99 protein-coding genes and 2 tRNA genes (1 of these 101 running past the window's edge) are annotated in these 115,343 nt (G+C 45.0%); 47 read left to right on the top strand and 54 right to left on the bottom strand.

Features of this window, described 5'->3' with window-relative positions; all coding sequences use genetic code 11:
• Positions 1-1,379: the 3' portion of a sodium:solute symporter family protein gene (locus ABUE20_RS05810; protein WP_408618914.1), read on the top strand. The gene continues 424 nt to the left of window position 1, outside the view; 1,379 of the gene's 1,803 nt are visible here — the last part of the coding sequence; its start codon lies off the left edge, out of view; its stop codon occupies positions 1,377-1,379.
• A gap of 68 nt (positions 1,380-1,447) precedes the next feature.
• Entirely contained in the window at positions 1,448-2,611 is a 1,164-nt protein-coding gene (locus tag ABUE20_RS05805; RefSeq protein WP_408618913.1) for an oligogalacturonate lyase family protein, read from the top strand.
• 165 nt (positions 2,612-2,776) lie between these two features.
• On the opposite strand, the gene ABUE20_RS05800 is transcribed toward ABUE20_RS05805, so the two are convergent.
• Complete coding sequence (locus ABUE20_RS05800; protein WP_408618912.1) at positions 2,777-3,523, bottom strand: 3'-5' exonuclease; 747 nt, start codon at positions 3,521-3,523, stop codon at positions 2,777-2,779.
• Complete coding sequence (locus tag ABUE20_RS05795; protein ID WP_408618911.1) at positions 3,523-5,385, bottom strand: putative nucleotidyltransferase substrate binding domain-containing protein; 1,863 nt, start codon at positions 5,383-5,385, stop codon at positions 3,523-3,525. Before ABUE20_RS05795 ends, ABUE20_RS05800 begins: the two co-directional genes overlap by 1 nt.
• 302 nt (positions 5,386-5,687) lie before the next feature.
• On the opposite strand from ABUE20_RS05795, the gene ABUE20_RS05790 reads away from it, so the two are divergent.
• From ABUE20_RS05790 to ABUE20_RS05780, 3 genes are all read left to right on the top strand, one after another.
• Positions 5,688-6,404, top strand: coding sequence for an oligogalacturonate-specific porin KdgM family protein (locus tag ABUE20_RS05790; RefSeq protein WP_408618910.1), 717 nt, complete (start codon positions 5,688-5,690; stop codon positions 6,402-6,404).
• 77 nt (positions 6,405-6,481) lie between these two features.
• Positions 6,482-8,707 carry a right-handed parallel beta-helix repeat-containing protein gene (locus tag ABUE20_RS05785; RefSeq protein ID WP_408618909.1) on the top strand — a complete coding sequence of 742 codons (2,226 nt, stop codon included), beginning with the start codon at positions 6,482-6,484 and terminating at the stop codon, positions 8,705-8,707.
• Positions 8,708-8,813: 106 nt separating this feature from the next.
• Positions 8,814-10,505, top strand: coding sequence for a GDSL-type esterase/lipase family protein (locus ABUE20_RS05780; protein WP_408618908.1), 1,692 nt, complete (start codon positions 8,814-8,816; stop codon positions 10,503-10,505).
• A gap of 47 nt (positions 10,506-10,552) precedes the next feature.
• Here the strand turns inward: ABUE20_RS05780 and ABUE20_RS05775 are convergent, their stop codons facing one another.
• Positions 10,553-12,115 (bottom strand): glucan biosynthesis protein G, encoded by a 1,563-nt coding sequence (locus tag ABUE20_RS05775; RefSeq protein ID WP_408618907.1) that lies wholly within the window; start codon positions 12,113-12,115, stop codon positions 10,553-10,555.
• A 276-nt stretch (positions 12,116-12,391) separates the two neighbouring features.
• Positions 12,392-13,675, bottom strand: a complete 1,284-nt coding sequence (locus tag ABUE20_RS05770; protein ID WP_408618906.1) for an MFS transporter — start codon at positions 13,673-13,675, stop codon at positions 12,392-12,394.
• A 507-nt stretch (positions 13,676-14,182) separates the two neighbouring features.
• On the opposite strand from ABUE20_RS05770, the gene ABUE20_RS05765 reads away from it, so the two are divergent.
• The 5 genes from ABUE20_RS05765 to edd are packed head-to-tail and all read left to right on the top strand — an operon-like array spanning position 14,183 to position 20,061.
• Positions 14,183-14,929: a sugar phosphate isomerase/epimerase family protein gene (locus ABUE20_RS05765; RefSeq protein ID WP_408618905.1), complete on the top strand. Its 747-nt coding sequence runs from the start codon at positions 14,183-14,185 to the stop codon at positions 14,927-14,929.
• Positions 14,930-14,933: 4 nt separating this feature from the next.
• The gene (locus ABUE20_RS05760; RefSeq protein WP_408618903.1) at positions 14,934-15,920 is read left to right on the top strand and encodes a sugar kinase; all 987 of its coding nucleotides are present in this window, start codon (positions 14,934-14,936) and stop codon (positions 15,918-15,920) included.
• A 52-nt stretch (positions 15,921-15,972) separates the two neighbouring features.
• Entirely contained in the window at positions 15,973-17,265 is a 1,293-nt protein-coding gene (locus tag ABUE20_RS05755) for an MFS transporter (protein WP_408618902.1), read from the top strand.
• A gap of 3 nt (positions 17,266-17,268) precedes the next feature.
• On the top strand, positions 17,269-18,258 hold the full coding sequence (locus ABUE20_RS05750; protein ID WP_408618901.1) for an NAD(P)-dependent oxidoreductase: 990 nt from the start codon (positions 17,269-17,271) through the stop codon (positions 18,256-18,258).
• Positions 18,259-20,061: a phosphogluconate dehydratase gene (edd, locus tag ABUE20_RS05745; protein ID WP_408618900.1), complete on the top strand. Its 1,803-nt coding sequence runs from the start codon at positions 18,259-18,261 to the stop codon at positions 20,059-20,061.
• A gap of 95 nt (positions 20,062-20,156) precedes the next feature.
• Here the strand turns inward: edd and ABUE20_RS05740 are convergent, their stop codons facing one another.
• Both ABUE20_RS05740 and ABUE20_RS05735 read right to left on the bottom strand, forming a co-directional pair.
• Positions 20,157-21,185, bottom strand: coding sequence for a LacI family DNA-binding transcriptional regulator (locus tag ABUE20_RS05740; protein WP_408618899.1), 1,029 nt, complete (start codon positions 21,183-21,185; stop codon positions 20,157-20,159).
• A gap of 245 nt (positions 21,186-21,430) precedes the next feature.
• The gene (locus ABUE20_RS05735) at positions 21,431-21,799 is read right to left on the bottom strand and encodes a DUF805 domain-containing protein (protein WP_408618898.1); all 369 of its coding nucleotides are present in this window, start codon (positions 21,797-21,799) and stop codon (positions 21,431-21,433) included.
• An 895-nt stretch (positions 21,800-22,694) separates the two neighbouring features.
• On the opposite strand from ABUE20_RS05735, the gene ABUE20_RS05730 reads away from it, so the two are divergent.
• Positions 22,695-23,618 (top strand): SPFH domain-containing protein, encoded by a 924-nt coding sequence (locus ABUE20_RS05730; protein WP_408618897.1) that lies wholly within the window; start codon positions 22,695-22,697, stop codon positions 23,616-23,618.
• An 11-nt stretch (positions 23,619-23,629) separates the two neighbouring features.
• Entirely contained in the window at positions 23,630-24,076 is a 447-nt protein-coding gene (locus ABUE20_RS05725; RefSeq protein ID WP_408618895.1) for an NfeD family protein, read from the top strand.
• 106 nt (positions 24,077-24,182) lie between these two features.
• On the opposite strand, the gene ABUE20_RS05720 is transcribed toward ABUE20_RS05725, so the two are convergent.
• Positions 24,183-26,117, bottom strand: coding sequence for an EAL domain-containing protein (locus ABUE20_RS05720; RefSeq protein ID WP_408618893.1), 1,935 nt, complete (start codon positions 26,115-26,117; stop codon positions 24,183-24,185).
• Positions 26,118-26,715: 598 nt separating this feature from the next.
• Positions 26,716-28,416 (bottom strand): D-lactate dehydrogenase, encoded by a 1,701-nt coding sequence (gene dld, locus ABUE20_RS05715; RefSeq protein WP_408618891.1) that lies wholly within the window; start codon positions 28,414-28,416, stop codon positions 26,716-26,718.
• A gap of 264 nt (positions 28,417-28,680) precedes the next feature.
• Between dld and rbsK the strand changes: the two genes are divergently transcribed.
• Positions 28,681-29,619 carry a ribokinase gene (gene rbsK, locus ABUE20_RS05710; protein ID WP_408618890.1) on the top strand — a complete coding sequence of 313 codons (939 nt, stop codon included), beginning with the start codon at positions 28,681-28,683 and terminating at the stop codon, positions 29,617-29,619.
• 365 nt (positions 29,620-29,984) lie between these two features.
• On the top strand, positions 29,985-31,460 hold the full coding sequence (locus tag ABUE20_RS05705) for a potassium transporter TrkG (RefSeq protein WP_408618888.1): 1,476 nt from the start codon (positions 29,985-29,987) through the stop codon (positions 31,458-31,460).
• 299 nt (positions 31,461-31,759) lie between these two features.
• Here the strand turns inward: ABUE20_RS05705 and galK are convergent, their stop codons facing one another.
• From galK to ABUE20_RS05660, 9 genes are all read right to left on the bottom strand, one after another.
• A complete protein-coding gene (gene galK / locus ABUE20_RS05700) occupies positions 31,760-32,926 on the bottom strand; it encodes a galactokinase (protein WP_408618887.1) in 1,167 nt (388 codons plus the stop codon).
• A 14-nt stretch (positions 32,927-32,940) separates the two neighbouring features.
• Positions 32,941-33,984, bottom strand: a complete 1,044-nt coding sequence (locus tag ABUE20_RS05695; RefSeq protein WP_408618886.1) for a UDP-glucose--hexose-1-phosphate uridylyltransferase — start codon at positions 33,982-33,984, stop codon at positions 32,941-32,943.
• Between the two features lie 33 nt (positions 33,985-34,017).
• Positions 34,018-35,037 (bottom strand): UDP-glucose 4-epimerase GalE, encoded by a 1,020-nt coding sequence (galE, locus tag ABUE20_RS05690; RefSeq protein WP_408618885.1) that lies wholly within the window; start codon positions 35,035-35,037, stop codon positions 34,018-34,020.
• 439 nt (positions 35,038-35,476) lie between these two features.
• Positions 35,477-35,809, bottom strand: a complete 333-nt coding sequence (locus ABUE20_RS05685) for a PTS sugar transporter subunit IIB (protein ID WP_408618884.1) — start codon at positions 35,807-35,809, stop codon at positions 35,477-35,479.
• On the bottom strand, positions 35,806-37,878 hold the full coding sequence (locus ABUE20_RS05680; protein WP_408618883.1) for a beta-galactosidase: 2,073 nt from the start codon (positions 37,876-37,878) through the stop codon (positions 35,806-35,808). The genes ABUE20_RS05685 and ABUE20_RS05680 overlap by 4 nt, the downstream gene beginning before the upstream one ends.
• A 15-nt stretch (positions 37,879-37,893) precedes the next feature.
• Entirely contained in the window at positions 37,894-39,108 is a 1,215-nt protein-coding gene (locus ABUE20_RS05675; protein ID WP_408618882.1) for a glycoside hydrolase family 53 protein, read from the bottom strand.
• Positions 39,108-39,953 carry a sugar ABC transporter permease gene (locus ABUE20_RS05670; protein WP_408618881.1) on the bottom strand — a complete coding sequence of 282 codons (846 nt, stop codon included), beginning with the start codon at positions 39,951-39,953 and terminating at the stop codon, positions 39,108-39,110. Before ABUE20_RS05670 ends, ABUE20_RS05675 begins: the two co-directional genes overlap by 1 nt.
• A gap of 11 nt (positions 39,954-39,964) precedes the next feature.
• Positions 39,965-41,260, bottom strand: coding sequence for an ABC transporter permease subunit (locus tag ABUE20_RS05665; RefSeq protein ID WP_408618880.1), 1,296 nt, complete (start codon positions 41,258-41,260; stop codon positions 39,965-39,967).
• Positions 41,261-41,320: 60 nt separating this feature from the next.
• A complete protein-coding gene (locus ABUE20_RS05660; RefSeq protein ID WP_408618879.1) occupies positions 41,321-42,559 on the bottom strand; it encodes an extracellular solute-binding protein in 1,239 nt (412 codons plus the stop codon).
• Between the two features lie 423 nt (positions 42,560-42,982).
• Between ABUE20_RS05660 and ABUE20_RS05655 the strand changes: the two genes are divergently transcribed.
• The 3 genes from ABUE20_RS05655 (at position 42,983) to ABUE20_RS05645 (ending at position 46,717) form a co-directional block, all read left to right on the top strand.
• Positions 42,983-44,065: an ABC transporter ATP-binding protein gene (locus ABUE20_RS05655; protein WP_408618878.1), complete on the top strand. Its 1,083-nt coding sequence runs from the start codon at positions 42,983-42,985 to the stop codon at positions 44,063-44,065.
• 122 nt (positions 44,066-44,187) lie between these two features.
• Positions 44,188-45,534, top strand: a complete 1,347-nt coding sequence (gene lamB / locus ABUE20_RS05650) for a maltoporin LamB (RefSeq protein WP_408618877.1) — start codon at positions 44,188-44,190, stop codon at positions 45,532-45,534.
• 73 nt (positions 45,535-45,607) lie between these two features.
• Positions 45,608-46,717, top strand: a complete 1,110-nt coding sequence (locus tag ABUE20_RS05645) for a MalM family protein (RefSeq protein WP_408618876.1) — start codon at positions 45,608-45,610, stop codon at positions 46,715-46,717.
• Positions 46,718-47,565: 848 nt separating this feature from the next.
• Here the strand turns inward: ABUE20_RS05645 and galE (ABUE20_RS05640) are convergent.
• Positions 47,566-48,591: a UDP-glucose 4-epimerase GalE gene (gene galE / locus ABUE20_RS05640; RefSeq protein ID WP_408618875.1), complete on the bottom strand. Its 1,026-nt coding sequence runs from the start codon at positions 48,589-48,591 to the stop codon at positions 47,566-47,568.
• A gap of 173 nt (positions 48,592-48,764) precedes the next feature.
• Here galE (ABUE20_RS05640) and ABUE20_RS05635 point away from each other — a divergent pair, with 173 nt between their 5' ends.
• Positions 48,765-49,784 carry a substrate-binding domain-containing protein gene (locus ABUE20_RS05635; protein WP_408618874.1) on the top strand — a complete coding sequence of 340 codons (1,020 nt, stop codon included), beginning with the start codon at positions 48,765-48,767 and terminating at the stop codon, positions 49,782-49,784.
• A gap of 449 nt (positions 49,785-50,233) precedes the next feature.
• Here ABUE20_RS05635 and ABUE20_RS05630 read toward each other — a convergent pair whose 3' ends face one another.
• The 3 genes from ABUE20_RS05630 to purH form a co-directional block, all read right to left on the bottom strand.
• A complete protein-coding gene (locus ABUE20_RS05630; protein WP_408618873.1) occupies positions 50,234-50,419 on the bottom strand; it encodes a PA3496 family putative envelope integrity protein in 186 nt (61 codons plus the stop codon).
• Between the two features lie 305 nt (positions 50,420-50,724).
• Positions 50,725-52,026 carry a phosphoribosylamine--glycine ligase gene (gene purD / locus ABUE20_RS05625; RefSeq protein WP_408618872.1) on the bottom strand — a complete coding sequence of 434 codons (1,302 nt, stop codon included), beginning with the start codon at positions 52,024-52,026 and terminating at the stop codon, positions 50,725-50,727.
• 48 nt (positions 52,027-52,074) lie between these two features.
• Positions 52,075-53,664 carry a bifunctional phosphoribosylaminoimidazolecarboxamide formyltransferase/IMP cyclohydrolase gene (gene purH / locus ABUE20_RS05620; protein WP_408618871.1) on the bottom strand — a complete coding sequence of 530 codons (1,590 nt, stop codon included), beginning with the start codon at positions 53,662-53,664 and terminating at the stop codon, positions 52,075-52,077.
• Positions 53,665-53,870: 206 nt separating this feature from the next.
• Here purH and zntR point away from each other — a divergent pair, with 206 nt between their 5' ends.
• Together zntR and ABUE20_RS05610 are read left to right on the top strand one after the other, a co-directional pair.
• The gene (zntR, locus tag ABUE20_RS05615; protein ID WP_408618870.1) at positions 53,871-54,278 is read left to right on the top strand and encodes a Zn(2+)-responsive transcriptional regulator; all 408 of its coding nucleotides are present in this window, start codon (positions 53,871-53,873) and stop codon (positions 54,276-54,278) included.
• Positions 54,262-55,437 (top strand): SO_0444 family Cu/Zn efflux transporter, encoded by a 1,176-nt coding sequence (locus ABUE20_RS05610; protein WP_408618869.1) that lies wholly within the window; start codon positions 54,262-54,264, stop codon positions 55,435-55,437. Before zntR ends, ABUE20_RS05610 begins: the two co-directional genes overlap by 17 nt.
• Here the strand turns inward: ABUE20_RS05610 and ABUE20_RS05605 are convergent.
• From ABUE20_RS05605 to ABUE20_RS05580, 6 genes are all read right to left on the bottom strand, one after another.
• Positions 55,434-55,859: a hypothetical protein gene (locus ABUE20_RS05605; protein ID WP_408618868.1), complete on the bottom strand. Its 426-nt coding sequence runs from the start codon at positions 55,857-55,859 to the stop codon at positions 55,434-55,436. The two genes, ABUE20_RS05610 and ABUE20_RS05605, sit on opposite strands and share 4 nt — an antisense overlap.
• Positions 55,860-56,226: 367 nt before the next feature.
• Positions 56,227-56,706 (bottom strand): DUF986 family protein, encoded by a 480-nt coding sequence (locus tag ABUE20_RS05600; protein ID WP_408618867.1) that lies wholly within the window; start codon positions 56,704-56,706, stop codon positions 56,227-56,229.
• A gap of 60 nt (positions 56,707-56,766) precedes the next feature.
• Positions 56,767-57,609: a PTS mannose transporter subunit IID gene (locus ABUE20_RS05595; RefSeq protein ID WP_408618866.1), complete on the bottom strand. Its 843-nt coding sequence runs from the start codon at positions 57,607-57,609 to the stop codon at positions 56,767-56,769.
• A 13-nt stretch (positions 57,610-57,622) separates the two neighbouring features.
• On the bottom strand, positions 57,623-58,420 hold the full coding sequence (locus tag ABUE20_RS05590; protein WP_408618865.1) for a PTS mannose/fructose/sorbose transporter subunit IIC: 798 nt from the start codon (positions 58,418-58,420) through the stop codon (positions 57,623-57,625).
• Positions 58,421-58,471: 51 nt separating this feature from the next.
• Positions 58,472-59,425, bottom strand: a complete 954-nt coding sequence (gene manX / locus ABUE20_RS05585) for a PTS mannose transporter subunit IIAB (protein ID WP_408618864.1) — start codon at positions 59,423-59,425, stop codon at positions 58,472-58,474.
• Between the two features lie 984 nt (positions 59,426-60,409).
• Positions 60,410-62,485 (bottom strand): TonB-dependent receptor, encoded by a 2,076-nt coding sequence (locus tag ABUE20_RS05580; protein ID WP_408619061.1) that lies wholly within the window; start codon positions 62,483-62,485, stop codon positions 60,410-60,412.
• 641 nt (positions 62,486-63,126) lie between these two features.
• Here ABUE20_RS05580 and ABUE20_RS05575 point away from each other — a divergent pair.
• Both ABUE20_RS05575 and ABUE20_RS05570 read left to right on the top strand, forming a co-directional pair.
• Positions 63,127-64,770, top strand: coding sequence for a tannase/feruloyl esterase family alpha/beta hydrolase (locus ABUE20_RS05575; protein WP_408618863.1), 1,644 nt, complete (start codon positions 63,127-63,129; stop codon positions 64,768-64,770).
• 181 nt (positions 64,771-64,951) lie between these two features.
• A complete protein-coding gene (locus ABUE20_RS05570) occupies positions 64,952-65,365 on the top strand; it encodes a GNAT family N-acetyltransferase (RefSeq protein WP_408618862.1) in 414 nt (137 codons plus the stop codon).
• 1,366 nt (positions 65,366-66,731) lie between these two features.
• Here the strand turns inward: ABUE20_RS05570 and ABUE20_RS05565 are convergent.
• Positions 66,732-67,484, bottom strand: a complete 753-nt coding sequence (locus ABUE20_RS05565; RefSeq protein ID WP_408618861.1) for an IclR family transcriptional regulator — start codon at positions 67,482-67,484, stop codon at positions 66,732-66,734.
• A gap of 220 nt (positions 67,485-67,704) precedes the next feature.
• Here ABUE20_RS05565 and ABUE20_RS05560 point away from each other — a divergent pair, with 220 nt between their 5' ends.
• Together ABUE20_RS05560 and ABUE20_RS05555 are read left to right on the top strand one after the other, a co-directional pair.
• A complete protein-coding gene (locus ABUE20_RS05560) occupies positions 67,705-68,826 on the top strand; it encodes an efflux RND transporter periplasmic adaptor subunit (protein ID WP_408618860.1) in 1,122 nt (373 codons plus the stop codon).
• A gap of 55 nt (positions 68,827-68,881) precedes the next feature.
• Positions 68,882-71,989, top strand: a complete 3,108-nt coding sequence (locus tag ABUE20_RS05555; protein ID WP_408618859.1) for an efflux RND transporter permease subunit — start codon at positions 68,882-68,884, stop codon at positions 71,987-71,989.
• Positions 71,990-72,175: 186 nt separating this feature from the next.
• Here the strand turns inward: ABUE20_RS05555 and ABUE20_RS05550 are convergent, their stop codons facing one another.
• Positions 72,176-72,508 carry a hypothetical protein gene (locus tag ABUE20_RS05550; RefSeq protein ID WP_408618858.1) on the bottom strand — a complete coding sequence of 111 codons (333 nt, stop codon included), beginning with the start codon at positions 72,506-72,508 and terminating at the stop codon, positions 72,176-72,178.
• Positions 72,509-72,782: 274 nt separating this feature from the next.
• Here ABUE20_RS05550 and ABUE20_RS05545 point away from each other — a divergent pair, with 274 nt between their 5' ends.
• Positions 72,783-73,604 carry a transporter substrate-binding domain-containing protein gene (locus ABUE20_RS05545; protein ID WP_408618857.1) on the top strand — a complete coding sequence of 274 codons (822 nt, stop codon included), beginning with the start codon at positions 72,783-72,785 and terminating at the stop codon, positions 73,602-73,604.
• 74 nt (positions 73,605-73,678) lie between these two features.
• Here the strand turns inward: ABUE20_RS05545 and ABUE20_RS05540 are convergent, their stop codons facing one another.
• The 3 genes from ABUE20_RS05540 to ABUE20_RS05530 are packed head-to-tail and all read right to left on the bottom strand — an operon-like array spanning position 73,679 to position 75,952.
• The gene (locus ABUE20_RS05540) at positions 73,679-73,912 is read right to left on the bottom strand and encodes a non-oxidative hydroxyarylic acid decarboxylases subunit D (protein WP_408618856.1); all 234 of its coding nucleotides are present in this window, start codon (positions 73,910-73,912) and stop codon (positions 73,679-73,681) included.
• Positions 73,912-75,351 (bottom strand): non-oxidative hydroxyarylic acid decarboxylases subunit C, encoded by a 1,440-nt coding sequence (locus ABUE20_RS05535; protein ID WP_408619060.1) that lies wholly within the window; start codon positions 75,349-75,351, stop codon positions 73,912-73,914. Before ABUE20_RS05535 ends, ABUE20_RS05540 begins: the two co-directional genes overlap by 1 nt.
• A 31-nt stretch (positions 75,352-75,382) precedes the next feature.
• Entirely contained in the window at positions 75,383-75,952 is a 570-nt protein-coding gene (locus tag ABUE20_RS05530) for a non-oxidative hydroxyarylic acid decarboxylases subunit B (protein WP_408618855.1), read from the bottom strand.
• 186 nt (positions 75,953-76,138) lie between these two features.
• Between ABUE20_RS05530 and ABUE20_RS05525 the strand changes: the two genes are divergently transcribed.
• The 3 genes from ABUE20_RS05525 to ABUE20_RS05515 all read left to right on the top strand — a co-directional run bounded on the left by ABUE20_RS05525 (position 76,139) and on the right by ABUE20_RS05515 (position 79,168).
• On the top strand, positions 76,139-76,567 hold the full coding sequence (locus tag ABUE20_RS05525) for a MarR family winged helix-turn-helix transcriptional regulator (protein WP_408618854.1): 429 nt from the start codon (positions 76,139-76,141) through the stop codon (positions 76,565-76,567).
• Positions 76,568-76,908: 341 nt separating this feature from the next.
• Positions 76,909-77,976: an asparaginase gene (locus ABUE20_RS05520; protein ID WP_408618853.1), complete on the top strand. Its 1,068-nt coding sequence runs from the start codon at positions 76,909-76,911 to the stop codon at positions 77,974-77,976.
• A gap of 718 nt (positions 77,977-78,694) precedes the next feature.
• A complete protein-coding gene (locus ABUE20_RS05515; RefSeq protein WP_408618852.1) occupies positions 78,695-79,168 on the top strand; it encodes an outer membrane lipoprotein in 474 nt (157 codons plus the stop codon).
• 203 nt (positions 79,169-79,371) lie between these two features.
• Here ABUE20_RS05515 and ABUE20_RS05510 read toward each other — a convergent pair whose 3' ends face one another.
• Positions 79,372-79,785 (bottom strand): serine O-acetyltransferase, encoded by a 414-nt coding sequence (locus tag ABUE20_RS05510; RefSeq protein WP_408618851.1) that lies wholly within the window; start codon positions 79,783-79,785, stop codon positions 79,372-79,374.
• A 443-nt stretch (positions 79,786-80,228) separates the two neighbouring features.
• Between ABUE20_RS05510 and ABUE20_RS05505 the strand changes: the two genes are divergently transcribed.
• Complete coding sequence (locus ABUE20_RS05505) at positions 80,229-80,552, top strand: hypothetical protein (RefSeq protein WP_408618850.1); 324 nt, start codon at positions 80,229-80,231, stop codon at positions 80,550-80,552.
• Here the strand turns inward: ABUE20_RS05505 and ABUE20_RS05500 are convergent.
• Positions 80,545-81,722 (bottom strand): IS3 family transposase gene (locus ABUE20_RS05500; RefSeq protein ID WP_408618849.1). Its coding sequence is split into 2 segments (ribosomal slippage): positions 80,545-81,464 and positions 81,464-81,722, totalling 1,179 coding nucleotides; the frame shifts between segments, so codons are not numbered across the junction. The genes ABUE20_RS05505 and ABUE20_RS05500 overlap by 8 nt on opposite strands.
• A gap of 81 nt (positions 81,723-81,803) precedes the next feature.
• Here ABUE20_RS05500 and ABUE20_RS05495 point away from each other — a divergent pair.
• Positions 81,804-82,163: an RES domain-containing protein gene (locus ABUE20_RS05495; RefSeq protein WP_408618848.1), complete on the top strand. Its 360-nt coding sequence runs from the start codon at positions 81,804-81,806 to the stop codon at positions 82,161-82,163.
• Positions 82,164-82,495: 332 nt separating this feature from the next.
• Here ABUE20_RS05495 and fis read toward each other — a convergent pair whose 3' ends face one another.
• The 8 genes from fis to tyrS form a co-directional block, all read right to left on the bottom strand.
• Positions 82,496-82,795 carry a DNA-binding transcriptional regulator Fis gene (gene fis / locus ABUE20_RS05490; protein ID WP_408618847.1) on the bottom strand — a complete coding sequence of 100 codons (300 nt, stop codon included), beginning with the start codon at positions 82,793-82,795 and terminating at the stop codon, positions 82,496-82,498.
• 35 nt (positions 82,796-82,830) lie between these two features.
• Complete coding sequence (gene dusB / locus ABUE20_RS05485) at positions 82,831-83,781, bottom strand: tRNA dihydrouridine synthase DusB (RefSeq protein WP_408618846.1); 951 nt, start codon at positions 83,779-83,781, stop codon at positions 82,831-82,833.
• 129 nt (positions 83,782-83,910) lie between these two features.
• Entirely contained in the window at positions 83,911-84,795 is an 885-nt protein-coding gene (gene prmA / locus ABUE20_RS05480; protein WP_408618845.1) for a 50S ribosomal protein L11 methyltransferase, read from the bottom strand.
• Between the two features lie 77 nt (positions 84,796-84,872).
• The gene (gene accC / locus ABUE20_RS05475) at positions 84,873-86,216 is read right to left on the bottom strand and encodes an acetyl-CoA carboxylase biotin carboxylase subunit (protein WP_408618844.1); all 1,344 of its coding nucleotides are present in this window, start codon (positions 86,214-86,216) and stop codon (positions 84,873-84,875) included.
• 11 nt (positions 86,217-86,227) lie between these two features.
• A complete protein-coding gene (accB, locus tag ABUE20_RS05470) occupies positions 86,228-86,683 on the bottom strand; it encodes an acetyl-CoA carboxylase biotin carboxyl carrier protein (protein ID WP_408618843.1) in 456 nt (151 codons plus the stop codon).
• 11 nt (positions 86,684-86,694) lie between these two features.
• A complete protein-coding gene (gene aroQ / locus ABUE20_RS05465; protein ID WP_408618842.1) occupies positions 86,695-87,153 on the bottom strand; it encodes a type II 3-dehydroquinate dehydratase in 459 nt (152 codons plus the stop codon).
• Positions 87,154-87,645: 492 nt separating this feature from the next.
• Positions 87,646-87,900, bottom strand: coding sequence for a DUF2498 family protein (locus ABUE20_RS05460; protein WP_408618841.1), 255 nt, complete (start codon positions 87,898-87,900; stop codon positions 87,646-87,648).
• Between the two features lie 79 nt (positions 87,901-87,979).
• Complete coding sequence (gene tyrS / locus ABUE20_RS05455) at positions 87,980-89,263, bottom strand: tyrosine--tRNA ligase (protein ID WP_408618840.1); 1,284 nt, start codon at positions 89,261-89,263, stop codon at positions 87,980-87,982.
• Between the two features lie 192 nt (positions 89,264-89,455).
• On the opposite strand from tyrS, the gene ABUE20_RS05450 reads away from it, so the two are divergent.
• The 3 genes from ABUE20_RS05450 (at position 89,456) to groL (ending at position 92,063) form a co-directional block, all read left to right on the top strand.
• A complete protein-coding gene (locus tag ABUE20_RS05450; protein ID WP_408618839.1) occupies positions 89,456-89,905 on the top strand; it encodes an FxsA family protein in 450 nt (149 codons plus the stop codon).
• Between the two features lie 177 nt (positions 89,906-90,082).
• On the top strand, positions 90,083-90,376 hold the full coding sequence (locus ABUE20_RS05445) for a co-chaperone GroES (protein ID WP_131912422.1): 294 nt from the start codon (positions 90,083-90,085) through the stop codon (positions 90,374-90,376).
• 40 nt (positions 90,377-90,416) lie between these two features.
• The gene (groL, locus tag ABUE20_RS05440; RefSeq protein ID WP_408618838.1) at positions 90,417-92,063 is read left to right on the top strand and encodes a chaperonin GroEL; all 1,647 of its coding nucleotides are present in this window, start codon (positions 90,417-90,419) and stop codon (positions 92,061-92,063) included.
• Positions 92,064-92,238: 175 nt separating this feature from the next.
• Here groL and ABUE20_RS05435 read toward each other — a convergent pair whose 3' ends face one another.
• Positions 92,239-93,135, bottom strand: a complete 897-nt coding sequence (locus ABUE20_RS05435; protein ID WP_408618837.1) for a LysR substrate-binding domain-containing protein — start codon at positions 93,133-93,135, stop codon at positions 92,239-92,241.
• A 207-nt stretch (positions 93,136-93,342) separates the two neighbouring features.
• On the opposite strand from ABUE20_RS05435, the gene ABUE20_RS05430 reads away from it, so the two are divergent.
• Complete coding sequence (locus tag ABUE20_RS05430; RefSeq protein ID WP_408618836.1) at positions 93,343-93,570, top strand: hypothetical protein; 228 nt, start codon at positions 93,343-93,345, stop codon at positions 93,568-93,570.
• Positions 93,570-94,181, top strand: a complete 612-nt coding sequence (locus ABUE20_RS05425; protein ID WP_408618835.1) for an EamA family transporter — start codon at positions 93,570-93,572, stop codon at positions 94,179-94,181. Before ABUE20_RS05430 ends, ABUE20_RS05425 begins: the two co-directional genes overlap by 1 nt.
• Positions 94,182-94,297: 116 nt before the next feature.
• Here ABUE20_RS05425 and ABUE20_RS05420 read toward each other — a convergent pair whose 3' ends face one another.
• Positions 94,298-94,519, bottom strand: coding sequence for a DUF1127 domain-containing protein (locus ABUE20_RS05420; protein ID WP_408618834.1), 222 nt, complete (start codon positions 94,517-94,519; stop codon positions 94,298-94,300).
• Positions 94,520-94,661: 142 nt separating this feature from the next.
• On the opposite strand from ABUE20_RS05420, the gene ABUE20_RS05415 reads away from it, so the two are divergent.
• Complete coding sequence (locus tag ABUE20_RS05415; RefSeq protein ID WP_408618833.1) at positions 94,662-95,543, top strand: LysR family transcriptional regulator; 882 nt, start codon at positions 94,662-94,664, stop codon at positions 95,541-95,543.
• 401 nt (positions 95,544-95,944) lie between these two features.
• Positions 95,945-97,294, top strand: coding sequence for an MFS transporter (locus tag ABUE20_RS05410; RefSeq protein ID WP_408618832.1), 1,350 nt, complete (start codon positions 95,945-95,947; stop codon positions 97,292-97,294).
• A gap of 130 nt (positions 97,295-97,424) precedes the next feature.
• On the opposite strand, the gene ABUE20_RS05405 is transcribed toward ABUE20_RS05410, so the two are convergent.
• Positions 97,425-98,027, bottom strand: coding sequence for a TetR/AcrR family transcriptional regulator (locus ABUE20_RS05405; RefSeq protein ID WP_408618831.1), 603 nt, complete (start codon positions 98,025-98,027; stop codon positions 97,425-97,427).
• 180 nt (positions 98,028-98,207) lie between these two features.
• Here ABUE20_RS05405 and ABUE20_RS05400 point away from each other — a divergent pair, with 180 nt between their 5' ends.
• Positions 98,208-99,125, top strand: coding sequence for a DMT family transporter (locus ABUE20_RS05400; RefSeq protein ID WP_408618830.1), 918 nt, complete (start codon positions 98,208-98,210; stop codon positions 99,123-99,125).
• Between the two features lie 164 nt (positions 99,126-99,289).
• A complete protein-coding gene (locus ABUE20_RS05395) occupies positions 99,290-100,480 on the top strand; it encodes a sugar transporter (protein WP_408618829.1) in 1,191 nt (396 codons plus the stop codon).
• A 200-nt stretch (positions 100,481-100,680) separates the two neighbouring features.
• On the opposite strand, the gene ABUE20_RS05390 is transcribed toward ABUE20_RS05395, so the two are convergent.
• The gene (locus ABUE20_RS05390; RefSeq protein WP_408618828.1) at positions 100,681-101,631 is read right to left on the bottom strand and encodes a LysR family transcriptional regulator; all 951 of its coding nucleotides are present in this window, start codon (positions 101,629-101,631) and stop codon (positions 100,681-100,683) included.
• A 180-nt stretch (positions 101,632-101,811) separates the two neighbouring features.
• Here ABUE20_RS05390 and ABUE20_RS05385 point away from each other — a divergent pair, with 180 nt between their 5' ends.
• On the top strand, positions 101,812-102,468 hold the full coding sequence (locus ABUE20_RS05385) for a DsbA family protein (protein ID WP_408619059.1): 657 nt from the start codon (positions 101,812-101,814) through the stop codon (positions 102,466-102,468).
• A gap of 81 nt (positions 102,469-102,549) precedes the next feature.
• Complete coding sequence (locus ABUE20_RS05380) at positions 102,550-103,386, top strand: Vmh family MBL fold metallo-hydrolase (RefSeq protein ID WP_408619058.1); 837 nt, start codon at positions 102,550-102,552, stop codon at positions 103,384-103,386.
• Between the two features lie 185 nt (positions 103,387-103,571).
• On the opposite strand, the gene ABUE20_RS05375 is transcribed toward ABUE20_RS05380, so the two are convergent.
• Both ABUE20_RS05375 and epmB read right to left on the bottom strand, forming a co-directional pair.
• Positions 103,572-103,889: a hypothetical protein gene (locus ABUE20_RS05375; RefSeq protein WP_408618827.1), complete on the bottom strand. Its 318-nt coding sequence runs from the start codon at positions 103,887-103,889 to the stop codon at positions 103,572-103,574.
• Between the two features lie 53 nt (positions 103,890-103,942).
• Positions 103,943-104,965, bottom strand: coding sequence for an EF-P beta-lysylation protein EpmB (gene epmB, locus ABUE20_RS05370; protein ID WP_408618826.1), 1,023 nt, complete (start codon positions 104,963-104,965; stop codon positions 103,943-103,945).
• A 32-nt stretch (positions 104,966-104,997) separates the two neighbouring features.
• Between epmB and efp the strand changes: the two genes are divergently transcribed.
• Complete coding sequence (efp, locus tag ABUE20_RS05365) at positions 104,998-105,567, top strand: elongation factor P (protein ID WP_408618825.1); 570 nt, start codon at positions 104,998-105,000, stop codon at positions 105,565-105,567.
• Positions 105,568-105,686: 119 nt separating this feature from the next.
• Here the strand turns inward: efp and frdD are convergent, their stop codons facing one another.
• From frdD to frdA, 4 genes are read right to left on the bottom strand one after another with little or no spacing between them, the layout of a single operon-like run.
• The gene (gene frdD, locus ABUE20_RS05360) at positions 105,687-106,043 is read right to left on the bottom strand and encodes a fumarate reductase subunit FrdD (RefSeq protein WP_408618824.1); all 357 of its coding nucleotides are present in this window, start codon (positions 106,041-106,043) and stop codon (positions 105,687-105,689) included.
• A gap of 11 nt (positions 106,044-106,054) precedes the next feature.
• Positions 106,055-106,444: a fumarate reductase subunit C gene (locus ABUE20_RS05355; RefSeq protein WP_408618823.1), complete on the bottom strand. Its 390-nt coding sequence runs from the start codon at positions 106,442-106,444 to the stop codon at positions 106,055-106,057.
• 2 nt (positions 106,445-106,446) lie between these two features.
• Positions 106,447-107,187: a succinate dehydrogenase/fumarate reductase iron-sulfur subunit gene (locus ABUE20_RS05350; protein WP_408618822.1), complete on the bottom strand. Its 741-nt coding sequence runs from the start codon at positions 107,185-107,187 to the stop codon at positions 106,447-106,449.
• A gap of 3 nt (positions 107,188-107,190) precedes the next feature.
• Positions 107,191-108,969, bottom strand: a complete 1,779-nt coding sequence (gene frdA, locus ABUE20_RS05345; RefSeq protein WP_408619057.1) for a fumarate reductase (quinol) flavoprotein subunit — start codon at positions 108,967-108,969, stop codon at positions 107,191-107,193.
• Positions 108,970-109,136: 167 nt separating this feature from the next.
• On the opposite strand from frdA, the gene epmA reads away from it, so the two are divergent.
• Together epmA and ABUE20_RS05335 are read left to right on the top strand one after the other, a co-directional pair.
• On the top strand, positions 109,137-110,132 hold the full coding sequence (gene epmA / locus ABUE20_RS05340; RefSeq protein ID WP_408618821.1) for an elongation factor P--(R)-beta-lysine ligase: 996 nt from the start codon (positions 109,137-109,139) through the stop codon (positions 110,130-110,132).
• Positions 110,132-112,492: an ATP-dependent DNA helicase gene (locus tag ABUE20_RS05335; RefSeq protein WP_408618820.1), complete on the top strand. Its 2,361-nt coding sequence runs from the start codon at positions 110,132-110,134 to the stop codon at positions 112,490-112,492. The genes epmA and ABUE20_RS05335 overlap by 1 nt, the downstream gene beginning before the upstream one ends.
• On the opposite strand, the gene asd is transcribed toward ABUE20_RS05335, so the two are convergent.
• Both asd and rsgA read right to left on the bottom strand, forming a co-directional pair.
• Positions 112,422-113,342 carry an archaetidylserine decarboxylase gene (gene asd, locus ABUE20_RS05330; RefSeq protein WP_408618819.1) on the bottom strand — a complete coding sequence of 307 codons (921 nt, stop codon included), beginning with the start codon at positions 113,340-113,342 and terminating at the stop codon, positions 112,422-112,424. The genes ABUE20_RS05335 and asd overlap by 71 nt on opposite strands.
• A 34-nt stretch (positions 113,343-113,376) precedes the next feature.
• Entirely contained in the window at positions 113,377-114,414 is a 1,038-nt protein-coding gene (gene rsgA / locus ABUE20_RS05325) for a small ribosomal subunit biogenesis GTPase RsgA (RefSeq protein WP_408618818.1), read from the bottom strand.
• Positions 114,415-114,501: 87 nt separating this feature from the next.
• On the opposite strand from rsgA, the gene orn reads away from it, so the two are divergent.
• The 3 genes from orn to ABUE20_RS05310 all read left to right on the top strand — a co-directional run bounded on the left by orn (position 114,502) and on the right by ABUE20_RS05310 (position 115,341).
• A complete protein-coding gene (gene orn / locus ABUE20_RS05320) occupies positions 114,502-115,053 on the top strand; it encodes an oligoribonuclease (RefSeq protein ID WP_408618817.1) in 552 nt (183 codons plus the stop codon).
• A gap of 111 nt (positions 115,054-115,164) precedes the next feature.
• Positions 115,165-115,240 (top strand) — tRNA-Gly (locus ABUE20_RS05315).
• Positions 115,241-115,268: 28 nt separating this feature from the next.
• Positions 115,269-115,341: transfer RNA gene (locus ABUE20_RS05310), tRNA-Gly, on the top strand.
• The last annotated feature ends 2 nt before the right edge of the window (positions 115,342-115,343 follow it).

Raw genomic sequence — 115,343 nt, 5'->3', positions numbered from 1 at the left:
CTTCGGCGGTATTTAAAGCCGATATCGTAACCACTATCTGGGTGACCGGGATTGTCGTACTGTTGATCTCTTTAATCGGCGGTGCTTGGGGGGTTGTGGCTTCGGACTTTATTCAGACACTGGTGGTCGCGGTCATTTCAGTCGCATGTGCGATTGTGGCGCTCGTTGCTGTTGGCGGTCCGGGTAAAATCATTACTGATTTCCCATCGGGTTTCATCATGGGCCCTGACATGCACTTCCCAATATTGTTAGTCGGTAGCTTTTTCTTCTTCATTGTGAAACAGTTGCAGAGTATCAATAACATGCAGGAATCTTATCGGTTCCTAAATGCGAAAGATTCTAAAAATGCCAGCAAAGCTGCCATTTTGGCCATGTGTCTGATGATCTGTGGTGCCATTATCTGGTTCATTCCTCCATGGGCGAGTGCCATTTTGTATCCTGATGCAGCACAGGCTTATCCTGAACTGGGGTCGAAAGCTACCGATGCGGTTTATCTGGTCTTTGCCCGAAATACCATGCCGTTAGGAACTGTTGGGCTGTTGATGGCCGGTTTGTTTGCCGCCACAATGTCTTCAATGGATTCTGCTTTGAACCGTAACTCCGGTATCTTTGTCCGTAGTTTCTACTCCAACATATTCCGTAAAGGCAAATCCAGTGATAAAGAAAACTTAGTCGCTGGGCAGGTGGTTTGTATTGTAAACGGGGTGCTGGTTATCGTGATGGCTCAGTTCTTCAATTCATTGAAACATATGAGCCTGTTTGACCTGATGATGACTGTTGCCACATTGCTGCAATCACCAATTTTGGTCCCTCTGTTTGCAGGTATCTTCATCCGCAAAACACCAAAATGGGCACCTTGGGTCACTGTGATCTTCGGTCTGTTCGTCAGCTACATGGTCTTTGAAATCGTGACTCCAAATGTGGTCGCTGGTTGGTTCGGTGTGACTCATCTAACTGGTCGTGAATTCTCAGCCTTGCGTTTGGTCGATACCATTGCCGCACACCTTATCTTTACACTGGGCTTCTTCTGGTTAACCTCCTTCTTGTACAAAGAAGAAAACGACCCTTATATTGAAGAAACTAAAGCGTTCTTTGAAGATGTGGACACTGAATGTGTCGCTGGTGAAGGGCAGAGTGAATTTGACCGTCAGCAACGTAAAAAACTGGGTATGTTGACTTCAGTGATGGGTGTGGGATTGATTCTGATGGTCTTAATTCCAAATCCTTGGTGGGGCCGGCTCTTATTCTTGTTCTGTGCACTCGCGATATTGTTAGTGGGTTATCTGCTGGCTCGTAGTGCGACAGTAGGCGATCAAAAAGTGTTTGAGATGGCCGGTGGTAGCACCTCACCGACTCAGACTTCTCATCGTCATTCGTAAGTTGTTGTAAGTTTAATCTTCACAGCTATGGCACCGGCCATAGCTGTGTGTTGATGGAGTTGTATATTATGGCTAAAGGTTCAGTAGTTACCCTTTCTTTCACAGATTTTACAGATGATGATACCGGGATCGTCTATCAGCGTCTGACGCCGGCAGATGTCATTTGCCACCGAAATTATTTTTATCAGAAATGTTTTACTAACGATGGCCGTTACCTGTTATTTGCCGGTGATTTCGATGGTAATCGGAACTATTATTTGCTCGATCTAGAACAGCAGCAGGCCCGACAGTTGACCGAAGGTTCTGGCGATAATACGTTCGGTGGCTTTTTAAGTCAGGATGAAAAATCACTGTTTTATGTGAAAAATGGTCGGGATCTGCGGCAAGTCGACTTAGCTTCGTTAACAGAACGGACCATTTATACGGTTCCGGATGACTGGGTCGGATACGGAACCTGGGTGGCGAATAGTGAATGTACCCAGTTGGTCGGGATTGAAATTGCCAAATCATGCTGGCGAGAACTCTCGGATTGGAACATCTTCCGGGAATACTATTATACCAATCCAACTTGTCGGTTAATCAATATTGATATTCAAACCGGTGAACAGGACGTCATTCTGCAAGAAGATCGTTGGTTGGGTCATCCTATCTATCGGCCATTTGATAGTAATACCATTGCTTTCTGTCATGAAGGCCCTCACGACGTCGTGGAGCGGATGTGGTTGATCAACCGAGACGGTAGCCATATGCGGCGGGTTAAAAAACAGGATGAAGGTGAATCGTGTACCCATGAATTCTGGATCCCGGATGGTTCCGCACTGGCATATGTATCTTATTTTAAAGGGAAGTCCGAACGGTTAATCTCGAAAGCCGATCCTCAAACCCTTCAAGATGAAGCGATCATGAATATGCCGGCGTGTTCACATTTGATGAGTAACTATGACGGTTCACTTATGGTGGGCGATGGCTGCGATGCTCCGGTGGATGTCAATGATCAGGGACATTATGAGATTATCAATGATCCATTTTTGTATGTTCTGAACACCCATACCCAGCAAGCCCATAAACTAGTGAAACATAATACTTCGTGGGCTGTTTTGGATGGTGATCGGCAAATTACTCATCCTCATCCGTCATTTAGTCCGGATGATAACTGGGTGTTATATACCAGTGATGCGGAAGGCGTTCCGGCGCTGTATCGGGCTCAGGTCCCTGAGCAGCTCAAAAAATAACAGGTTTATGTATAAAGGCGTCCTGTAACAACTTCTTAAGTGGAGCTAACAGGGCGTGATTGATGTTAAGGCGGTTTTAGTAACCCTCAACAGGGGGTAAGCCTTATCAAGAGCGATTTCTATAGTGGGCGTTTTAGACCAGAGGCTGTGAGCCCTGGTCTTTTTTTATAGATTCATCCGGGCTTTTTGCTGATATTTATAAAAATTTTGCAAGGAAGGTTGGTTATTGCCATAGATGGCTCGAGTGAGGACTAAAAACAGCTCTGCCGTGGCGATGGCATCATAGAGGGCATTATGGGCCTGATAATCCGGAAGGTTATAACGATGACGGACACTGTTGAGTTGAACATCCAGATTGGGCGGAACGCAGCCGTTGGCCATTCGTGATTTTTCAATTTTTAAAGTATCAAGCCACTGTAGCGGCAGATAGGGTAATCCTAGAGTTTGTTGGGCCTGATGTTCAATAAACCGATGTTCAATCCAACTGCCGTGAGCGATGGGGATCCGCCCGGCCAAGTTTTTAAAAAAGATTTGCAGGACTTCTTTCGCGGGTAATCCTTCCAGCAGCATTTGCGGCACAATATGGTTGATGACAGCGCTATTGGCATTGATATGTGAGGCATCTCGAATGTAGTAATGCTGGGCTTGAGCCAGATTGATCCGTCCTCGATCAATCGGCACAAAACCAATACTGAGCAGCGCATCAGTATTGGGGTCCAAACCGCTGGTTTCGATATCGACAGCCAGATAGTTTTGCATAGTGAGGATTTTTTGCTCATCGATGCTAAGAGAAGCTTTGAGCCACTCTCGAAGTCCTGGTTCAGAGAGCAGTTGAGGGGAACGTTTGATGAGGGCTGCGGGTTGTTTATCGTTATGAGATTTGGGCTCAAACAGCTGATTGAGATATCCCATTAATGTCTCCCAAAATGTAATTTTGCAAAACTTTGTGTGTCTGAAATAATTTTGAAGGCTTCTTTCAGATGTTTTCTTTCGAAGCTACTAAAGTGCTCCGGAGCAATGTGATTATTGGGTTTTTCCCCTGCTCTAAGGGCTTTGAGCTGGTGATCCAGACGGACCTGCAGTAAAAATTGGTAGGCTCCAATGATGTTCTGATAGGCATCTTTTTTAATGGCTCCGGCTTGATAAGCAGCTTCGAATCGATCTTCGGTCCCGGTTTTTTCACTACCGACCGATAACCCGTAGATCCGGGCTAAATCAACAATCAGGTTGAGTGCGAATTTTTTCACATTCAGCTCATTACTGTTTTCACCACTTTTTTCCAGTACAAAGTTTTTGAAGATCCCAAGGGGGGGACTAAACAAAATCGCCGATTCAGTCAGAGAACTCAAAAATTGGTGATTATGCTGAATTAAGTCGTAGAGATAGGATTGTAACTGTTCGGATAGTGATGGATCGCCATAGAGGGTCCGGACTTCTAAAAATACGGTGGCATGGAGTAGTTTTTCGTACTCGGGCTGTCCGACCCATTTGCGATAGTAATGTTTCCAGGTTTCCAGTGGTTGGCACCAGGCCGGATTAACCGCCATATAATGGCCACTGCAAAGTGGATAGCCACACTGTGCCAGACCATTGCTCACATACATCGCCAGATGGCTGAAATAAGCCTTCTGGGGCTCTGTCATCGTATCTCCAGGAATGATAATGGCACTATCCTGATCCGAAAGTAGATGGACTTCTGAGCGAGCATGCGAGCCCGCTACGATCCAGCTGAATTCACACGGAGGTTCTCCCAGAAATGCGATAGCCATTCGAATGAGGCGCCGAGTGTAGGCATCCATGATCATGGCCATGACATAGCCGATCGCCTTGGCTTCGACATGCCCTTCGACGAGCGCTTCGAATACGGCCTGTTTTTCGGTAGATAATTTAGCTAAGTCATCAATGCTTTGGGCGTATTTGATTTTTTCGATGAGAAACAGAGCCTGTACACGGTGATTCTGAACCAGATGAGATGTGGTAATAAAACCTTTGGGAAGGTTGTCTTCAAGGACCGGTAGGCTTCGAATGTTGTGCTGCATCATCAGTGCTGCGGCGTGCATCACCAGGTCATTGTTATCAACGGTGACCGGATTGCGGGTCATAATTTGGCTCACGGGCTGACTGGTATCAACGTGTGCCGCTACGACACGACGGGTAATATCTCGATCGGTGAGAATGCCGACCAGCTGCTGGTGATCCATGATGATCGCCAGTGGACTGGGGGTGGTGACGCTCATTTGATAAGCCACATCACGAATAGAATCGGTTTGTTTGACAATGGCCACGTGCTCACTGGCCAGCTCCCGAACTTTGCGGATAAACAGCGCTTTTTCCGGGGACCAGCGCACTCGGGTCGCCGAATTCAGGCGGACAATGGCATGGGCATCAAAGTAAGCCTGATATTGGGGATAGTTAGCCAGAATTTTTTGCAGACTGCTGCGCGGGACCAGATACAGTAATGCATCTTCCAATACCTGAGCTCGGTAACGTTCACTCGCATCCTGATGTTGGAAAAATGTAAACCCAAATTGATCCTCTATGCCTAATCGTGCCCTTAAATCACCATTTTCTAATCGCTGTTCGATCACGCCGGTACGAATGATATATAGGAAATGCTCACTATCATCACTTCTGAATTCTAAAGTTTCCCCTCGCTGGAGATATTGGATTTGAACTTCACCGGCGATCAATTCTAATAAATTAGTCGGTAGTCTATCGAAGGGATCAATATGAGTTAAAAACTCTAAAATATTGGGTATTAATGTGTTGTTCACATTTATTCCTCAAAAAATGAAATACAAATTCATTAAAAATAATTAATTATTTTAAGGAATGGCTTAGCTGATGTATTTCATTCATTTCTAATGAAATTAAAGTCACTTATTGGATGCATCTTACTGTGTTTTATACCGCTCTGGGCTAGAGTGATTTTTGAACAGTGAACGTCATCACATAAATTATGAAGTTGATAAATAATTTAGCGTCAATCATCACAATACCTGATTTGTTCAATTGAAACATAATTATATTAAGAATAAAACATGTCGAAATAAAAAAGAAATGGAGTTTTAAAATTATGTCTCGTTATCCTATGGTACTTTCTCTATGCGCGTTGGCCACGGCTTCAGTTTTGTATGCAGGTACAGTCTCGGCAACTAGTTTGAATTTACGGCATGAATACAATAAGGACTCTCATGCCAGTAAAGATCGGTTCCGGATCGATCACCGTTTTCACAATGGTGTGGGGATCTACGTTGAAGCAAAATATGCACATAACGACAATAGTTCACTTGATGATACGCGTTCGAATGGTCATGAAGCGGGTGTCAGCTATGACTGGAAATACAGTAAAAAATTCACGGTTCAACCGGGGTTTATTATGGATTCCAGTAGTAGTGCCGTGACCTATAAAGAACAGGTCAAAGGAACTTACAAATTTACCAAAAACTTTAGTAGTGCATTACGGTATCGTTATGGGTTAAAAGTTTACTCTAGTAATGATCGGGGTGATGAGCCATACCATCAGTTCAACTGGACCGGTAATTACAGTTTTAGCTGGGGTAAATTAGGTTATGATTTTGAGTTCAAAAAATATCAAGATCATGTCGACTCTCACTGGAAAGGAAAATCAACCGATCATTTGATTAACTTGACCGGTGAATACGATAAATTTGAAAGTGGCTGGATCCCATTCTGGGAAGTTGGCATGGTCACTGGTAAATCAAATAGCAGCAAAAAATATAACGATGAGCATCAGTTACGTCTGCGTTTAGGGGTTAAATATAACTTCTAATTGCGGTAGTGATGATCAAACAGTGAATTAAGCCGTTTCACTGTTGTTCTTTCTCTTTTACTATTCTGGATAGTCCTATGTATAACAAGTTGAATGTTACATTAGGAGCGTGTGCCTTTGTTTTATTGAATCTCCCCAGTGTTCAGGCTGCTCCTTCCTCACAAACTTGGCATGCCATTACTTTTGGCCAGTCAACCGATTTAAACTTTGGATCGACCATTTTACCGAATAAGATTGGGACCAATCAGGTTACGCATAATGGGCAGATCGTCAAAGGTTCAGGTCCTTTATTGGATCATTTTACGATTGAGAGTCGGGGCGGAAAATTAGCGAACTCCCATGAAGGGGGGACTTTTTATTACACGGTATTACCGACTTCTGAAAACTTCATTTTATCAGCTGATTTGACACTGGAAGAACTGGGACCAGAAACCGGTTCAACACCCAATCGTCAGGAAGGCGCTGGCTTGATTGTTCGGGATATCATCGGGACTCCACGGCTTGATCCACAGCCATTAGGGCATGAAGAATTTCCATCTGCATCCAATATGGTGATGAACCTGATGCGTTCTCACAGTCGTAAGAATGATGGACTATCCAATATTAATGCCTCCTATCGCCGCGGGATCCATGCGCCGTGGGGGAGCCCTCATAACTTGTTAAAACGGGTCGATTATGTAAAAGGCGTCGCACATGATGCGAAGCACCAATATCACATGACGCTAAGCCGTAGCGATGATGGTTTCAGTGTGTCATTTCAGGAGCCGGGACAACCGGTCCAGAGTTATAAAATTGATGCACCAGCGAACTTGGTGAGTATTCAGGATAAAGCTCATCAGTATGTAGGATTCTTTGCGGCTCGCAACGCGAAAGTGAGTGTCTCTCATGTCAGTTTGACCACCTCAGTGGCACATACTCCAGATACTCCTGCGTATGAACCCCCAGCATTGGAAACTCGAGTCGAAGTTGCTTCTCCTGAGATGACTTCTGTGCATGATTATCATGCCCAGGCGGTGGCGAATTATGATGGCGCTTACCAGTTACAACAAGATGGTAAACCCGTGGGGCAACCGGTGCATTTGCGGGCTGGTGAACAATTGGATATCCCGGTGACTGTCGCGGATAAAAGCGCGTTTGATCTGAGCTTTACGCCAGCCGATAGTGCTCTGAGTGCGGTAAACAAACATTGGGAAGTGAGTTATCAGCAGACTGAAAATCCTTATAATATTTACGTGTCACCTCAGGGCAAAGCCAGTAATAAAGGCACGTTGGATTCTCCTCTTGATTTAGCTACGGCGATTACATCGCTGGCTCCCGGTGGTGAAATCCATCTAACTAACGGTGATTATAGCGGTATCGTTTTGCCTCGCAGTTTATCCGGAACCCCCGATCAACCTAAACGTCTGTTAGGTGATGGTGAACATGTTCGTTTTACCGGGCAGGTGTTGGTAGAAGCGAATTATTGGCAACTCTTTAATTTTGAAGTGGATGGTGAACGGCTGATTATCAATGGCAGCCATAACTGGATTGATCGGGCGACCGTCCATGAAGCACCGGATACCGGGATCCAAGTAGTATCCCCAAGCGGTATTGGCCGGGCACTGTGGGCAAGTTATAACCTCATTACCAATAGTGAAAGTTATAACAACATGGATAAATCGCAGATTAACGCCGATGGTTTTGCTGTGAAAATGCGGGTTGGTGATGGGAATACCTTGGTCAACTGTATCTCGCATCATAATGTCGATGACGGTTACGATCTGTTTAATAAAGTCGAAGATGGTCCGAATGGTGCCGTTAAAATCATTAACTCGATAGCCTTTAATAATGGTCAAACTTTCCATATGAAAAATATGAAAGGCGGGCATCGTGGCAATGGCTTTAAACTAGGCGGCGAAGGGTTACCCGTGGCTCATGTCCTGATTCATAGTCTGTCTTTTAATAACCATATGGATGGTATTACCGACAACTTTAACCCGGGTCCTCTGACTATTATGGATAATATTTCGATGGATAATCAGCGCTTTAACTACATTATCCGTAAAAATCCATATAGTGGCCTGTTACGCCCAGCGCATCTGATCAGTAACCAGTCGTTACATTTGGATAAAGGCAAACATCTTGATGATTCTGTCCACGGAGACGTGGGGCGTTCCAATGAGTTTTATGTCGGAGGTAAAAATAAGACTCAATTTAGTCAGGCTAAACTGCAGAAAATTCAGAAAATCATCAGTCAACCTGTGAAAACTGAAGTGGAAGCGCAGAAACAGATCAAACAGTTAGAACGTCTCTTATTTTATTAATCCATGAGTGGGTCGGGATTTATTCCCGGCCTTTTTTATTCTGTTTGTTTCCAATCGACCTACCGCGTCAGCAATGGCGTGGTGGAGTTCCAGAGTAGGATCGAATATGAATTTAAAGCATCTTTATACACATTCTGTGTCGTGGTCATTATTCTTGTCGGGATGGTTGTTGGTGGCTGCGAATACATCGGCACAAGTGATGAATGATTCAACTTCTTCACAATATACTCAAGCGGCTCCCGGTGCATCGATGCAAACGCTGTTGGGGCATCACGGCCATGTGAATGGCTCTATATGGGTTTCTGGTCGGGTGTCGGCGCACTTGATGAAATTCCCTGCCCATGTTCAAGTAACCGATGCTGCTGGTCATCAGTATCTGACCCTGACAAATCCGCAGGGCTATTATAAATTGCAGATCTCTGATCTCCAGTTTCCTCTGGTAGCTTCTGCGTACGAACTAGATGCCAATTGCTCTCGTAGCGATACGCTACGGGGTATTTGTATGGGAAGTTTCTGGACCTTGGAGCAGCAACCGCATCATATGGGAAACCGGATTCGGCTCAATATTAATCCATTGACCGATAAGATGCTTTCGTATGTGGCAACCGCTTCTGGGTACATTGGCCCGCAGCAAGTGATTGATCAACCTGATGCTGTCTCAAAACTTTCAGCTAATGCGATGGTGAAGAGTCAACAGGTGATTTCTGAAGGCTTCGGCCAGGCTTTTACTCAATTGGGATTGCCCGCAAATTTTAATCCAGTGACTTATACTGCGAAATGGCAACCTTTGTTTAAGCAATTGGTTTCGGTGTTATTGGTCAATCGTAACTATCAGACCAGTAATGGTCAGGTTTCATCAACGACCCTCACGGATACCCTGTATCATCCGTTACCGGCCACGACGGTCGATGGAGCTGTCCAACCTTTTGATATAAACCAGTTTCGGATGCAGCTACAGGCTGTGCAGCGTGCTAAAACTCGGATCTTTATTTTAGGTGATTCAACTGCATCTATTTATCCGGGAGAGGCTTATCCCCGCACCGGATGGGGACAGGTGTTTGCCGAGCAATTTCAGAATGTACCGGAAATTAAGGTTGTGGATGCGGCTGAGTCAGGGCGAAGCTCACGATCCTTTTATAATCAGGGCTGGTTCCGCTTTATGCGTGCGATGATGCGTCCGGGGGATTACCTGCTGATCCAGATGGGGCATAATGACGAAAAATGTAAGGATGATCCTGATGGTCGGGGGCAGTACGATGTCCGTAATACCTGTACGTATCCTAACGATGCTGAGGGGCATCCGCAATTTCCGATGCATCGACCTCAAATGTCATTTCAGTATTCGCTGAGCTGGTTTATTCGTTATGCGAAAGCGCATCATATGACGCCGGTATTATTAACACCGACGACTCGGATTAAAAATGCGGAAGGTAAAACTGGATTTCCAGTCGTCCATACGCATTTAACCCAACAGGATTCAGGGCATAACTATGCTTATGTTGGCGATTATTCTCAGACGGTGCGAGATACTGGGCGGATTAATCAGGTTCCGGTGCTGGAATTGGAACAGGCTACAATTCAACTGGCGAATCAACTGGGTGAAGATCATTGGAAAGAATATTGGTTGGCGGTTGATCCCCAGCAGTATCCTTATTATAAAGATCGGACCGGACGGCTGGATAAACCGGATACCACCCATTTTCAGCATCGTGGTGCCGAAGCGGTAGCGGCGATTGTGGCGCAATTAATTGCGGAACAACCGGAATTGAAGCCGATTGCTCATTATCTGAAACGCTAATAGACCTAAAAATGCCACCGAATAAGGTGGCATTTTTTTAGAATCTATTACTCAGTCGCCGTGAGTAAATAACTCCAGGTTTCGGTAATCGGTTGGCCATCTTTCGCCAGATTGGCTCGCATTTCTACCGGTTGGTGGGGATCTTTGACTTTAATTCGCAGATCTAAACGCCGTCCCCCGGTCACTGGGTTGTATTGGATATTTTGACTCATCAACTGCGCATTTGACCCAACACTGACTTGAGCTTTTACAGCGTCATTTTTCGCCAATTTTTTAAGCGCATCTCCGGCAAAATCGATCAAGAATGAAGTACTGCCATCCGGGCGACGGATCAGATTTTTCTGATAGACATGGCCCGGTGTGCGCATCGTTTGCATGACATACCCCAGTTTGTCTGAACGTAGCCGTTCTTCGTGGGTACTGAAATGAATGATGTAGTCATACTTCATCACCTGACTGGGTGCGGGTTGCTGATCAGGCATCCAGAACGCGACCATATTGTCGTTGGTTTCATCCGGGCTGGCCATTTCAAAAAGAGCCACCCGGCCTTTGCCCCAATGACCTTGAGGTTCTATCCAAGCGCTGGGACGTAGATCATAACGATCTTTGAGATCTTCATACGCATGAAAATCCCGACCTCGTTGCAACAGCCCAAATCCTCGGGGATTCGTCATTCCAAATGAACTGATATTGGAATATCTTGGGTTTTCCAAAGGGCGCCAAATCCATTCTCCTTTGCCGGTGTGCATCGCCAGACCATTGGAATCATGCAAGGCCGGGCGGAAATTAGGCGTTATTGAAGGCTGGTTTGGACCAAACAGAAACATACTGGTTAATGGCGCAATTCCCAATCGTTTGACCGAGTGGCGCATATAAATGCGGCTTTCGACCTTGATTTGTGCATCTTTATTTTGATCGGGATAGAGGGTAAAGCGATAGGCTCCGGTTGCACTGGGGGAATCCATGAGTGCATAAAAGGTGATGTGATCGCTGTCTTTGGCAGGGCGTTCAATCCAATAAGCCTTAAATTTCGGAAATTCTTCCGGGGTTGACTCGCCGGTATTGATGGCCAGCCCGCGAGCGGATAAGCCATAGATCTGCCCGGGACCAATGATTCGAAAATAACTGGCTCCCAGAAAACTAGCCGCTTCATCCAGATGCTCCGGCGTATTGACCGGATACAAAATTTTAAAACCGGCAAAGCCTAAATCTTTAACGGCAGACGCATCATGACGAGTCCCATTGAAATTAAAATAATCGGCCTGATACCGGATCGGTTGAACGTTGCCATCAGGGGTGATTTCATTAATTCGAACCGGGGTATTAAACTGCATCCCCTGATGATAAAACTCGAGTTTAAAAGGGGAATCTGTCTGGCCCCAGTAAGCACGGTCATCACGAAACTGGATCTTTTGATAATCGGCAAATTGCATTTGCGCAAAGGTGGGGGACAGATTGCTGGCTTCGGGTTGATAAGCGTGACTGGCAAGCTTCTGAGCTTGTTGGGTTACGTCGGTCAGATCAAATGCAAAACTAGTGTGAGCAAATCCTGCGAGAAGTAACAACGGCACGAACCTTGTGCCATGCTTGAGATAAGTTGCAGTGGGCATATTTATTTTGTTCACCTTTTATTGCCTGGAACATCATGCGTGACGGGGTGTGTCTACGCCACATATGAACCTTTGTTGAGTTTAAGAGACTGCGGTTCCCTGTCTGTAGGAAAAGGGAACAACAGACCCTAGTGTAATCAAAATTTCCCTAAAATGGAGTAGCTGTACGGGTTTATCGGAATAGAGATAAGGGTAGCTGGAGATAGTTTGTTTTTGATGAGATTTTTGTGAATTTTGCGGCAGCCAGGCGGATGGCACCGGGCTGCCTTAATGATGTTAATCCGTATAAAGCGGTGTTTTCCGGAACATATAAACTGTTAGCAGACCGACGAGCATGACTCCCCAAGAAAACAAGGCCATTCCCCAGCGGTGGTAATGCAACAGGGCTAACAGGGCCAATGGCATTACGCTGGAACAGATGGAATAAGAGATATTATAAATGAGTGAGATGCCTGTTACTTTGACTCGCGCAGGGAATAGCTGAACAACCACGGCGGGAACTGCACTAATAATCCCACTTAATAATCCAGCTATAATATAACTGATGATTAATACTCGGGGCGAGGCATCGAGTGCCAGAGTTAAAATAGTCGTCCCTATCGCCAGCAGCACACTGTATAACGCAATCGTACGCCATGCGCCCAGATAATCGGATATTTTCCCGGCAATCACACAACCGATATTCAGACATAAAATAGCAATACAGCTGATCTCAAAAGTATCGCTAGCATTCATACCATAAAATTTTTGGAGCGCAATCGGTGTGACGACGATTGCCATAATCACAGCTGAGGCGATCATGGCGGTTAGCAAGGCTGTTGGGATCGCAGCGCTGCGGTGGTGGCGTAAAATTTCAGATAACGGGAGTCGGGTTGCAAGTTGTTTATTTTGTTTTAGTCGCAAAAAAATGGGGGTTTCATTGAGCCAGCGCCGCAACCAAACCGAGATAAAACCAAAAATCCCACCGACGATGAACGGGATCCGCCAAGCCCACAACGTGATTTCATCCTGAGTATAACGGCTGGTAATCAAGGTCGTTGTTAAGGCGGCCAGCATATAGCCTAGCGTTAAACCGGCTTGCAATAGACCTAATGCATAGCCGCGATGCTGGCGAGGCGCATGTTCAGCCACAAAGACCCAGGCATTGGGGACTTCCCCGCCTAAAGCAGCCCCTTGGATCAGCCGAGCCAATAATAATAATAGGGGAGCCCATAAGCCGATTTGCGCATAGCCGGGTAAAAAACCGATCAGCAGGCAGGGCATCGCCATAAACAATACGGTGAAGTTAAACATATGTTTGCGGCCAATCTTATCGGAAAAGTGTGCGATGACGATCCCACCCAATGGGCGCGCCAGATAACCGACTGAAAAGATCGCCATACTTTCTAAAAGTCGCAACCATTCCGGAATCGATGCCGGGAAAAAAACATCGGCAATAGTGACCGATAAAAACACGAAAATAATAAAGTCATAAACTTCCAATGCGCCTCCCAGAATCGAGAGGGCAATGATTTTGTAATCCCGAAGCGAGAAACTAACCGATTGTTCTTGTGCCAACATGATGCTTTTAAATCTCTTCTCTGCTCACAATGTGATGCTTGGTTAAATTAAATCGTGATGCCTTTTTCAGGCTTATAGATCCGGAAAATCGTTTTGGGAAACATTTTTGCCGGTGATTTTTAGAATGAGGAGCTGATGATACAGGAATTACAGCAAAATAGGCGGGGTTTCGTTTAATAAAACAGCAGTCTTATAGCCGTGTGTTCCTTTTGTTAAGAAGAAACTTCGGCTCCATCAACGTGTGTCTGGATCTGGACGGCGTTCTCTCTCTTCATTTCTGAAATGTTATTCAAGCACGGTCAAAGTCACTTCGATAATTCCCCCTTTTTTTAAAAGGCTATTTTGCGAGAGGGGTCAAATTTATGTCGAGTTTATAAATCGATGCCGTGATCTGGATCGCATGACTGAAGTTGTGCTCTGGATCTTGTTTGGGACCGTTCCCATAATGTGCGCATTCATGAATACAACGCAGGTTATTTGCAGTTGTAGTAAACGGGAATACAACCTATGAGAACAGTGATTGTAGTGGCTTCTGCCTATGGTGCGCAGTTTATTCAGCGCCTTGGTGGACAGGCCGAGCTGGTAAAAATAGTGCAGGAAAGCGGAGCCGATGGCATTGAAATTCGCCAAGAACTGCTAGTGGATGCATCGGAACTTAAAACGTTAGCGGTTTTAATCCGTAATGCGAAGTTAATCAGTGTGTATTCTTCGCCATCACCTTTATTTGATGAGCGGGGAAGGCTGAATGAAACGGCTCTTCGACAACGGCTGGATGAAGCGGTCATGCTGGGGGCGGTCTTTTTAAAATTGCCATTGGGTGGATATCGTAATGACAGTGATCTAGTGGCTTTGGGCTCTTTGTTGCAGGGGATTCCGCTGCAGTTATTGGTCGAAAATGATCAAACCGTTGAGGGGGGCATATTGGCTCCGTTAGTCCAGTTTTTCACCCGAGTGACCCAGTTCGGTGTGCCTTTGAAGATGACCTTCGATATGGCGAATTGGCACTGGTTGGATGAAGATGCACCAAAGGCCGCCACTCAACTGGGGTGTTTTGTTGATTATATTCATGTGAAAGCTAGTCGTGTAACAGATGGCCTAGTGATGGCCATTGCGCTGGATGATGCTGGACCAGATTGGAAAATGCTATTGGAGCAGCTGCCGACGAGTGCGCCGTTAGGTATTGAGTTTCCCCTGACCGGGACTGATTTGGTCGGGGTTACCCGGCACTATGTACAGTTATTAAAAGAGGCGTAATCCAATGAATATGAATGATTTATCACTTGAAAATGATGGGCTTGATGTCGTGACTTTCGGTGAAGCGATGGCCATGTTCATTGCATGTACTCCCGGAGAATTAGCGACCGTTGAGCAGTTTGTGAAAAAAGCTGCGGGGGCGGAGCTGAATGTGGCCGTTGGGCTGGCTCGGTTGGGTCTTCAAAGTGGCTGGATGAGTCGTTTGGGCGATGATTCTTTAGGCCAGTTTATTCAGCAAACTTTAGCTAAAGCACAGATTAATCATGAGGCCGTGGTTATCGATCGCCATTATCCCACTGGATTTCAGCTTAAATCTAAAACTCAAAATGGGACCGATCCCATTGTGGAGTATTTTCGTAAAGGATCGGCCGCCAGTCGCTTATCCATTGCAGATTTTAATCAAGCCTATTTTACTCGGGCTCGACACCTGCACTTGACCGGTGTTGCCGCTGCGCTTTCTGAGTCATCTTTTGCCCTCTGTGAATATGCTGCGCGTTGGATGCGTCAAGCGGGTAAGTCGATTTCATTTGACCCGAATCTCAGACCGTCTTTGTGGCCATCTGAAGCGGTTATGGTGGAAAAACTCAATCAACTCGCTTGCTTATCTGACATTGTCCTCCCCGGCATTAGCGAAGGGGAACGATTGACCGGATACCAATCTCCTGAGCAAATCGCGAATTTTTATTTAACCCAAGGTGTCCAGATTGTCATCGTCAAAACCGGGGCCAAAGGTGCTTATTACCAAACGATTCAGGGCGATCAGGGCGTGGTCAGTGCGTGTGTTGTGGACCACGTTGTGGATACGGTAGGCGCAGGGGATGGTTTTGCTGTGGGCGTTATCAGTGCGCTGCTTGAAGGATTAAGCGTTCGAGAAGCGGCTGAACGGGGAAATTATATCGGAGCCCGGGCGATTCGTTTTATCGGCGATAGCGAAGGATTACCCACGCGCGAAGAATTGAATCAGGAGATGGCGTCGGCCCTGACTCTATAACTTATAACAATATGAACGCAGTACCCAACCTAAATACAATGACGAGGTCATTATGAAAGTCAATATACCTGCGGTATCACGCTGGTGGCATATTATGCCACTCGTTTTTATCACCTATAGCTTAGCTTATTTAGATCGTGCCAATTACAGTTTTGCCTCAGCCGCAGGCATTAATCACGATCTTCAAATTACTCCCGGAATGTCGTCTTTGCTCGGTTCTCTGTTTTTCCTGGGGTATTTTTTCTTTCAAATTCCCGGGGCCATTTATGCCGAAAAACGCAGTGTGCGGAAATTGATTTTTATCTGCGTTTTACTCTGGGGGATTTGTGCCACGCTGACGGGGTTAGTCAGTAATTTACCGATGTTGATTGTGATTCGATTCTGTTTGGGGGTGGTTGAAGCGGCTGTGATGCCGGCCATGCTCATATACATCAGTAATTGGTTTACTAAAAAAGAACGTTCTCGGGCCAATACGTTCCTGATTCTGGGAAATCCCGTGACAGTGTTGTGGATGTCGGTCGTTTCCGGTTACCTGATCCAATCGTTCGGTTGGCGAGAAATGTTTATTTTTGAAGGGGTTCCGGGGGTGATTTGGGCCTTTATCTGGTGGAAAACCGCTCGAGATAAAGCGAATGATGTCCGCTGGTTAAATCGTGATGAAAAAGCCGTGATCGCAAAAGTTTTGGCTGATGAACAAAAAGAGATCAAACCGGTTAAAAATTATCGGGAAGCGTTTAAATCTAAAAACGTGATCTTACTGTGTATTCAGTATTTTTGCTGGAGTATCGGCGTGTACGGGTTTGTGCTGTGGCTCCCATCGATCATTAAAAATGCATCTCACATGGGAATGGTTGAAACCGGTTGGTTATCGGCTGTGCCTTATTTGGCCGCTACTCTCCTGATGTTGGTGAGCTCTTGGGCTTCGGATCGATTACAGAACCGTAAATTGTTTGTTTGGCCGATGCTGTTGATTGGCGCTATCTGTTTCCTCAGTTCGTACCTTTTGGGAGGAACTCACTTCTGGTTCTCTTATGCACTGCTTGTGATTGCTGGGGCGACCATGTATGCGCCTTACGGACCTTTCTTCGCCATTATTCCAGAAATGCTCCCGAAAAATGTTTCCGGTGGGGCGATGGCATTGATCAATAGCATGGGTGCTTTGGGATCATTTATTGGCTCCTGGGTGGTCGGTTATCTGAATGGTGCAACAGGAGGGCCGGGGGCTTCGTATATGTTCATGGGAGCGGCTTTATTCGTTTCTGTGATTTTCACCTTAATTGTTAAACCATCTGAGCAGGGCGTGCACGATCAACCGCTGGCTCAGAGAGCTCAGACAGGAGTTTAAGTGATGAAACCAGCGATTGTTGTCTATAAGAAAATACCGCAAGATCAGTTAGAAAAACTGCAAGCGCAGTTTCAAGTGACCTTTTTTGACGGAATTCATGAGCATAATCGAGCCGACTTTTTAAAGGCATTAGCGACTGCCGATGGTTTGCTGGGGGCGAGTAGCCCCATTCCCGTCGAGTACTTGAAGCAGGCAACTCGTTTAAAAGTAGCTTCAACGATTTCGGTCGGAGTCGATCAGTTTGATGTCCCAGAGATGACCCGACGGGGTATTTATCTGATGCACACTCCTGGCGTGCTGACTGAAACGACAGCCGATACTATTTTTACCCTGATCCTGAATTCGGCCCGACGGGTGATTGAAATGTCTGATCTGGTTCGATCTGGGCACTGGACTCAGAGTATCGGTGAAGAAAGTTACGGAGTGAATGTAAATGGTAAGACCATTGGTATTTTGGGAATGGGGAGGATAGGTTCCGCTTTGGCTCGTAGAGCCTATGCCGGATTCGGGATGGAAGTCCTCTATTATAATGATGTGGCAAATGTGGAAGCAGAGCAACGTTATCAAGCGCTCCGTTGTGACATTGATACATTGCTGCAGCGTTCTGATTTTGTTTGCATTGTATTACCGCTCTTGCCGGAAACTGAAAAATTCATGGATTGGAATAAGCTTCAGAAAATGAAACCGGGGGCTTTTTTGATCAATGGTTCTCGGGGAAAAATTGTGGATGAAGCGGCACTTATTCAAGCTTTAAAACAAGGTGTAATCCGGGGGGCCGGCTTAGATGTGTTTGAACGGGAACCTCTCTCGGCCGATTCTGAACTGCTGACTTTCCCCAATGTAGTGGCGTTACCTCATATTGGTTCCGCAACTCACGAAACGCGTCGAGCGATGGTTGAAATGGCCGTTGATAATCTGATTGCGGCACTGCAAGGTGACGTTCAGAAAAATTGTGTGAATCCACAGGCTCGTGATCAGGTTCGGGAGGCATAGATGCATCCAGTTGTTAAAGCAGTGACGCAGCGGATTAAGCAGCGTAGTGAAAGAACGCGGGATGCTTATTTGGCATGTATGGCGCGACAACATGCTGCTGGGAAACCTCGAACCCGGTTGTCATGTGGTAATTTAGCTCATGTTGCCGCTGCGGGATCTACGCGGCAACAGGCGGTGTTATTGGAACCCGGTGGCCTAAATATGGCGATTATTACGGCCTATAATGACATGCTAAGTGCTCATGAACCGTATCGAGATTATCCGGATCAAATCAAGCAGCGGTTAGCTCAACTTGGACAGAGTGGGCAAGTCGCCGGAGGCGTTCCGGCCATGTGTGATGGGATCACTCAGGGACAGCCTGGGATGGAACTATCGTTATTTTCTCGGGATGTTATTGCTCAGGCCACTGCGGTGGCCATGAGTCACAATGCATTTGATGGCATGTTACTGCTGGGCGTCTGCGACAAAATTGCCCCGGGTCAGTTGATCGGGGCTTTGGCTTTCGGGCATCTTCCGGCTCTTTTTATCCCTTCTGGGCCGATGTCATCTGGTATTTCCAATCGAGAAAAAGTTAAAGTTCGTCAGCAATATGCAGAACATCGAGTCGATAAAACAGCACTGCAGGCGGTGGAGTGTCGTTCCTATCATAGTTGTGGAACTTGCACTTTTTATGGGACGGCTAATTCTAATCAGTTAGTTTTTGAAGCGATGGGGCTGATGCTTCCGGGGTCGGCCTTTGTACATCCACTCTCACCGTTGCGGCGAGCGCTTACGGATTATGCCAGTGAACTTATTGTCTCGCAGGTGATGGGCGCGACGAATTATTTGCCGTTGCACGCGTTGGTCAGCGAAAAAAATATAGTGAATGGGATCGTCGCGCTGCTGGCTTCCGGAGGTAGTACGAATCACACGATTCATTTGATTGCGATTGCGCGGGCGGCAGGACTGATTGTCACTTGGGATGATTTTTCACAATTGTCCGATGTTGTGCCGTTGCTGAGTCGGATCTATCCCAATGGCCCTGAAGATATTAATGCTTTTCATCAGGCTGGTGGCACACCTTTATTATTGAAGTTATTGGCGGAACGGGAGTTAGTGCATACCGATACTCGCTCATGTGTTGGTGGATTTGAGGCGCAATTAACCTTTCCGCACTGGGCCGACCAGCAGCTGTCTTGGCAACCCGTTACGGATTCCACAAACCCGGAGGTGATTGCCCCTCGCGCACATGCATTTCTAGATTTTGGGGGATTGAAAGTTTTGTCGGGAAATCTAGGCCGAGCTGTGATGAAGGTGAGTGCGGTTGCGCCGGAACATTGGCGTATTGAAGCCCCAGCCATGGTATTTGATTCTCAGCAAGCCGTTGAAGCGGCTTATTTTTCCGGGGCGCTGTTTAAAGATGTGGTGGTGGTCGTGCGCTTTAGTGGTCCCGCCGCGAATGGAATGCCGGAGCTGCATAAGCTGATCCCATTGCTGAGTAGTATTCAGCAACGGGGATTTCAGGTGGCATTGGTTACGGATGGTCGGTTGTCAGGCGCTTCAGGTAAAGTACCTGCGGCGCTACATGTTTGCCCGGAAGCCAAACTGGGGGGAATGTTAGCTTATCTGCAATCGGGTGATCATCTGGTGCTGGATGCCCGTGCTGGGGTGCTCAAGGTTCAGGAGTGTCTCTCGGGACGAACCCCTGCCATCCTTTTAGAGGATGAATCTCAGGCTGATTGGGGGCGCGGATTATTCCTGGGATTCCGGGAGCAGGTCTCTTCGGCGGAAAGTGGTGCATCCGTGTTATTCCCCGAAATTTAGGTGGGCGTTGCATTGTGCGGATGCAGACGTTAAGTGCATTTGGTCGCCATGACTTCATTTTTGTCACCGTCGTCGGGGGATCGACGATGGTGATTCTATAAGGTTGTTGATCCCCGAACGACTAACTCGCCTTGAAACAGATGTTCTTGCTCCTGATGTTTCGGATCGGCGAGTTTGTCCAGCAGAATGCTTACAGCCATCTTTCCCATATCGGCAGTGGGCTGTGAGATGGATGTAATTCCTTTTCCGGCCAGTTCGGCCCATTCTAAATTATCAAAACTGAGAAAACCGATATCCGCCCCCCAAGCCAGACCGAGATGTTTGAGTGCGTAAGCTATTTTCAAGCTGAGCACGCCGTTAGCGGCAATAATGGCCTTGCGCATGCCTCGATGATTGCTGCAGAACGTGGCGATGGTTGAGATCAGAAGTGAATCATTGGGGAGTTCTATTTCGTGAATTTCACCTTTGATGTGGGGCGATAACTGGAGCTCGGATTGAAAAGAGTTAAGTCGCTCCTGACGAGCACTATTATATTGGATCGGTTCTGTAATAAAACATAAGGCTTCAAAGCCCTGATCGACTAGGTGTTTAAAGGCCATCTGGGCGGACTGAATATTATCTAAGCCCACCATGTCACAGGGAATGTTAGGAATTTTTCGATCCAGTAATACAAAGGGTAAGGTTGTGGCCTTCAAGGCTTGTAGAAAGTCATCATTAACTCCGGCTGAGTTGATAATTAAACCATCGACCCGATAACCTTTGAGTAGGTGAATAAATTCACATTCCAGTTTGATACTGTTATTAGCATTACAGACAACGGTCATAAATCCATGTTTCATTGATTCTGATTCAACGCCTTTGAGGACTTCGACCGAAAACGGATTACTAATATCGGCAATAATCAGACCGATAAGTTGTGAGCTGCCGTGTTTTAAGCTTCGAGCCATTTGATTCGGGCGGTAGTTGAGTTCTTGGATCGCTGCTTCAATTCTAGCCTTGAGCTTATCGGAAAGCAGATGGGCTTCGCCATTGAAATAGCGTGAAATACTGGTTCGCCCCGCATTGGCTTTAGCCGCGACGTCCCGAATGGTTGGGGAGCGTTTGGATTTCGACGAATGACTCAAAAATTTATCTCCGTATCCTCATAATGACTCACGGATCATCTTACCGGAAACTGGGGGATCTCTCACGGAAAACCCCAATGATGGACGTTTCTATCTCAATTTTATAGATGTAATGAAACTGGGGGCCGTTTGGCCTATCGAGCGCAGCGGCTAATGGGAATAGGGGATCGGGGAATATCAAAAAGCTAGAATGAAGATCCTAGCTTTTTGATGAGTAGGGGAGTTAGATATTCTAAGAATAAAGATTAAGCAAAATTGATGTTAATTAGGCCTGATTTAGGGTTTTCTCCATATTGATTTGAACCCTGCTCGCTATCGGTACAGAAAAATACTAATAGTACAATGGAACCGACAATCGGAATGAGACAGATGAGCCACCACCAGCCACTGCGTCCAATGTCATGCAGTCGCCGGACCCCGACCGCTAATGAAGGGAGTAATAAAGCCAGTGAATAGATCAGTGTTAATACTCCGACCATGTCTAATATGGCATCTAGAATCATCAAGAGAATATAAAAAATGGCGTAAAATAAAGAATACATCCAATATTCTTTACGGCGTGCTCGGCCAGAAAAAGTGACATAGTTTTTAATGACGCTCAAAAAATATCCCATGATGGCTCCATTGAGACAGTGAATAAACGATTTAATAATCAGACGCGAAACAGATAATAGAATCATGCTACTAAGATGTTGTATTCGTCTAATCGGCGTTTAGATTAAATCCATTTAAATGTATAATGCATTAATCTTGTTATTGGTTTTTGATAACCGAATGCGCTGATTATTACATATTTTATTTTTTATGAAAACTATGAAAGGAATGATTGTTTCATTATTTTCAATGAAGTGTTTGAATCATCATTTCATATATCCCTAGATCAAATTTAGATGCTTAAAATCATATATCGAACATGCATGAAATCATTATTAATTTATATATAATTATCAGCGTGTTAGGAATTTTCATATTTATGGTGTAGGGCTGTCATTCAAGTTGCTCTTGGAAATAGAGACAACGCTTTCATAGCTATATGATAGTTATAAATTTATATAATTCATTGGGTTAGATGTTTTCATGGTTAAGTTGATAAGAGGACACAGGGCCCGATGTCCATGTTTTCTATCATGGAGTTAACGTCCTTATAGCCTTGCCAATACAGTATATTAGTTATTACTCATGAGTATAAGGTTATTTTCTATCCATTTTGTAAATAATCGCTTCGGATATTTAGATTTCATGTGCAAAGGGACCGATCTGGAATGCTGAAGACTACCGATGAATAATAGTAGAATATAGCGATGTTATCGTGATCTGTGGTACGAATAACAAACGATAGATTTAGATACACTGAATTATATTCAGTCGCTATTATTAAGATAAAAGTGGCTATGAATAGAGGCCTATTTAGGGATTCTAGATGGGTGGAAATAATCGTATTGAATTTAGCGTCAATACTCCCTACGATAAGGCAGATTTTCGCTTTATCGGCTCAGGAGAGTTTTATCTATGAACATTAATATATCGACGGCTATTACTGCAGTCATTGCAATTTTAGTCATTATTACTATTTTACGGGCCGTTCGAATTGTTCCACAGGCCCAGCTTTATGTCATCGAGCGGTTAGGCCGCTTCCATCGGGTATTACATGGTGGATTACATTTTATTGTGCCGTTTGTTGATCATGTACGTTCAAGTTTTACAACACAGGAACAGCTGATCAATTTGCGTCCGCAAAGTGTGATTACCAAAGATAATGTGAGTATTACCATTGATGGTTTGGTGTATTTGCGGGTCAATGATGCTAAAAAAGCAACCTATGAGATTACGGATCTGCGAGATGCAACGGCGCAGCTCGCTCAGACGACCTTACGGGCCGAAATCGGTAAGATGGAATTAGATGAAACACTCTCCAGTCGGGAAGAGATGAATCAGGCGTTGCAGATTGCGTTGGATGCGGCTTCAGCCAGTTGGGGGGCGAAGGTGACCCGAGTGGAAATTAGTGATATTTCAGTGCCGCAGGATGTGCAGTCGGCAATGGAATTGCAACTGCGAGCTTCTCGTGAGCGGCGGGCGATTGAAACTCAAGCCGCGGCGAATAAAAACCGAGTGATAGCCGAGGCTGAAGCAGCTCGTCAGCGTGCTTATCTTGAAGCTGAAGCCAAAGAAAGGATGGCTGAAGCCGATAAAAAAGCTCAGGTGCTGATGGCTGAAGGCCAGCGCGCCGGGATAGAATTGATCGCCCAAGCGTTGAAAGAGAATCAGGCCGCAGGTGAATATATTCTGACTCAGGAACGGATTAAGGCTTGGAAAGGGATTGCCGCGAGTGATTCCAGTAATAAAGTGATCGTTCCCTATGAAGTTTCTGAATTGGTGGGTAGTTTATCGGTGGTGAGTGATCTGCTCAAAGGCAATTCGTCTGTGAATAAATAAAAGGAGTGGCCATGACCAGTGTCGCCTGGTGGATATTAATTGTCATTGGTGTGTTGTTGGTGACCTCTGAACTTTTGATGGCTGCATTTGTGATGATGTGGTTCGGATTTGGATTCGTGGTCGCCGGAATAGTTACCTATTGTATTCCCTCGATAAACTGGGGGATCCAAATCCTGATTGCGGCATTGGTCGGCGGGATGACCCTTTATTTGGGACGCCGTTATTGTATTCAGCCGGATAATGAAGAGAATCCGGATATCTACACTTTTGAGGGCGGCTTAGGTGAACTGGTGATCCGCGAAGCGTCATCGCATCCGTTGATTAGTGTGCGCTGCCGGGGAACCTATTGGTCGGTGGCCAATCCGGAAATTTTACAGCAGTATCCACAGCTGAAGCACGGCTCCCAGGTTCAGGTGACTCAGATCATTGATAATAAAGCGGTGATTGCCGTTCTTTAGAACCTATAGGTTCAATTACCGTTAACCTTATCCTCCTCTTGTTGATCGTGACCGGTTGTATCCGGCCATATGTAGCGGATTGATATGGTGTGGATCCTGTTCTGGTTTATTGCATTTGAGGCCAGATCATTTGGGGCCAGATACTCAAAATATGCCGATGAACATCGGCTATTTTTTCAACCGGTACCGGTTTGGAAAATAAAAATCCTTGAGCCATTTGTCCGCCAATAGAACAGATATAGTTAAGCTCATGGACGGTTTCAATGCCTTCAACAATAACATTCAACCCCATTTTTTTCGCCAGTTGAATGACCATCTCAACAATGGCCGATTGACTCTGATCGCGGGTGATCCCGGTAATAATTTGCCGATCTAATTTGATCGTACTAAAGGGAAGATTCCGCAGATAAGCCAAAGATGAGTATCCGGTTCCAAAGTCATCTAATGCAACATCCATGTGATGATCTCGGAATTTCTGTAATAAGATCCTGGCGTTTTGGGTGTCGTGCATCACCCCGGATTCAGTGAGTTCGATCTTTAAGCGTGCGGGGGTAATATGGGCCTTGTGCAGTTGTTGGATCAGCCGCTCTGGAAGATAAGGTTGATTTAACAGAATGGCTGAAATATTGATCCCAATAACGTGGGGTTTCTTCGGCGGATGCAGTGCGAGTAACCGTGGATCTTTTAAGAGCTGGATGACTTTATTGAAAATGAGCTGACTGAGCGGCTCGATCAATCCGGTGTCTTCTGCAATCGGGATAAATTTATCTGGAGCGATCACGCCCATGAGAGGGTGTTCAATGCGGGTGAGTGCTTCATAGCCCGTGATCCTTCGTTGCATGAGATTAACGACAGGTTGCAGATAGACATGTACGCCATCATTGAGTATGGCGTCTCGAATATAGTGTTCAATGGTTTGGCGTAATTTGGCATTTTTTCGATACTGGTCATTATAAAATGCATAACAATCTTGATTATGTCGCCCGAGTTCCCGGAGTACGATTTGAGCCGCATTTAATATCTCCCCGGCGGTTTCAAAATGTTGTTGTGTGGTATCGATCCCGACAACATGACTTTTGAGCCAAAGTTGTTGATTATTAAGCACCATGTTCTGGTTTAAACTTTCGGTGATCTGCTGACAACGCTGATGGAGGATGGAAAAATCATCACGTTGGGTCATAAGTAGATATTGGCCGTTTTCCAGGGCGATGAGTTGTTCTCCTGGATGCTGGTTTAAACGTAAACGGGTGAGTAATTGGCGACGAAATTCGGGATAAAATTCTCTGGGAAAAGTTTCAAGCAACGCGTAGAAATTAGTTACCGCAATCATAAAGCAAACAATCGGCGTCCCGCGCCGCTGTTCATCGGCAAAAGTATCCTGAAAATAACGCAGGTTGGCTAGCCCGGATGTATCGTCGATATAGTGCAAATGCGTTTGATCGATCAGGGTTCCTGCAATTCGCGTGGGAGGAATGCCTGGAGGTGTATTTCCGACTCCGTGAAATTGCATATAATAGTAGCCCGCCGAAGGGGCTTTCTGCCGGTATTCAATATTCATATGTGGAATTCGGCCATTGAGGTATTGAGAGAGAGTTCGGCGGATTTTCTTCTGATCGGATGGATGGATCTGTCGCAGCCACTCTTTGACGGTAAACGTTTGGTTATTTTTCAGTTGCGCCCTTTCAATGACTCGATGATCTCCCGAAATCTGTAGCATGTTTTGTTGCAGATCGATTTCAATAATGGCCACAGCGGCCCCTTTTAAAATCAGATCCAGCCGAGCGGTTCTTTCTTTGATGTGTTTCTCTAAGGTGGACTGGTGTTCTTTAGATTCCTCGACCTGACGGGAAGCCGATTCCAGTAAAAAGTTACATAAATAGGAAAGTTTCTGGAGCACGACATCATTGGATGGGGTGGAAACGCGAAAATTAAAACGTTGACCAACTGCTTGGCAAAGTTGCTCGGCAATACAATCGACGTGCTGGCGGAACTGGTTGTTATCCATGATCCGATCCGTTACTCGTGTTCGGTAATCTGACATATCGATCATCCCATGGAACATGATGAGTCGGAGTTATTCCATCTGCTATGAGAGATGGGGCGTGCGGGTAGGTCCCTGAACATCCATTGCTTAATGTGGGGGATAGGGCCGAAGCCAGATCGTTCGGGGTCGTTGTAACGATGGGGCTAACCAAGTTAGAGAATGGTGATGGTATGCGGTTATTTGTTCGAATGAAGTGGTGAATTTGCAGGTATTCAATGCTGAATTTTTGGTTTAAGTGTCGGGATAAAAATGAGCTGAGAAATGGAACTAAATGATAATTTTTGACCGCGGTATCGACAAACAACAAGAGCCTAACAGCGGCTAACACTGCTCGAAAGTAGCGAATTAAATTATAATGTTTAAGCATCCTGAACGAGGTCAGGCGGAAATACTTGAGCATCCATACTCCTTAACCTTAGAACCTGCTTAGCCCAATGAATTTTAAACCTGAGAACCGTGCATCGTTGGCTAATACAAATAATAATCAATAAATATCAACAACGTTTCGTACTTTTATATCATACAAGTTTAGAGAGTCACAGCTTTAAAAGCTGCGATGGAGAGCAAGCTCTCCATCGATGAAGGCGCGGAATAATTATTCCCAGTTTTCTTTTTTAGAGGTTTGTCCCAACCCCGGGTTAAATTGGTTGCAAGGATCTAATTTTTTGTAAAACTCGACCTGCTCCGGTTTGGCATGATAGAGATGTCCGACATTATGTTCGGCTGGATATTGAGCTTGACGTTGATCTAATAATTGCCACATCTGATGTTCCAGTTGCAAACAATCCACACCTTTTTTGATCACATAGTCCTGATGAAACACATGACAGAAGAAATGACCGTAATACAGTTTGACCAGCATCTGCTGATCAATGGCTTCCGGTAACTGCTCCTGCCAATGTTGTTCATTTCGTTTTAAAGCAACGTCCAAAGCGACAATATCTTCAACGGTATCTGGATGTACTGCGCGGTAACGTACAGCGGCCCCAGCGGCGGCAAAACGGTGTAGAAAGGCTTTGGTGCCTTCCTCAGGGGTACATTCGAAGTATTCACCTTCATGAGTGGCAAAAAAATCGGTCAGGTAGCTGCGAGCTTCGGCAATACCTGGGCCGGCCATTTTGAGCAAAAGATGATGCTCGAATCGATCTCGGTATTGTTGCATACGTTTGGGGAGATGATTAGGAAACAAATGACTCATTCCTTGCAGGAGTCGATCCGAGAGATGACTGGGTAACCAGGAGAATCGTCCGAAAAATCCATCGAAGCGACTTTTAAGACCAAAGAACCAGGGGAGATGATCGGTCCCCAGCCAGTGGATCATTAAAAAGGTATCTTTGCCATAACGTTCGGCAATATTATAGGCATCTCGGTGTAGGTATTCTCCAGAGACTGGTAAGGATTGAAAATTTTTCAGAATGTCCCGGCGTAATTGTTCCAGCGTATCTGGTTGGTTGGTGCCAATATAAAATACTTGGGCGTCTTTTTCGCTGGCGAATGTATCAAGCCGAACCGCAAAAACCATGACTTTGCCGGCACAGCCTGAGGCTTCATAGAGCCTTCGTGGATCACTGTTAAAACGAGCGGCGCTGTCGGCATCTACATCTCTGACATAGGATTTATACTCTGGGTCACTGGCATGTTGATGCTCCGCAGCATCCACTTTACCCCAATGGCCGTTTTGTAATTGTTCTAACATCTGCTCGGGCGTATTGTCTAATTCCACCCCCAAATGATTGACCAGATGGAGTTCCCCGTCAGCATCGAGTTGGGCGAACAGGGATAGCTCAGTATAGGCGGGACCGCGTTGGATCAGGGAGCCTCCTGAATTATTACAGATCCCACCCAGAACCGAAGCGCCCAGACAGGAGGAGCCAATGACGGAGTGGGGTTCCCGATGCAGTGGGCGTAATTTTTTCTCCAGTTGATCCAGCGTGGCTCCCGGCAGGCAAATCACTTGGGTACCGTCTTGGATCAGATAGACCTGACGGATCCGCATCACATTAACGATTACAATCGGTTGTGAGTAATCATCGCCATCAGGAGTGGAGCCGCCGGTGAGTCCGGTGTTAGCGGCTTGAGTGATAATCAGAACATGAGCTTTAATACACGCCTGTAGAATTTGCCATTGCTCAAGGAGAGTTCCGGGGCGAACGACTGCCAGCACCGGGCCTTCACCAAATCGGAATCCAGTGCGGTAACGTCGGGTTGCGTTATCCGAGGTGAGTACATAGGTGTGTCCGACAATTGATTGTAATTGAGTGACAAGAGATTGCTGTGCCGCAGATGATGGTGCCATAAACCCCTCCAGAGAGCGTCTGTGACTTCTAATAGGATGAAGAAGTGGCAGGCGGGGAAAATGTTAATACAATGAAAAATAAATGGATTACTTATGGTTGTATCATGCCATAAATAGGCTGAATCGTCTGCTTTTTATGTATATAAAATAGATTTTTATCGGTGTTATCGAGCTCCGAGTTTAAAGGTCGCTCATGTGCTATATCTGTTCAATCGATTAACGTGGATCGTTAAGCATTCGTGGATCAGGATGAGAGGAAAATGGATGAGTTCTTTAGTGGTCATCGGGAGTATTAATGCCGATCATTTAATTCATATTGAACATTTTCCGGCGCCGGGTGAAACCTGTCATGGAAATGGATATCGTATTACCGGGGGCGGTAAAGGGGCAAATCAGGCGATGGCGGCGGCTCGTTCCGGAGCCAAGGTTAGTTTTATTGGATGTATGGGGGATGACTCGACAGGGCGCTGGATTAGCCAACAGTTAGAACAATGTAAGATCGATACTTCCGGACTGGCTTGTATTGAGGCATGTGCAACCGGCTTTGCGTTGATTCAAATCGATGCCAAAGGTGAAAATACCGTATGCATTGCCAGTGAAGCCAATGGCTATTTGAATGCCAACTATATTATCCGGCATCGACAGATTATTGCTCAGGCAAAGATGTTGCTATTGCAGTTGGAAACGCCTTTGGATGGGGTGACTGAGGCCATTCATCAAGCCGCGCAACAGGGAGTAAAAGTTATTTTGAATCCTGCTCCGGCTCGGGTATTGAGTGATGCGCTGTTGGCGATGGTGGATGTCATTATTCCCAATCAACGTGAAGCTTCCGTGTTGACCGGGATCCAGGTTAGGGATGAGCTCTCCGCTCGTCGGGCTTGTGATGTTCTTCATCAGAAAGGTATCGCGCAGGTAATTATCACTTTGGGAGAGAAAGGGGCCTGGGTGAGTGATATCCAGGGTGAGGCGTATTTAAGTCCGGGATTTTATGTGCATGCGGTCGATTCAACGGCGGCTGGCGATACGTTTATTGGTGCGTTATTAGGCGCTCAGCTTCGCGGGCTGGAGTTACGGCAGGCGCTGCGTTTTGCGCATGCGGCCGCGGCCTTATCCGTGACTCGTGAGGGGGCCCAAAATTCGATTCCACAGTATCAGGATGTGATGTTGTTTTTGACCAGTCAACCGGCGAATGATGAACAGTAGCGTGTATTGATAGAGAAAATAAGATGGGGTCTGTTGGAATGAAATTTAACCATTTCTGTGGCTCAACCATGGGCTAATATAAGAAAAAACTTCGCAAATTCTCACGATAGTGGCATTATCAGCAGCTATTTGTCAGCCTGTCTGTATGTGCTCGCTTGGAACAGTTGATCGTGGCATCAGTGAATATCTGATTGCAACCAAACTATTCGACCAATATGTCAATGTTGGTGATGGATATGGATCTTCCACGGTCAATCGCTCTGAATAACGGAACAACTCACTCGAGTTGGCGTTGGTTGAGATGCTATACGGGCTTAGCATGAAACCGGTTAGTGAACGGGTTTCAGAACTGAGATCATATAGTCATGATAAATTATGCCAAATATCATGAAGAGCGTTTTTCCGCGATCTTCTATATCTGTAGCTTTCTCGTATTTTTATTTAGCTTGTCACTGCTCGTTCCGATAGCGATCTGTTTAATCTATCGGGAAAAAGATATTACGGCGTTTTTGATTACATTTGTCATTACCTTTGCGATAGGCTCATTCGGCAAACTGCGCAAACGTAATTTTGAAATGCGATTGCGGGGACGCGACGGTTTTTTGGTGGTGGTGATTTTCTGGATCCTCTTTTCACTGATGAGTGCAATTCCTTTTCTGCTGGATCACCATCTGCATTTTACCGTTGCTGATGCCATTTTTGAGGGGGTGTCCGGAATTACCACCACCGGTGCGTCAGTGATCCAAAATGTCGATAGTTCTGCCCGTTCTATTCTTTATTACCGTGCTCAGTTGAATTTTCTGGGGGGGTTGGGAATTATCGTATTGGCGACCGCCATCTTTAGTTCGCTAGGGATTGGGGGCTCTAAGGTGTATCTTTCAGAAACACCAGGACCTCTAAAAGAAGATAAACTAACGCCTCGTCTGGCGGATACCGCCAAGCATTTGTGGTTGATCTATTCGGCTCTGGCGGTGCTTTGCATCGCTTCATTTTATGTGGCGGGAATGAGCTTTTTTGATGCGCTCTGCCATGGTTTAGCGACGGTCTCGCTGGGCGGATTTTCAACCCACGGTGCCAGTCTCGGATTCTATCATAGCCATGCAATAGAGCTGGTGGGTGGGATCTTTTCGATATTAGCCGGCGTTAATTTTGCCTTATATTTTACAGTGGTGAATCGGCGTAGCTTACAAGCGCTGTTAGAAGATGCCGAGTGTCGTTTTTTCATCTCGGTGGCAGGTGTGTTGATCTTGTTTACCTGCGTATCGCTGTATCTGACCCATACCTATGGGTTGATTGATTCCTTCGTGCATGGCTTTTTCCTGAGTGCATCAATGATTACCGATAATGGTTTGGCGACCAATGGGATCGATCATTGGCCGACCTATGTGATGATCCTATTGCTGACCAGTAGTTTTTTCGGGGGATGTGTCGGGTCGACTTGTGGTGGGATTAAAGTGATTCGGTTTTTGATTCTGTATAAACGGAGTGAACTGGAACTGAAACAGCTGATTAATCCCCGGGCCGTTTATATGATTAAGCTGGGACAAAACCGGGTGTCAGAGCGAGTGACGAATTCAGTGTATGGTCTATTTTTTATCTATTTGTTATTCGCCGGAGTTTTTACCTGGATCCTGTTGGCTTTGGGATATGATTTAAAAACGGCCTATGGCACGGTAGCCGCCTGTATGAACAATATGGGGATTGGTTATGGGGCCACAGTTTCAACTTTTGGAACCTTGAATTCGACGGCTAAATGGGTGATGTCTGCGGCCATGCTATTTGGACGGTTGGAGATTTTCCCTATTCTAATTGTTTTCTCGCGCAGTTTCTGGCAGCTCTAAATAGCGGTTCCTCATTGTGCTCCCCTGAGGAATAGAAGCTATTTCGACAAGTCGACCTTTTCCGTTAGGGATGACGTGTTGGTGCAGGATGCATGGACTGATGTGTGTCAACGTTGGGAATGCCCTCTGCGCCCTGGTATTAGGAACACTGAGGTAGAGTGTGATTTGAAATGAAGATGAAAACGTACTTGGTACGTTTTCACCACTTTTATGCGTTTAGGTATTAATATAGCCGGGTTTTTGTATCGCCCCGGCTTTGTTTGGATTTCCATCCCCCTCAAATGGGGGGCACAATGAATTTATTCGGGTTTGATCACTCCGGCACCGGCTGAAGGTTGGCAGATATAAATAGTGGGTTCCAGTGCAGTTCGTTTGGGATATTCATTTCGAACTTGTTTACACACTTCCTGAGTGAGTTCCTGTGGTACGAGCGCAACCACGCATCCCCCAAATCCACCCCCGGTCATCCGAACGCCCCCACGAGAGCCAACGACGTCCCCAACGATAGAAACCAGTTCATCAATGGCTGGGACTGTGATTTCAAAGTCATCCCGCATCGAGCGGTGGGAAGCCCCCATCAGCATGGCTAGTCGCGGTAGATCACCTTCTTGTAAGGCCTGACAAGCTTCCAAAGTTCGGGCATTTTCAGTAACAACATGCCGAGCTCGTTTAGCAACGGCTGGATCCAGTTCGTCGATTCGTTCATTGAGCTGGTCAATGGTTAAATCTCGCAGCGCTTTGACGCCAAAATGTTGGGCGGCGGCTTCACATTGTTCCCGGCGCAGGTTGTATTCACTCCCGACCAGTCCTCGTTTGACATTGGAGTTGATGATCACAACGTCCACCCCGACAGGCATCGCAACCGCCTGAGTTGATAAATCTCGGCAATCAATTAACAGAGCATTGCCTTTTTGGCCTAGTGCCGAGATAAACTGATCCATGATGCCGCAGTTACAGCCGACAAATTGGTTTTCAGCTTGCTGTCCATTCAGAGCAATGATTTTGAGATCGATATCTAACTGATTGAGATGATTCATGGTCTGACCGACGGCCACTTCCAACGATGCAGAGGAACTTAAGCCTGCCCCTTGAGGAACATTACCGCTGATGACCAAATCAGCTCCGCCTAAACTGTAGCCACGTTGGCACAAGTATTTCACAACCCCACGAACATAGTTTGCCCATAGATACTCCGGATGCGGGGTTAAATCAGCAGAAGGCAGAAATTCATCCTGCTGATTGTCATAATCTGCAGAAATAACCCGGATGGTGGCGTCTTCCCGTTTCGACGCACTAATCACGGTTTGATAATTAATGGCACAAGGCAGTACGAAACCGTCATTGTAATCGGTATGTTCACCGATTAAATTGACTCGGGCTGGAGCCTGAATGAAATCAGTCGGCTGATAACCAAATGAGGATGCAAAGATTTGTTTGGTTTTATCAATTAATTGTTGGGTACTCATATACTTTGCCTCTGTTAGTGTTGTTCGGTGTAATGGACATCGCTGAGCGCCCGCAGCCGATCGGCGGCCTGCTCTGCTGTGAGATCGCGCTGGGTTTCGGCCAGCATTTCATAACCCACCATGAATTTGCGCACGGTTGCACTGCGCAATAAAGGCGGATAAAAATGAGCATGGAGTTGCCAGTGGTCGGCATTGACTTGATCAAAGGGGGCACCATGCCATCCCATCGAATAAGGGAAAGAGCACTGGAATAAGTTGTCATAACGGCAGGTGAGGGATTTCATTAATTCGCTCAGTGCATCCCGCTGTACGTCGTTGAGTTCTGGCAAGCGTTGTACGGCAAATTTAGGCAATACTAAGGTTTCAAAAGGCCAAGCGGCCCAATACGGAACCACTGCCATCCAGTACTGATTCTCACAAACACAACGTTCTTGAGATTGTTGTTCTTTTTGGACGTAATCCAGCAGCAAAGGCGTCCCGTGTTCAGCCAAATAACGGCGTTGCTGTTGATCTTCGATAGCGGCTTCATTCGGTAAAAAGCTGTTTGCCCAAATTTGACTGTGAGGATGTGGATTTGAACATCCCATCATCGAACCTTTGTTTTCAAAAACCTGAACCCAGGGATAGGTCTGCCCTAATTCTGCGGTTTGTTCGGCCCAAGTATCGATGACCTGTCGAATTGAGGCAACGGGTAATTGGGGCAGGGTTTTGCTGTGATCAGGAGAGAAACAGACGACCCGGCTTAAGCCCCGAGCTGTTGCTGCCTGAAACAGTGGGTCCTGACTATCCGGAACATCTGGTGTATCGGCTTTTAATGCTGCAAAGTCATTTCCGAAAACATAAGTGCCTTTATAATCCGGATTTTTTTCACCATTAATCCGCGAGTTTCCGGCGCATAAATAGCAGTCGGGATCATAACTGGGGCGTTCACTGCGATCGGGCTCATCTTGTTGTCCCTGCCAGGGGCGTTTAGCCCGATGCGGGGAGACTAAGACCCATTGATCGGTTAAGGGATTATAACGACGATGGGGATCGTTGGTTGGCTCAAATTGATTCATATCATCCTCGGTACTTGTTCAGTTTACGCGTTGTTATTCGGGATAACCCATTGGGTTTTGTGATTGCCAGCGCCAGCTATCTTCGGCCATTTCGAGTAGTGAACGCGTAGCCTGCCATTGCAATTCTTGTTTTGCTTTTTCCGGATCGGCCCAGCATTCGGCAATGTCACCGTTGCGGCGTGGGCAAATCTGGTAGGGAAGGTCTTTACCACAGGCCTGACTAAAGGCATTTAAAACCTGAAGTACGCTATATCCTTGCCCTGTTCCTAAGTTGTAAATATGGACGCCGGTCTGAGTTAACTTGTGATTGAGTGCTGCCACATGGCCATCGGCCAAATCCATGACGTGGATGTAATCTCGAACTCCGGTACCATCTACGGTGGGATAGTCATCCCCGAAGACGGATAATTTTTCCCGACGACCGACGGCAACTTGAGCAATGTATGGGGTCAGGTTGTTGGGGATCCCTTGAGGATCTTCGCCCATCATGCCACTGGGATGGGCACCGACTGGGTTGAAATAACGGAGTAGTGTGACCGACCATTGGGGATCAGCAACCACTAGGTCTTTTAAGATCCGTTCGATCATTAATTTGGACTGTCCATATGGATTCGTCGCATTCAGAGTCGGAAAGTCTTCTCGGATCGGCATGTGATCAGGTTCCCCATAAACTGTCGCCGATGAACTGAAGATGAGTTGTTTGACACCGGCATTTTGCATCGACTGCAATAATGTTAGGGTTCCTGAGACATTATTTTCGTAATATTCAACCGGTTTTTCGACCGATTCTCCCACTGCCTTTAATCCGGCAAAATGAATGACGCCGTCGATATGATGCTTGCTAAAAACTTCATCGAGTAAACTGCGACTGCGGATATCACCCTGATAGACTGTAACCGATTGGCCAGAAAGCGACTGAATGCGTTCCAGAACGCTGTGCTTGCTGTTGCAAAAATTATCAAAAATGATTGGGTTATAACCGGCAGCCATTAATTGGAGACAGGTATGGCTTCCAATGTATCCGGCTCCGCCTGTGACTAATATATTTTTCATGAATTCACCCTTCATTTCAAAGTAAGTGTAAACGTTTACCCTAACTTTAATCTCATTTATTGATTTGTGAATTTCCCATGCCCAATTTCGTGAGCTTAATCCCAATTTCTTTGCATTTATGCAAGGAGATGTGACCCCGGGCAGGACTTGTAAAACGTTTACATAAATGTTGGTTTGTTTTCGGGTTCAAGCTCAGGAAATTTGCCTGTGTTTGCTGCTGATGAGATGAGCTGTTAAAGCAACCTAGCGGTGTTCGGCGAGCCGAAATTCGGAACATCATTGTGCATGAGCCGCTCTGCATCGGCAGGAAACGTATTTTGAGGTTTGTTACGCCCCGAGACTTTCATTTGGAAAGGTTATGGGTTACGCCAGGCTCAAAATACGTTTAATTAAACCAAGAGCGACGATATTCAGCCTGCGGCCAAATATCGTCTATGCGTTAAGGATTATTTGAGTTGGAGCTATCTAGCCAAATCTTTAATTCAGATTTGAGCTTATCGGAACTCCGTCCAAAGATAGCCTGAACCTCATGATCTATGATAATCACTCCCAGCGCGCCTAATTGCTGGATTTTATCGGTTTGGATGGCCGAAATATGGTCCACTTTGACTCGAAGTCGGGTTAAACAAGCTTCGATATCCTTAATATTGGCGCGTCCGCCCAGTGCTTCTATCAAGGCCGCACCTTGCGGATCTAATTCTCCCACTGGAGCCGGATGGGCCGAGTGGGCTCGTTCAGCCTTTATCTTGGCTAGTATTTCCGGTAATTTCATGAATGTTCTCCATGCCGTTCTCGCTGCAGGATCACCACCCCAAATGGACGAATAATTTGTGCCCCCTGTTTGGTGGTTTGAGTCAGCAGATCGTTGTGAGGAGCTGATAATTGGAAAGTCTGTTCACTATCGGTAAAGTTTTGAACAAAGATATATTCCGATGTTTCACTGCAACGGATCTGAGCTGTAACCCCTAATGGCAGTGGATCCGGTAGTGCTCGTTTCAGCTGTAACTCTTTAGCCAGTGCCTGAGTGAAATCACGTTGGAAAGCATCATCATTGCGTGATGCAATATAGTAAGCTTTTCCTTGTTGGTATTGATTCACGGTGAGGGCCGGGCGTCCTTTGTAAAAATCAGAACCATAGTGAGCGAGAGCGGTGGCTCCCTCTAAATGGATCAGATCGCACAGATGGATGGCTTTATAGGAGCCATTCATCTGCAGTGGATTTCCCGATTCTGCAATCACTTGGTTGCTTTCGTCGTCGTAAAGACTATCGATTTCTTCAGACCAGATCCCGAGAATATCTTTTAATGGGCCCGGAAATCCGCCCAAATAGCAAAGGTCGGATTGGTTGACTATTCCGCTCCAGTAAGTAGACACAAAGTGACCGCCATTTTTCACAAAATCATGAATATGGGCGGCAAAGGTGTCTTTTACCATATACAACATCGGCGCGATCACTAGTTTGTATTTGGAAAGATCACAGTCCTGATTGATGATATCGACCGGGATCCCCATTTCCCAGAACGGCTGGTAATGGGAATTGACGGTCGTTTCATAGAATAGTCCTTGATTGCGGGGACCTTGTGCATCATCCATCGCCCAGCGGCTATCCCAGTCGAAAACAATTGCGACTTCGGCTGGTGTAGTCGATTGTGTGACATCGCCCAGTTTTTCCAGAATTTCTCCAAGTTGGATCACTTCCTGACCGACGCGAGTTTGCAGGTGCCCAACATGATCGACAACCGCGCCATGAAATTTTTCACAGGAACCACGGCTTTTACGCCATTGGAAATACTGAACCGAGTTGGAACCGTGCGCTATCGCCTGTATTGACGATAAAATATGCATCCCTGGTTTTTTCAGTTTACTAATGGGCTGCCAGTTGGTGGCACTGGGGGTGGACTCCATCAGTAAAAAGGGTTGGCCCCCTTTTAAGGTTCGCATCAGATCATGATACATGGCGATATAAACACCGGTTTTAAGATCGCTTTGATCGCCATGCCAGCGGGGATAATTATCCCAAGAGACGATATCCACGACTTTCGCGAGTTGCCAGTAGTCATAATCGTAGAAATATTCCATGAAGTTGGTCGTCACGGGAATATCTGGATTTACCGCTTTCACCGTGTTGGCTTCAAATTCACAAAAACGTACCACCTGTGCAGTATTAAAACGTTTCCAGTCCAAATTTAAGCCATGAATACTGACTTCACCGATAGGGCTGGGGGATTCAATCTGATCCCAGTCGGTAAACGTGTGGCTCCAAAAGTTGGACCACCAGGATTCGTTTAGTGCTTCCAGTGTTTTATATTTGTCTTTGAGCCATGCCCGGAATGCGTCTTGACAGAGCGGGCAGTGGCATTCACCACCATATTCGTTGGATAAATGCCAGCCAATAACCCCCGGATGTTGCGAATAGCGTTCGGCTAACTGCGTATTAATTTTTTTGACTTGCAACCGATAGGCTGGAGACGTTAGACAGTGGTTGTGACGGCCACCATGTAATGCTCTAACCCGGTTTTTATCCACCCGGAGTACTTCCGGGTATTGATTGGATAACCAAGCTGGGCGAGCCCCACTAGGAGTCGCTAGTAGTGCTTTGATCCCATGCGCGTTGAGTTTATCCAGAATGTTATCCAGCCAGTTGAAGTCAAATTGTCCTTCGCTGGGTTCCAGCATGCTCCAACTGAAGATCCCGATTGAGACCACATTGCAGTGAGCTTCCTGCATCATGGCGATATCCTTATCGATAATTCCCGGATATTTCAGCCATTGTTCAGGATTGTAATCCGCGCCGTGAAGCATGGCCGGAAAGTTACACATGTTTGGGGGTAATGTTGCCATAGTCTCCTCGGATTATTAGTTAAAAACCTGGATAGAAGGTAATACTTTGCCGTGACAATCAAATAAATCTTGGTTTTCACGAGAGTTACCTTGCTGCCAGTGATCGTTGATGTAGTCCATCCCAGCCGGGGTAGCCCAGGTCGAACCTTTAACCGGTAACCATAAAGGTTCCCAGTAGAAAATACCTTTACCTCGGTGTTGAGGCACCTGATTAACGGCGGTGATGAGATCGTGTAAAAAGTCAGCCTGTCCCTGAACGGTGCCTGGGTAACCGGACTCTTTCGCTTCTTTTTCACCGAAGCTATTGGGGGTTTTGTCACAGTCGGTTGTGCTGTAACCGTATTGAGTTTCAGCGACAATGACATCTTTGTTATATTGCGCGGCAATCTGTTTTAAGTTCGCCAGCAAAGCTGGGATTTTACCATCCCAATAGGGGTAGAAAGACACCCCGATGATATCAAAGGGCACATCCCGTTTGGTGATTTCACCAAACCACCATTTATACATATTCTGATCGGCACCTTTGGCTAAGTGCAGCATGATGAGAGCGTTTGGATCGCTGGCTTTGGCACCTTTAATCGCCACTTTCAACATGTTCGCTAGTCGGTCAAATTCATGCCCGTCTTGTCCCCAGCTTTTACCGGTTGGCCACAAGATCCCACTGTTGATCTCATTGCCGATTTGGATCATATCCGGTGAGACCCCCGCTTTGACAAAAGCGGCCACGGTCTGTTGGGTATACTGGCCCAACCGGGCTGTGAGCTGTTGATAATCTAAATCTTTCCAGGCTTTGGGTTTGAATTGTTTGCCGGGATCGGTCCAAAAATCGCTGTAGTGAAAATCTAACAATAGCTTCAGGCCCAAAGCATGGGCCCGTTTAGCTAGAGCTAGATCAGTTTTAAGATCGTTATTACCTCCGCCATAAGGATTGCCTTTGGCATCTTGGGGATCGTTCCAGAGTCGTATCCGGACATAGTTGATCCCATTGTTTTTGAGAATGAGTAATGGATCTTGTTCAACGCCCTGACGGTTATAAAACTTACCGCCATGCTGCTCGACATCCGGCAATATAGAGATATCGGCTCCTTTGATAAAATCAGCAGGGAGATTTGGGATCGGTTTGATCGAGACCTCTGTCGCTGGTGTTGCCGCTATTGATGCACCAGCAACCAATGAGAGTGATGTGCTGAGAATCACCGCTTGAGTTAATTTTTTGAGTATATGTTGCATTATCCTTTACTCCCCCCAGCCGTTAAGCCGGAAACAAAATATTTCTGTAGTGATAAGAAGATAAGTGCGACAGGGACAGAAATCAGAACAGCGCCTGCTGCATAGGTGGTATAACTCGCCCCCATTTTTTGGGCGACCAAATTATACAGACCGATAGGTAGCGTGTATTTTTCCGGTGTACGCAAGATGGTACTGGATAAAATAAAGTCGCCTAAAGGTCCGGTGAATGAGAACAACGCAATCACGGCAATAATCGGTTTGGAAAGTGGCATAATAATTTCGATAAAGATTCGAATATTACTGGCACCATCCATCCGGGCCGATTCGTCTAAATCCCGAGGAATGGCATCTAAGTAACCTTTCATTAGGTAGGTATTCATTGGGATCATGCCGCCAACGTAAACCAATACCAATGCAAAATGGCTATTGACCAATCCCAGCATCTGAGCCAATACGAAAATAGCAATTAAAGCTGAGAACTGCGGGATCATTTGTAATAGCAAAAATAACATTAAGCCATTTTTACGACCTTTAAATCTGAACCGAGAAAATGCATAAGCCGTGAAGCTGACACAGATTAAAGTGAGGATCATGGTCATGATGCTAATTTTCAGTGAATTATAATACCAAGTTAAATACGGAATATTCCCACTGAAAAGTTCCCGATAATGAATTAAAGATACATTCTTTGGAATAAGATCGGTACTTAATAAACTACTCCCTGGATTTAACGATGCACCCACTGTCCATATTAATGGATAGATAATAATGACTGAGATCACTAAAACAGTTAAGTAGGTGAAAAATAGTCGTATAAAATTTCGAGTTCTAATGCTATCAAACATTATTATTTCTCCTACATGATATCGTCATCTTTAAATGAATTTGTTTTCTTAAATTGCCATAGTGCGAGTCCAACTACAAAAATAGAAAGTAGAATTGTAATCGCTGCTGCAATTGCATATTGAGATGAAGACATCGTTAATTTATAAATCCATGATACGAGAATATCTGTACCTCCAGCATTTGAATTAGCAACTGCTGGACCACCATTATTGAACAGATAAATAATGTTAAAGTTATTAAAGTTAAAGGTATATTGTGTAATTAAGATCGGTGCAATTGAATATAAAACCAACGGTAATGTAATTGATTTTAATTTTTGCCAAGCATTGGCTCCGTCGATCGTTGCCGCTTCATATAAGTCGTCAGGAATGGCTTGCAGAACCCCAGTTGTCATTGCGAATACAAATGGGAAACCCAACCAGGTTTGCATCATAATCAATGCTGTTTTGGTCCAGAACGGATCGGTCATCCAAGCTTTGGGTGAGATGCCAATCATTGGGAGTAACATGTTATTGATCACCCCGAATGATTCATTGAACATCCCTGCAAATACCAGAATGGTTACGAATCCGGGAACAGCCCACGGCAGGATCAGAATCGTACGGATGATGGGCCGGAATTTAAGGTCTTTCTGGTTGACCAGAATGGCGACCAAGACCCCAACTGCACATTGCAGTGTGGTCGCTAGTAGCGTCCATACGACAGTCCATTGCAGCACATCAACGAAGGTGTTTCGCCAGAAACTATATTTAAAAATACTGATAAAGTTTTTAAAACCAACCCAGCTGACCAACTTCGCAGGGGGGGTGTGATACAGGTTGTAGTTGGTAAATGCGATGGCAAATCCAAAGACGATCGGGAAGACCACAACAAATATCAGCAAAATAAAACTGGGTGATGTCATGAAATAAGGGAAACCATCTTTCATGAGCAGCTGGTATTGTTCTCTGACACCATTGAGCGGTTGTCCCTGATCTATTTTTTTACCGGTTTTAAAGGCATCATATAAATTCCAATAATAGAGCCCAAATAGCATTATTGAAATGATGATAGCGATAATCCCTTTCGCTAATAGGAAAATTGAATTATCTCGAGGAAGTTCGGTGCCTAAGGTAACAACTCCCCAATATCCTTTGACTAAAAAGTCATAAAAACAACCTCCTAAACTCAGAATAAGAACCATAAAGATAATACCCTTGAGGTATTCTTTATTATATAACTGGCCTAATCCTGGGAATATAGATAACACCGAGGCTGTTATCCTATGTGTACTTTTACTATTTGGGCTTAATTCATATGTGCTCATCAAGATGACTTCTCCATTCAACAATGCCTGGCCTTAATAACAGGCCAGGCTGAATTACACTTACTGCTCTGATTGAGTAACTTGAATTTGCATTTTGATGTTATCAACAGCGGTATTTAAAGCAGGTTTAACTTTTTCTTTTCCGGTTGCAATTAACTGTAATGCACTATTAACTGGGGTCCAGATAGTATTCATTTCTGGAACATTAGGCATTGCGGTTGCATATTTTGCTTGTTCTGCTACAGCCGATGCCTGAGCATTTTTGGTAAAATCAGGATCTGTTAAAATAGATTTGATTGCTGGAATTTCACCGGTTTTTTCAAATCTGATTTTTTCATATTGTCCCTGGTTAATAAATTTGATGAATTTAAGTGCCAGTTCTTTCTGTTTCGAATAACTGGAAACCACATAACCTTTCACCCCCAGTAACGACTGCATATGTTTGCCGTTGGGTAACAAGGGTAATGGTGCGACCCCATAATCGATCCCGGCATTTTTGTAAGGTTCGAAGGCCCAAGGACCATTAAATACGACGGCAGCTTTTTGTTCGGTGAACATAGAGTCAATGGCATTGAGGCCGGTGCTACCGATAATCCCAGATGGGAAGACACCGTTTTTGTAGAATTTCTGGATATAAGAAGCCCCTTCGATACTGCCGGCATTATTTAGCCCGATGTCATCGAAGTTGAATGAGCCATCGCTGTTACGGCCAAAGATGTAACCGCCCATACCCGACATGACCCCAAAGGCATAGTAGACTTCATCAAATTTAGCGAGCAGACCATATTGGCCTTTTTTGCGTTGTTCTTGTGAATAGGTATAAAGCTCATCAAGAGATTTAGGTGCTGTTTTCAACATTTTTTTGTTGTACATCATCACGATGCTTTCAACAGCTTTAGGAATACCGTACTGAGTATTTTTGTAATTGAGAGCATCTACAGCAGGTTTGGTGTATTGATTAATGTAACTTGCATCGAGTTTCAAGGGAGCAATTAACCCTTGGATCACTGCACCACCGACTTGGTCGTTAGGAATAACTAATACATCGGGGCCGATTCCGGCTGGACCATCCAGACGCAGCTTTTCAATCTGCTGACTAAACGGCATTTCTAAAATATCAACTTTGACTGAATATTGTTTTTCAAATGCCTGAACGGCATCTTGGATGCCTGCCGATTTTTTAATGTCTTCCCACACCAGCAATTTGGTCGGTGTGGTTGCTGCCAGGGCTGTTTTGCCTGCAATCCCTGTGATAGCGAGAGATAACACGACGGTTGTTGTTAGTTTATTTAGTTTCATATTGTTCCCCTGTCACTCATCAGTTTGATATACCTGCTGTAACGAACTCGCAGTGATTCATGATTTGTGGTTCAAAACCCAGATGAGCATTGATCCCTAATTATCAATATTTCATCTCGTTGATGTTATTAGATACAAACAACTCATCGCTAATAACACGGCTCCGTTTTAGTAGAATGATTTATTGGATTGAAGACCACTACTTGTCATAACAAATGTGATCCATGGCCCAATTTTAATTTGAAATTGTGAAAGCGATTACACTTTTGAACAAAGCTCATAGATAGGAGCGCTATAACGGTGATAGCGTTTTTTATAGTTAAGCAATATGGTATCGATTTCCTCTTTGTTTCACTGGAAGTGAACAAGGTCGATCCGATACCCTAATGTCAGATTTAATTCGTAGTAATAAGGGAACGATGAATGGCAAGTATTCAATTGAGAAATGTTGTAAAACGATATACTAATTCTGAGGCTATCCATCAAGTGAGTCTCGATATTGATGATGGCGAGTTTACTGTCTTTGTGGGTCCCTCCGGCTGCGGTAAATCGACATTGTTGCGGATGATCGCTGGTCTTGAAGACATTTCAGATGGTGAAATCGAGATTGATGGTCTGGTCGTGAATGATATTGCACCTTCGAAACGCGGGATTGCCATGGTCTTCCAGTCCTATGCGTTATACCCCCATATGACGGTTGCAGAGAATATCAGTTACGGGCTGAAGGTTTCGGGTGTTCCTAAAGCTGAACGTCGTCATCGGGCTGAAATGGTCGCCAGAACACTGCAATTGACAGAACTTTTAGATCGTAAACCAAAACAGTTGTCCGGTGGGCAGCGGCAGAGGGTTGCGATCGGTCGGGCGATTGTCCGAAACCCGAAAGTATTTTTATTTGATGAACCGCTTTCAAACCTGGATGCAGAATTACGGGTTGAAATGCGATTGTATATTGCGAAGTTACATCAGGAATTGGGTAATACCATGATCTATGTGACTCACGATCAGGTTGAAGCGATGACTTTGGCCGATAAAATTGTGGTCGTTCGAAAAGGTTCCGTTGAACAGATCGGTGCGCCGATGGAGCTTTATTATCATCCGAATAATTTATTTGTGGCCGGATTTATTGGTTCACCTAAAATTAATTTTATCCCTGTGACCGTTGTCTCAAATAATAAAACCGAAATAACAGTTAATGTAAACGATCAACTTAATTTCTCGATTCAACATGCCAATCTTCCAGTTGAAGTAGGTGATAAATTAACTATCGGTGTTCGTCCTGAAAAAATGACAGGCTCCGTTGGGGATATTAAATTACCTTTCCATTGTGAAGTTGTTGAACGATTGGGTAATAGCACTTATGTATTTGGCCAATTATGTGGAGTGGATCAAATAAAAATACTCTTACCTGGAGATCAGGCTTTTCAAAGCTATAAAACTATTGATATTTTATTTAAGTCCGAAGATTGCCTAGTTTTTAATGAGAAAGGAGAACGTATATCCCAGTAAAAATTTAAAGTCGGTCACGAAAGTTAGTGATGACGATGTTTGAGACAAAGGACTAAAAAAGGATTGTGATTGATTGCTTATTTATGATGTATAAGCACCCTACATCAATGGAGATAATTAGAATGTTAAAAAAAATATTATTCTATACATCATTGGGCGCGGTAACATTGACCCCACTTTTGGCGCAAGCCGATACAACGCCACTGTTTGATAACGATAATTTATTTCAGCCTAAATTAAATATTTATTTTAGGAGTGGGATTGGGACATCAAGTAAATCAGGTGGGACTAAAGCGTCAGATAACTATGCTAAACAGATGGTTGGTCGCTTAGGGAACGAATATGACACCTATTCTGAAATTGGTCTAGGTGAAGAAGTTTACAATAAAGACGGCCGAGCTTTCTATGTTGACTCCATGTTTTCAATGGACAGCAATGGCTATTCTGAAAGTGAAAACACCAGCGATAACTCAAGTAATTTTGGTCTGAAACAGTTAAATATCCGCGGGAAAGGGTTGATTACATCGAATCCTGATGCGATTGTTTGGGCTGGTAAACGGTTCTATCAACGTCATGATCTGCATATCATCGATACCAAATACTGGAATATTTCAGGGTATGGTGCCGGGATTGAAGATTTCAAAGCGGGTCCAGGTAAACTGGCTGTCGCTTGGATGCGTAATGATTCATCCAGCAATGATACGAAGCTTTATGGTCCGAACGGGAAAAAATACGACGATAACTTGAACGTAAATATCGCCGACGTTCGTTACTCAGGTCTGTCGCCTTGGGAAGGTTCTTGGATGGAACTGGGGATCGATTATGCGATGCCTAACAAAACCGATGGTCAGAAACATGCCGGAGTGGGTACTGTCAGTGGTATTGACTACAAAGATGCTAAAAACGGTGTCATGTTAACCGCTGTTTTGGGTCAGAAAATGTTTAGTCAGTACACTACTTTTGTCGCTCAGTATGCGAACAAAGGTATGGCGCAGAACATGACTTCTCAAGGGGGGGGTTGGTATGATTCATGGAATGATACGAGTGATGCGACCGGTTATCGTTTCATCAATACTTCGAACCTGACCTTTGGCAAACGGGTGAGTGTAAACTATGTATTGATTTATGGACATAGCAGCAATATTGATGCGGGTGGCCAGGATCAACGGTTGATTTCGTTCGTGACTCGTCCTATTTATCAATGGGATAACTATAATAAAACTATGGCTGAAATCGGTTATTTCAATCTGAAACGTTCAGATACATCTAACAGCGATTCTAAAGGTCATAAAATCACCATCGCTCAGGCTTGGTCTGCAGGTCCTGGGTTATACGCTCGTCCGGAAATCCGGTTGTTTGCAACTTATGTGAAATTTGACTCTGGTCCGGATAGTGAAGCTAATCAAGTTGCTGATGGCAACTCTGATCATGATTTCCGTTACGGTGTTCAAGGTGAAGTTTGGTGGTAAGCTGACCATTCTTTCCATCTTAGTTTAAAGCGCTGGCCGGGCATATGCCCGGCCAAATCAAATTGGGGATTCTATGAAACATGCATTGGTCGTACTTGGTTTGGCTGGAATTTTAACAGGGTGTAGTAGTATGTTGGATCCTCAGTCGCAGGATTACAGTGATATTACGCCATCTGATTATACTAATTTGATCAAAAATAGTTCCGTTTGTTGTCAGCAATATGCGACATTGCCTTATCAGACGATTCAGGCTTCAGGGGAGTATTTGCAGTCCGTCACACCGAAATCATCGGTATTTAAGTTTGAAGAAGGGCGTTCATTTTTTAAAGCCTTTAAATTGGAATCGCCTTCCAAATACAGTTACTACAATGTGACCATCGATTTTGATATCTCACAATCTCTTTTCTTACCAAAAATCGTTGTTTTAAATGATAAATTTGAAGTGACTGGTGTTTTAGATAATCAATTTTTTAAACAGAAACCCAATCATTACATGTTGCAAGGTGACATTGAACGACAGCTGACCATGGGTGGGCCAGAACATCGTTATCTGGTCATTTATCAGCCTCAGGATCAGTTAGCGGATGAGTTTAAGGTTGAAACGGAGCTGGCCATTTATAACCGGGCCCATGCCTTTGCGGCACCACCAGATCCGATTCGTTATAAAATGATTCATTTACAGCCTTTTGGACGTTTTTCGCTGAAAGTGCAACAGGTTTCCTTGTTAGAAGCTCAGGTTCAAACCGGAAGCTCTACTGAAGTGGTGAGTGCACAGCAGCCATCATCAGCCCAAGCTCCATCGTCGCCAGCCGCTCAGGCTCCGATCACTCAGCCATCGGCCGTTCAGCCAGTTGTTGTGGCGATGCCTTCGACGGTTGTACAGGATCAGTATTCTCAAAAAGTGGCGGTTCCTGCGACTTCAGGTGATGCATCCGGTCATGTATTGACGCCTGACAAAGCGTTGCCAAAGCATCCGATCGTAGGTACTTTGAAAAAACAGTACTTCTATTCATCTAAACCTTATGAAGTCCAGATGGAGGAGCAGCGCCTGTTTAATGACATCAGTAAGGCTTTAAAAGCCAATGACTATAATCGGGCTGTAGCGCTCTATAAAGAGGCCAGACAGCACGGTATTAACGATGCCAGTCAGATCTTTGCTCAGGCATTATCTCAACAGCAATAAGGCCGTTGATTTGATGCGGTGATGCTATTTTTATTTGAATAAGATGTACTTCATATCTAGAAGTACATCTTAAAATCCCTCCTAATTCCCTCGAATTATTGTCAATTTGCTAACGTGAATAGGTCATAATCAAATCAATTTTTTATTTTTAATATTCCTAATATAGCTAAATAAATGTCGATTCAACATTACGTCAACTTATATTGAGTAGTTTGTTGTTGAGAATTAAGTGTGATATTTATCACATAATGAAATAAATATAGATTAAGTTTAAGTGAGGCAAAGAAAAATAGATTATTTCAAAATTGTTTCAATTGGAAACAATTAGAATTAAATAGATACATATTGAAATAATAAAAGGTTTATATTACGAAAAATAATATATTTATTTTTATCAATTCATGCAAACCATTTATTTAATCAATTAAATTTAGCCTCGGTCATATAGAGATCGAACCATAATTTACTGAATTATTTATATTCCCCTAACTTAATAAATCGATAGGGCAATAAATAGTATTCACGTTCTAATTCGCTTGTTATACGGATAATTTATAAGGATATTAACTTGTAATATACATTTAATATCTGAGTATGTATCGCATGTCATATCATTAAAGCTTGAGGGGATAAACGGTGGACGGGGTATGAAATGTATGGGATTAACATTATAAAGCCGCATTCAATCTGGCTGAGACACTGCTCTGCGAGGTACTGATACGCATAATGAACGCTGCTCCCTGTAACCTAATCTATCGCGTTACAGATCGCATCGCGTTCAAAATGCGTTTTACTGATCCCCATTCAACTCGAAGTGATCAACGGTGCCTCATTGGCGTTAGGTAGGGCTATACGTTGTCGGGATACCCTTGAGGGTTCTCTGTTTGCCAACGCCAACAGTCTTGCGCCATATCATCTAATGAGCGCTGAGCTTGCCAGTGAAGCTCTGTCGCCGCTTTACTGGCATCAGACCAGCATTCTGCGATATCGCCTGCACGGCGGGGACTCAATTGATAGCGAATAGAATGACCACAAGCTTTCTCAAATGCTTTGAGCACTTCAAGTACGCTGTATCCGCGACCTGTTCCAAGATTATAAATATGTACTCCCGCTTCGGAAAACTTATGCTTGAGGGCTGCGACGTGCCCGTCGGCGAGATCCATGACGTGAATGTAATCGCGAACGCCTGTGCCATCAGGTGTGGGGTAATCGTTACCAAACACGGACAACTGTTCGCGTCTTCCGATAGCAACTTGGGTAATGTAAGGCGTCAGGTTATTGGGGATCCCTTGTGGATCTTCGCCCATCAATCCACTGGGATGAGCACCGACGGGGTTAAAATACCGCAATAGGGTAATCGACCAATCGGGGGATACATGGGCTACATCCTGCAGTATTCGTTCAATCATGAGCTTCGACTGCCCATAAGGATTGGTCGCGGATAGGGTCGGAAAGCTTTCTCGGATGGGAACGGATGCGGGATCCCCGTAAACGGTGGCTGATGAGCTAAAAATGATCCGTTTCACTTGGGCCTGTTGCATCGCTTCTAATAGGGTCAGTGTTCCTGCAACATTGTTTTCATAGTACTCAATGGGTTTTTGGACTGATTCCCCAACGGCTTTAAGTCCGGCGAAATGGATGACCCCCTCAATCGGATACTGTTTGAAAATTTTCTCTAAGGTGGGCCGATGGCGAATGTCACCTTCAATCATTATCGGGGTTTGACCCGATAGTTGAGTGATGCGCTGAAGAACCGCAGGTTTACTGTTGATGAAATTATCTAAAATGACTGGGGTGTATCCAGCTTGTATTAATTGAAGGCAGGTATGGCTACCGATGTAACCTGTGCCACCGGTTATCAAAATATATGACATAGCGCAACTCCATAGTAGTGTGGAAACGTTTACTCTAAGTTATAATTAATATATCGAATAACTATAAGGTTATTCGATCATCGAGATTGATTGCTTTTATGCATGATTAACGTTGAAGCAGAGTAAAAGATAGTTACAGCATAAAGGACTCTACGATAATTTAAAGAGGGGTTATGGCTACGATAAAAGATGTTGCCCAGTTGGCAGGTGTTTCTGTTGCAACGGTTTCACGAGTGATCAATGGTTCACCCAAAGCAGGTGCCGTGTCACAGCAGAAAGTTCGCCAGGCAATGCAAGAATTGCATTACCAGCCTAATGCCAGTGCTAGGGCGCTTGCCCATCAGGACTCGGAAATGTTGGGCTTGGTTGTGGCCGATGTTTCGGATCCTTTTTTCGGAGCGGTGGTGAAATCAACGGATGAAGTCGCAATGAGGCATATGAAGTTTTTGCTGGTTGCGAATGGCTATCATGATGCGCAGCGTGAACAGCAAATGATAGAGCAAATGCAGCGTCATCGTTGTAGTGCATTGGTTGTACACGCCAAAATGTTAACGGATCAGCAATTAGTTGAATATTTTAATCAGATCCCCGGAATGGTGGTCATCAACCGCATGGTTCGTGGTTTTGAAGATCGCTGTTTAGCTTTAGATGACCGATATGGTGCGTGGCTAGCAACGACACACTTGCTTTCTCAGGGGCATCGTCGAATTGGCTTTTTATGTTCTAATCATGCGATTTCAGATGCCGAAGATCGTTTGGATGGCTATAAAGATGCATTAAACGATCATGGGATCGATTTTGATCCAGAGTTGATTGTCTATGGCGCACCGGATAACGAAGGTGGGGAGCAAGCGATGATGTCGCTGTTATACCATCGAACCGATATCAGCTCGATTATTTGTTACAACGATTCGATGGCGGCCGGGGCAATGGCCATTCTGAACGATAACCATATGCGTGTTCCGGAACAGGTTTCAGTGGTGGGGTTTGATGATGCCTTAGTCGCTCGTTATTTATATCCTCGTTTAACCACGATTCATTATCCGATGGCTCAAATGGCTCAGAAAGCGGCTGAGATTGCGATTTGTTTAGCCAATCATGCAACACCTCCATCAGGAGCTGGTTTATATAAACCAACATTAGTACGGCGGCTTTCGGTCCGTTTCTGGAGTGATGATTCAGAACGCGATTAATGGGTGAATAAATGTTGCGGCGTTTTGAGATCGATTCATAGCGCTCTAGCCACTTTCAAAGGATCAAAGTGTCGCAGCGATTCATTGACTCATCTGATTGATGTCCTCTCAGGATGCTTGATCGGCTCGATCCGCGAGTAAAATTTTACGTTTGAATCCTTAAATTTTGAATTTAAATAAGGTATCCCAATGCTAGTGAGATGCTGATGTCTTTTTTTTGAATTCGATGTCAATACAGAACCGTTTTTTAGGTTCAGGAGCTGGATTAATCTCGGTAGAAATAGCTTCTAAATTGCTAAAGATGCATTTTGTTAGGGGCCTGATTTTTAACGGATACTAGGGATGGATCTCACCTGATTTCTTGGGGTTGTTATCAGAAGCTGTAAAAAAGCCCGCTAAGCGGGCTTTCTACTGATGGTGGTTTTCCCACAGCACTGGAATATTAATCGTTAATCGTCATAACCCTCACGCAAATTTTCCCGTAGTTGTTTATCTTCACGGTAGTTTTCGATATTGCGACGTACCTGACCTTTATTACGGCCCCGGTGGTTTTGATGACCTTTGCGAGCATGTTTTAGATCATCCTCGTCCATCCATTCGTCATCATCATATTGAGGGTGATTTAATCGTTTCATTCCCTAGCACTCCAATACAACATTGAATCTAAGGTCAGATTGTGGGATGAGTACAACCTGACTCAGTCTGCGCGAGAAAAGCATCGCGTGTAGAGCGATAGTCGCAGTAGTTGATAGGGGAGTAAAGTAGAAAAAAAGCTTTTTTTAGGCCGTTTTTTTCTAATAAATATTTTTTTATAGAAAATTTGTTTGAGTGAAAACAGGTCTATTGATTCTATGATCCAACGAGGATTTATGCGGTGAAAAGCTGTGATTTGCAACACAAAAAAGCCGCCTGAGATGGCGGCTAATTTAGTTTTAAGTGATTATTCGTTCGTTTCTCGGGCAATGGCTCGATAGCCAATATCGTGACGATAGAACGAGTCTTTCCAGCTGATTTGTTGAGCAAGCTGGTAGGCTTTTTGTTGAGCCTCTAAAACCGAATGACCGAGCGCAGTCGCGCAGAGTACTCGCCCACCATTAGTTTCGACTTGATCTTGATTGAGACGCGTTCCTGCATGGAACACTTTGCTGTCTGAATGAGCCGATGCTTCATGAATATCCGGCAGTCCATGAATGACTTCTCCTTTAGCATAGGTTCCCGGATATCCTCCCGCTGCGATGACCACGCCTAACGATGGCCGAGGATCAAAATCAGCGGTTTGTTGATCTAAGGAACCCGCTAACGCAGACTGACATAACATCACCAGATCAGACTGCAAGCGCATCATGATCGGTTGTGTTTCCGGATCACCAAAGCGACAGTTATATTCAATGACTTTTGGGGTTCCATCTTCAGCGATCATTAATCCGGCATATAAAAATCCGGTATAAGGATTCCCTTCATCTGCCATGCCTTTCACGGTTGGCCAGATCACTTCGTCCATTATTCGTTGATGAATTTCGGGCGTGACTACTGGCGCAGGGGAATAGGCTCCCATACCACCGGTGTTCGGGCCGGTATCGTTATCACCGACTCGTTTATGGTCCTGACTAGTGGCCATTGGTAGTACATGTTCACCATCAACCATCACGATGAAACTTGCTTCTTCACCTTCTAAGAATTCTTCAATGACGACTCGGCTTCCGGCATCGCCAAAGCTGTTTCCGGAAAGCATATCCCGAATGGCCGCTTCAGCTTCAGATTCTGTCATGGCAACAATGACACCTTTACCCGCAGCTAAGCCATCGGCTTTGACGACAATCGGTGCCCCTTGTTGTTTTAGATACGCGAGTGCCGGTTCAACTTCACAGAAGGTTTGGTAATGGGCGGTTGGAATATGGTGTCGGGCTAAAAAGTCTTTGGTGAATGATTTAGAACCTTCCAACTGGGCGGCTGCCTGAGTTGGTCCGAAGATGGCCAACCCTTGTTTCTGGAAGGCATCGACGACCCCAATTACCAACGGCGCTTCAGGCCCTACAATGGTCAGTTCAATGGCATGGGTTTGCACAAATTGGATCAAGTCGTCGATGGCATCAACGGCAATATCGACATTTGTGAGCTTGGGTTCCAAGGCCGTACCGGCATTTCCTGGAGCAACATAAACCTGTTGTACCTGAGGTGACTGAGCCGCTTTCCAAGCCAGAGCATGTTCTCGGCCACCGCCGCCAATAATGAGTATATTCATAAGTTGTCCGCTATCAGAGATTGGCAAGGCCGAAGCCTTGCCCGGTGATTAATGGAAAAAGTGGCGCATACCAGTGAAGATCATGGCAATGCCGTGTTCATTTGCAGCTTGAATGACTTCTTCGTCTCGAATGGAGCCCCCAGGTTGGATCACACAGGTCACTCCAGCTTCGGCCGCCGCATCAATACCATCTCGGAATGGGAAAAACGCATCAGAAGCCATGACACTTCCTGCTACTTCCAATCCTTCATCGGCTGCTTTGATCCCCGCGATTTTAGCACTGTAAACCCGGCTCATCTGACCAGCTCCGACACCGATGGTCATATTTTCTTTAGCATAGACAATCGCATTTGATTTAACATATTTTGCGACTTTCCAGCAGAACAAGGCATCGTTGAGTTCCCGTTCTGTCGGGGCACGATTGGTGACCACTTTCAGTTGATCCCGTGGCACCATGCCGTTATCTCGATCCTGAACCAGCAAACCGCCATTCACTCGTTTTAACTGGTAACCTTGAGGTTTGCCTTGCCAAAGTCCACATTCCAGTAAGCGGATATTTTTCTTCGCTGCGATGACTTGACTGGCTTCACTGCTGATGCTTGGAGCGATGATCACTTCAACGAATTGGCGACTGATAATGGCTTCTGCTGTTTCAGCATCCAATTCACGGTTAACGGCGATAATGCCGCCGAATGCGGAGGTCGGATCGGTTTTGAATGCACGTAGATAGGCATCCAGAATATTTTCGCCAATGGCCACACCACAGGGGTTGGCATGTTTGACGATGACACAAGCCGGTTCATCAAACTCTTTTACACATTCCAATGCTGAATCGGTATCCGCAATATTGTTGTATGACAGTGCTTTGCCTTGCAGCTGTTTTGAGCAGGCCACACTTCCTGCAGGAACTTCTTTTTCTATATAGAAAGCCGCTTGTTGGTGACTGTTTTCACCGTAGCGCATATCCTGTTTTTTCTGGAACTGGAAGTTGATGGTCCGAGGAAATTGAGATTCTTGATCGCCTTCGCTGTCGCCGTAACTCGGGACCATGGTTCCGAAATAGTTAGCGATCATGCCATCATAAGCGGCGGTATGTTCAAAGGCGGCAATCGCCAAATCAAACCGAGTCGCTTGGGTGAGCGAGTTATTATGGGCTGCCATTTCATTTAAAACGCGCTGATAGTCGCTGCTATTCACAACGATGGCGACATCTTTATTGTTTTTAGCGGCACTGCGGACCATGGTTGGACCGCCAATATCGATATTTTCAATGGCATCGGCCAGCGTACAATCCGGATTGGCGACGGTTTGGGCGAATGGATATAGGTTAACGACAACCATGTCAATGGGATCGATCTCATGTTCTTGCATGACAGCATCATCGATGCCACGGCGACCTAAAATACCACCATGAATTTTAGGATGAAGTGTCTTCACCCGACCATCCATCATTTCTGGATGACCGGTATAGTCTGAAACTTCAGTGACTTGAATACCATGGTCGGCCAGTAATTTGCAGGTACCACCGGTTGAAAGTAATGCGACGCCACGTTCTTCAAGAGAGCGGGCAAATTCTACAATTCCTGTTTTATCAGAAACACTGATTAAGGCGCGTCGAATCGGTCGAGCGTTTTCCATTGCGGGATTATTCCTCTAACATTGACAAGTTAAGGGCAGGGGGGACTGCCGTTTTCAAGGCTTCATTTTACCCGAAAACCAATCCGTAAAGCGATGTTTCGGCCAATTTAATTAAATTTTGTTCAAATAGTATGCAATCCCCCTTGACCTTGGAGTTAGCTTTAAGGTTTATACTTAACATTGAAACCATGGAACTTGGGGGATTTATGTATCGTATTGGCGAATTGGCCCAATTATGCGGGGTCACGACAGAGACTATTCGTTTTTACGAGCGTCAAGGATTACTCACGGCACCGCCCCGAGCGACCAATGGTTACCGGTTGTATTCACCGCAGGATTTAGGGCAACTGAGATTTATTTTACGGGGTAAAAATGCGGGTTTATCCAATGCGGATATGCGAGAGCTCGTTGAAATTCGTAAGTATAAAGAGACGGTTTCCTGTCGGGAAGTCCGGCAGGTGATCGATAACAAACTCGAAATCGTGCGGGAGCAACTGGCGGAATTGAAGAATTTTGAAGCGTCTTTATCACATTTGAGTACGGTGTGTTGTGGGGGAGATGAAAGTGCGATCCATTGTTCAATCTTGGAGGCTTTAGATGATCTTATGGAATAATTTTGTCAGTTTATTTATCGAAGCCGCGCCGTGGTTGTTATTCGGCTATCTATTGGCTGCCGTGATTAAATATGGGATCCCGGCGCAGTGGATGGCACGTCATTTAGGTGATCAGCATTTTACTACCATACTTAAAGCCGCTCTGATCGGGGCGCCTTTACCTTTGTGCTCCTGTGGCGTGTTACCGGCCGCTTTAGGATTGCGGCGAGGGGGGGCTTCCAAAAGTGCCACGACTGCTTTTTTGATTTCGACCCCAGAAACTGGGGTGGATTCTATTGCGATTTCTTATGCCTTATTAGGGCCGGTATTAGCGATAACTCGACCTATCGCGGCCATTGCTAGTGCCATTGTCGCTGGAACGCTGGTGAGTTTAGATCAGCGTTCACAACCGAAGAAAATGGCTGTGACGCAGATTAAGGCTCCACTGAGCCCTGTCAATGCTTCGGCCTCTCCTTTGATGATGTCATCGTTGGTATTACAACCGCAGCCGGATCAAACTTCGGCATGCCATGGTGGCTGCTGTAGCGCACAAGATCCGCATGACGAACACGGGTGTCATGATGATTGTTGTGGGAAAGAAACATCGGCTCCGCATGAGTCGCCTTTGTGGAAACGTATTTTTAGCTTTGCGTTTGGTTCAATGGTGGCTGAAACATACAAGTGGTTAGTCGTTGGATTGATTTTTGCGGCTATTATTCAAAGTTATCTTCCGGCCAGTTGGCTAGAGCAGTGGGGATCCGGAGGGGTAGCCATGCTGATTATGGCGGTCATTGGTGTCCCAATGTACATCTGTGCGACCGGTTCGACCCCGCTGGCTGCTGGATTTCTCATCGCTGGGATTTCGCCGGGAGCGGTGCTGGTGTTTCTGTTAGCCGGGCCCGCCACTAATATTGCAACGCTGGCTTTGATCCGTAAAGAGATGGGCTTACGCGTATTAAGTTGTTATCTAACCGGCGTCATTGGTACGGCATTTATTTTCGGCGCCGGCTTAGATCAACTGGTTGCTTATTTCCATTGGACGATTCGTGGTGTAATGCACGGCTCGTCGCTGTGGGATTTTAATTCTATCGAAATCATTTTAAGCTGTTTATTGGCATTTTTGATGATACGGGCTTTTGTCAAAGAGCCGTGGTTCCCTTTACGTAAACAGGCTCATTAATTTGGGGTTTTTAAAGGTTGCGATGGTCGGTGAAAAAAGGCAACGCCTCCATCGCTGGTGTAGAGATCGCCACTATCGAAAATAAGTCCTGCTTTGATGGCGCTGATATAAAGTTTGATCATGCGATCCTTTTGGATGGTACAGCTTCCTTCATAGCTATCGTAAAGGGGGGTGGCTAGATAAAGTCGAATGCCTTCAATTCGCATGACCCCGGTAATTTTATGGCATCCCCCCTTCCCATATAAAGCCAACAGGTTGTTCTTTTTATACAATGTAAATTGAAGATAGTTATGGGAGTCAAACGGTGAAGTTGCTCGCCAAGTGGTATTATCAAAACGCTTGGGATCTAGCGGCGGTGGGTAACCGTTACATCCTTGTAGAAAAAGAGTAGAAATGATCGTTATCATAACAAGAGAACGCATAAAAATCCTTCTTTAGTGGTCTGTCCTTTAGACTAGCTCTCTGATTTAGTGTAACCAGTGCAAATGAAAAAAAAAGGATTCTGCTGATAAAAATATTTTATTTTTATCAGCTGTGCGGTTGCGTGATCTTTGATTTGATATTTTCTGTTGGCGGTGTTTGATTTTCCATGGCTAATGAACCTTCCCTGCAACTTCGTCGTGGTTGGTTTGTATCACTCATCAAGTGTTACCGACAGTTGTATTAGAAATGTACTTAAATGATCTGTTCATAATGAAGCTACGTCAGTCTTGTCCAATCTATAGATCAGATATATCGACCAAAGATTGGATAGTTTTTTGCACAATAGAATGAGCGTTATGAATTGGTTCAGGCGATTCGAGGTTGGGGCTTTTTTTGAAAATCGAATAACTCAGTGATTTTATCTAGGTCATCGATGTTATGCAGTTCAATCGGAAGTTGCCCTGAATCTAACCCGAAAACCAGAACACCATCTTCTGACAAGTTCATGGTTTTAATACGTTTATAGTCGATAAAGGCATTTGCGAAAAAAAATCCGTGCGATTTGAAGAGTAGTTTAGGATGGCGAATAAAGGCCAGATAGATGGACATGACGCCAATCATGGTTAATAAATAGGTCGTGAAATGGCTGCCGTGTGATGCGATATTCTGATAGAGCAAGATGGCGATGAGAGCAACGAAGATCAGACTGTCCAAGCGGGTTTTTCGGAGTAACTTAATTCGCAGGAGTGTGGTTCCCTTGCGGCGAGGCATGATCCACTCGTCATAGATCGCATATCCAAACAGCAATACAATAAAGACGATTAATCCAATATTTGTGAATGTCATTCAGGCTCCTTACAGCAAGAGACCGATTTGCACCGGTCTCTTTTGTTTCCTGTGTTTTAATTACAGACCTAACAGGCCAATCCAGTAACCGACAATCCCGATAACAAAGAACCCTAAGATAATCATCAGTGGGTTGACGTTTTTACGCATCAGCCACATACATCCTAAAGTTAAGAGCAATGGAATTAACCCAGGCATCAACTGATCTAAGATAGATTGTACGGTTGTAACATGGGTTGCTCCGGTTTGGTCTGTTACTTTGGAGATGACAACCGGCACGTTCACATGGGTCCATTTGTTAACCAACGCCCCCATGACAAAGAGCCCGAGAATCGATGCCCCCTCGGTCAGTTTTTGCAGGAAGCCACCACTGACATCGTTGACAATTTCCACCCCTTTTTTGTAACCGTAAGCGACCCCGTAATAACGGATCAACAATCGGCAAAGGTTAAACAGGAAGAAGAACAAAATAGGTCCTAACAGGCTACCTGTCATGGCAAGACCTGCACCTAAGGCACCGAATACCGGGCGCATAGTTCCCCAGAATACTGGGTCACCAACCCCGGCGAATGGTCCCATCAACCCAACTTTAATCCCGTTGATGGCCGCATCGTCGATTTCAGCGCCGTTAGCGCGTTGTTCTTCCATCGCAAGTGTTACCCCTAAAACCGGAGCGGCAACATAAGGATGGGTATTGAAGAATTCCAGATGGCGACGGATCGCTTGTTTGCGTTCTTCATTATTTTCCGGATAGAGCCGGCGGATCATAGGGACGACGGAGAAACAGAAGCCAAGGGCCTGCATTCGTTCGAAGTTCCATGAACCTTGGAACAGATTAGAGCGTAAAAAGACGCCGAAAATATCTGATTTGGTGATTTTTTTCTGATTAGTTGAATCGACCATGATTTTACACTCCTTAATCTAATTCGTTGTCTAAGTCGTCATCTGCAGTTTGAGCTTGAACGACTTGAGCTTGGTTATATTTTGGATGTAACTGGATGTAAACAATGGCCATGATGACGCCGATTACACCGAGAGCGACTAAGTTGAAGTTAGTAAATGCAGCGGTCACAAATCCTAAGTAGAAGAAAGGCATTAAGTAGCCGGCACGCATCATGTTGATGACCATCCCATAACCTACAACAACGATCATGCCACCTGCGATAGTCAAACCATTGGTTACTACCTCTGGAATAGCATCCAACATCGCGTGAACACTTTCAGTCCCTACGGTTACGGCAACAATTGTTGCTGGGATTGCAATACGCATGGCCTGCAAAAGCAGCGCAATACAGTGCAACCAACTGATGGCACTTAGGTTCCCTTCATCGGCCGCTTTATCGGCTGCGTGCTGGAAGCCCACAGTGATGGTACGAACAATAATAGTTAAAACCTGACCTGCAGCGGCCAGAGGAATCGCTAAGGCAATACCGGCACCGACGCTTTGTCCACCGGCGATAACCAAAATAGTAGATATAACAGATGCTAAAGCGGCATCAGGTGCAACAGCCGCACCGATGTTCATCCAGCCCAGAGCGATCATCTGCAAGGTCCCGCCGATGATAATCCCGGTTTTCATATCCCCTAAAACCAGCCCTACCAATGTACAAGCCACTAATGGTTGATGGAACTGGAACTCATCAAGGATGGAACTGAATCCAGCCAAGCAAGCAATAATGAAGATTAAAATAAGTTGTATGGTTGTGATTTCCATGAAATCTCTCCTTCATCACAAAGGTAACAGTCCTTTGGTTGAATCATGCGATTAGGCGTTTTTGTTAATCAAATCCATCATCCGTAATTTGGTATCTGTTGCCACTTTACGAACTTCAAGCTCAATGCCTTTCGCATCAAGTTGTTTGAATGATTCGATATCTTTGTCATCAACGGATACGGCATTATTGACTTGGGTTTTTCCCTGATGGAAAGCCATCCCGCCAATATTTACTGATTTGATCTCTACACCGCCTTCGACCAGCGCTAAGACATCAGTTGGATTCGTAAATAAAAACATGACTTTGTCGGTTGCATATTTAGGGTTGTTATAAACCCGAATTGCTTTTGCAACTTCAACAACGTGGGCTGTGACTCCTGGAGGCGCAACCTGTTTTAATAATGTGGAACGAACCGTATCTTTAGCAACTTCATCACTGACGACGATAATCCGGTTGACTCCGGTTTCTTTCGTCCAGCGAGTCGCCACCTGTCCGTGAATCAGACGGTCATCGATTCGGGCCAGACCAATTTTCATATGGCCCCCGGGTCCTGCCACCGCAGCAGGTGCCGCTTTAGGTTTCGGTTTTGCTGCGGGTTTGGCGGCAACCTGTGTTTTGAAGGCTTTTACGCCACCGCTGCCGGCTTCAAGTGCAACTTCAATCAGTTCTTTTAATGATGGGTCATCATCACGAGTCATAAATGTTTCCGTTAGCATTGGAACATTCACTCCCGTAATGACTTCGTAGTTATCTTGCTCATTGGCTATTCGGGTTGCTGCATTAAATGGGCTTCCCCCCCAAGTGTCGACTAAAAACATAACACCTTTAGAAATATCTAACTGGGCTAAGCATTTTTTATATTTTTCGACTAAGGTGTCTGCATTTTCCCCCGGCCGAAATTCGATGAACGAAACATTTTCTTGTTCACCGATTAGCATTTCTGCATTACGCAGAAGAGGTTCTGCTGCGGCGCCATGAGTGCCGATAATAATCGCTATACTCACGCTTCTTCCCCCATATCTATAATGAGATAAATTGAAGTAACCGGATAATTTATGCGTTGATCTCTTAACGTTTTTATATCTGTTTTCCGTATAAAGAATAAACGATGTTCTAAACTATCTTATTACTTATTCCCCTAATACATTACCGATGATAGTGCGAAAAAAATGTGACGATACGCAGCTATTACGTGATGATTTAAGGAAAATTTTTTTTGATAAAATTAATGAAAAGCTTGCCCTTAGTTGTGCTGCAGCGCAGATGGTGTCAAGCATGAAATATAATGTTACATTTAGTTACATTTAAGGGCAAACGTACTCGCTATAGCGTTTTTGTTCATGTTGCGGTTGTTTTTTATTCAACTATGAGCGTATTGAATTGGATACGTCAAGATATAAGTTCATCATGATCTAGAAAAAATGTGATTCCCACCGTATTTTTTATAAAAATATCAATAGGTTGTGCTGTGATTTCTTTTTGATGTATCATGCAGTGAACTCTGGTCATGACATCCGCTGCCATTTTGTATACCTGAGTTCAATTGTCTATGATATTCCCCATAAAAATGCTCGGTGTGGACGTGGATCATCAATAAAGTATGAAATGAATGAAAGCGTCATTTATATATTTCGTCGTCGTAATAAACTTATGGAGTATTGATAACGAAGAGTAGTGCACATTCGAATAAGAAAACAAATAAAAAATTCAAGTACTGTTTTGCAACACAGCGAGTATTTAAATAAAGCAATAATGGGGCTTAAGGCGGGTAGTATCAGGCTTGTGAGAATATATCGGTAACCCATTTAGTCATGCGTATTTTAGATCAGGTTGGCTAAAAATATAAATTAGGTTGTGGTTATATTTTATTCCATGAATCATGTCGTACGGAAGTGTTATTCAATATGAATACGCAGATTATAAATAAATTAATAATCTGCGTGAGGTTTAATTTAACGAACTATCGAAATCAAATTGAGCTATCTATCCTAAAATTGATAGTTCATCGAAATCCAGTAATTTCGGCCTGCCATGACGGTTCCGGTTGTGGCGCGAGTGGTATCAAAATAATCCCCTGCATATTCGGTGTTTCGGCCCGATCCGAAAGTTGACATATGGGTGAAATCCTTATCCAGTAAATTGTTGACAACCCCATTGAGGGTTAGCTCTTCAGTGAGGTGATAGGAGGCTCCAAGGTTGATCACTGTCCAGTCTTTCAGATTGCCTTTTTCATCCATAATCTGTTTTTGTACACTAGTCAGATTCCTATAATTACTGGTGTAACGTGGTGTTTTGCCATGATATTCAGCTTGGAGCCAGCTATTAAATTTCTCATTCACTTGCCAGTTCAACTTCGCATTGGCCATATTTCGTGCAGTACTACGAAGAGGTGCTCCATTATTGTCTCCCCCAATTTGTTGGCTGCGAGTATAGGTATAATTAAGGCTCAGATTGAGTGCAGGTGTAAACAGAGGGAAAGCGGTGGCCAGTTCGATGCCTTCTACTCTGGCTTTGCCGATATTCACGTAGGTATTGGTACTGCTATCAACACTGATACTGGAAATCGCGTTTTTATAGCGGTTGACGAAGAAGGTGATATTGGCGTTGAAGTCAGCATCATTCTGGTAATAGATACCTAGTTCATAGTTGGTGCTTTCTTCAGGATCCAGATCCGGATTCCCTATCGTGGATACGGTTCCGTTTCCGGTAATACCGCTGACTCCATCATGTAAATTACTGAGAGATGGCGTTCTATAACCGGTACTAACCCCACCTTTAACGGTCCAATCATCCAAGGCATGCCATACCAAATAGGCTCTGGGACTAAAATGTCCACCAAAGCTGTCATGGTGTTCATAGCGTAGCCCAACCGTAAGATCTAATGGGTCGATGATTTGCCAGTCATCTTCACCAAATAATGAATAGGATTTTTGCTTGAATGTTTCGCCAGTCGTGGTTAAGACGATGCCATCTTTCATGCGGGCATCCCAATATTGTCCCCCCATGGTTGTGACATGGCCATGGCCGACATTGGAGACTAACTTAGTATTTAAAATAGTATTGATGTTTTTAAGCTCTCGTTTATCACCCACCGCACTAGCATAAGCGGGTCCGATCGATTGAGATGTGAGTAAGCGACCCTTCGTTTGGGTGGTGGTGTAGGAGAGATCGGAATGCCAGTCACCGATGGATAAATCGGTATCATGTCCGACAATCAACTGGTTTTCTTCATAGCGTAGTGTGTCTTCATAGCCCCCGCCACTGGTTCCAACCGGCCCTAACTGATCTTTATCGTTATCATATTTTTGTCTGGCAACGTGTCCATCAATCCAAATGGTGTTCCAACTATGTGTGTTGTAGCTGAGTTTTCCTCCTAGCGTGTAGTTGCCACTCTCGGTTGGATACGGTGAACGAGTGGCACTGCCGGAACTATTTAAACTGGTAATACTTGAGCCTTGTCGGTGTTTGACTTGTCCTCGCAGAACAACATTGAGCTTGTCTTTAATGACGGGGCCTGAAGTATAGAAACTTACATTGGAGGTATCCCCCCAGCGATCATGTTCCTGAATATCGTGTCCGACATTGAAACTGCCATGCCAGCGATCCGTATTTTTCTTGGTGATGATGTTGACGACCCCACCAATAGCATCTGAGCCATAAAGTGTCGACATGGGGCCGCGGATGACTTCAATGTGATCAATGGCCGACATGGGGGGCATCATGGCACTGCTCATAGAGCCAAACCCATTGGGGGTGGTGTCTGTACTGGCAGACTGACGGACCCCGTCAATGAGGATCAACGTATAGTTACTTGGCATTCCTCGAATACTGACGGATAAATTTCCGGTTTTTCCCGTGTCACTACGGACATCAACCCCCTCAATGCCGCTTAAAGCCTCACCTAAATTCATATAGTTTTTAGTTTGTAGATCCTGCTGTGAGATCACGGATATGGATGCCGGAGAATCGGTGATTTTCTTTTGATAACCATTTGCCGTGACAACCATAACGGCGTTGTTTTGTGTCGGTTCTGCCGATACAGCAAAAGAAGGGATGGTGCTCATTATGACGGCAAGAGCCAAGGGGGTTAGCGTACAAGTCTTCACTATTTTAAGTCCTTATGGATATTGACATCCTATTTTTTGAAACTGCAAATGATAGTGATTGTTATTTTCATTTTCAATTTAATTGTGAGTTAAAAATAAAAATGTCAAAAATGATTGACTTATGGGATTTTATTTTGGCCTTAGGAAAACGCACAAAATTGGAGGGCGTGTCTGCAACGGGGGTCTCAGTATTCGAGGTCGCTTGCTGGGCCTTAATCAGGTTTGAATCGCACTTCAATAAGCATATAAGGAAGTCACTGTCTCTGCTCAGCGGTGTTAACGCTATTTTATATTTGAAAATTTTGGGGAAATTCTATAAATAACAGCTATTCTCATACCGTGTTATGTTGGTTTTTTGTAATCTTTTTGCTGTCAAATTAAGTTATATATAGCATATTCATGTTAATTAAATGAATGGTAAATTTATAAAACACCAGGTCAATGACATTTTATTGAATATGAAATATATAAAGTATATTTATATTTTAGATTGAAAAAACTAAATATAATTTTATTTATAAGCCGTTAATCTATAGCACGTCAAAATCTATATTTATTTTATGTTCGATGTTATCAACTTGATATAAAGGAAAAATACGATGAAAAACTCGGTTCAGAATTATTTCATCGGAGCATGTTGCTTAGTCGGAATGGTTCCTATGGTGCATGCTGCTACGGATTGGTCTGAGGCATGTCAGCAACTGCGGCAGGTTAAAGTTCCGGGGATGACGATTACCAAAGCACAGTGGCAGCCCGTTGGACCACTGCCCCGGGATCCTCATTCAGCATTAACAGGGGCTTCCGGAGGGCGTGAACATCTTCCAGAACATTGTCAGGTGCAAGGAGTCTTGAATCCTTATGTAGGTGTGGATCAGCAGCATTATGGGACTCATTTTGAAGTGCGCCTTCCAGTCGACTGGAATCATAGTTTGTTATTCCAAGGTGGAGGGGGGATGGATGGTTTTTTGGCTCCAGCCATCGGGGCAATTCCCAGTCATCGTTCTCGCGCGAAAGCGGCATTGATCCGAGGATATACGGTTGTCAGTATGGATGGTGGGCATCCGGAACGTACGGCGAGTTTTGGGTTTGATCAACAAGCCCGGATTAATTACGCCTATGCCTCTATTGGTGAGGTTACTATCGCGGCCAAAGTGATTAGTAAACAATTTTATGGCCAGTCATTAGAACATTCTATTTTTATGGGATGTTCAAACGGGGGACGGGAAGCCATGGTGGCTGCTCAGCGTTACCCGAATCAATTTGATGGCATTATTGCCGGTGATCCCGGATTTCATTTGAGTGCGGCTTCCATCGGTGAAGCTTGGGATAGCCAGTTGCTCATGTCGATTGCGCCTAAAAATAAAGATGGCGATAAGATTTTAGCTCAGGCGTTAACCGTAGATGATTTAAATTTACTCAGTCAAGCCGTATTAAAACAATGTGATGCATTGGATGGAATTAAAGATGGGTTGATTAATAATTATCAAGCCTGTCATTTTTCTGTGAAGACACTGACCTGTAAAGCCGATCAAAATAAAAACTGTTTAACGCCAGCCAAAGTGCAGGTGATCGATCAGATTTTTAAAGGAGCTCATGATAGTCAAGGAAATGCACTGTACAGCAGCTGGCCATACGATGCAGGGGTGAATACCCGCGGATGGCGAATGTGGAAATTGGGATCGTCTAAAACCCGATATTCTAATGCATGGAACATCACCCTGGGAGGGGATTCTCTTCCGCATTATTTTATGACCCCCCCTCTTAAATCATTCAGTTCTCTAGATTTTGATTTTGATAAAGATCCGCAAAAACTGAGTGAAATGGCGGCAATGAATGATGCGACATCCACTTTTTTGAGTTCATTTATCCATCATGGCGGAAAATTAATTATCTTTCAGGGAGTTTCGGATCCGGTGTTTTCCGCTGACGACATTGCACATTGGTATCAGCAGTTAGTCAAAAATTCTGGTCATGGCAATCTGGAGCAAACACAGCAATTTGCGCGATTGTTTATGATCCCTGGGATGACTCATTGTGGGGGTGGTCCGGCATTAGATAACTTTGATCCATTGACTGCACTTGAAAACTGGCTTGATCACGGTAAAGCTCCTCAAATGTTACCAGCCCATGGTGTGGCTCAATTTAGAGGGAAATCGCAACCGCTGTGTCCGTTCCCTGAGTATGCCCGTTATGTGAAAGGGGATCCGGATCAAATAACTAGTTACCGCTGTACTGCGGATTAGTGTGCCATTTAAATACAGATAGCTTTGATGTGTTCAAGGCTATCTTTTTTATGGCAAAATCCTGCCATTTGTAAACAGATTCTTTGTTTTTCCCATCTATTCGGCTATCGTATGCGTTCATAAAATGGACACAGTGGCCTATCTGGTTTGATAAGGCTATTTCTGAAAGAGAAGAGACGGTATGCAGATCCATAAAGTGATCAAAGAACAGGTCATCCCTATTCGGCATCAGGTGTTATGGCCGGATAAGCCGGTTGAGTTTTGTTGTCTGGAAGAGGATGCTCAGGGAATTCATTGGGGTGTTTTTCTGGAAGATAGGTTGGTCTGTGTCGCTTCTATTTATGTGGAACGTGATGAAGCTCGCTTACGTAAATTTGCAACTTTACCGGAGTTTCAGCGGCAAGGAATTGGTAGTGCATTAATCCGGCATATTATTGAAGTCCTGCATCAGCTGCCCGTTTCTCGACTTTGGTGTGATGCTCGGGAGTCTGCCTGTGCATTTTATCAGGGTTTAGGATTTACTCGTTGTAGCGACTGTTTTTATAAATCGGATGTTGCTTATTATCAAATGGAAATGGTTATCGGATTATCGTGACCTGTAATCGACCCTGGGGTTAAGTGACGTTCTTATGTTACGTTATTGGTCAATAAGATGATCAGCACTACCTTCACCATTTGTGAGTGCCTATATGGGAAGAACACATCGATATGATTCACATCGTGAGATGGCTTGACCATGAGCGATCGGAATGATGGACAATATAGCTCTATTTTTTAGTAAATAGTCTGTCCTTAATAAATAATAAATAATAAAATAATAAAATAATCAATAACAATTACTTAGATGCTATCAGATATTTTTAATTTTGATTTAACATGAATAAAATACCTGATGAGAGCAATGTCATGTGATGACTCATTTAGACTAAATAGTGAGTTAGTTTTAATAGATAGATTTGTAATTGATCATTTCCGGAAGGTGTATGTAATAGCATGATATTGTGATAAATAATCATAATGATATACCTTATTCTCCCAGTATTTACTTGAATATCCCTGAATGAAAGAGCTGATTCTGTAGCAAATATGCGCTATAACGCATATTCCCACACTTTTTAAGATGATAAAGTGAGATTAGATAGCATTTTTTATATCTCTAAAGTGTTAAGCCTTTTCAAGATGGAATTAATTATTGGTTTTTATAAATAGCATTAATAATCAATTAGTTATGTTTATTTTACTTGGCGGTTTTTTGGATGAGGCTCTATATTAATTAATTCTTTTGGATTGCATTAGTATTTTTAAATATGATTGAAAAGTCGTTAAATCATTATATGTATATATAATATAGATAAGAATTTAGGTATTCGTAATATATAAAAATATATAAAGGATTAGTCAATAATATAAAAATTGATATTGTTATTATTAATACTATTGATCATATTAAATGAAATAGATATTATAATAGATGTTCTATCAAGAACAGGGTCCTATTGACTGTGGGGCTCTTTTGCTTCTAAGGTTCGCCCAGCTTAATGCTGGGCTTTTTTTATCTTCGAAATTAGTTATTATGTATATAATAATCATATACATAAAAGAAGCTCAGCTTAGTTTACATTGTAAATAAGCTGAGCAGATAATAGGATGTTTGTGGTTTATTTTCGGTATTACTTAAGAGATTATTTATAGATTGATGCAAATGAAGCATCGGGTATAGCTATTGACTGTGGGATTATGCTCCTAAGATTTACCCAACTGATTGTTGTAACCTTTAAACATCTGCGGCAGATAGAGTATCTCTGCCGTTTCTCAGATTAAGCTAAAATCTCAAAAAATAAAATCATTTTTACTTTAATTTTAAGAAAAGGTGGACTGGGTTGGTTTTTAGTATAAAAACTTGTAATTAACATAAATACAGTTGATTTTTAAGGTTATTTAGAAAAAGCAACTGTGAGCTGCTAACCGATATTTTGTTCAATGGCTATTTTGCAGAGGCTCAGCGCTTCTTTATAGTGCTCCAGATTTTTAAAGTAGCGTTCTTTGGGAGCGACGACTGTAATTGCGAAGTCTCCCATGTAAGTTGGGAGTAAGGTTGAAATTGAACAAATTCCGTAAGAGTGTTCTTCATGATCTTCGGCAAACCCCGTTTCACGAATAGTTGCAATCTGTGTCAATAGTTCATCCAACTGGAGAGTATGTTCGGTGAATTTTTGAGGTTGAGTTCCTACCCATTTGAAAATGAGTGATTGCGAGAGTGTAGAGAGCAGGATTTTTCCATCGGAGGTCGAGTGCCCCGGCATGGAATACCCTAGGGGAAAAATAACGCCTAGTTTGGTTTCGGCTACGACGCGATCAATAACACAAATCTGATTACTGCGAATGCAAGAAAGTGCCACCGTTTCATCAATCGAATTACTGAGTTCTTGAAGTTCACGGCGGATGAGTAAAATGATATCCCCATAGCTTTTCTGACTGAGCAGCGCTAATGCCGGTCCTAATTGGTAGCCGTTCCCCGGTTTTAGCGATTTAACGAGTTTTTCGCTTTCCAATGCGTAGATAATTCGTTGGACTGTTGAGCGAGGCAGCTCGACTATGCCCGCAATGGCTGTAAGACTGAGCCCTTTAGGGTTTGCTCCCAGTGCTCGCATGATAGCCGCTGCACGGGCAATCACCTGAATTCCTGTTTTTTTCCCCGGTTTTTCTTCAGTCATGTTGTCGCATTTTTGGTTTTGCACAGATCCAGACTCAAGCTTACCAGAGTTATAGAACGCCATCACTTAAATAAAAAATGTAAATTTTTGTATCACATCGTGATTATCTGTACCGTTATGCGGTATTATGATGGTGTAATTACCTTAATAACTGTGATGTAGTTGGCATAATTTCTACTATCCATTTCCGTTCTTTATCTAAAAGAAAGATGTTATCAATATGAATATTATGAATTTTTCGAGCTATTTCGGCATTGTGTGTTTAGCGCTTACCTTAAGTGGTTGTCAGCATTCCGAAACAGTTCAGGCCCCCAAACAACCGGAGATCGGTGTTTATCAGTTATCTGCTCAGAATGTGTTGTTACACAGTGAACTTCCCGGCCGCACTGCCGCTTATCAGGTTGCTGAAGTTCGTCCTCAAGTGAGTGGCATTATCCAGAAACGACTATTTACAGAAGGCTCTGTCGTTCAGAAAGGGCAGCAGCTTTATCAGATCGATCCAGCAATTTATGAAGCAGATGTCGCTCGGGCCGAAGCTAACCAGTTAACAAGCCGGAATTTGGCTCGCCGTTATCAAGGATTATTAAAAGCGAAAGCGATTAGTCAGCAACAGTATGATGATGCTCAGGCGCAGTGGAAACAGTCTGAAGCGGATTTAAAAACAGCCCAAATTAATCTGCAATATACCAAAGTTCTGGCGCCCATCAGTGGGCGAATCGGTCGTTCTTCAGTCACGGCTGGGGCTTTAGTCAATGCAAATCAGGCAACCCCATTGGCATCGATTAATCAATTAGATCCTATTTATGTCGATATTAGTGAAGCCTCTACAGATCTGCTGCGATTACGTCAGGAACTCAAATCCGGTCAGTTGACGATGGCGGGTGACAATCAAATTAAAGTGAATTTGTTAGTGGGCGATCATGCGGCCTATAACCATTCTGGAACGTTGAAATTTTCGGAGGTTACAGTCGATCCCGGAACTGGCTCTGTGATCCTGCGAGCTCAGTTTCCTAACCCTGAAAGATTACTGATGCCTGGGATGTTTGTGCGAGCCAAAATAGCGGAGGGTATTCGTAAAAATACCATATTGTTACCAGAGCAAGCTCTCTGCCGTAATTTTAAAGGATTGCCTTATGTTTGGGTGGTCGGTCATGATCATATTGTCTCCCAGCGTCCGATTACCGTCTCTCAGACACTAGGGAATACCTGGATCGTTGAGTCAGGTCTAACTTCCGGAGAATCGGTAGTGACTGAAGGGATCCAGTTTGTCAAAAGCGGAATGAAAGTGAATCCGGTCAAAGCTGAAAACATCCATATCACGACCAGTTTTAGCGGCGAATAGCCGCTTTTCGTACATATAAAACCGCTCTGTTACTCAACAGAGTGAGGGGATCTTCATGTCTTTATTTTTTATTAACAGGCCGATTTTTGCCTGGGTTATTGCGATCGTGATTATGCTGGCCGGGGCATTATCCATTCTTAAATTGCCGATCAACCAATATCCAGATATTGCGCCTCCTGCCATTGCGATTATGGTCACCTATCCGGGAGCTTCAGCGCAAACAGTACAGGATACCGTGGTGCAGGTGATTGAACAGCAATTAAATAATTTGGATGGACTGCGCTACATTACTTCGGAAAGTAACTCCGATGGTAGCCTGACTATTATTGTGACTTTTGATCAAGGGACGGATCCGGATATTGCACAAGTCCAGGTACAAAATAAACTGCAACTGGCTACGCCTTTATTGCCGGAAGAGGTGCAGCAACAGGGGTTGCGGGTGGCTAAGTATCAACTCAATATTATGTTGATTGTGGCGCTTTATGCGACCGATGGCAAAATGAATCAGCAGGATATCGGGGACTATATTGCTTCGAATTTGAAAGACCCAATTACCCGAACCAAAGGTGTAGGGGACTTCTTAATGTTAGGAAGTCAATATGCGATGCGGATTTGGCTCGATCCCGATAAGTTGGAAAGTTATCAGTTGACGACGGATGATGTCATTGCTGCTATTCAGGCTGAAAACGTGCAAGTTTCGTCAGGATCTTTAGGGGGAAGACCTGCCCGTAAAGGCGTGCAGTTAAGTGCGACCGTCTTGGGGATGACGCGAATGACTTCTGCCGATGAGTTTAAGCATATTTTACTGAAAGTAAATGCAGATGGCTCCACTGTGCGTCTGAAAGATGTGGCCTCCGTGGGATTGGGTTCAGAAAATTTCTCGATTACCACCAAGCACAATGGTTATCCCTCTGCTGCGATTGCATTACGTTTAGCAACCGGAGCCAACTTGCTGGATACCGTCAAAGGCGTTCGGAAAACGGTGGCTGAACTTCAACCCTATTTCCCTGAAGGGTTAAAAGTTGTCTTTCCATATGATACCTCGCCAGTGGTTAGTGATTCGATCTTTGAAGTGGTAAAAACCCTATTGGAAGGGATTGTATTGGTATTTCTAATTATGTATCTGTTTTTGCAGAATATTAGAGCTACTTTGATCCCAACGTTAGCCGTGCCGGTTGTTTTACTGGGTACTTTTGGGGTGCTGGCCGCTTTTGGCTTCACAATTAATACGTTAACAATGTTCGGGATGGTATTGGCCATTGGGTTGCTGGTCGATGATGCGATTGTCGTGGTTGAAAACGTGGAAAGGGTGATGAATCAGGAGCATCTTTCCGCCAAAGAGGCCACGCGAAAATCGATGGGCGAAATTCAGGGGGCACTGGTTGGGATCGCGGTTGTACTGTCGGCTGTATTTATTCCAATGGCTTTTTTTAGTGGAGCAACAGGGATTATTTATCGGCAGTTTTCAGTGACGATTGTGTCAGCCATGGCATTGTCTGTATTAGTGGCTTTAATTTTCACGCCAGCACTGTGTTCGACCATTATGAAACCCAGCCATGTGGAGCATAGTACTCAAAAAGGTTTTTTTGGCTGGTTTAACCGTTCATTTGATTCCATGTCGAAAAAATATGAGCATACGGTTGAAGCAGTAGCTCATCGGAATAAACGCTCCTTTATTGTTTATGCAGTGATTATTGGGGGCTTAATTTGGTTATTCCCTAAAATTCCAACGGCATTCCTACCGGATGAAGACCAAGGGGTCATGTCGATTCAGGTCACGATGCCGCCGAATAGTTCCGCTCAGCATACTCAGATGGTCTTGGATGAAATTACGCATCATTTACTCACTCAGGAAAAAGACGTTGTGGACTCTGCTTATGCCGTGAATGGTTTTAACTTCGCGGGGCGAGGCCAGAGTTCCGGGTTGTTGTTTGTAGCGCTAAAACCGTGGGAAGACCGTACCGGTCATCATGATCGCAGTGTATTTGGATTAGCGAACCGACTTCGGAGTTATTTTGCAACGATTAAAGACGGCTTAGTGATCCCTATTGTTCCACCAGCCATTCTTGAATTGGGGAACTCCAGTGGTTTTGATTTATACCTACAGGACCGAGCCGGAGTTGGACATAAACGACTGATGCGAGCTCGGGATCAGTTCCTAACCTTAGCGGCACAAGATCCCATTTTAATGGGAGTTCGCCCCAATGGTATGAATGATGAACCTCAGTATCAGGTAGTGATTGATCGTGAAAAAGCTCGTGCTGAGCATGTCAGTATCAGTGATATTAATTCGACGATGAGTACAGCTTGGGGCTCCAATTATGTCAACGACTTTATTGATAAAGGCCGAGTTAAAAAAGTGTATGTGCAAGGGGACATGGATTCTCGTATTGCCCCGAAAGATTTTGATAAATGGTATGTACGCAATAGTGACGGAGACATGGTGCGGTTTTCAACATTTGCTTCAGGATACTGGACCTTCGGTTCGCCGAAACTAGAACGTTATAACGGGGTTCCTGCTGTGGAAATCCAAGGGGGGCCTGCGCCCGGGTATAGTTCTGGGGATGCGATGCGGGAAATCAGTAAGATTATGTCTCAATTACCATCTGGGATTGGCTTGCAGTATACCGGCTTGTCTTATGAAGAACGACTATCAGGCAGTCAGGCTCCATCGCTGTATGTCATTTCTATTGTCGTGGTCTTTTTGGCATTGGCCGCCCTGTATGAAAGTTGGTCGATTCCTCTTTCGGTGTTAATGGTGATCCCATTAGGGGTTATTGGTGCTGTATTAGCGACGTTAGGGCGCGGTTTGACCAATGATGTCTTTTTCCAGGTCGGATTATTAACCACGATCGGGCTTTCGGCTAAAAATGCGATTTTGATTGTGGAATTCGCAAAAGCGTTGCATGAACAGGGAATGCCGTTACTGAAAGCTGCTAGCCGGGCTGCATATATGCGGTTACGACCTATCTTGATGACTTCTTTGGCATTTGTGTTAGGGGTTTTACCGCTGACGATCTCCACAGGAGCGGGTTCCGGAAGCCAACACTCTATCGGGACTGGCGTCGTTGGTGGGATGTTAAGTGCAACTTTTCTGGCTATTTTCTTTGTACCGATGTTCTTTATCTTTGTCAGTCGGTTATTTAGCCGTAAGGAACAATGATTATATTTCATTCAGTAAGGAGGTATGAATGAGATGATGAATTGATAAGAGAAATAAAATCCAGTGACTTTTCCTAGCTTTTGGCTGGTGTTGATTCTCTTTGAGAATGGCGTTGGCCTTAAGCCGGGAATCCCTCCATTTGATGGGTTAGCGGTTATGCAATTTTCTTTGCTTTTTGCAGGCGCATTATTCGAGGGGCGTGAGTAATCTTGCCCATTCCACACTCTTGGTTAAAGGGGCTATGGTTGTAATGTGCATATAGCCCGCGCGATTTTGAATATGAGAGAGCTGCATTGCGTAGATTTGTGCTAATTCTTCAGCTTTCAGAGGAATAAACCATGCTTCATATTCATTTTCTTTTAGTTGTAGATTATTGAACCAATTTTTTTCTAAATATCGGTACAACCAGTAGCCGTGGCAGTCAGGGCACTGCAACACTTCAAATACGTCGGCATTGGATTCATAAACTCGTTTTATCAGCTGTAATGCTGATGTATCGCAACAATGGTTAAGTTTCATATTCGTAGGGCCTTTATCCTAGTATCTCATCGTAATCATTACTTTTTTAGATGAAAAGGGACATGAGTTGAAGCTGTGATTCAAGGCGAAATAATGCAGTCGGTATGGTTTGTTGATGTAAGGCCTGACGTAATGACGGATATATCTTCAACACATTAATTAGAGCGCCGATAATGCCCTGTGTTACCCAATAGATTGGCTTTCCTTCAGATTAAAATTCCGTTAAGTTAAGCGCACTTTATGAGAGCAAATAATGACAATGGAATTGCAAAAGATGTTATTTCCTAAAATAAAAAAACAAATCTATCAATTAGTGATCGGCACCGTTTTGATCAATGCTACTGTGGGGACCAATGCGGTTTTTGCAGCCGATCATACGGTTGAAGGTATTCTGAAATCAGGGCAGTTACGCTTATGCTTTGAGGCGGGGTACCTCCCGTTTGAGATGACGGCTAAAGATGGCCAGTATATTGGTTTTGATATCGATATTGCGAAGCATTTGGCTCATTCATTGGGGGTTAAATTTGTTCCGGTCAATACCGCGTGGGATGGGATTGTTCCAGCACTTAAAACCGGAAAGTGTGATTTTATTGCCGGGATGACGGTGACTCCCAAACGGAATCTGAGTGTGACGTTTGCCGATTCTTATTTGTTGATGGGGCAATCTATTCTGATTTCACCGAAGCTGAAAGATAAAATCCACAGCTATCGAGATCTGAATAATTCGAAATATACAGTAGCTACTCAGATGGGAACGACGGGAGCTCAAGGGGCCAAAAAATATCTCTATAACGCTAAAATTGATCTTTATGATACGTCAGCCGATGCCGTGTTGCAGGTCGCCAATGGTCAAGCCGATGCGTTCGTGTATGATATGCCGTATAACGCTATGTATGCGACAGAACATCCCCAGAAAGTCATTCATTTGGCACATCCGTTTACTTATGAACCCTTGGCGTGGGCTATTCGCCCCGAAGATTCTCAGTTCCTTAATTTGCTGAATAATTATATGAAGCAGATCAAAGGGGATGGGACTTATCAGCGGATCTACGACAAATGGTTTAAATCAGATAGCTGGAAGAAAAACATTCAGTAATGGTCGATTTTGAGCTAAGAGTCCTTAAAGCCTCTGGAAATATACAGAGGCTTTTTGAGATCTTTGGTCTCTAATCAGGCTTTATCACTGAGTAAAGGCGGTACTGAAGGGACCATCGGGGCGTTATCCATATCTTCTTGGGTCATTTTGAATTGTTCCGGATAATGCTCGCGAGAGGTTCGGCGCAAAGGTTCGGTGGAGCGCCAGGTATACAGGCAATGCTGGCATTGATAAACTTCCCATACATCTGCAATAGGTGATTTAGCTAGAGTTTCAATGGGGTCTTCGCCGCAACGTGGACAAATCATTATTTATTCTCCTGTTTCTGTTTTGCGATGAGTTCACTGAGTTTGTTTATCCAAGCTTTGGTTTCTGGTAGATCTTTCACCGGTTGGCTGTAGTGGCCACGATTGTCAGGAGCAACGGGCGTGGTGGCATCGATAATCAATTTATCAGTGATCCCGGCTGGAGATGATCCAGGATCGAGCTCCAAAACCGACATGTTAGGGAGCTGAACCAAATCGCCGGCCGCATTGACTTTAGAGGACATTGCCCACATCACTTGCTGCAAATCGAACGGGTCCACATCTTCATCGACCATGATCACCATTTTGACATACCCTAAACCATGCGGAGTTGTCATGGCGCGCATACCGACCGCCCGGGCAAATCCGCCAAAGCGTTTTTTGGTAGAGATAATGGCTAGCAGGCCGTGGGTATACATGGCGTTGACGGCTTGAACTTCTGGAAATTCGGCTTTCAGTTGTTTATACAGTGGTACGCAAGTTACAGGGCCTATCAGATAATCGACTTCAGTCCAAGGCATCCCTAAATAGAGGGATTCATAGATAGGATCGGTGCGGTAGGATACTTTATCGACGCGTACGACGGCCATATTCCGTCCCCCTGAGTAGTGGCCGGTAAATTCGCCGAAAGGTCCTTCGATTTCACGTACTCGACTTTCGATGACCCCTTCGATAATGACTTCTGATCCCCATGGAACATCAAAACCAGTCAATGGTGCGGTGGCGATAGGATAGGCTTTTTCCCGGAGCGCCCCGGCCATTTCATATTCGGATTGGTCATAACGAAGTGGGGTAGCGCCCATCAGGGTGATCATCGGGTCATTCCCCAAAGAGATCGCGACTGGCAGATCTTCCCCTCGTTCTTCTGCTGCGTGTAAATGAATGGCAATATCGTGCATCGGGATCGGTTGTAAACCTAATTTTCGTTTACCTTTAACTTCCAGCCGATAGATCCCAACATTTTGTTTGTTGAAGTCATCGGGAGCTAAGGGATCTCGTGAGATCGTACAGGCTTTATCCAGGTAAAAGCCGCCATCACCATCGTTTAAGCGAAAGAGAGGTAATATGTCGAATAAGTTAATGGCATCGCCATCAACGGTATTTTCGGCCCAAGGGGGATTATCTCGATGTTCCGGAGCGACGGGGAACAGATCCCAACGCCGAATCAATTCATCGATCTGGGCTTTAACGGGGGTACTGGCCGGAAGACCCATTGAGAGGGCATGGTTTTGCCATGATCCAATGGTATTCATCGTAATTCGGGCGTTATTAAATCCTTCGACGTTATCAAACCACAGTGCCGGCGCCCCTTCACCAATACGTCCGGTGGCGTTCGCTGCCGCAGCGATATCGGGCTCTGCTTTGACCTGTTCGGTAATTCTGAGCAGTTGACCATTTTCGTCTAATGATTGCAGAAATTCGCGCAAATCATCATATGCCATCATCTGTCTCCTTGGATGGTTAGGTGTAATGTTATTGATGAGGGAGGCCCTGCCAGCGTTTCGTATCTGGGTATTCCAGATCAAACTGGTCCAGTAGCCGAGCGATAATATGGTGTTTAATATCCTCGATCGTTTCTGGATTGGTATACCAGGCGGGCATGGGAGGGATCATACGGACGCCTTGTTGCGATAGCGCGAGCATATTTTCCAAATGAATCGTACTTAGAGGGGTTTCTCGAGGAACGAGTATCAGTTTGCGATGCTCTTTGATGATGACATCTGCCGCTCGACCAATTAAACCGTCGGCATAACCGGCGCGGATCCCCGCGAGTGTTTTCATGCTACAGGGAATGATGATCATTCCATCGGTTTTGAATGATCCAGATGAAATGGCGGCGGCTTGATCGTTAGGTGCATAGCAGACATCCGCTAATTGCCGGACTTCTTCGGCAGTGTAGGGAGTTTCTAATTTGATTGTGGTTTGAGCCCACTTAGACATCACTAGATGAGTTTCAACTTCTGGAATAGCTTTTAGCGCTTGTAACAGGCTAACACCCAGTGGTGCTCCTGTTGCACCAGTCATGCCGACGATTAGTTTCATGTTGCCTCTCTCAAACATAAAGTTCGTATACGAACTTTAATTACATTAACCTGAAATATAAGATAAAGATATAGTGCCAGATCAATAAAGATCGTGTAAGAACTAAAGAGAGTATGAAAAGAGAATTGCATCAGAATCTGTGCTAGTGTTACGAATAGTAAAATTTCTCAACCAGTTGATGCAGGAATGCGTGCCAATTTAGACCACATTGCTTTTCACCTCATGCGTAAGTTGTTTCAGGAACATACCGCGAGTTGGCAAACAGCGCTTTCGACAGTGACCAAACCGCAGTATTCAGTGATGCGGGCTATTGCGGCGGATCCCGGTATTAAACAACACGGACTGATCGAAGCGGCCGTATCGACCAAAGCCACTCTGGCCGAGATGTTAGCGCGGATGGAAAAACGCAATTTGATCTACCGTCAGCAAGATATTGAAGATAAACGTAGCCGCTGTGTGTACCTTACTCAGGCTGGTTATGCCTTATTGGAATCAATCACGCCTCTTGCTAATGGGATAGATGAATCCTATTTAAAGCGGCTTTCGTCTTCTGAGCGAAGTGAATTTGTTCGATTGCTGCATAAGATGATTGCACAAGAAGAGCAGGGCGCTTAAAAAGCTTTGAGTGGCTAAATCATTCGTCAGTTATTGGTTGTTAATTGATCGTCTGTGTATCTCCTTCCCTCCTCCTTCTTTAGTCAAACCGATATCGTTTCGGGTCATGATATGCTCCATAACTATGCAGGAGGACTAATTTAGTGCACAGATTACATTCTATATTCCATGTGGTGACGTCAGCATTCGGATAAATGAATATTTGAAATGGCATAAAGGTTGCTCAATGTAACGGACTGATTTAGTTCAATTTTATTGATATAAAACATAACTATGATCGTGGTAATGGTAATATGAAATAAATCGGAACAAATAATTTTTTATGTATATGGAGTTGTTGCATGACTTTGTTCAGAATTCTAGGCGTAGCGGTAATGATGCTTTTCTCGTCGGTATCGATTGCCAAAACAAACCAACCTAACGTGGTTATTTTAGCAACTGGTGGAACAATCGCTAGCCGTGGTAGTAGCAGTATGTCTCTGACTGATTATGGTAAGAGTACCGGGAATCAACCCATCGGTATTCAGTCTATGATCGATGCCGTACCGGAGATGCTTAATTTTGCTCATGTGACTGGCGAGCAATTATATAACGTGGGAAGTTCCAAACTATCGTTGGATAACTGGCTGACCTTGGCTAAGCGGATTAATCAATTGCTCAAATCCGACAAAGTCGATGGTATTGTGGTGACGCACGGAACTGACACGATGGAAGAAACAGCCTATTTTCTAAATTTAGTCGTTAAAAGTGATAAGCCGGTGGTTCTGGTAGGCTCAATGCGTCCATCAACAGGATTAAGTGCAGATGGCCCCCTTAACCTAGCAAATGCCGTTGCGCTAGCGGCTAGTCCTGAAGCTAAAGGCAAAGGCGTGATGGTTGTGATGAATGATCAGATCAGTAGCGCGTTTGGGGTGACCAAAACCAATACTGATAATGCTGCCACTTTTAAAGATCCTAATACTGGTTATTTGGGATATATGCAGAATTTTAAACCATTCTTTGTTTCAACTCCTTTGCAAAAACATACCACTCAAAGTGAATTTGATATCACTAATTTAGACACCTTGCCTCGAGTGGATGTGAACTTTACGACGCTTGGTTCTGATGGGGTTTTAGTGGATGCGGCGGTTAAAGCTGGTGCCAAAGGGATTGTGAATGCCGGTGTGGGTCATGCGAATATGCCAGTAGCTACGATGGAAAGTCTTGAAAAAGCCAAAGCAAAAGGAGTGGTGATTGTTGTTGGTTCTCGGATCAATAGCGGTATTGTGACACCTAAGGGAAAATATGTGAAAGCGGGTTTTGTTTCCGCCATGATGCATAATCCACAAAAAGCTCGTATTTTGTTAATGTTGGCTTTGACTAAAACGCATAATATTCAAGAAATTCAGCGGATGTTTAATGAGTATTAAAAAACGTAAAATGAACAATACTCAGTAACTTATATTTAACCATTCGTCTGGGGTTATTTTTGAAGAAAAACGCAGTGTAATTGCCCTGATAGATGAACGATAATACCCATCGATAGCCTAAGAGAAAACGACAAAGATTTATGGTTTGGGCCATAAATCTTTGCTCTAGACCCATTCAACATTTAGATCCATTCATATTCCAAGAAACCTGACTCCCTACTTAGAGTCAGAGCTATGCAAAGCTCTACCAGAGCGCTCTCAAATAGTGATAACTGGCTCAATCTGTTCTCTGTTTCTGATCCTTCAACGCTTAAAGAAGTCGTCTTCATTCTAGAAAAAAGGATGAAGGGGCAAATATGTGTTGTTTGAAGCCTATGCGGCGAAAAGATCAAGCTAAAAACTGACGAGATAAATCCATATCGGATGTCGAAGTTTGTGAGACTCGGTCATCTTGATTCAGCACTTTTACTTTGGAAAAGAATAGGAGAAACTATCCCACTACGATATGTTCTAATACGAAGAGTATGCCGATTTTGGGTGATGTTTTTTGCGGCAATGAGTGTTGATTTAGCTAAAGCAAGTAGCGGCTATTGCACTAAGAGCCCTGAATGATCCTCAATTTTATCATTAATAGAAATACCACAATGGCAGCCAATTTTGTCGTGTTGGTGCGGTATCAAGTCGTTATATGAACACCATTTTGGTTGAGGTGAACATTATGAAAACAGCAATAAAAGTGCTCCCGGTATTAGCCTTGGGAGTGATCGTTATGACCGGATGTGTTCCATCATCCGAAACGGGAACAAATTATTCCCGAACCGAGGCCAGGCAGGTACAAAATGTTCAAATAGGTACCATTATTGAGAAATCGGCTGCAACGATAGAGGGCACTAAATCTGGAGTTGGCGGTGTGGCTGGCGGCGTGGTTGGTGGCATTGCAGGCTCAACGGCTGGTGGTGGCAAAGGTTCTGCGCTGATGTCTGCGGTAGGTGCTATTGCCGGTTTAGCTATTGGGGCTGTTTCCGAGGAGAAATTAACGCAGCAAACCGCGCATGAATATACCATCACCTTGAATTCAGGGAAGACCATCTCAGTTGTTCAAGCTGATGATAGCAAGGCACCGTTAGCGGTAGGTGATAAAGTACGCCTTTTGAGTCAGGGCAGTACTTATCGCATTGTTAAGATGGATTAGCTCACCAGTTCAGATCGTAATCAATGATCAAAAATGTAACAGAAATGGATTTCCCCATGCTTAGTTCGGCGTGGTTCAAATAACAAAGGGTTATGCTTAAAAATGTAACCCTTTGTTTTAATGTTAATGCGAAAAACATCGAATTAGGATGCCGTGATTGAGTATGGCTCGTAGCGGATTTGAACCGCGAAATGTAAACAGACTCAATGAATATGACTGGGTGAGCTTTTCCGCATTGAAATGGTGTTTGAACCCGTCACGCAGCATCCCGGAGGCACATCTATTGTCACCACTGCATTAGCCCCAATAATGGCACCTTTGCCAATTCGAATCTTACCGGCAACGACCGCTCCACTAAAGATTTTGACATCATCTTCAATGACGGGCATATCACGGACATTCTGGCTATTGGAGCCCAGCGTTACATTTTGAAAAATGCTGACATTTTTTCCTATTGTGGCATAGGGACCAATCACAATACCGAGTAAGTGTGGGAAGTGGATACTTTTTAGATCCAGTTGGACTCCTCTTACAATTTCACAACCGTAGCGATAGTAAATCCGTCGCTGCCAGTATTTCGATAGTCGGCGAAATCCTTTCGCATGGAATCGATTCATGAGTTCAATGTCATATTTGATTTTTTTGCTGGGAGAGCATCGAGAATAGGACTTAAGCAGTAAATGGAGCATACGTTTTTGACATTCGATTTTAGATATAATGCTGAAATATATGTTGAAAGAGCGTTAATATCAATCTTCATGATAAGGGCTATCTATGGCTACTGCAGCAAAGAATCTGCATTCACCCTTTCGCCTGAAAAATATTAATCGCTTATGAACTGCTGCAAAGCCGTCTTGAAATTCTCTGAAAATTCCTGAAAAAATCACTGAGCTTAAAACCTCATGAGTGAGGCATCGCCTCACCTTGGAGTTCTGTGAATAAGTGTATGGAGACATTGAATTGTTGTTCGTCCTGAAATATCCGTTCAGTAGTTAAGAATCTGCAAACAGAGTAGTATGCAAAGAAATATTTGTTGAAGACGTGGAACAAGGAGAGTTGGATGCGATGGATATTTGTATCACTGCTAGTGCTTTCTATTTATGCCAATGCTAATAGTGCGATGGATTATAATCTTCATTATGCTCAACCAGCCTACCAAGAATCGGCCGTTGTTTTTGGATTAGTAAATCAAACTCCTGCACAGAAATCAGACAAGATTTTAGCTTTTTATAAGTTGCTTTCGACACGAGTTAGCCACTTAAAAGATTTATTAGAAGGTGTTAATAAAAATTATAGCCCTATATATATTCAATCTGGGGGATTATCTCGGTCTGTATACTATGTTGATTATGACGAATTTATAATGAATGTAGTGGTCAACTAAAATTGGTCACGGTTTTAGAGTTTTCCCAATATAATCGTTCTGATTCATTGGGTGTTAAGCCACCGTTATACTGATGTGGCCTAAGTTGGCAGTAGTACCCGATAATGTAGCGGGTGATCTCTTGTTGAGCCTCAGCGAAACTACGATAACCCACAGTTGGCACCCATTCCGTTTTCAGACTTCTAAAGAAGCGCTCCATCGGTGCATTATCCCAACAATTTCCTCGGCGAGATAGACTCTGTTTTATTTGAAAACGCCACAATAATTGACGGTATTTACGGCTAGTATAATGACAGCCTTGATCGCTATGGAACATAACACCTTTAGGCTTACCGCGAGACTCATAAGCCATCGATAGAGCTTTGCCGGTTAGCTTAGAATCAGGTGATAGAGACATCGACCAACCAATCACTTTACGGGCAAAAAGATCGATAACAACCGCTAAATACATCCATCGATTACCTGTCCAAATATACGTAACATCACCAACCCAAACCTCATTTGGGGCGGTAACCGCAAACTGACGACCCAAGTGATTTGGAACTTCAATATGTTCTTGTGAAGCCTTTCTGTAGCGATGCTTTGGCTCTTGGCAACTCACTAAACCAAGAGTTCTCATAAGCTTTGTTGCTCGGTATCGGCTGAGCTTCACACCCTGATTTGTGACTATATCGGCAATGGTTCTCGCTCCCGCAGAACCATTGCTTGCGGCGTGAGCTTCGCTCACCAAGCTGCGCAGTTTTACTGTTTCAGCATTAATTGCCGTTGGTCGTTTAAGCCAATAGTTATAACTACTTCGATGAACATTGAAGACTTCGCATAATGTTTTTATGCTGTAGCTCTGCTTAAGTTTCTTGATCATCAAGAATTGTTCAGTGAGTCCGACATCAACAGAGCGGTGGCTTTTTTTAATATTTCATTATGCTCTTCAAGGCGAGCTAGTTTCTTTTTTAATTCCCGAATTTCTATTTGTTCAGGTGTCATAGGTGAAGCTTTCGGTGTTTTCCCTTGGCGCTCTTCTCTAAGCTGGCGAACCCATTTATCCATCGTGGATTTGCCCACATTCATAGCTTGGGCTGCTTCAGTTATTGAGTAGTTTTGGTCTAGGACTAACTGCGCAGCTTCTAACTTAAATTCTGCGCTAAATAGTCGTCTTGTACGTTTTGTCATAGTGTCACCTGTTAACTTATGAGGTGATGATATCACCTCTAACTAAGTGACCAAATTCACTATGCCACTACAACTCTATATTTGTCAGAAGTTCAGGCTACTTGTGATTTAACATTAGTTGATTTAACTGCTCCGAAGCAAAAAATGGCGTTATTTAAGTACGAAGAAGATGAAATTGAGGGTATCCTTAAGTGCTTAAATCTTCTGCAACAATTTTCTGAAGAGCTATCGAAACCTGTTTTGCCTGAAAAATCACATCTAGATTATATTCCAACACAATTTATTTGTGAGTACTTAAGATCTTTAGACATTTATGATGGCATTATTTTTAAGAGTTCGTATGGAACAGGGCGAAATATAGTTTTATTTTCAGAAGAAAAGGTTAACATCCAAGAGCCGTCTTCCCATAGGGTCAGATCCGTAACTGTAGTTGTTGATTGACAAAGTATCTGTTTTTGATAGCTTAGAATTCATATCATTAGATATAGAAAAACATTATGTACTACTTATTTTCATGATCGAGAGGTTCTTTCTTTAGCCTTTTAAAAACTCCTTCCCTCGAATTATCTGTTACCAAATTACCTGCCTGAGATCGCAAATGTTCCGATTTGTGAGCTAGTCGAGATCTACCGAGAAAAAATCTGAAAATGAAAAATCGAGGAAAATGAAGCAGGAACGGATTTTACTGTGTGTAGCACGGTGTGTAGCAAATACAACAAAGGCTTATGATTTTAGTCATAAGCCTTTGTTTTGGTTGAACTAAATTTTTAAGATTAGTTCATGCCGTATTTTTTTAATTTTTTACGCAGTGTGCCACGGTTGATGCCGAGGAGGATAGAAGCGCGAGTTTGGTTACCGCGTGTGTACTGCATTACTACATCTAACATAGGTGCTTCAACTTCGGATAAAACCAGCTCATACAATTCGGTGACATCTTCGCCATCTAACTGCGCGAAGTAGTTACGCAGCGCTTGCTCGACAGAGTCACGCAGAGGGCGTTGTTTTGGCTCTGAACTACCTGCAGTGGTAGTCATTGTTGAAAGAGTATTTGTGGTTAGGTTAGTCTCAAACATACTCGTCGCTCTTTTCTGTTATAAGTTTAAATTATTTAAAAAGATAGAATTGCTGCTATCTGCGCCGGGGCCGAATCAATCCGGTTAAAGTCACGGCGAAAATCTTCAGCATCATCGTGATTATTTACGTACCAGCCTACATGTTTGCGGGCTATTCGTACGCCTAAATGCTCACCGTAAAATCGATAGAGGTTTTCTAGGTGCTCTAGCATCACCTGTTTAACTTCCTGTTTATCTGGCGGCGGTAGCAATTCGCCAGTGTCCAGATAATGGTTAATTTCTCGGAATAGCCAGGGATTCCCCTGAGCACCTCGACCTACCATTATCGCGTCTGCTCCGGTTTCCTGCAGTACCTGCTTCGCTTTTGCTGTTGATGTAATGTCACCATTGGCAATCACGGGGATTCGCACAGCCTGCTTGACCTGAGCAATTGTTGCGTATTCAGCATTCCCCCGGTACATACAGGCCCGGGTTCGTCCATGTACGGCTAATGCCTGTATTCCGGCATCCTCAGCAATCTTGGCTATTTCAGTTGCATTGCGATGTTCTGGGTCCCATCCGGTGCGCATTTTTAAGGTGACCGGAACATCGACAGCATTCACCACCGCAGTGAGAATTTTTCCCACTAAGACGGGATCCTGCATTAATGCAGAACCGGCTAGCTTCTTATTCACTTTTTTTGCCGGACATCCCATATTGATATCAATAATCTGGGCACCATTATCGACATTGATTTGGGCGGCGTTTGCCATGAGAGATGGATCTGAGCCGGCAATTTGTACACTTCGCAGACCAGGTTCACCAAGGTGATCCATTCGCTGCCGTGACTTGCGGCTATCCCATACCCGAGGGTTACTGGATAACATTTCAGAGACCGTTAAACTAGCACCAAGTTTTTTACAGAGTATCCGAAATGGCCGATCCGTGACGCCGGCCATTGGCGCTAATATCACTGGATAGTCCAGTTGATAGGAACCAATTTGCATTGACCGATACCTTTCTCATCACGTCCAAAGGCGGCGTAGTGTACGCCTTTTTGACCTCTCTGAAAAGGTCATTATTTGAACATTTTTTAGAAAAAAGACTAGATTTTTCCCCTGTTTTTATGGCAGGGCTTAGCAGTTTAAGTGGCGGCCACTAATTCGGCACCAGTCTTCTTTAGATTGAACGGGATCAAGTTCGATATCTGTACAATAAGCCGCACTCACAGCCTCTGCCTGCTCATTTAATATACCTGATAAGGCAAGTACTCCATCTGTTTTTAGATAACCGCAGATGATGGATTGAAGCTCTTTTAGCGGGCCTGCCAGAATGTTAGCGACCACGACATCAGCTTGGAAATCTTCGGGTTGATCTTTGGGCAGATAAAGTTCTAGTTGTTCGGCTACATGGTTCCGTTCGGCATTATCTTTACTCGCCGTTAGGGCTTGTGGGTCGATATCGATGCCTACAACACGTTTGGCGCCTAATTTCAGTGCGGCGATGGCTAAAATTCCACTACCACAGCCAAAATCAACGACGGTCTTATCTGTCAGGTCAAGGCTTTCCAGCCATTCCAGACACAAGGCTGTCGTTGGATGGGTGCCAGTTCCGAAGGCGAGACCTGGATCGAGCAATACATTGATAGCATTCGGATCGGGGATCGGTAACCAGCTTGGACAAATCCATAGTCGTTTACCAAAGTGCATAGGATGGAAGTTTTTCATCCATTCCCGTTCCCAATCTTTATCTTCTAATTGGTCCAGCTTGTAGTTGTGATCGATAATTGCGCCCGCCTGTTCCATTGCGGTAATTACTGGGCCCATATCGGTTTCTGCTGCAAAGAGTCCCTGTACATCGGTATCACCCCACAGGAGAGTCTCTCCCGGTTTGGGTTCAAATACGGGAGTATCGTGTGCATCTAAAAAAGTAACGGCCTGGGCACCAAGTTCCATCAGCTGATCACCGATAGATTCGGCTGTTTGCTGGGTTGCGTTAATTTTGAGTTGAATCCAAGGCATCGTTGTTCCTGATTATAAAAAGTGGCCCCACTTAATTATAAGTGAGGCCATCAGTATTGAGTATTGATATGACTTGACTATTCTAACCCAAGTTTTTTCTCAAGATAATGAATATTCGCGCCGCCATTATGGAAGTTTTCATCTTCCATGATAACTTGTTGTAACGGAATGTTGGTTTTGATGCCACTAATCACCAGTTCTGCCAGTGCATTTTTCATGCGTGCGATAGCGATATCACGATTCTCGCCATACGTGATCAGTTTGCCGATCATTGAATCGTAATAAGGGGGGACCGTGTAACCTGCATAAATATGTGAATCCCAACGGACTCCCGGGCCACCTGGTGAATGAAATTTATCGATTTTACCGGGTGATGGCATGAAGGTTTCTGGATCTTCGGCATTGATTCGGCATTCTACCGCATGACCGGTAATTTTTACTTCATCCTGACTGATCGACAATGGTTGTCCTGCCGCAATACGTAATTGCTCTTTCACCAAATCGACGCCGGTTACCATTTCGGTTACTGGATGTTCAACTTGGATACGGGTATTCATCTCGATGAAATAGAAATTGCCGTTTTCATATAGGAATTCAAATGTACCGGCACCGCGATAATTAATTTCAACGCAGGCTTTACTACAGCGTTCACCGATATAACGGCGCATATCCGCAGTGATGCCTGGAGCGGGAGCCTCTTCAACAACTTTTTGATGACGGCGCTGCATTGAACAGTCTCGTTCACCCAAGTAAATTGCATTTCCCTGACCATCTGATAAGACCTGAATTTCTACGTGACGTGGATTTTCTAGGTATTTTTCCATATATACGACACTATTCCCGAAGGCCGCACCGGCTTCAGCTTGAGTGAGTTCAATGGATTGAGCCAAATCTTTTTCCTGACGAACGACGCGCATTCCGCGACCACCACCACCGCCAGCCGCTTTGATGATAACTGGATAGCCAATGCGTTTGGCAATGGCCATATTTCGCTGGGAGTCGCTGGTCAATGGGCCATCGGAACCGGGGACACAAGGAACCCCAGCTTTTTTCATGGCTTTAATGGCTTCAACTTTATCACCCATCATGCGAATGGTTTCGGCTTTTGGGCCAATGAAAATAAAGCCACTTTGTTCGACCATTTCGGAAAATTCAGCATTTTCAGATAAAAAGCCATATCCAGGATGGATTGCAACCGAATCGGTCACTTCGGCAGCCGCTATAATTCGAGGAATATTCAAATAACTGGCCGAAGCCGCCGGTTCTCCGATACACACGGATTCATCGGCAAGCAGAACATGTTTCAGCTCCCGGTCGGCTGTAGAATGAACGGCAACAGTTTTTATCCCCAGTTCTTTACAGGCCCTTAAGATCCGTAGTGCAATTTCACCACGGTTTGCGATGACAACTTTATCAAGCATAATTGCCTCTATTATTCAATGATGAACAGTGGTTCGTCGAACTCTACCGATTGACCATCCCCGACTAAGACTCGGGTGACAGTCCCGGCCTTGTCAGCTTCGATCTGGTTCATCATTTTCATCGCTTCAATGATACATAAAGTATCACCAACGCTCACCTGTTGACCTTCTTCAACGAACAATGGGGCATCCGGTGATGGTGAGCGGTAGAATGTTCCAACCATCGGTGAACGTACCATGTGGCCAGATGGTTTAGCCGGTTCGGCATCCGCAGCAGGTGCTGCTGGTGCAGCAGCTATGGGGGCTACTGGCTGCGGAGCACTGTAGAATGCCGGTTGCGGAGCGGCAACAGGTGCACTGGAATAGCGGTTAATGCGTACCGATTCTTCACCTTCAGTAATTTCCAGTTCAGAAATGCCTGACTCTTCAACCAGTTCAATTAATTTCTTAATTTTACGAATGTCCATGTTGCTCTCTTTTAGCTATTCTGGATTGTTCGCAGCCGGTTTATGGCTGCGCTTAATGCAAATTGGTACCCTTGTGCGCCAAATCCACAAATCACTCCCATTGCTTTATCTGACAAATAAGAATGATGCCGAAAGGGCTCACGGGCATGAATATTAGATAAATGAATTTCGATAAATGGAATATTGACACCGAGTAGCGCGTCTCGAAGCGCGACACTCGTGTGGGTCAAGGCACCCGGATTAATCAGAATAAAATCGATGTTGCCTAGGGCTGCATGAATTCGGTCAACGATTTCACCTTCGTGATTTGACTGAAAGTGTTCCAGTATGGCACCGGATTGTTGCGCATCGAGATCCAACTGAGCTCCGATATCGGCTAATGTTTGGTGGCCATAAATTTGAGGCTCACGTCGACCGAGTAAGTTCAAGTTGGGTCCATTAAGCACTAATATCTTAAATTTTTCAGACATCTTCGGCGAAAACCCCATTCTCGTATTTAATCTGAATGATTCGCGCATTATAGCGCATAACACTCAAATAGAAGGCCCTTTTATACCATATTTTAAAAAATAAGCCAGATTTCTCGTGAAATAGCGACAATAAGCTTACATTTTTTAGATAGTTTTACTATTGATAGAATAATTATATTTGGGAAGAACACGACATAAGCTTTGATCTTAAAGGGCGTTCGGCAAAGATAGGGGAAGTTTGATAAATTTTGTGATCGCTCTCAAAAAGATGACCTGATCGCGATCATCTTTAAAATGCATTGTTCTGGAATAATATCTTACATAACTTGCTCATGCTGCTATTTCTACAAGTTATATTCTGCTTTAGAGATGTTAAACGGATATAAATACAACATGTCATCAATCTCTAGTTTGTTGCTAAGCCAAAAGAGAAAGACGATTTAGGATTAAATGTCTCCATGTTTTTGCTCGCCTAAAAACATGTTAGTGTTTCTAAGATTCAACTGTATAGAAAGCAGAAAATTGATAACTTAGCCATTTATATAGATTGAAAGCGGCCATACTTTTGGCGGTAGGTAGCCCCTGTTCGTCTAAAAAGTTTTCACCTTTGAACACGATGGCATCTGGTGTTTGCACCGCTTTATAAACAACGAGACCATCAATATAGTCATCGTGAGATTTTAACGCGTGATTGGCTAATTTCACTAATTCGTCGCTACTGATGAGCTCTTTTTCATTGTCGTTCATTGGACGCTCCTCTGTATATCTAAAAGGGCTTAATGTTCATAAGCCCTCTCTATTTACTACTTATTCTTTGCTATTTATTTTATTCCCAGATTAACAGGGCAAACAATTTTTTACCGCGTTTCAATACGCTATAGCGTTGATACAACGCGCTGTTTTGATGAATTTGCGCATCGACATCGGTTTGTTTGTCACCGTTGATGGAAACTGCACCGTTACCGATAAATTCACGCGCCATTTTATTGGATTTAGCAAGTTCGGTCGTTGTGAGCAGTTCCACTAAGCTGGCTTCTGATTTATCGATACGGGTGGCAGGCAGACCATCTAAGGCTAACTGTTCTAAGTCGGATTCGCTTAATTCTGATAAGTTACCGGAGAATAAGGCATCAGTAATACGCTGTGCTGAGGCTAAGCCTTCGGTACCGTGTACCAGTTGGGTTACTTCCCGAGCTAAAATACCCTGGGCCTGTGGTTTGCCTTGAGCATTTTGATCTTCTTCTTCAATCTGTGCAATTTCTTCCACAGTGAGGAAGGTAAAATAACGTAGGAACTTATAAACATCCGCATCAGCAGTGTTGATCCAGAACTGATAAAAGGCATAGGGCGATGTTTTGCTTGGATCGAGCCAAATGGTCCCGCTTTCAGTTTTACCAAATTTAGTACCATCGGCTTTGGTCACTAAGGGCATGGTTAAGCCAAAAGTTTGTTTGCGGTACATCCGCCGTGCAAGATCAATCCCACCGGTAATGTTACCCCATTGATCAGAGCCCCCCAATTGCAGTGTCACATCGGCTCGCTCGCTTAATTCAGCAAAGTCAAATGACTGTAACAACATGTAGCTGAACTCTGTAAAAGAGATACCGGAGCCTTCGCGATTAATCCGTTGTTTTACTGATTCTTTCTGGATCATGGCATTCACACTGAAGTGTTTACCCACATCCCGTAAAAAATCGATAATACTGATATCCCCGGTCCAGTCGAAGTTATTGACGACTTCAGCGCCGGTTTCACTGTCGTTAAATTCAATAAAGCGACTCACTTGAGCTTTCAGTTTATTCACCCAGTTTTCAACGACATCTTTGGTATTGAGTTGGCGTTCGGTTGCTTTAAAGCTGGGATCACCAATGAGGCCAGTTGCTCCCCCTACGAGGGCATAAGGTTTGTGACCCGCGAGTTGAAAACGGCGCAACATTAATAGGGGAACGAGAGAACCGATATGGAGGCTATCTGCGGTTGGATCGAAGCCACAATACAAACGGCGGGTGCCTGTTGAGAGATGTTCTGCCAGTGCTTCATCGGCGGTGCACTGATTTATCAACCCGCGGGCCTGCAAGTCGGCCAGTAATTCGTTTGTGTGAGTCGTCATGATTCAACCTGTTCCATTGATAAAAACTAACAATCATAAAAGTAGCTGCCAATTTTACACGCCCACGCCTCGAAATACAGCCTTTGTGTAAATCCGAATCACGGTTCTATCTGCATTTACCCTTATTTGTCTTTAAAAGAGTTGAAATAGCCTCCATTATAAAAAGGAGCGCCGTAATAACTGGAGGAGCGCATGTTCTTATACCTTTTTATTCTGATTGCTGGTTTATCGACAGCTGAGTTATATGTGTTGATTCAGGTCGGGTCAGTGATTGGTGCTATCCCGACCATCGGTTTAACGATTTTGACCGCAGTGGTTGGCGCGTCGCTGGTTCGTTCCCAGGGATTACAGACTGCCTTTTCAGCTCAGCAGAAAATGGCCATGGGTGAAGTTCCTGCACAGCAGGTGATTGAAGGGCTGATGCTGGTTGTGGCTGGGATTTTTTTGGTTATGCCCGGATTTATTACCGATCTCACTGGGATGATTTTGTTAATTCCGCAGTTGCGAGTATTACTGGCTAAAAAAATATTGCAGTCTAATAAAATCAAATTTCAGCGTCGTCATTCGGGAGGAACCGATGGACGTACCTTTGATGGCGAGTATCATCGGCACGATGATGATGACCATGATCGCCTGAATTGATCTTAAAATCAGAGCCATAAGGGAAAATTTAAAAAAAATTTATTTTCCCCCTTGGAACTGAAAAATAAGACCCCATCTATGATTTCACGAAAGGTTTCGATTTGGCTGAATTGGATCAGCTATCAAACAAACTCAAATAACACGTAACACGCTGTGTTTTTTAAAGGAGACTAAGCAATGAGCATTCGTCCGTTGCATGATCGCGTCATCGTTAAGCGCAAAGAACAAGAAAGCAAATCTGCTGGCGGTATCGTTCTGACAGGTTCTGCAGCTGAAAAATCCACTCGTGGAGAAGTGATCGCTGTAGGAACTGGACGCATCATGGATAATGGTGATGTAAAACCGTTAGACGTTAAAGTTGGCGATCTGGTGATTTTTAATGATGGCTATGGTGTGAAAACTGAAAAACTGGACGGTGAAGAAGTCCTGATCATGAGCGAGTCAGATATTCTGGCTATCGTTGAAGCTTAATCGTCGGTTCTTACAATTTAATTAGCGAAGGAATTTTGAAATGGCAGCTAAAGACGTCAAATTTGGTAACGAGTCACGCGCGAGAATGCTCGCGGGTGTAAACATTCTAGCAGATGCCGTGAAGGTCACCTTAGGTCCTAAAGGCCGTAACGTAGTTTTAGATAAATCTTTCGGTGCTCCAACCATCACGAAAGACGGTGTATCTGTAGCAAAAGAAATCGAACTCGAAGATAAATTCGAAAACATGGGCGCTCAGATGGTGAAAGAAGTTGCTTCTCAAGCCAATGATGCGGCCGGTGACGGAACAACTACAGCCACTGTATTGGCTCAAGCTATCGTTAACGAAGGTTTGAAAGCAGTTGCTGCAGGTATGAATCCAATGGATCTGAAACGAGGCATTGACAAAGCAGTTGCAGCAGCGGTTGAAGAGCTGAAAGTTCTGTCACAACCTTGTGCAGATAACAAAGCGATTGCTCAGGTGGGTACTATCTCGGCAAACTCGGATGAAACCGTCGGTAACATCATTGCCGAAGCAATGCAGAAAGTGGGTAACGAAGGCGTGATCACTGTTGAAGAAGGTCAGGCGCTGCAAGATGAACTGGATGTTGTAGAAGGGATGCAGTTCGACCGTGGTTACTTATCTCCTTACTTCATCAACAATCAAGAAAATGGCACTGTTGAATTAGAAAATCCATTTGTGCTGTTGGTTGATAAAAAAATCTCGAACATCCGCGAATTGCTGCCACTATTGGAAAGCCTGACTAAATCAGGTAAACCACTGTTGATCGTGGCTGAAGATGTTGAAGGTGAAGCACTGGCCACTCTGGTTGTGAACAACATGCGTGGTATTGTGAAAGTAGCTGCGGTTAAAGCACCTGGTTTCGGTGACCGTCGTAAAGCGATGCTGCAAGATATCGCGATTCTGACTGACGGTACTGTCATCAGCGAAGAAGTTGGCTTGGAACTTGAAAAAGCAACTTTGGAAGATTTAGGTAGTGCGAAACGTGTTGTGATCAATAAAGACAACACCACCATCATCGATGGTGTTGGTGACCAAGCTGCGATTGAAGCGCGTGTAGGTCAGATCCGTGCTCAAATCGAAGAAACTTCTTCTGATTACGACAAAGAAAAACTTCAGGAACGTGTAGCTAAACTGGCTGGCGGTGTAGCCGTTATCAAAGTAGGTGCAGCAACTGAAGTTGAAATGAAAGAGAAAAAAGCACGTGTTGAAGATGCACTGCATGCAACTCGCGCTGCGGTTGAAGAAGGTGTGGTCCCTGGCGGTGGTGTTGCACTGATTCGTGTTGCTTCTAAAATCACTGAATTGACTGGTGACAACGAAGATCAAAACGTTGGTATTCGTTTGGCTCTGCGTGCGATGGAATCTCCTCTGCGTCAGATCGTGCGTAACGCGGGCGAAGAAGAGTCTGTTGTTGCGAATAAAGTGAAAGAAGGCGAAGGTAACTTCGGTTACAACGCAGGTACAGAAGTCTTCGGCGATATGCTGGAAATGGGGATCCTTGATCCAACTAAAGTAACTCGTAGTGCTCTGCAATTTGCTGGTTCTGTCGCTGGTTTGATGATCACAACTGAATGTATGGTGACTGACAAACCACAAAAAGATTCTCCAGCTGCTCCTGATATGGGTGGCATGGGCGGTATGGGCGGTATGGGCGGCATGATGTAAGCTCCCTAGCTGTTTAAAAACGTTATCGTTTCAAAAACCCTGCAGATTTATCTGCGGGGTTTTTTTATGCCTGTATCCAGAGAATTTCGGGGGATTTTGATAACTCTTTTTAAAGATGATGCATCAGATGGGAGATACTCGTGTGTAAATCAGCTCTGGCCAGTCTGTATCGACGCTATTGAGATGGTGGCGTTTGTTCTGTATCGGCTATTTTTTTGAGCCAGCTGGTAAATTGACGCACGGGTTCGGTTGGGGATGGCATCGTGAGTGCGGCGTAATTTAAGTGGTTGCCGCTAAATCCGAAAGGGGCGATGAGCCGTCCAGAGCGAATATCATTTTTGACCAGAATATAAGGCGCGATTGCCACGCCAAGTCCAGATATGGCTGCTTCCAGCATGAAATAAAAGTGTTCAAATACTTTGCCATAAGTTGAAACTGTTGTGCTTTCATCACGTTGGCTCAGCCAGTCGTTCCAGGCTGTAATTCTGGTGCGAGTATGTAATAGCGGCAGTTGGAGAAGTTGGTGAAGGCTGGGTTGATGCGATGATGTTATGAGTTCAGGGCTGAGTACTGGTCCGACAAAGTCAGCAAATAACGGAATAACTTGATGGCGTTGGTCAAAATGTTCGGCTACACGGATCGCAACATCAATATGATCCCGATTCCAATCGACCGCTCCGTCATCGGTGGTGAGGCGGATTTCGATATCCGGATGACTATCCTGAAATTCATATAGCTGAGGAATAAGCCAACGCATGGATAGGGTTCCCAGACATGAGACATCGATGACCTGTGAGGGGGTGACGGTGATGGAATTGAGCGCATCTTCTAGAATGTCGAAAGCCAGCGTGAGTTTAGGGAGTAATTTTTCGGCACTGGGACTGAGTTTTAGCTGATGACGCGGGCCTTCAAACAGCCGAACTCCTAGCAGGGTTTCTAATCCTCGGACTTGTCGGCTGATCGCACTATGTGAAACGCAAAGTTCATCTGCAGCATCGGTCATTTTCCCCAGTCTTGCCGCCACTTCAAAAGCGCGAAGAGCGGTGAGAGGGAGTGTATGTCGTTTCATCATAAAACCTTCAGTCTGTGAGTTTTAGGAACATCGTTAGTGCTTAAAAATCCACCCGAAACAGAACGATTTATAAGATACTAAAGCGGTCATTGTATCGTTCTGCTGTTGAGAAAATAGTTTGAAGATCATGATATTTCGTCTTTCTGGTTTTGGCTATTCAATGACGTGTTAAATCTAATTATCGGGTGAGTAAAGGTCAGGGACGCGATGAATATATATGTGTTTTTTGCAATTTTAGGGGGTGCTTTGTTGCATGCGGGATGGAATAGCCTTTTAAAGATAGGTTTGGATCGCGCTTCAACAATGATCTTGCTGTCATTGGTACAGGCTGGGGTGGCCATTCCGGTATTGTGTTTTATCCCTGCTCCATTGATGGCGTCATGGGGATGGATTGTGGCTGCGGCACTACTGCACAGTGGTTATAAAATTTTTTAATGAAAGCCTATGAGTATGCTGATTTAAGCCAAGTTTATCCCATTGCCAGAGGAACAGCACCACTACTGGTGTTTTTGTTTTCGGTGCTCTTTTTAAAAACACTTTTTTCAATGGAGGAAGTCATCGCCATTGTCGCTATTTCCACCGGTGTTCTGATGATGACTCTAAAAGGGCAATCACAACGAAAATTAAGTCTAAGAGGCGTCGGCTTTGCACTGCTCACGGCGGTGTTTACTGCGAGTTATTCATTGGTCGATGGCTGGGGCGCCCGGGTTGCACAAACGGCTTCCGGCTTTATTTTATGGATGGTGATCCTAGATGCGCTGATAATGCTGATTTATGGCGTGGTGATTCGTAAACAAGTACGCCTTCGTTCATTATTTCGGGTCTGGAAAAGTGGCGTGAGTGCCGGGGTGATGTCGCTATCGGCTTATTGGATCACCGTTTGGGCATTTACCGTGGCTCCCATCGCGCTGGTTGCATCACTGCGCGAAAGCAGCATTCTTTTTGCGACCTTCATTGCTGCGTTGGTGCTTCGTGAGCCGGTCTCTATCTGGCGATGGTCATCGGCACTTTGCATCGTCATCGGTATTATCTGGATGCGGGTTTAGTGATTTTTATGAATAAGGGTGTTGTATACGAGCAAAATGGAGAGGCCCAGGCAGCGAAGCGGTGAATTTCACCGCTAGATTAAAGTGCCGTTCGGAATAATCATGCTACCTATCGTTTAATATTTATTTTTATTACGATATTTATATTTAGCTAATTCTTGTAATAGCTGATGATCATCCAGTCCTATATCCCGGCGTGTATGTGGACTTAACTGGGATAATTGTCTGAGTGTTTGCTTGTGTAATCGGCGCCGACGATAAAGCAGCCATACGCGACCTATCCATTTCAGTAAATATTTTCCTGAATGGGCTAAATATAAATTTTTTGTAACCGACATCCTCTCGCTCCTTGGCCAGTACTTGGTAATGGAAATAGCGTGTTGATGCCGCGGCAGTAATAAGATTAGCGAGATTGACATCATCAGAAAAACTAAAAATAATGAAAGCATCGTTTAGATTTTCTAAAGATACTGGGGCGTTATGAATCCTTTTCCGTTGCTCGAATTAGATGTGTTGCGTTCATTTGTGGCTATCGTGCAGACCGGGAGTTTTTCTCGTGCCTCCGAGCAAGTTTTTCGATCCCCGGGAGCGCTCAGTATGCAGATCAAACGATTAGAGCAGCAACTTGAGCAGCAGTTGTTTGATCGTAGTTCGCGGAAGGTACAGTTGACCTCCGCTGGCGAACAACTCTTAAAGTATGCTCGGCAGATGTTGCAGATTAATCAGGATGCGGTAAGTTCACTTCGGCCAGAGACCGCAGTGTGTGAAATTGAACTAGGAATTTCAGGGTGTATTGATTCACAGTTTTTATCTGGCATCCTTTGCCAATGTGCCAAGGCGTATCCACAACTCCAGATCCATGTGATAGTGACGACCAGTGGCATCCTTATGCAGAAACTGGCCGCGGGAGAGGTGGACTTAGCGATTGTAGTTTCAGGAAATCTGGGGGTAGATGAATCTCGCGGGCAGGTATTATTTAGTGAATCGTTAGTATGGACGATGTGCCGGGGGGGAGAAGCCTATCTGCGTTTACCGGTTCCGTTGGCGCTGGATGAACGGGGATGTCTATGGCGAGATTTTGCTCTAACGGCATTGGATAAGACCCGGATCAATTATCGAATTTCTTATAGCAGTGAGCAGACCGAAGGACTCAAAGCGGCTGTGTTGGCCGATTTAGCGATTGCTCCGCTGCCTCGCAGTATGCTTCGGGAACCGTTAGTTGAAGTCCCCGCGTCGTTAGGACTCCCGGAGTTAGATCATTATCAGGTGGTATTACATACGCCGGTTCAGACTAGCCTGACCATTCAGGCTCTCAGTAATTATATTCGGAAAGTGTTTCGAAGCCATACCCATTCTGATTAATGCGTTGCTAAATGGGTTATGAATAACACATGCTTTTTTAGTGTGTGAAAGTCCCTACCTTGTTCATGGACGATTGATTCTTCGTGCTTATATTTACAGCTATCTGCATCCGCTTTTCAGGACGAAAATTCACCGTTTGCAAGTGTTTAAGAACAATACACCATGAATATTGATTCTATGGTCAATTTTTTGTAAATGTTTAAATTTGGATTAAAAAATATTCAACTCCGCGCGGCTAAGTGAATTGAAATGGCTTTCTTTTATTGCGCCATAACAGTATTATCGTGAATCACTCTGCTAACAGACATTATTATTGCATCATTTATCCCTATAAAATGGAATGATTTTGGTGATGGCAGTATTTCACTATTTTTATAAGCATACGATAGACTAGTACGATCATGGACATTGAATTGAGTGGTGCACCTGAGGCGCGAGAATCAGAGCTCGAAGATGCTGTTGTAACTTCCCGTCGGATTACATGGAATGATGTGAAAACCTTGGGCCTCTCTGCATTGGGGGGAGCCTTAGAATTTTACGATTTTGTCATTTTTGTCTATTTTGCCAATGTTGTGGGAAGCCTATTTTTCCCAGCGGATATGCCGGATTGGCTGCGTCAGGTCCAGACTTACGGTATTTTTGCAGCTGGATATTTAGCCCGTCCTTTAGGCGGAGTCATCATGGCGCATTTTGGCGATTTACTGGGGCGTAAACGAATGTTTATGCTGAGTATTTTCCTAATGGCTGTTCCGACAATGGCGATAGGTCTGATGCCAACATATGCCACGATAGGGATCGCAGCGCCTTTATTATTATTGTTATGCCGGGTATTGCAAGGTGCGGCAATCGGTGGTGAAGCTCCAGGTGCTTGGGTGTTTGTGACGGAGCATGTTTCAAAACGTCATATTGGCTTGGCCTGTGGAACGTTATCCGCCGGGCTGGTGGCTGGGATCTTGATTGGTTCTCTGGTGGCAACGGGGATTAACTCGGTCTTTTTGAGTCAGGAGATCCATGATTATGGGTGGCGATTACCATTTTTGCTTGGGGGCGTTTTTGGTTTTGTGACCATGTATTTGCGCCGCTGGCTACATGAAACACCGATTTTTAAAGCAATGCAGGCTCATAAACAGTTAGCAACCGAATTGCCGATTAAAACCGTTTTGAAAAAACATGGCGCATCTGTGGTGGTGTCAATGGCCGTCACCTGGGTTCTGACGGCAGCGATTGTCGTAACAATTTTGATGACGCCATCCTTGCTACAGAAATTGGTTCATTTGGATCCACAAACTTCTCTGGAAGCCAATAGTCTAGCCATCATCTTTATTTTGGTCGGATGTTTGGTGGCCGGGGCATTAGCGGATCGTTTTGGTAATGGTCCGATTATGGCGATTTTCAGTATTGGTCTGGCGGTGAGTTACTGGGTGTTTTACAGCACCATGTTACACGACACAACATGGTTATTCCCTATGTATACGGTCGTCGGATTTTTTGTCGGATTAGTGGGCGTTGTTCCTGCGATTGCTGTGAAGAGTTTTCCGGCGGCGATTCGTTTTTCGGGTCTGTCATTTTCTTATAACGTCGCGTATGCCATTTTCGGGGGAACAACGCCCATGTTGGTTAGCGTGATGATGCGCACGAACCCAATGTCTCCGGTTTATTATGTGGCTTCAGTCGCTGTGATTGGCGTTATTGCGAGTCTTGCCGTGATTCGGTTCCGGCCGCATCTGGATTTAGCAACTTCCGCCGCTTAGTTTGAGCCAGTGTCGTTAGGCAAAAGCCCACGGTCATGTGGGCTTTTTTATGTGTTCTGTAAACTACCGCCAGTGGTAATGGTTTCATCAAGTTTTATTGATATTCGCAGCGCGGTTATTTTAGGAAACATCAGCTCTTTTCCCCAATGGGCGCATCGAGGGGATATCCCTGCATATATAACAGCGTTTTGGCGGCTTGCCAGGCCGTTGCTGCCGGAGGGTAATCTTCGCTATAGGTGGTGGTCACTTGGCTATTCACAATAGCTCCGTCAATCAACATGAGTAGCATCATGGCTGTTCGCTGTGCTACTTCTGGTTTTAGCTTAGGAATGAGGACCCGGGTTAATAGATCGGCCAGCGATTGCTTAAATTTTTGGTTGATTGTATTAATCTGAGGGTATTGTTGACCATATTCCTGACTGGCTCGGGTGAAGAGACAGCCATGATAATCATGACTGGCAAACCATTTGGCATAAAAATCAAAGATTGAAAATAGCTGGTCTCGGGGATTGTCCGTTTGAGATTCCAGCGCTGTCAGTTGCGCTGAAAACTGTTCAAGTCGCGTTTCTAGAATCGTTTGGATCAGACTGATTTTGTCGGGGTAATAACGATAGAAAGTCATTTTGGCAATGTGAGCATAAGCTGCAATTCGATCAATGCTGGGGGATTGAAACCCTTCTTTATTAAAGAGCTCGGCTGCTTTTTCGGTTAATAATTGTTTTTTATCCGGCATGAGGGTTATGTCTATACGATAACGTCTATTCAACTGATCTTATCATGATAAATAAATCTAGAAATATGATTCATGATGAATATACGATCTAAATCATAAGATAATTCATTGAGTAAAAATAGATGATGCTATTGATTTATTTCTAGATAAAATATACTAAATAGTATCGTTGGAGGTCTTATGCCTTATCTATGCCTTATTTTTGCAGCAATTTTTTGGGGAGGAAATTATGTGGTCGGTCGGTTATTGGTGGTCTCGGCAGATCCTTTTTTACTCACACAGGGGCGATGGCTACTGACGGCGGTGCTGTTGATCGTTTTATACCGAAAAGTATTTTTGACCAATATCGGCTGTTTGTTTCATGAACGATGGGTTGTCCTGATGCTATCCCTTTTTGGCCAAGTTTTATTTCCGCTAACGCTTTACATCGGTTTGCAATATACCTCGTCTCTTAATGCTGCCATCTATATGTCGGCAACTCCGGCGATGGTTCTGGTCATTAATCGGGTCATCTTTAAAGAACATATTTCCAAAAATAATGTGGCTGGGGTATTACTCTCTTCAATCGGGGTTTTAGTGTTGCTTTCAAAAGGGCAGTGGCATCAATCTATGTTGTCTCATTTGAATCAGGGGGATCTATGGACAATGGGCTCGGCTGTTAGCTGGGCGTTTTACTGCGCTTTTTTAAGACTAAAAAGCAAACAATTGAATGGCCATGCTTTTGTCGCCGCTAGTTCTTTGCTCGGTGCGTTGATGTTATTGCCGGTCACGGTCATTTATGTGATCTATCATTCCCACCTTAATTGGGAGCCTTATACGCATGGAACTTTTATGATGGGGCTAGCTTATTTAGTTATTTTTCCATCCTGGTTATCGTATGTGTTTTGGAATCGGGGAATAGCGGAACTCGGTGCAACACGTGGGGAAATATACACGCATATTATTCCATTATCCGGCGGAATATTGGGGATCTGTTTCACTGATGTGCAGCTCGCTTGGTACCATATCATCAGTGCCGTGTTTATTATTTTGGGGATTTGGCTCTGCTCACGTTTTTCCTCTCAATTTAGACACTCTGCGGCGGGTCATTCAGCCTAGAAACGATCACTATCTTATGGATTACCCCTATTCTGTAAGTTGTCGCTAGCATCAGCAAATACACTCCTATATGATCACGATCACAAATGAGATTTATGTGAACGAAATTTAACGATCAAGGATGAACAACAAGGGTCAGCCGACTTCTGGCAATAGGTAATTTTATGGCGCATACGGGTTTTGCGGCATGGCTTCCGGTCTTCGGATTAGCAATTGCCGGTTTTATCTTTAATACTTCAGAATTTATTCCGGTGGGGTTACTGACCGATATCGGTCAATCTTTCAATATGAAGCCAGCCGAGGTGGGGATCATGATGACCATCTATGCTTGGTGCGTGGCGTTATTATCGGTTCCCTGTCTGTTGATGACCGGGGCGATGGAGCGGCGTAAATTGCTGATGGGGCTCATTACCTTATTTATCGTCAGTCATGGTTTATCGGCGGTCGCATGGAGTTTTAATGTGCTGTTGATCTCTCGATTAGGTGTGGCGATAGCTCACTCTGTCTTTTGGGCCATCATTCCATCACTCGCTATCCGCATTGCACCTCCCGGGGGAGGAACTCGAGCCATGAGTGTCATTGTGCTGGGAACATCGATCGCAACCATTGTTGGCTTACCCCTGGGACGGGTGATCGATAGCTATTTTGGCTGGCGTATTTCATTCGCTGCGATTGGTTTAGTCGCTTTAGTGGTGGCGGTCATATTGTTCTTTACCCTGCCAACGGTTGAAAGTAAAAATTCGGGATCACTCTCGAGTATCCCAAAATTGTTCCATCGTCCCGCATTGGTTAGTGTTTACCTGCTGGGGCTAATGGTGATTGTGGCGCACTTTAGTGCTTATAGTTACATTGAGCCATTTATTGAAGAGGTCGCTCATTATTCACGACAGTTTGCCACTTCGATCCTGTTTGTCTTTGGGATTGCGGGGATTATTGCCAGTATTATTTTTGCACCCATCAATGCACGTTACCCGAGCCTGATCCTTTCTGGGATTATTTTGGTATTGATGGTGGTGATGGCATTGTTGATCCCAATAAGTAGTTCTAAATGGTTGTTGATCCCTGCGGTAGCCTTGTGGGGGATTGCAATGACGATGTTCTTCTTGACGATGCAGTTACGAGTCTTAGCTTTGGCGTCTGATGCGACAGACTTGGCAATGGCGTTCTTTTCTGGAATTGTGAATATCGGAATTGGAGCTGGGGCTCTGCTGGGTAGTCTGGTGAGCATTCATCTGGGCATGAGTCATATCGGTGAAACCGGGGCCATAGTCGCATTAGTTAGTTTGATCTTGTGTGTGTTCTGTAGCTGGCGTTTTCCATTTAGTCAGTCACGAGGCGCTGTGGATCTGTCATGAGTAAGTTTGGCGCTAATCACGCGTTTTGAATAAAACGCAGTTTGTGATGTTTTCTGCGCATATCTAACCCACCGAGATGGAGCATAGAGTGTATCGATGGGCACTTTGCTCGTTGTGTCATGATCATTCGTGACGCGCTGCTTGCTAAGTCCATTCTAAAAAAGGATCCTGCATGCAGCGTTATCGGAGCCGGGGTTTGCTTACGGTTGCTTGATGGTTTCATCGGGGCGCTCTAGGCTACTCCTTGCAATGGTGGCTAACGCCTGTTGGTTCGCCTCAATGAGGAAGTTTTTAATCGCTTCCAGCAGTAATTTCAGTGATAAAGGTTGATGTATGCGGCTACGATAGATGCCGTAAATTCCCAGTATTTGTGGTGTGTAGTCTGGTAATACCCTTTGCAGACGGTTGTCGGCAATGTAGGGGGCTGCATCCAGTAGGGGCAGCATGGTAATGCCGGCATTATCCAGTACGGCGTTGAGTAAAATGGATGATTCATTGACACATAAATTGCCTTGGATGGGGGCTCGGATCCGCTCGCCATCCGGTGTCGTCAACAACCATTCGCCATCGGAGAAGTTGCTGTAATGCAAGCAGTTATGGTTGCGTAGTTGCGCAGGGGTATTTGGCGTGCCGTATTCCGCTAAATAATTGTGGCTGGCGCATAGGATCGAGTGACACTCGCCCAAATTGCGAGCGATGACGTTGGGGTCAAGATCATTGGTGATGCGAATGGCTAAATCAATGCGTTCGGCGACTAAGTTGACGTTTTGGTTACTGATCTGCACTTCTACTTTAAGCGCTGGGTGCTGTTTTAGAAATGTGGCTAATACGGGCGATAAAATGCGCAGGGCGGTCACATGTGAGCAGGACACCCGCAAGGTTCCTGCTACTGTTTGTTGTAGTTCCACCTGGCGAATGCCATCGGCTAATTGTAGTAAGGCTTGAGTTTGCGAAAGGAGCTGTTCCCCTGCTGGGGTGAGACTTAATTTGCGAGACGAGCGATGCAGTAAACGGGTGCCTGCCCAATCTTCCATTTCTGCTAAATAGCGACTGACCATTGGTCGCGACATACCCATGGCTCGCGATGCCGCGCTTAAGCTGCCTAATTCACAGATACGGTTAAAGACTTGTGCCGCAGTGATTCGATCCATCATTCCCCCTTAAATTTTTAAACCGCTCGTCTTGGTGTACGGCTGTGAACCGTGCTTATCACGACCCTTGTTGAAGTATATGGTCGATTTATGAAACAAACTGTCTCTTATTATGGGTATTTTGTTTCTTAAAGTGAAACTTAAAATAGATGACATTCATTGAATCGAGGATATTTCGTGATGATCACAGCCACTCATTTTTCGCTGCATTGGATTATCGATCCGCTATGTGGCTGGAGTTACGGCGCTCTGCCACTGCTACAAGCCACCGCCGAAGCATGGCCCACTCAGAATGTGCTGCACTCGGGGGGCTTGTTTATGGATTATAGCCGTCGCCGTATTGATGCCGAATGGCATCAGCACGTGCGCGAGCATGATGCCCGCATTGCGCAATTGACAGGGGCTCGCCTTGGCGATAACTACCGTGAGCATCTGTGCCACGATCAATCGGTCGTGCTCGATTCTCTACCGGCTAGTGCGGCCATGTTAGCGTTGCAACAACACAGTTTTGCAGAGGCTTTGGCTATGCTGAACGCAGTCCAACATGCGTGGTATGTCGATGGTAAAGATATCAGCCAAGCCGAGGTTTTAGATGAATTGGCGGCTCGATTGGATATCGATGCACAAACCTGGTTACGAGCACGCAGCGATGCGGCTCAGCAGCAAGCCCGCCAGATGATCGAGCAAACCCGGCAATTGATGGCGCAAACCGGAGCTCAAGGATTTCCGAGTTTACTTGTGCAGCGCGATGAACAGTTTATTCAGGTGCCCATTAACCATTTTTACGGTGATCCGAGCGCGTTAATAAAACAACTTCAGCCATGGTTTTCAGTTTAATTTATAAATAATTCAGGATGTGATATGAAAATTTTAATGAAGGTAGTACGAGCTAAAGCGATGCTGCTGCAAGGGTTTCTCATGAGTGCGGTGTTCGCTATGGGAATGGGTAACGCTAATGCCGCTGATTTGCAGCTACAAACCTATAATCCGCAGCAAACGGGCGTGTTTCCCATTAGCTCGACACTCATTACCGGTCCACATGAAGCGATGCTGGTGGATGCGCAGTTCAGTATTAAGGACGGTGCTCAATTGGTGCAAATGATTAAAGACAGCGGCAAAAAACTGACGACTATTCTGATTACTTGTGGCGACCCGGATTTTTACTTTGGATTACAGCCGATTGTGGCGGCCTTCCCAAATGCCAAAGTGCTTGCGAGCCAAAAAGTGGTTGATCATATCAACGCCACCAAGGCGGCTAAAATAGCTTATTGGGGCCCCATCTTAAAAGATGGCGCACCGAGTAAAATCATTGTGCCTCAGGCAACAAATCAGCGGGTTTTCAAGGTTGATGGTGAAACGGTTGAACTACGTAAAGCCGATGATTACGGGGCGTTTTTATGGATCCCGCAGCAGCGAACTATTTTAGGCGGGGTTGGTGTGGTTTCAGGGCAACACGTTTGGACTGCGGATACACAAACAGCAGCGGCACGCCAAGGTTGGATCAATGATTTGAATGCGATGTTGGCGCTGAACCCCACAACCGTGATCCCAGGCCATTACATCCACACCATGCCTAAAGGAGCTCAAGCGGTGCAATTTACCCAAGAATATTTGCAAGCTTTTAACCATGCGTTGAAAAATGCCAACGGTTCCGCACAAGTGATTGCTGCAATGCGTGCTAAATATCCTAGTTTGGTGGGTGAGAAGACATTGGAAATGAGTGCCAAAGTGAACACGGGTGAAATGAAATGGTAAGTGGTTGCTGGTTCCGGTAAAGATTAAACCAAAGCGCGTTCAATTTTGATGGAGCGCGCTTTTTTAATGTCGAGCGGCTATCCGGAAATCAGTGTTCTTCATACTCGATCACAGGAAGGTCGACTTATCGCAATAGCCTCTATTCTTGTTGGGTAGAGCCCAATGAGGAACACCTATTTAGCCGTTTATCCTAGCAGTTGCTTGAATGATGCCAGCGTTTTATGGGCGAGTTCGATTTTACTGACAAGCGGTTCGAGTTGCTGAGTAAATTGTGCATCATCTTCACATTGCTGCAAGGCGACAAGATCATTGGCCATCTCTTCAACATAAGGTAGAAAATGGTCAGCCTGCGTATTAAACGGGCTCTCACTAACAAAGATCTGATCAAATTGGCCTAAGCCATCCGCTTGCTGCTCCGAGATAAGCTTATCGGCGTCGATGGCTTTGTGGTAGATCGTCTTAATATTGATCTGGAGTTGTTCAATGACGTTGTGTCGGTTCATTTGTTACGGTTAACCATGAATGATGCTGTGAGTATAACATGGAATATCCAGAGTTAGCTCAATCCTAAATCCTGAGGCGTTTTGCTGGTTTTATGCGCTTCTTCTCGAACTAAACGAGGCACTAAAAATCCAGGTAACAAAGGATAAAGTGCCTGCATGATCGCGATGGCTCGCTCGTGCGATATCTCAAAATGAGCCGAGCCTTGTACCCGATCCAACAGATGCAGATAATAAGGGTGAATATCACATTCAGATAGTTTTTCACTCAGTTGTGCCAGAATCTGAGCATCATCGTTAACGCCCTTGAGTAATACACTTTGATTGAGTAGCCAGATCCCTGCCTCAGCGAGGGGAGCCATGTATTGCTTGAATGTGTCACTGACTTCATTCGGGTGATTAATATGGGTCACAAGGATGGTCTTCAGGCGGCAATGGGCCAAAAGTTGTACCAGTTGGGGGGTGATCCGATAAGGCAAAACGACCGGAAGTCGGCTATGTATTCGCAGCCGTTTCAAATGCGGGATAGCCGCCAGTGCATCAATGAGTTTTGTGAGTTGATGATCATTGGCCATGAGTGGATCACCGCCGCTAAAGATCACTTCGTTGATCTCCGAATGCGCTTGAATATAATCGATGGCGGCTTGCCAGCCGTGACTTCCCGGAGCATTGTCCTGATAGGGAAAATGCCGACGAAAGCAGTACCGACAATTGACGGCACAGCCCCCCCGGATAACGAGTAACACCCGATTCTGATACTTATGTAATAGCCCCGGAATTGCGGATTGCTGCTCTTCTAATGGATCCGCACTAAATCCGGGGGTTGTGAGAAATTCAGCCTGATCGGGTAGAACTTGTCGAAGTAGGGGGTCATTCGGATCGCCCGTTTGCATCAGTTCAACAAAATAACGGGGCACCCGCATAGGAAATAATTGGCGGGCTTGAATGTGATCTTGGTACTGTTCTGGATCTAAATTCAGAGCGAGCAGTAGCTGTTTGGGATCGGTAATGACATTGGCGAGCTCTTTTTGCCAATTTATCTGCAAAGATGAGCTGTTTCGGGTTACAATTTGCGACATTTGAAAACGAATAATTGGTGTAAGAGGAAAAAATGGCAACATATAGTACCAATGAATTTCGCTCAGGGCTAAAAATTATGCTTGATGGCGAGCCTTATTCAATCCTTGAAAATGAATTTGTGAAACCGGGCAAAGGTCAAGCTTTTAACCGAGTTAAAATTCGTCGTCTGTTAACTGGTAAAGTTCTGGAAAAAACATTCAAATCTGGTGATAGTGTTGAAGGTGCCGATGTGATGGATATGGATTTAGCCTATCTGTATAACGATGGCGAATTCTGGCACTTCATGAATAATGATACCTTTGAACAGATTGCTGCTGACGAAAAAGCTGTTGGTGATAGTGCCAAATGGCTGGTTGAGCAAAATGTCTGCACGATTACCGCTTGGAATGGAGCTCCTATCGCCGTAACACCACCTAATTTTGTGGAATTAGAAGTGACGGATACGGATCCAGGTCTGAAAGGTGATACCGCCGGAACCGGGGGTAAACCTGCCACATTAAGTACAGGTGCGGTGGTTCGCGTTCCATTGTTTATCCAAATTGGTGAAGTCATCAAAGTGGATACCCGCTCAGGTGAATATGTAAGCCGCGTTGCTAAATAATGAGCGTTTCCCTGTTGTTCTGTGATGTATCGGGAGGCTGAGCCTCCTATTAAGTCCCAGACTCTCGGATCAGATGAAAAAGCCACTTGTGGGCTTTTTCATCTGAGGGCCTCTGATGGTTAACGCAGGACTATCTGTAGCAGTAACACGGCACTAGCAATGGTGACAATCATCGCAATGCCATAACAGAGACATTTTAGTTTCAAACCAACATGAATCCCTAAATCGTGTAATCCATGATAGATCCGGTGCATGGCATGCCACATCGGTAGGCTGATGATGATCCATAGGACGGCGGCACCAATCAGATTCCCAGCCATCGCGAGCACACGCTCATAGCTATAGCTGTCGTCGGTGACGATTCCCAGAGGGATTAAAAGTCCGGTGACCAGAATGCAAACCGGAATGACTATGGCGGCAACCATTCCTCCGGCACCAAATAATCCCCAAAAAATAGGCTCATTGGAACGTTTCATCTTGGTTCTCCTTAAATCGCAACGATGATGAGTATGGCGACACTGACAATAGCCAGTATCACGTACATGCTGCGAACAATGACTGAGTCCTGGATTTTTTTCTCTTTAATCCAGAGATCGGCGGCTTTGGGGGCTAGCTCAAACCAAGTGACACTATGATACAAAATCCACAGCAGCGCGATTAAGTGAAAGATGATCGCAACCGGATTTTTCATCGCATGTAGCCAGCTTTGAAATGACTCGGCGCTCTGACTGAGCCTGAATAATCCTGCGAGTAGGATTAGGCTGTAAATTGCCAGAACGATAGAAGAGCCTTCTCGAATCATATACTTGATATAAAAGCCGCTTTTTAACCACCAATTCGCTTTCATTGGGCGAACATAAGGTTGACGAATAGACATGGTTAATCTCCCGGTTTGAGTAAGCTAATCAGGTAGTCTTTACTGCTGGCCACTTTTCCCAACTGAATTGCGGCAGCAGGGTCGACCCCTTTGGGGCAGACTTGAGAACAGTACCCTACAAAGGTACAGCTCCAGACCCCCTCTTCCTGATTTAAAAGAGGCATACGTTGCGCTTGACCTTGATCTCGACTATCGACGTTATAACGGTGTAACAGTGCTAAAGCAGCTGGACCGGTAAAATCGGGGTTGAGTCCGTATTGTGGACAGGCGGCATAACAGAGACCACAGTTAATACACATTGAAAACTGTTTATATTGTGCCAGTTGTTTGGGGGTTTGCGTGGTACATCCATCTTCAATACTGCGTGGTTCCTGAGTGATGATATACGGTTTAACCGCTTCTAGTTTGGCCACGAAACCTGACATATCAACGACTAAATCGCGTTCAATCGGGAAGTGGGCCAATGGCTCGACGGTCATGGTCAGTTCGTTTTCGTAGTCTCGCAGAAACGTTTTACAAGCCAACTTAGGAACTCCGTCGACCATCATGCCGCAACTCCCACAAATAGCCATTCGACAGGACCAACGATAAGCCAGTGTTGAGTCCAAGTGATCTTTAATATATCCCAGAGCTTCTAGCAGCGACATTTCATGGGTAAATGGCACTTCATAATGCTGGAAGTGCGGTTCTTTATCCTGACCCGGTAGGTAACGCAGGATACGCAGCGTCATGTGATTGCTCATCCGTTAGCCCTCCTGTGATGATGACGGTTGCGATTGTTCCGCGGCGGCACCATAGGCCCGCACGGCAGGCTGTGATTTGGTGATTTTAACCGGCGAAAAACTGATTTCCGGGGGTTGATCGGGACGATAGTGAGCGAGTGTATGTTTTAAAAAGTTCACATCGTCACGTTCGGTATAACCATCGAGCCGCTGGTGGGAACCGCGCGATTCCTGACGATGAATAGCACTAACCGCCATGGCTTCGGCAACATCTAACAGATAGCCCAGCTCAACGGCATACAGCCATTCAGTGTTGTACACATCACAGTCGTCTTTCAGTGCAATTTGGGGGTAGCGTTGTTTTAATTCAGCCAGTTTATCAATGGTTTGTTGCATGGTTTCTTGGGTGCGATAAATCCCCACTCCGGCTTCCATCGAGTCGCCCATTTCATTCCTGATTTTTGCGGGATCTTCATGTCCGCCGGTATGTTTGAGGGCCAGTGCGCGATCCAGACTTTCCTGAGCTTGAGAGAGTAAGGTATTTTCATCGCCGGATGCTGTGGCATGATTTAAGGCAAATTCAGCGGCTGAACGGCCGGCTACTGCTCCGAATACGACAATTTCAGTCAGAGAGTTTGAACCGAGTCGATTGGCTCCGTGCAGTCCGACTGATGAGCATTCACCAGCGGCAAATAATCCCTGCATCGAAGTTGCACACTGGCCGTCGGTTTCAATACCGCCCATGGTGTAATGCACGGTGGGTCGAACGGGAATCGGTTCTAACGTTGGATCAATGCCCATATAGGCTTGGGCTAGTTCGCAGATAAAGGGGAGTCGTTCATTGAGATAATCCGCTCCTAGATGGCGCAGATCCAGATTGACATAATCGCCGAATGGGCCTGCAATGGTTCGGCCTTTTTGAGCTTCTTGCCAGAAGCATTGACTGAGTCTATCACGAGGGCCGAGTTCCATATATTTATTTTTAGGTTGGCCAACCGGTGTTTCTGGCCCCAATCCATAATCTTGCAGATAACGATAGCCCTCTTTATTGGTTAATATTCCACCTTCACCGCGACAGCCTTCGGTCATCAGGATCCCGGTTCCCGGCAGACCGGTCGGATGGTATTGGACAAATTCCATATCTCGCAGCGCGACGCCATGACGGTAAGCCAGTGCCATTCCATCCCCAGTGACAATTCCCCCGTTGGTGTTATACCGATAAACTCGACCCGCCCCCCCGGTCGCAATGATGACAGATTTAGCCTGGATGAGTTTGGCTTCGTGTTCCATCAGGTCAATGGCGAGCACTCCTTTGACTTGGTTATCTTCACAGACTAGATCCAGCACAAAGTGTTCGTCGAAACGATGAATGGATGGATATTGGATGGAGGTTTGAAATAGGGTGTGCAGAATATGGAAGCCACTTTTATCGGCCGCAAACCAAGTGCGCTCAATTTTCATGCCACCAAAACGGCGCACATTGATGCTGCCATCCGCTTTGCGTGACCAGGGACATCCCCAATGTTCAAGCTGGATCAATTCTTTGGGGGCTTGTTCGACAAAATACTCGACCACATCTTGTTCACATAACCAATCCCCACCAGAAACAGTATCATTAAAATGGTTGTCGAAACTATCATGGTCCTGCACCACTCCGGCGGCGCCACCTTCGGCCGCGACGGAATGACTTCGCATCGGGTATACTTTAGAGATGAGGGCAATCTTAAGTTCGGGATGTGTCTTGGCAATCTCGATGGCTGCTCGCAGGCCGGCACCTCCTGCACCAATGATTGCGACATCCATTTGGATGAGTTTCACAGCAATGCTCCTTGGGTTGTGTTAGGCATCCATTGTGAATGGTATTCATCTTAAGTATTTGATTAAAGTCAACACAAATAGCTGAATCATGAATGCCAGTCAGGCTTTGTTTTTAAGTTGTGATTACATATCTAAGTATAGAGTTTTCAACGATGAATGATTTATCTTTAGTTAATTTTGCGTCAAATTGGCAACCTTCAGCTGCGATAGAGATGCTCAAAGCCCGGGCTCAATTGCTGGGAACGGTTCGGCAATTTTTTGCCAAACGGGACGTCTTAGAAGTCGAAACTCCGGCATTGAGTGAATTTGGCGTTACGGATCTGCACTTGCGAAACTTTGCCACGGATCTCATCGGCCCTGCCGCTCCGAGAGGGAAAACGCTGTATTTACAGACGTCACCTGAATTTCATATGAAGCGGTTACTCGCCGCGGGCAGCGGGGCTATTTTTCAGATCTGTAAGAGTTTTCGTAACGAGGAGGCCGGACGGATCCATAATCCGGAGTTTACGATGTTGGAATGGTATCGGCCTGACTTTAGCCTGCCACAGTTGATGGATGAAATGGATGCTCTGTTGCAAACGTTATTGCAGTGCCCTGCGGCAGAGTATTTGAGTTATCAACAGGCGTTTATCAATTATTTGGGGATTGATCCGCTGAATGCTTCCCGATCACAGCTGATTGACGCCGGAAAAGCTTTTAATGTGGCCGACCTACTCAGTACTGAGACGAATCGGGATAGTCAGTTGCAACTGCTGTTTGCGTTGGGTATCGAGCCTAAGATTGGTCAGCAGCAACCGTGTTTTATTGAACGCTTCCCGGCTTCTCAGGCGGCATTGGCCCGTATCGCCACCGATGATCCTCGGGTGAGTGAGCGTTTTGAAGTTTATTTTAAAGGGGTTGAGTTGGCGAATGGTTTTCATGAGCTGACCGATGCCAATGAGCAGCGACGGCGCTTTGAGCAGGATAATGAACTGCGCCGACAGGCTGGGGTTCCTCCGATGGCTGCTGATGAGCGTTTTTTGGCGGCTTTAACGCATGGGCTGCCGGATTGCTCCGGTGTAGCGCTAGGGCTAGATCGGGTGTTCATGCTGGCACTAGGTGCTGAACGGATTGAGCAAGTGGTCAGCTTCGGCTATGAGCGAGCCTGATGGCCGAGTTTAAGGTTGCGGTTCGGGATTTATGTGAACTGGTCGCGACGCAAGGCTCGCTGGATAGTCGTTTTTTACCTGCGGTGAGCGGAATTCAAGGCATTGCGGCGCAGAAGCGTTACCAGAAACGGCAACCTGCAACGGTTGAACGGGAAGTCACGCTCAGTGGGTGTTGGACTCAGGGCGAGGATCAGCTGCAGATCCAAGGACGAGTCGATGGCATGCTGGCGACCCAATGGCTTGAAGAAATTAAAACCATCCGCGTCAGTGTGGCTCAGGTGCCGGAAAGTGCCCGTTTGCTGCACTGGGCGCAGCTGCAATGTTATGGCTACCTCTGGTGTGAAATGCATTCGCAGGCTCAGATTGAGCTGAAGCTGACCTATCTGGATGAAAAAGCAAATTGCCTTGAGCAACTGACTCAAAATTATCACCATCCCGAATCCCGGGATGCTATCGAAGCTTGGTTTGAACGTTACCTGAACTGGAGTCGTATCTTTCAGCAATTGCGCCGTGAACGGAACGATTCGGTGCTTGAGTTAGCGTTCCCTTACTTACCTTTTCGCCCCGGTCAACACCGATTTTCGGCGGCTGTCTATCAGACGATTCGGCATCAAAAACAACTGCTTATCGAAGCTCCAACCGGTATTGGTAAAACGATGGCAGCCCTGTATCCGGCGACTCGTTTGCTGGGGCAATCCGTAGATAAAGTCGTTTATTTGACCGCCAAAAATAGTACTCAGTCGCTGCCGTTGCAAGCGCTGCGGGCGCTCAATCAACAGGGGGCTCGGTTACGGGCCATCGTTTTAACCGGCAAAGAGCGTGCTTGTGTGAATCCCGGAGCGGCTTGTCAGTCCAGTTGTCCATATGCACAGAATTTTTATGCAAAGTTGCATCAGATTGATCTTCAGCTGCTTAAAGAGACTGTGTTAGATGCGAAGGCTCTACAGATACAGGCTCAGAGGCATACCATTTGCCCCTATTATCTGGCTATGCTGATGGCCCCTTGGTTTGATTTGATCATTGCTGATTATAACTATGCATTGGATAGTGAAGGCTCGATGAGCTGGCTAACACAAGCGGCGGGGGGAAACTATGTGTTGTTAGTGGATGAAGCGCACAATGTGATGGCTCGCGCCCGGGCGTTGTATAGTGCACAGCTGAGTCATGCTGTGTTGCGCCGTTTGGCTCGGGAAACATTACCGGAAGTGATTGCAAAACGAGTACGGAGCCTTCGTCAGCAGTTTTCTAAGATAGTGAGTGCTCACAAAGATCTCTCTGGGGAACGGGTTAATATCGAATCGCCCGATGCATTGTTGCGATCGATGCACCGCTTTACCGAAACGATTGAGCAACAATTGGCGCAGAGTTTAGTGCCTGATGATGCGGTGATGTCCCTGTATTTTGAATTGTTTCGGTTTTTGCAGCGCAGCGAGTTGGTCGATGTTCATTATGGTTATCAACTCTTACGTCAGTCACATCAGGAGCGCATCAAACTGGCTTGTCTGGATGTGGCTCCGGAGCTGACCAAACGCTTTGAGAAAGCCTATGCCGTGATTTTCTTTTCGGCCACTTTACAGCCGATGGACGCGACAGCACGGTTACTCGGGTTAGCTCCGGATCACTATCAACAGTGTCTGCCAAGCCCTTATCCGGCACAGCGGCAGGGTGTTTGGATATTATCGGATATCAATACGCGTTATCGGGCTAGAGCTGCCAGTTATGTTCCTTTGGCAGAGGTGATCGCTGCGAATTTTTATCATCGGCCGGCCAATCATCTGGTCTTTTTTCCTTCATTTGCTTATTTACAGGCTGTGGCTGAACGATTACCCGAAGATTTACCGCTTCTCATACAGCAACCCCAAATGGATGATGAAGCCCGGGAGCAGTTTGTGGCAACCCTTGCTGATGTCAGGACTCCGCAGATTGGGCTCGCCGTGTTGGGTGGTATTTTTTCGGAAGGCATTGATTTACCCGGGGAACAGTTGGAATCAGCGATGATCGTGGGCGTAGGGCTGGCCCAGTTTAATGCTGAAAATGAAGCGATACGAGAGTATTTTGATGCACATGATGAAGATGGTTATGCGTTGCATTATCTGTATCCGGGGATGCAACGGGTCATTCAGGCCGCAGGCCGGGTGATTCGGGGCAGTCATGATTGTGGTACGATTATTCTGGCCGATGACCGATATCTACAACCGGAATATCGGCAACTATTGCCAGTCCATTGGCAACTGAAAACCTGCCGCAGTGCGCAGCTCAGTGATGAACTACGCACTTTTTGGCAAATGATCAAGATTCAGAATCAGAATCTGAGTCTGAGTCATTCGGTTCCGGAGCAGGATCCGTTTCGGCAGCCTTAATTTTGGGCGTCGCATACAGACTGCCCATGCGGGTGATTTCTCCGGAGCGAACACTTTTATCCAGTTGAATGGCATCATGCCCAAAGAGAAGAATCACCGTTGAGCCGAGTTTAAACCGGCCCATCTCATCACCTTTTTTTAACGTGACTGGAGGTTGTTGCTGATAATGCCATTGACTAATCTGGCCACCCGCTGGTGCAATCGTTCCAGCCCAGACCGTTTCAATACTGGCCACAATGGTGGCTCCTACCAGCACCATTGCCATGGGGCCGACCGCGGTATCAAAGATGGCAACGACCCGTTCGTTTCGGGCGAACAGTTCGGGGACATATTGTGCGGTCAGTGGGTTAACTGAAAATAGTTCGCCCGGTACATGGATCATCTCACGTAGTGTGCCGTCGATAGGCATATGTACACGGTGGTAATCACGAGGGGACAAGTAGATGGTGGTAAACGTGCCATCATCAAATTCTTTGGCTAGTGTGTCACGGCCCCCGAGCAAATCTTTGACACTATAATCATGGCCCTTCGCCTGAATAATGCGATCAAAACGAATAGACCCTTTTTGGCTGACACGACCATCGGCTGGATGCGCAAGTGTGTGCTCACCTTCAACAATCGGACGAGCACCGGGCTTCAGTTCCCGGGTGAAAAATTCATTGAAAGTTTTAAATGAGCTCGGATCGCTGCTAAGCGCTTCACTCATATCTACTTTGTAATAACGAATAAACTGGCGGATTACAAATTGGGTCAGTTCTTTGGCCTGAGCCGCTGCCAGATAGCCGACTAAACGAGACAGAGCCCGTTTAGGCAAAATGTATTGGAACGCGATCTGTAATTTATCAAGCACGATCAGATACCTTTTTTAAGTGTAAGTTTATCGGTTAACGGGGTGGTGCATGTCGGCTGGGCCGGTTTTGCTGCATACTTTCAAGAATACGCAGATAACTATCATAGCGCATCTGGCTGACCTGACCTGCGGCCACCGCCTCGACAAAGGCACATCCCGGATCACTGATATGTTTGCAATCCCGGAATTTACAGTGTCCCTGTAGTGAGCGCAATTCCCGAAAACCTTCCGTGACCTGGTCGGCCTCCAAATGCCAGAGCTGAAATTCACGGATCCCGGGAGAATCGATCAAACGTCCGCCTTCCGGGAGCGGATAAAGTCGCGCCGTGGTGGTGGTATGTTGACCGAGTCCTGAGATATCAGAAATTTCCTGAGTGGCCGTGTCGACCTCGGGCAGGAGTGCATTCACCAGTGATGATTTACCCACGCCAGATTGTCCGACAAAAACGTTGGTTTGACCGGCTAATTGCGCTTTTAAGGCCTCTAGTCCATCATCAGTTTTACAACTGGCGGTGAGCAGGGTGTAGCCTAGAGCGCGATAGATATCGAGCTGCGGTTCAATTTCACGGCGCATGTCATCATTGAACAGATCGATTTTATTGAGCAGGATCAGCGGTTCTAAATGGGTATTTTCAATGGCGACCAGATAACGATCGATAATATCGGTATTAAATTCGGGTTTTAGGGCGCTGACGATAATTACCTGATCAATGTTAGCCGCGATGGGTTTTAAGCCATCATAATAATCAGGGCGTAGCAACTCGCTGCGTCGTTCGTGTGCCGCCTCGATGATACCGGTAATCCCAGAATGAGTCTCATTGCCCCGGCGCCAGACGACTTCGTCTCCGGTGACCAGTGAACTAATGGTCCGGCGGATATTGCAGCGAAAGATGGCGCCATCTTCGGCCTGAATATCCGCATGTTGCCCGAAACGGCTGATGACTACGCCACTTTCGGATGGGCCAAGTTCATCTTCCTGCCACTGTTCAGGTCGTTGTTGCTGAAGGCGTTTCTGGGCATTGGCCTGAACCCGCCGCTGTTGGCCCTGATTAAGCTTTTTCTTTTTTGCCACGTGAGTTGCCGGTTTCCTCGGTCTGGATAAACGTCTATGATACCTGTAATTCGCTTATACAGAAAAGTTTAGTTATAAAGGTGCAAGATGACAGTCAGTAAACAGAATCTGATCTGGATCGATATGGAGATGACCGGTCTGAACCCGCTGCAACATAAAGTGATTGAGATTGCGAGCATTGTGACCGATGCCCAATTAAATATTTTGGCGGAAGGGCCCGTGATTGCTATTCACCAAAGTGATGCGGCATTAGCGGCGATGGGTGACTGGTGTACTCGGACTCATGGGGCATCGGGGCTCACTGATCGGGTTAAAGCAAGTACGATTGATGAAGCACAGGCCGCTGAGCAGACTTTAGCTTTTGTGCGGCAATGGCTACCGGAAGGGGTTTCGCCGATGTGTGGGAATTCGATTGGCCAAGATCGTCGTTTCATGAGTGTACATTTGCCGAAGTTGGAAGCTTTTTTCCATTATCGAAATATCGATGTGAGTACGATTAAAGAACTGGCTCGTCGTTGGCGTCCGGAAATTTTAGATGGAGTGCAGAAAAAAGGGGTTCATCTGGCATTAGATGATATCCGGGAATCCATAGAAGAATTACGGCATTATCAACAAACTTTTTTTAAGTTGAACGGATAATCGTCAAACGGACGCTTTTTTCTAAAAATTCGATGAAAAGGGGTTGCAAAGCGGAAGGTTAACCGTATAATTCGCAGCCCTGTAAGGCATCGATTTTCCAGATGCTTTAATGCGGCACTAGCTCAGTTGGTAGAGCGCAACCTTGCCAAGGTTGAGGTCACGAGTTCGAACCTCGTGTGCCGCTCCAAATTTCAGGTGTAAATATTTGTCCTTATGCGGCACTAGCTCAGTTGGTAGAGCGCAACCTTGCCAAGGTTGAGGTCACGAGTTCGAACCTCGTGTGCCGCTCC

The organism is Celerinatantimonas marina, from assembly GCF_046054165.1.
Taxonomy (GTDB): Bacteria; Pseudomonadota; Gammaproteobacteria; order Enterobacterales; family Celerinatantimonadaceae; genus Celerinatantimonas.
Note: the sequence above shows the minus strand (reverse complement) of the source record. Positions and strands in the feature narration are given on the sequence as shown.

Bases quoted from the DNA above. Each gene is read 5' to 3' on its own strand.
- ABUE20_RS05805 (WP_408618913.1), top strand. From the start codon at position 1,448: ATGGCTAAAGGTTCAGTAGTTACCCTTTCTTTCACAGATTTTACAGAT.
- ABUE20_RS05800 (WP_408618912.1), bottom strand. From the start codon at position 3,523: ATGGGATATCTCAATCAGCTGTTTGAGCCCAAATCTCATAACGATAAA.
- ABUE20_RS05790 (WP_408618910.1), top strand. From the start codon at position 5,688: ATGTCTCGTTATCCTATGGTACTTTCTCTATGCGCGTTGGCCACGGCT.
- ABUE20_RS05785 (WP_408618909.1), top strand. From the start codon at position 6,482: ATGTATAACAAGTTGAATGTTACATTAGGAGCGTGTGCCTTTGTTTTA.
- ABUE20_RS05780 (WP_408618908.1), top strand. From the start codon at position 8,814: ATGAATTTAAAGCATCTTTATACACATTCTGTGTCGTGGTCATTATTC.
- ABUE20_RS05775 (WP_408618907.1), bottom strand. From the start codon at position 12,115: ATGCCCACTGCAACTTATCTCAAGCATGGCACAAGGTTCGTGCCGTTG.
- ABUE20_RS05770 (WP_408618906.1), bottom strand. From the start codon at position 13,675: ATGTTGGCACAAGAACAATCGGTTAGTTTCTCGCTTCGGGATTACAAA.
- ABUE20_RS05765 (WP_408618905.1), top strand. From the start codon at position 14,183: ATGAGAACAGTGATTGTAGTGGCTTCTGCCTATGGTGCGCAGTTTATT.
- ABUE20_RS05760 (WP_408618903.1), top strand. From the start codon at position 14,934: ATGAATATGAATGATTTATCACTTGAAAATGATGGGCTTGATGTCGTG.
- ABUE20_RS05755 (WP_408618902.1), top strand. From the start codon at position 15,973: ATGAAAGTCAATATACCTGCGGTATCACGCTGGTGGCATATTATGCCA.
- ABUE20_RS05750 (WP_408618901.1), top strand. From the start codon at position 17,269: ATGAAACCAGCGATTGTTGTCTATAAGAAAATACCGCAAGATCAGTTA.
- edd (WP_408618900.1), top strand. From the start codon at position 18,259: ATGCATCCAGTTGTTAAAGCAGTGACGCAGCGGATTAAGCAGCGTAGT.
- ABUE20_RS05735 (WP_408618898.1), bottom strand. From the start codon at position 21,799: ATGGGATATTTTTTGAGCGTCATTAAAAACTATGTCACTTTTTCTGGC.
- ABUE20_RS05730 (WP_408618897.1), top strand. From the start codon at position 22,695: ATGAACATTAATATATCGACGGCTATTACTGCAGTCATTGCAATTTTA.
- ABUE20_RS05725 (WP_408618895.1), top strand. From the start codon at position 23,630: ATGACCAGTGTCGCCTGGTGGATATTAATTGTCATTGGTGTGTTGTTG.
- ABUE20_RS05720 (WP_408618893.1), bottom strand. From the start codon at position 26,117: ATGTCAGATTACCGAACACGAGTAACGGATCGGATCATGGATAACAAC.
- dld (WP_408618891.1), bottom strand. From the start codon at position 28,416: ATGGCACCATCATCTGCGGCACAGCAATCTCTTGTCACTCAATTACAA.
- rbsK (WP_408618890.1), top strand. From the start codon at position 28,681: ATGAGTTCTTTAGTGGTCATCGGGAGTATTAATGCCGATCATTTAATT.
- ABUE20_RS05705 (WP_408618888.1), top strand. From the start codon at position 29,985: ATGATAAATTATGCCAAATATCATGAAGAGCGTTTTTCCGCGATCTTC.
- galK (WP_408618887.1), bottom strand. From the start codon at position 32,926: ATGAGTACCCAACAATTAATTGATAAAACCAAACAAATCTTTGCATCC.
- ABUE20_RS05695 (WP_408618886.1), bottom strand. From the start codon at position 33,984: ATGAATCAATTTGAGCCAACCAACGATCCCCATCGTCGTTATAATCCC.
- galE (WP_408618885.1), bottom strand. From the start codon at position 35,037: ATGAAAAATATATTAGTCACAGGCGGAGCCGGATACATTGGAAGCCAT.
- ABUE20_RS05685 (WP_408618884.1), bottom strand. From the start codon at position 35,809: ATGAAATTACCGGAAATACTAGCCAAGATAAAGGCTGAACGAGCCCAC.
- ABUE20_RS05680 (WP_408618883.1), bottom strand. From the start codon at position 37,878: ATGGCAACATTACCCCCAAACATGTGTAACTTTCCGGCCATGCTTCAC.
- ABUE20_RS05675 (WP_408618882.1), bottom strand. From the start codon at position 39,108: ATGCAACATATACTCAAAAAATTAACTCAAGCGGTGATTCTCAGCACA.
- ABUE20_RS05670 (WP_408618881.1), bottom strand. From the start codon at position 39,953: ATGTTTGATAGCATTAGAACTCGAAATTTTATACGACTATTTTTCACC.
- ABUE20_RS05665 (WP_408618880.1), bottom strand. From the start codon at position 41,260: ATGAGCACATATGAATTAAGCCCAAATAGTAAAAGTACACATAGGATA.
- ABUE20_RS05660 (WP_408618879.1), bottom strand. From the start codon at position 42,559: ATGAAACTAAATAAACTAACAACAACCGTCGTGTTATCTCTCGCTATC.
- ABUE20_RS05655 (WP_408618878.1), top strand. From the start codon at position 42,983: ATGGCAAGTATTCAATTGAGAAATGTTGTAAAACGATATACTAATTCT.
- lamB (WP_408618877.1), top strand. From the start codon at position 44,188: ATGTTAAAAAAAATATTATTCTATACATCATTGGGCGCGGTAACATTG.
- ABUE20_RS05645 (WP_408618876.1), top strand. From the start codon at position 45,608: ATGAAACATGCATTGGTCGTACTTGGTTTGGCTGGAATTTTAACAGGG.
- galE (WP_408618875.1), bottom strand. From the start codon at position 48,591: ATGTCATATATTTTGATAACCGGTGGCACAGGTTACATCGGTAGCCAT.
- ABUE20_RS05635 (WP_408618874.1), top strand. From the start codon at position 48,765: ATGGCTACGATAAAAGATGTTGCCCAGTTGGCAGGTGTTTCTGTTGCA.
- ABUE20_RS05630 (WP_408618873.1), bottom strand. From the start codon at position 50,419: ATGAAACGATTAAATCACCCTCAATATGATGATGACGAATGGATGGAC.
- purD (WP_408618872.1), bottom strand. From the start codon at position 52,026: ATGAATATACTCATTATTGGCGGCGGTGGCCGAGAACATGCTCTGGCT.
- purH (WP_408618871.1), bottom strand. From the start codon at position 53,664: ATGGAAAACGCTCGACCGATTCGACGCGCCTTAATCAGTGTTTCTGAT.
- zntR (WP_408618870.1), top strand. From the start codon at position 53,871: ATGTATCGTATTGGCGAATTGGCCCAATTATGCGGGGTCACGACAGAG.
- ABUE20_RS05610 (WP_408618869.1), top strand. From the start codon at position 54,262: ATGATCTTATGGAATAATTTTGTCAGTTTATTTATCGAAGCCGCGCCG.
- ABUE20_RS05605 (WP_408618868.1), bottom strand. From the start codon at position 55,859: ATGCGTTCTCTTGTTATGATAACGATCATTTCTACTCTTTTTCTACAA.
- ABUE20_RS05600 (WP_408618867.1), bottom strand. From the start codon at position 56,706: ATGACATTCACAAATATTGGATTAATCGTCTTTATTGTATTGCTGTTT.
- ABUE20_RS05595 (WP_408618866.1), bottom strand. From the start codon at position 57,609: ATGGTCGATTCAACTAATCAGAAAAAAATCACCAAATCAGATATTTTC.
- ABUE20_RS05590 (WP_408618865.1), bottom strand. From the start codon at position 58,420: ATGGAAATCACAACCATACAACTTATTTTAATCTTCATTATTGCTTGC.
- ABUE20_RS05580 (WP_408619061.1), bottom strand. From the start codon at position 62,485: ATGAGCACCATCCCTTCTTTTGCTGTATCGGCAGAACCGACACAAAAC.
- ABUE20_RS05575 (WP_408618863.1), top strand. From the start codon at position 63,127: ATGAAAAACTCGGTTCAGAATTATTTCATCGGAGCATGTTGCTTAGTC.
- ABUE20_RS05570 (WP_408618862.1), top strand. From the start codon at position 64,952: ATGCAGATCCATAAAGTGATCAAAGAACAGGTCATCCCTATTCGGCAT.
- ABUE20_RS05565 (WP_408618861.1), bottom strand. From the start codon at position 67,484: ATGACTGAAGAAAAACCGGGGAAAAAAACAGGAATTCAGGTGATTGCC.
- ABUE20_RS05560 (WP_408618860.1), top strand. From the start codon at position 67,705: ATGAATATTATGAATTTTTCGAGCTATTTCGGCATTGTGTGTTTAGCG.
- ABUE20_RS05555 (WP_408618859.1), top strand. From the start codon at position 68,882: ATGTCTTTATTTTTTATTAACAGGCCGATTTTTGCCTGGGTTATTGCG.
- ABUE20_RS05550 (WP_408618858.1), bottom strand. From the start codon at position 72,508: ATGAAACTTAACCATTGTTGCGATACATCAGCATTACAGCTGATAAAA.
- ABUE20_RS05545 (WP_408618857.1), top strand. From the start codon at position 72,783: ATGTTATTTCCTAAAATAAAAAAACAAATCTATCAATTAGTGATCGGC.
- ABUE20_RS05540 (WP_408618856.1), bottom strand. From the start codon at position 73,912: ATGATTTGTCCACGTTGCGGCGAAGACCCCATTGAAACTCTAGCTAAA.
- ABUE20_RS05535 (WP_408619060.1), bottom strand. From the start codon at position 75,351: ATGGCATATGATGATTTGCGCGAATTTCTGCAATCATTAGACGAAAAT.
- ABUE20_RS05530 (WP_408618855.1), bottom strand. From the start codon at position 75,952: ATGAAACTAATCGTCGGCATGACTGGTGCAACAGGAGCACCACTGGGT.
- ABUE20_RS05525 (WP_408618854.1), top strand. From the start codon at position 76,139: ATGCGTGCCAATTTAGACCACATTGCTTTTCACCTCATGCGTAAGTTG.
- ABUE20_RS05520 (WP_408618853.1), top strand. From the start codon at position 76,909: ATGACTTTGTTCAGAATTCTAGGCGTAGCGGTAATGATGCTTTTCTCG.
- ABUE20_RS05515 (WP_408618852.1), top strand. From the start codon at position 78,695: ATGAAAACAGCAATAAAAGTGCTCCCGGTATTAGCCTTGGGAGTGATC.
- ABUE20_RS05510 (WP_408618851.1), bottom strand. From the start codon at position 79,785: ATGAATCGATTCCATGCGAAAGGATTTCGCCGACTATCGAAATACTGG.
- ABUE20_RS05505 (WP_408618850.1), top strand. From the start codon at position 80,229: ATGCGATGGATATTTGTATCACTGCTAGTGCTTTCTATTTATGCCAAT.
- fis (WP_408618847.1), bottom strand. From the start codon at position 82,795: ATGTTTGAGACTAACCTAACCACAAATACTCTTTCAACAATGACTACC.
- dusB (WP_408618846.1), bottom strand. From the start codon at position 83,781: ATGCAAATTGGTTCCTATCAACTGGACTATCCAGTGATATTAGCGCCA.
- prmA (WP_408618845.1), bottom strand. From the start codon at position 84,795: ATGCCTTGGATTCAACTCAAAATTAACGCAACCCAGCAAACAGCCGAA.
- accC (WP_408618844.1), bottom strand. From the start codon at position 86,216: ATGCTTGATAAAGTTGTCATCGCAAACCGTGGTGAAATTGCACTACGG.
- accB (WP_408618843.1), bottom strand. From the start codon at position 86,683: ATGGACATTCGTAAAATTAAGAAATTAATTGAACTGGTTGAAGAGTCA.
- aroQ (WP_408618842.1), bottom strand. From the start codon at position 87,153: ATGTCTGAAAAATTTAAGATATTAGTGCTTAATGGACCCAACTTGAAC.
- ABUE20_RS05460 (WP_408618841.1), bottom strand. From the start codon at position 87,900: ATGAACGACAATGAAAAAGAGCTCATCAGTAGCGACGAATTAGTGAAA.
- tyrS (WP_408618840.1), bottom strand. From the start codon at position 89,263: ATGACGACTCACACAAACGAATTACTGGCCGACTTGCAGGCCCGCGGG.
- ABUE20_RS05450 (WP_408618839.1), top strand. From the start codon at position 89,456: ATGTTCTTATACCTTTTTATTCTGATTGCTGGTTTATCGACAGCTGAG.
- ABUE20_RS05445 (WP_131912422.1), top strand. From the start codon at position 90,083: ATGAGCATTCGTCCGTTGCATGATCGCGTCATCGTTAAGCGCAAAGAA.
- groL (WP_408618838.1), top strand. From the start codon at position 90,417: ATGGCAGCTAAAGACGTCAAATTTGGTAACGAGTCACGCGCGAGAATG.
- ABUE20_RS05435 (WP_408618837.1), bottom strand. From the start codon at position 93,135: ATGATGAAACGACATACACTCCCTCTCACCGCTCTTCGCGCTTTTGAA.
- ABUE20_RS05430 (WP_408618836.1), top strand. From the start codon at position 93,343: ATGAATATATATGTGTTTTTTGCAATTTTAGGGGGTGCTTTGTTGCAT.
- ABUE20_RS05425 (WP_408618835.1), top strand. From the start codon at position 93,570: ATGAAAGCCTATGAGTATGCTGATTTAAGCCAAGTTTATCCCATTGCC.
- ABUE20_RS05420 (WP_408618834.1), bottom strand. From the start codon at position 94,519: ATGTCGGTTACAAAAAATTTATATTTAGCCCATTCAGGAAAATATTTA.
- ABUE20_RS05415 (WP_408618833.1), top strand. From the start codon at position 94,662: ATGAATCCTTTTCCGTTGCTCGAATTAGATGTGTTGCGTTCATTTGTG.
- ABUE20_RS05410 (WP_408618832.1), top strand. From the start codon at position 95,945: ATGGACATTGAATTGAGTGGTGCACCTGAGGCGCGAGAATCAGAGCTC.
- ABUE20_RS05405 (WP_408618831.1), bottom strand. From the start codon at position 98,027: ATGCCGGATAAAAAACAATTATTAACCGAAAAAGCAGCCGAGCTCTTT.
- ABUE20_RS05400 (WP_408618830.1), top strand. From the start codon at position 98,208: ATGCCTTATCTATGCCTTATTTTTGCAGCAATTTTTTGGGGAGGAAAT.
- ABUE20_RS05395 (WP_408618829.1), top strand. From the start codon at position 99,290: ATGGCGCATACGGGTTTTGCGGCATGGCTTCCGGTCTTCGGATTAGCA.
- ABUE20_RS05390 (WP_408618828.1), bottom strand. From the start codon at position 101,631: ATGGATCGAATCACTGCGGCACAAGTCTTTAACCGTATCTGTGAATTA.
- ABUE20_RS05385 (WP_408619059.1), top strand. From the start codon at position 101,812: ATGATCACAGCCACTCATTTTTCGCTGCATTGGATTATCGATCCGCTA.
- ABUE20_RS05380 (WP_408619058.1), top strand. From the start codon at position 102,550: ATGAGTGCGGTGTTCGCTATGGGAATGGGTAACGCTAATGCCGCTGAT.
- ABUE20_RS05375 (WP_408618827.1), bottom strand. From the start codon at position 103,889: ATGAACCGACACAACGTCATTGAACAACTCCAGATCAATATTAAGACG.
- epmB (WP_408618826.1), bottom strand. From the start codon at position 104,965: ATGTCGCAAATTGTAACCCGAAACAGCTCATCTTTGCAGATAAATTGG.
- efp (WP_408618825.1), top strand. From the start codon at position 104,998: ATGGCAACATATAGTACCAATGAATTTCGCTCAGGGCTAAAAATTATG.
- frdD (WP_408618824.1), bottom strand. From the start codon at position 106,043: ATGAAACGTTCCAATGAGCCTATTTTTTGGGGATTATTTGGTGCCGGA.
- ABUE20_RS05355 (WP_408618823.1), bottom strand. From the start codon at position 106,444: ATGTCTATTCGTCAACCTTATGTTCGCCCAATGAAAGCGAATTGGTGG.
- ABUE20_RS05350 (WP_408618822.1), bottom strand. From the start codon at position 107,187: ATGAGCAATCACATGACGCTGCGTATCCTGCGTTACCTACCGGGTCAG.
- frdA (WP_408619057.1), bottom strand. From the start codon at position 108,969: ATGGATGTCGCAATCATTGGTGCAGGAGGTGCCGGCCTGCGAGCAGCC.
- epmA (WP_408618821.1), top strand. From the start codon at position 109,137: ATGAATGATTTATCTTTAGTTAATTTTGCGTCAAATTGGCAACCTTCA.
- ABUE20_RS05335 (WP_408618820.1), top strand. From the start codon at position 110,132: ATGGCCGAGTTTAAGGTTGCGGTTCGGGATTTATGTGAACTGGTCGCG.
- orn (WP_408618817.1), top strand. From the start codon at position 114,502: ATGACAGTCAGTAAACAGAATCTGATCTGGATCGATATGGAGATGACC.